Origin of the sequence: Bacillus sp. AFS073361 (genome assembly GCF_002567005.1) — a bacterium.
In the GTDB taxonomy this organism is placed as follows: Bacteria; Bacillota; Bacilli; order Bacillales; family Cytobacillaceae; genus Neobacillus.
The window spans coordinates 1-115,343 of the sequence record NZ_NUZU01000012.1 but is presented as its reverse complement, the minus strand read 5'-3'; the positions used below and the strand labels follow the sequence as shown (position 1 = coordinate 115,343).

116 protein-coding genes, 1 tRNA gene, 1 other RNA gene and 1 riboswitch are annotated in these 115,343 nt (G+C 41.1%); of the genes, 17 read left to right on the top strand and 101 right to left on the bottom strand.

All coding sequences use genetic code 11. The features are described 5' to 3' along the window. Positions 1 to 42 precede the first annotated feature (42 nt). The 10 genes from COJ96_RS07745 to COJ96_RS07700 form a co-directional block, all read right to left on the bottom strand. Positions 43 to 1,359 carry an O-acetylhomoserine aminocarboxypropyltransferase/cysteine synthase family protein gene (locus COJ96_RS07745; protein WP_098572372.1) on the bottom strand — a complete coding sequence of 439 codons (1,317 nt, stop codon included), beginning with the start codon at positions 1,357 to 1,359 and terminating at the stop codon, positions 43 to 45. A gap of 68 nt (positions 1,360 to 1,427) precedes the next feature. Next, a riboswitch (SAM riboswitch) is annotated at positions 1,428 to 1,539 on the bottom strand. Positions 1,540 to 1,621: 82 nt separating this feature from the next. Further along, complete coding sequence (locus COJ96_RS07740) at positions 1,622 to 1,981, bottom strand: hypothetical protein (RefSeq protein ID WP_098572371.1); 360 nt, start codon at positions 1,979 to 1,981, stop codon at positions 1,622 to 1,624. A gap of 215 nt (positions 1,982 to 2,196) precedes the next feature. Beyond that, on the bottom strand, positions 2,197 to 2,505 hold the full coding sequence (locus COJ96_RS07735) for a thioredoxin family protein (protein ID WP_098572370.1): 309 nt from the start codon (positions 2,503 to 2,505) through the stop codon (positions 2,197 to 2,199). A gap of 7 nt (positions 2,506 to 2,512) precedes the next feature. Continuing rightward, a complete protein-coding gene (locus COJ96_RS07730) occupies positions 2,513 to 2,869 on the bottom strand; it encodes a toprim domain-containing protein (RefSeq protein ID WP_026567857.1) in 357 nt (118 codons plus the stop codon). 142 nt (positions 2,870 to 3,011) lie between these two features. Beyond that, the gene (locus tag COJ96_RS07725; RefSeq protein WP_098572369.1) at positions 3,012 to 3,251 is read right to left on the bottom strand and encodes a YusG family protein; all 240 of its coding nucleotides are present in this window, start codon (positions 3,249 to 3,251) and stop codon (positions 3,012 to 3,014) included. Between the two features lie 107 nt (positions 3,252 to 3,358). Then, entirely contained in the window at positions 3,359 to 3,742 is a 384-nt protein-coding gene (gene gcvH / locus COJ96_RS07720) for a glycine cleavage system protein GcvH (protein WP_026567855.1), read from the bottom strand. Positions 3,743 to 3,818: 76 nt separating this feature from the next. Continuing rightward, complete coding sequence (locus COJ96_RS07715; protein ID WP_098572368.1) at positions 3,819 to 4,175, bottom strand: arsenate reductase family protein; 357 nt, start codon at positions 4,173 to 4,175, stop codon at positions 3,819 to 3,821. A 183-nt stretch (positions 4,176 to 4,358) separates the two neighbouring features. Beyond that, the gene (locus tag COJ96_RS07710) at positions 4,359 to 6,143 is read right to left on the bottom strand and encodes an acyl-CoA dehydrogenase family protein (protein ID WP_098572367.1); all 1,785 of its coding nucleotides are present in this window, start codon (positions 6,141 to 6,143) and stop codon (positions 4,359 to 4,361) included. 76 nt (positions 6,144 to 6,219) lie between these two features. Then, positions 6,220 to 7,395 carry an acetyl-CoA C-acetyltransferase gene (locus COJ96_RS07705; protein WP_098572366.1) on the bottom strand — a complete coding sequence of 392 codons (1,176 nt, stop codon included), beginning with the start codon at positions 7,393 to 7,395 and terminating at the stop codon, positions 6,220 to 6,222. Between the two features lie 110 nt (positions 7,396 to 7,505). After that, the gene (locus COJ96_RS07700) at positions 7,506 to 9,878 is read right to left on the bottom strand and encodes a 3-hydroxyacyl-CoA dehydrogenase/enoyl-CoA hydratase family protein (protein WP_373561671.1); all 2,373 of its coding nucleotides are present in this window, start codon (positions 9,876 to 9,878) and stop codon (positions 7,506 to 7,508) included. 219 nt (positions 9,879 to 10,097) lie between these two features. Between COJ96_RS07700 and COJ96_RS07695 the strand changes: the two genes are divergently transcribed. From COJ96_RS07695 to COJ96_RS07685, 3 genes are all read left to right on the top strand, one after another. Continuing rightward, positions 10,098 to 10,229, top strand: coding sequence for a YuzL family protein (locus tag COJ96_RS07695; RefSeq protein ID WP_098572409.1), 132 nt, complete (start codon positions 10,098 to 10,100; stop codon positions 10,227 to 10,229). 102 nt (positions 10,230 to 10,331) lie between these two features. Next, positions 10,332 to 10,625: a hypothetical protein gene (locus COJ96_RS07690; protein WP_026567850.1), complete on the top strand. Its 294-nt coding sequence runs from the start codon at positions 10,332 to 10,334 to the stop codon at positions 10,623 to 10,625. 71 nt (positions 10,626 to 10,696) lie between these two features. Then, entirely contained in the window at positions 10,697 to 11,032 is a 336-nt protein-coding gene (locus COJ96_RS07685; protein WP_098572364.1) for a spore coat protein, read from the top strand. Positions 11,033 to 11,077: 45 nt separating this feature from the next. On the opposite strand, the gene COJ96_RS07680 is transcribed toward COJ96_RS07685, so the two are convergent. From COJ96_RS07680 to COJ96_RS07660, 5 genes are read right to left on the bottom strand one after another with little or no spacing between them, the layout of a single operon-like run. After that, the gene (locus tag COJ96_RS07680) at positions 11,078 to 11,329 is read right to left on the bottom strand and encodes a YusU family protein (RefSeq protein WP_098572363.1); all 252 of its coding nucleotides are present in this window, start codon (positions 11,327 to 11,329) and stop codon (positions 11,078 to 11,080) included. Then, on the bottom strand, positions 11,289 to 12,068 hold the full coding sequence (locus COJ96_RS07675) for an IucA/IucC family C-terminal-domain containing protein (protein ID WP_098572362.1): 780 nt from the start codon (positions 12,066 to 12,068) through the stop codon (positions 11,289 to 11,291). Before COJ96_RS07675 ends, COJ96_RS07680 begins: the two co-directional genes overlap by 41 nt. Then, the gene (locus COJ96_RS07670) at positions 12,061 to 12,879 is read right to left on the bottom strand and encodes an ABC transporter ATP-binding protein (protein WP_098572361.1); all 819 of its coding nucleotides are present in this window, start codon (positions 12,877 to 12,879) and stop codon (positions 12,061 to 12,063) included. The genes COJ96_RS07675 and COJ96_RS07670 overlap by 8 nt, the downstream gene beginning before the upstream one ends. Before the next feature lie 16 nt (positions 12,880 to 12,895). Further along, positions 12,896 to 13,951 carry a FecCD family ABC transporter permease gene (locus tag COJ96_RS07665; protein ID WP_098572360.1) on the bottom strand — a complete coding sequence of 352 codons (1,056 nt, stop codon included), beginning with the start codon at positions 13,949 to 13,951 and terminating at the stop codon, positions 12,896 to 12,898. After that, positions 13,948 to 14,952, bottom strand: coding sequence for a FecCD family ABC transporter permease (locus COJ96_RS07660; protein ID WP_098572359.1), 1,005 nt, complete (start codon positions 14,950 to 14,952; stop codon positions 13,948 to 13,950). Before COJ96_RS07660 ends, COJ96_RS07665 begins: the two co-directional genes overlap by 4 nt. 236 nt (positions 14,953 to 15,188) lie before the next feature. Here COJ96_RS07660 and COJ96_RS07655 point away from each other — a divergent pair, with 236 nt between their 5' ends. Beyond that, entirely contained in the window at positions 15,189 to 16,169 is a 981-nt protein-coding gene (locus COJ96_RS07655) for an ABC transporter substrate-binding protein (RefSeq protein ID WP_098572358.1), read from the top strand. 480 nt (positions 16,170 to 16,649) lie between these two features. Here COJ96_RS07655 and COJ96_RS07645 read toward each other — a convergent pair whose 3' ends face one another. Both COJ96_RS07645 and COJ96_RS07640 read right to left on the bottom strand, forming a co-directional pair. Continuing rightward, a complete protein-coding gene (locus COJ96_RS07645; RefSeq protein ID WP_098572356.1) occupies positions 16,650 to 17,819 on the bottom strand; it encodes an FtsW/RodA/SpoVE family cell cycle protein in 1,170 nt (389 codons plus the stop codon). A gap of 105 nt (positions 17,820 to 17,924) precedes the next feature. Further along, positions 17,925 to 18,689: a DUF4931 domain-containing protein gene (locus tag COJ96_RS07640; protein ID WP_098572355.1), complete on the bottom strand. Its 765-nt coding sequence runs from the start codon at positions 18,687 to 18,689 to the stop codon at positions 17,925 to 17,927. 205 nt (positions 18,690 to 18,894) lie between these two features. Between COJ96_RS07640 and COJ96_RS07635 the strand changes: the two genes are divergently transcribed. Further along, positions 18,895 to 19,677, top strand: a complete 783-nt coding sequence (locus tag COJ96_RS07635; protein ID WP_098572354.1) for an undecaprenyl-diphosphate phosphatase — start codon at positions 18,895 to 18,897, stop codon at positions 19,675 to 19,677. 36 nt (positions 19,678 to 19,713) lie between these two features. Here the strand turns inward: COJ96_RS07635 and COJ96_RS07630 are convergent, their stop codons facing one another. The 3 genes from COJ96_RS07630 to COJ96_RS07620 form a co-directional block, all read right to left on the bottom strand. Beyond that, positions 19,714 to 20,376 (bottom strand): FMN-dependent NADH-azoreductase, encoded by a 663-nt coding sequence (locus tag COJ96_RS07630; RefSeq protein ID WP_098572353.1) that lies wholly within the window; start codon positions 20,374 to 20,376, stop codon positions 19,714 to 19,716. A gap of 188 nt (positions 20,377 to 20,564) precedes the next feature. Further along, positions 20,565 to 21,938, bottom strand: a complete 1,374-nt coding sequence (locus COJ96_RS07625; RefSeq protein WP_098572352.1) for a sensor histidine kinase — start codon at positions 21,936 to 21,938, stop codon at positions 20,565 to 20,567. Beyond that, complete coding sequence (locus COJ96_RS07620) at positions 21,916 to 22,644, bottom strand: response regulator transcription factor (protein WP_098572408.1); 729 nt, start codon at positions 22,642 to 22,644, stop codon at positions 21,916 to 21,918. Before COJ96_RS07620 ends, COJ96_RS07625 begins: the two co-directional genes overlap by 23 nt. Before the next feature lie 332 nt (positions 22,645 to 22,976). Between COJ96_RS07620 and COJ96_RS07615 the strand changes: the two genes are divergently transcribed. Further along, positions 22,977 to 24,338: a sensor histidine kinase gene (locus COJ96_RS07615; protein WP_098572351.1), complete on the top strand. Its 1,362-nt coding sequence runs from the start codon at positions 22,977 to 22,979 to the stop codon at positions 24,336 to 24,338. Positions 24,339 to 24,380: 42 nt separating this feature from the next. On the opposite strand, the gene COJ96_RS07610 is transcribed toward COJ96_RS07615, so the two are convergent. The 8 genes from COJ96_RS07610 to nadE all read right to left on the bottom strand — a co-directional run bounded on the left by COJ96_RS07610 (position 24,381) and on the right by nadE (position 34,309). Continuing rightward, positions 24,381 to 26,720 (bottom strand): immune inhibitor A domain-containing protein, encoded by a 2,340-nt coding sequence (locus COJ96_RS07610; protein ID WP_098572407.1) that lies wholly within the window; start codon positions 26,718 to 26,720, stop codon positions 24,381 to 24,383. A 419-nt stretch (positions 26,721 to 27,139) separates the two neighbouring features. Continuing rightward, positions 27,140 to 28,657: a flotillin lipid rafts scaffold protein FloT gene (locus COJ96_RS07605; RefSeq protein WP_026567831.1), complete on the bottom strand. Its 1,518-nt coding sequence runs from the start codon at positions 28,655 to 28,657 to the stop codon at positions 27,140 to 27,142. A 13-nt stretch (positions 28,658 to 28,670) separates the two neighbouring features. Further along, the gene (locus COJ96_RS07600; protein WP_098572350.1) at positions 28,671 to 29,213 is read right to left on the bottom strand and encodes an NfeD family protein; all 543 of its coding nucleotides are present in this window, start codon (positions 29,211 to 29,213) and stop codon (positions 28,671 to 28,673) included. Between the two features lie 244 nt (positions 29,214 to 29,457). Further along, positions 29,458 to 30,192, bottom strand: a complete 735-nt coding sequence (locus COJ96_RS07595) for an amino acid ABC transporter ATP-binding protein (protein ID WP_098572349.1) — start codon at positions 30,190 to 30,192, stop codon at positions 29,458 to 29,460. A gap of 15 nt (positions 30,193 to 30,207) precedes the next feature. Next, positions 30,208 to 30,906, bottom strand: coding sequence for an amino acid ABC transporter permease (locus COJ96_RS07590; RefSeq protein WP_098572348.1), 699 nt, complete (start codon positions 30,904 to 30,906; stop codon positions 30,208 to 30,210). After that, on the bottom strand, positions 30,893 to 31,723 hold the full coding sequence (locus COJ96_RS07585; protein ID WP_306460584.1) for an amino acid ABC transporter substrate-binding protein: 831 nt from the start codon (positions 31,721 to 31,723) through the stop codon (positions 30,893 to 30,895). Before COJ96_RS07585 ends, COJ96_RS07590 begins: the two co-directional genes overlap by 14 nt. A gap of 107 nt (positions 31,724 to 31,830) precedes the next feature. Further along, entirely contained in the window at positions 31,831 to 33,261 is a 1,431-nt protein-coding gene (locus COJ96_RS07580) for an amino acid permease (protein ID WP_098572347.1), read from the bottom strand. Between the two features lie 226 nt (positions 33,262 to 33,487). After that, positions 33,488 to 34,309 carry an ammonia-dependent NAD(+) synthetase gene (gene nadE, locus COJ96_RS07575; protein WP_098572346.1) on the bottom strand — a complete coding sequence of 274 codons (822 nt, stop codon included), beginning with the start codon at positions 34,307 to 34,309 and terminating at the stop codon, positions 33,488 to 33,490. A 124-nt stretch (positions 34,310 to 34,433) separates the two neighbouring features. Here nadE and COJ96_RS07570 point away from each other — a divergent pair, with 124 nt between their 5' ends. Continuing rightward, the gene (locus COJ96_RS07570; protein ID WP_098572345.1) at positions 34,434 to 34,946 is read left to right on the top strand and encodes an acyl-CoA thioesterase; all 513 of its coding nucleotides are present in this window, start codon (positions 34,434 to 34,436) and stop codon (positions 34,944 to 34,946) included. An 83-nt stretch (positions 34,947 to 35,029) separates the two neighbouring features. On the opposite strand, the gene COJ96_RS07565 is transcribed toward COJ96_RS07570, so the two are convergent. The 5 genes from COJ96_RS07565 to COJ96_RS07545 all read right to left on the bottom strand — a co-directional run bounded on the left by COJ96_RS07565 (position 35,030) and on the right by COJ96_RS07545 (position 39,868). Beyond that, complete coding sequence (locus COJ96_RS07565) at positions 35,030 to 36,025, bottom strand: DUF3231 family protein (protein ID WP_257148462.1); 996 nt, start codon at positions 36,023 to 36,025, stop codon at positions 35,030 to 35,032. Between the two features lie 116 nt (positions 36,026 to 36,141). Beyond that, a complete protein-coding gene (locus COJ96_RS07560; RefSeq protein ID WP_098572344.1) occupies positions 36,142 to 37,116 on the bottom strand; it encodes a cation diffusion facilitator family transporter in 975 nt (324 codons plus the stop codon). Between the two features lie 337 nt (positions 37,117 to 37,453). After that, positions 37,454 to 37,687 (bottom strand): group-specific protein, encoded by a 234-nt coding sequence (locus COJ96_RS07555; RefSeq protein WP_098572343.1) that lies wholly within the window; start codon positions 37,685 to 37,687, stop codon positions 37,454 to 37,456. Between the two features lie 64 nt (positions 37,688 to 37,751). Then, on the bottom strand, positions 37,752 to 38,756 hold the full coding sequence (locus COJ96_RS07550) for an AI-2E family transporter (RefSeq protein WP_098572342.1): 1,005 nt from the start codon (positions 38,754 to 38,756) through the stop codon (positions 37,752 to 37,754). Between the two features lie 95 nt (positions 38,757 to 38,851). Then, a complete protein-coding gene (locus tag COJ96_RS07545; RefSeq protein ID WP_098572341.1) occupies positions 38,852 to 39,868 on the bottom strand; it encodes a polysaccharide deacetylase family protein in 1,017 nt (338 codons plus the stop codon). A 246-nt stretch (positions 39,869 to 40,114) separates the two neighbouring features. Here COJ96_RS07545 and COJ96_RS07540 point away from each other — a divergent pair, with 246 nt between their 5' ends. Beyond that, complete coding sequence (locus COJ96_RS07540; RefSeq protein WP_026567818.1) at positions 40,115 to 40,582, top strand: hypothetical protein; 468 nt, start codon at positions 40,115 to 40,117, stop codon at positions 40,580 to 40,582. A gap of 43 nt (positions 40,583 to 40,625) precedes the next feature. Here COJ96_RS07540 and COJ96_RS07535 read toward each other — a convergent pair whose 3' ends face one another. The 3 genes from COJ96_RS07535 to COJ96_RS07525 all read right to left on the bottom strand — a co-directional run bounded on the left by COJ96_RS07535 (position 40,626) and on the right by COJ96_RS07525 (position 42,649). Further along, positions 40,626 to 41,006, bottom strand: a complete 381-nt coding sequence (locus COJ96_RS07535) for a 2Fe-2S iron-sulfur cluster-binding protein (RefSeq protein WP_257148461.1) — start codon at positions 41,004 to 41,006, stop codon at positions 40,626 to 40,628. Between the two features lie 4 nt (positions 41,007 to 41,010). Then, positions 41,011 to 41,859, bottom strand: a complete 849-nt coding sequence (locus COJ96_RS07530) for a family 1 encapsulin nanocompartment shell protein (RefSeq protein WP_098572340.1) — start codon at positions 41,857 to 41,859, stop codon at positions 41,011 to 41,013. A gap of 217 nt (positions 41,860 to 42,076) precedes the next feature. Next, complete coding sequence (locus COJ96_RS07525) at positions 42,077 to 42,649, bottom strand: IMEF encapsulin system ferritin-like cargo protein (RefSeq protein WP_098572339.1); 573 nt, start codon at positions 42,647 to 42,649, stop codon at positions 42,077 to 42,079. 197 nt (positions 42,650 to 42,846) lie between these two features. On the opposite strand from COJ96_RS07525, the gene COJ96_RS07520 reads away from it, so the two are divergent. Continuing rightward, positions 42,847 to 43,494, top strand: a complete 648-nt coding sequence (locus tag COJ96_RS07520; protein WP_098572404.1) for a spore coat protein — start codon at positions 42,847 to 42,849, stop codon at positions 43,492 to 43,494. 115 nt (positions 43,495 to 43,609) lie between these two features. On the opposite strand, the gene ssrA is transcribed toward COJ96_RS07520, so the two are convergent. From ssrA to COJ96_RS07495, 5 genes are all read right to left on the bottom strand, one after another. Beyond that, positions 43,610 to 43,968: a transfer-messenger RNA gene (ssrA, locus tag COJ96_RS07515) on the bottom strand. Between the two features lie 174 nt (positions 43,969 to 44,142). After that, positions 44,143 to 44,610, bottom strand: a complete 468-nt coding sequence (gene smpB / locus COJ96_RS07510; protein ID WP_026567812.1) for an SsrA-binding protein SmpB — start codon at positions 44,608 to 44,610, stop codon at positions 44,143 to 44,145. 90 nt (positions 44,611 to 44,700) lie between these two features. After that, a complete protein-coding gene (locus COJ96_RS07505) occupies positions 44,701 to 44,931 on the bottom strand; it encodes a hypothetical protein (RefSeq protein ID WP_098572338.1) in 231 nt (76 codons plus the stop codon). Between the two features lie 41 nt (positions 44,932 to 44,972). After that, positions 44,973 to 46,571, bottom strand: a complete 1,599-nt coding sequence (locus COJ96_RS07500; protein WP_098572337.1) for a spore germination protein — start codon at positions 46,569 to 46,571, stop codon at positions 44,973 to 44,975. Positions 46,572 to 46,629: 58 nt separating this feature from the next. After that, the gene (locus COJ96_RS07495; RefSeq protein ID WP_098572336.1) at positions 46,630 to 47,829 is read right to left on the bottom strand and encodes a Ger(x)C family spore germination protein; all 1,200 of its coding nucleotides are present in this window, start codon (positions 47,827 to 47,829) and stop codon (positions 46,630 to 46,632) included. A 182-nt stretch (positions 47,830 to 48,011) separates the two neighbouring features. Between COJ96_RS07495 and COJ96_RS07490 the strand changes: the two genes are divergently transcribed. Beyond that, entirely contained in the window at positions 48,012 to 49,130 is a 1,119-nt protein-coding gene (locus tag COJ96_RS07490; protein WP_098572335.1) for a GerAB/ArcD/ProY family transporter, read from the top strand. Between the two features lie 76 nt (positions 49,131 to 49,206). On the opposite strand, the gene rnr is transcribed toward COJ96_RS07490, so the two are convergent. The 12 genes from rnr to COJ96_RS07430 form a co-directional block, all read right to left on the bottom strand. Further along, positions 49,207 to 51,561, bottom strand: coding sequence for a ribonuclease R (gene rnr / locus COJ96_RS07485; protein WP_098572334.1), 2,355 nt, complete (start codon positions 51,559 to 51,561; stop codon positions 49,207 to 49,209). A gap of 26 nt (positions 51,562 to 51,587) precedes the next feature. Then, positions 51,588 to 52,334 carry an alpha/beta hydrolase gene (locus COJ96_RS07480; RefSeq protein ID WP_098572333.1) on the bottom strand — a complete coding sequence of 249 codons (747 nt, stop codon included), beginning with the start codon at positions 52,332 to 52,334 and terminating at the stop codon, positions 51,588 to 51,590. 150 nt (positions 52,335 to 52,484) lie between these two features. Continuing rightward, positions 52,485 to 52,718, bottom strand: a complete 234-nt coding sequence (secG, locus tag COJ96_RS07475) for a preprotein translocase subunit SecG (protein ID WP_098572332.1) — start codon at positions 52,716 to 52,718, stop codon at positions 52,485 to 52,487. A 150-nt stretch (positions 52,719 to 52,868) separates the two neighbouring features. After that, a complete protein-coding gene (gene eno / locus COJ96_RS07470) occupies positions 52,869 to 54,167 on the bottom strand; it encodes a phosphopyruvate hydratase (RefSeq protein WP_098572331.1) in 1,299 nt (432 codons plus the stop codon). 25 nt (positions 54,168 to 54,192) lie between these two features. After that, entirely contained in the window at positions 54,193 to 55,725 is a 1,533-nt protein-coding gene (gpmI, locus tag COJ96_RS07465) for a 2,3-bisphosphoglycerate-independent phosphoglycerate mutase (RefSeq protein WP_098572330.1), read from the bottom strand. Then, positions 55,718 to 56,479 carry a triose-phosphate isomerase gene (gene tpiA, locus COJ96_RS07460; protein ID WP_098572329.1) on the bottom strand — a complete coding sequence of 254 codons (762 nt, stop codon included), beginning with the start codon at positions 56,477 to 56,479 and terminating at the stop codon, positions 55,718 to 55,720. Before tpiA ends, gpmI begins: the two co-directional genes overlap by 8 nt. Positions 56,480 to 56,628: 149 nt before the next feature. Then, positions 56,629 to 57,813 carry a phosphoglycerate kinase gene (locus tag COJ96_RS07455; RefSeq protein ID WP_098572328.1) on the bottom strand — a complete coding sequence of 395 codons (1,185 nt, stop codon included), beginning with the start codon at positions 57,811 to 57,813 and terminating at the stop codon, positions 56,629 to 56,631. A 142-nt stretch (positions 57,814 to 57,955) separates the two neighbouring features. Then, positions 57,956 to 58,963: a type I glyceraldehyde-3-phosphate dehydrogenase gene (gene gap / locus COJ96_RS07450; protein WP_098572327.1), complete on the bottom strand. Its 1,008-nt coding sequence runs from the start codon at positions 58,961 to 58,963 to the stop codon at positions 57,956 to 57,958. Between the two features lie 51 nt (positions 58,964 to 59,014). Further along, entirely contained in the window at positions 59,015 to 60,037 is a 1,023-nt protein-coding gene (locus COJ96_RS07445) for a sugar-binding transcriptional regulator (RefSeq protein WP_098572326.1), read from the bottom strand. A gap of 128 nt (positions 60,038 to 60,165) precedes the next feature. Continuing rightward, positions 60,166 to 60,432 (bottom strand): glutaredoxin family protein, encoded by a 267-nt coding sequence (locus COJ96_RS07440; protein ID WP_373561668.1) that lies wholly within the window; start codon positions 60,430 to 60,432, stop codon positions 60,166 to 60,168. 11 nt (positions 60,433 to 60,443) lie between these two features. Then, the gene (rpoN, locus tag COJ96_RS07435; protein ID WP_098572324.1) at positions 60,444 to 61,766 is read right to left on the bottom strand and encodes an RNA polymerase factor sigma-54; all 1,323 of its coding nucleotides are present in this window, start codon (positions 61,764 to 61,766) and stop codon (positions 60,444 to 60,446) included. A 132-nt stretch (positions 61,767 to 61,898) separates the two neighbouring features. Then, a tRNA-Arg gene (locus tag COJ96_RS07430) sits at positions 61,899 to 61,970 on the bottom strand. Between the two features lie 204 nt (positions 61,971 to 62,174). Here COJ96_RS07430 and clpP point away from each other — a divergent pair. Continuing rightward, positions 62,175 to 62,783 carry an ATP-dependent Clp endopeptidase proteolytic subunit ClpP gene (clpP, locus tag COJ96_RS07425; RefSeq protein WP_098572323.1) on the top strand — a complete coding sequence of 203 codons (609 nt, stop codon included), beginning with the start codon at positions 62,175 to 62,177 and terminating at the stop codon, positions 62,781 to 62,783. Between the two features lie 95 nt (positions 62,784 to 62,878). On the opposite strand, the gene COJ96_RS07420 is transcribed toward clpP, so the two are convergent. From COJ96_RS07420 to COJ96_RS07285, 27 genes are all read right to left on the bottom strand, one after another. Beyond that, positions 62,879 to 63,136, bottom strand: coding sequence for an HPr family phosphocarrier protein (locus COJ96_RS07420; protein WP_026567793.1), 258 nt, complete (start codon positions 63,134 to 63,136; stop codon positions 62,879 to 62,881). 110 nt (positions 63,137 to 63,246) lie between these two features. After that, positions 63,247 to 64,197, bottom strand: a complete 951-nt coding sequence (whiA, locus tag COJ96_RS07415) for a DNA-binding protein WhiA (protein ID WP_098572322.1) — start codon at positions 64,195 to 64,197, stop codon at positions 63,247 to 63,249. 60 nt (positions 64,198 to 64,257) lie between these two features. Then, positions 64,258 to 65,241, bottom strand: a complete 984-nt coding sequence (locus COJ96_RS07410; protein ID WP_180230016.1) for a gluconeogenesis factor YvcK family protein — start codon at positions 65,239 to 65,241, stop codon at positions 64,258 to 64,260. Continuing rightward, complete coding sequence (gene rapZ, locus COJ96_RS07405) at positions 65,238 to 66,131, bottom strand: RNase adapter RapZ (protein WP_098572321.1); 894 nt, start codon at positions 66,129 to 66,131, stop codon at positions 65,238 to 65,240. The genes COJ96_RS07410 and rapZ overlap by 4 nt, the downstream gene beginning before the upstream one ends. Positions 66,132 to 66,150: 19 nt before the next feature. Beyond that, positions 66,151 to 66,609 carry an 8-oxo-dGTP diphosphatase gene (locus COJ96_RS07400; protein ID WP_026567789.1) on the bottom strand — a complete coding sequence of 153 codons (459 nt, stop codon included), beginning with the start codon at positions 66,607 to 66,609 and terminating at the stop codon, positions 66,151 to 66,153. 398 nt (positions 66,610 to 67,007) lie between these two features. Then, a complete protein-coding gene (gene trxB / locus COJ96_RS07395) occupies positions 67,008 to 67,958 on the bottom strand; it encodes a thioredoxin-disulfide reductase (protein WP_098572320.1) in 951 nt (316 codons plus the stop codon). 100 nt (positions 67,959 to 68,058) lie between these two features. After that, positions 68,059 to 69,552, bottom strand: a complete 1,494-nt coding sequence (locus COJ96_RS07390; protein ID WP_098572319.1) for a tetratricopeptide repeat protein — start codon at positions 69,550 to 69,552, stop codon at positions 68,059 to 68,061. Between the two features lie 97 nt (positions 69,553 to 69,649). Further along, positions 69,650 to 70,267 carry a bifunctional phosphoribosyl-AMP cyclohydrolase/phosphoribosyl-ATP diphosphatase HisIE gene (hisIE, locus tag COJ96_RS07385; RefSeq protein ID WP_098572318.1) on the bottom strand — a complete coding sequence of 206 codons (618 nt, stop codon included), beginning with the start codon at positions 70,265 to 70,267 and terminating at the stop codon, positions 69,650 to 69,652. Next, entirely contained in the window at positions 70,264 to 71,025 is a 762-nt protein-coding gene (hisF, locus tag COJ96_RS07380; RefSeq protein WP_098572317.1) for an imidazole glycerol phosphate synthase subunit HisF, read from the bottom strand. The genes hisIE and hisF overlap by 4 nt, the downstream gene beginning before the upstream one ends. Beyond that, positions 71,022 to 71,747: a 1-(5-phosphoribosyl)-5-[(5-phosphoribosylamino)methylideneamino]imidazole-4-carboxamide isomerase gene (gene hisA, locus COJ96_RS07375; RefSeq protein ID WP_098572316.1), complete on the bottom strand. Its 726-nt coding sequence runs from the start codon at positions 71,745 to 71,747 to the stop codon at positions 71,022 to 71,024. Before hisA ends, hisF begins: the two co-directional genes overlap by 4 nt. Continuing rightward, positions 71,744 to 72,370, bottom strand: coding sequence for an imidazole glycerol phosphate synthase subunit HisH (gene hisH, locus COJ96_RS07370; protein WP_098572315.1), 627 nt, complete (start codon positions 72,368 to 72,370; stop codon positions 71,744 to 71,746). The genes hisA and hisH overlap by 4 nt, the downstream gene beginning before the upstream one ends. A gap of 97 nt (positions 72,371 to 72,467) precedes the next feature. Then, on the bottom strand, positions 72,468 to 73,055 hold the full coding sequence (hisB, locus tag COJ96_RS07365) for an imidazoleglycerol-phosphate dehydratase HisB (RefSeq protein WP_098572314.1): 588 nt from the start codon (positions 73,053 to 73,055) through the stop codon (positions 72,468 to 72,470). Positions 73,056 to 73,093: 38 nt separating this feature from the next. Further along, entirely contained in the window at positions 73,094 to 74,374 is a 1,281-nt protein-coding gene (gene hisD, locus COJ96_RS07360) for a histidinol dehydrogenase (RefSeq protein ID WP_098572313.1), read from the bottom strand. A 1-nt stretch (position 74,375) separates the two neighbouring features. Then, positions 74,376 to 75,014, bottom strand: coding sequence for an ATP phosphoribosyltransferase (hisG, locus tag COJ96_RS07355; protein WP_098572312.1), 639 nt, complete (start codon positions 75,012 to 75,014; stop codon positions 74,376 to 74,378). Continuing rightward, the gene (locus COJ96_RS07350) at positions 75,007 to 76,179 is read right to left on the bottom strand and encodes an ATP phosphoribosyltransferase regulatory subunit (RefSeq protein WP_098572311.1); all 1,173 of its coding nucleotides are present in this window, start codon (positions 76,177 to 76,179) and stop codon (positions 75,007 to 75,009) included. The genes hisG and COJ96_RS07350 overlap by 8 nt, the downstream gene beginning before the upstream one ends. 334 nt (positions 76,180 to 76,513) lie before the next feature. Then, on the bottom strand, positions 76,514 to 77,047 hold the full coding sequence (locus tag COJ96_RS07340) for an acyltransferase (protein WP_098572309.1): 534 nt from the start codon (positions 77,045 to 77,047) through the stop codon (positions 76,514 to 76,516). Positions 77,048 to 77,052: 5 nt separating this feature from the next. Then, positions 77,053 to 77,697 (bottom strand): pyrophosphatase PpaX, encoded by a 645-nt coding sequence (gene ppaX, locus COJ96_RS07335; RefSeq protein WP_098572308.1) that lies wholly within the window; start codon positions 77,695 to 77,697, stop codon positions 77,053 to 77,055. 25 nt (positions 77,698 to 77,722) lie between these two features. Beyond that, positions 77,723 to 78,541: a prolipoprotein diacylglyceryl transferase gene (gene lgt / locus COJ96_RS07330; protein WP_098572307.1), complete on the bottom strand. Its 819-nt coding sequence runs from the start codon at positions 78,539 to 78,541 to the stop codon at positions 77,723 to 77,725. 20 nt (positions 78,542 to 78,561) lie between these two features. Then, on the bottom strand, positions 78,562 to 79,497 hold the full coding sequence (gene hprK / locus COJ96_RS07325; protein ID WP_098572306.1) for an HPr(Ser) kinase/phosphatase: 936 nt from the start codon (positions 79,495 to 79,497) through the stop codon (positions 78,562 to 78,564). Positions 79,498 to 79,676: 179 nt separating this feature from the next. Continuing rightward, positions 79,677 to 80,042 (bottom strand): phage holin family protein, encoded by a 366-nt coding sequence (locus COJ96_RS07320; protein WP_098572305.1) that lies wholly within the window; start codon positions 80,040 to 80,042, stop codon positions 79,677 to 79,679. A gap of 20 nt (positions 80,043 to 80,062) precedes the next feature. Beyond that, positions 80,063 to 81,169 carry a DUF4097 family beta strand repeat-containing protein gene (locus COJ96_RS07315; protein WP_098572304.1) on the bottom strand — a complete coding sequence of 369 codons (1,107 nt, stop codon included), beginning with the start codon at positions 81,167 to 81,169 and terminating at the stop codon, positions 80,063 to 80,065. Between the two features lie 343 nt (positions 81,170 to 81,512). Beyond that, positions 81,513 to 84,386 (bottom strand): excinuclease ABC subunit UvrA, encoded by a 2,874-nt coding sequence (gene uvrA, locus COJ96_RS07310; protein ID WP_098572303.1) that lies wholly within the window; start codon positions 84,384 to 84,386, stop codon positions 81,513 to 81,515. Positions 84,387 to 84,393: 7 nt separating this feature from the next. Beyond that, on the bottom strand, positions 84,394 to 86,373 hold the full coding sequence (uvrB, locus tag COJ96_RS07305; protein WP_098572302.1) for an excinuclease ABC subunit UvrB: 1,980 nt from the start codon (positions 86,371 to 86,373) through the stop codon (positions 84,394 to 84,396). A gap of 205 nt (positions 86,374 to 86,578) precedes the next feature. After that, the gene (locus COJ96_RS07300) at positions 86,579 to 86,818 is read right to left on the bottom strand and encodes a DUF2198 family protein (protein WP_098572301.1); all 240 of its coding nucleotides are present in this window, start codon (positions 86,816 to 86,818) and stop codon (positions 86,579 to 86,581) included. Positions 86,819 to 86,926: 108 nt separating this feature from the next. Then, entirely contained in the window at positions 86,927 to 88,378 is a 1,452-nt protein-coding gene (gene panF, locus COJ96_RS07295) for a sodium/pantothenate symporter (protein ID WP_098572300.1), read from the bottom strand. Then, positions 88,375 to 88,659 carry a YhdT family protein gene (locus COJ96_RS07290; protein WP_098572299.1) on the bottom strand — a complete coding sequence of 95 codons (285 nt, stop codon included), beginning with the start codon at positions 88,657 to 88,659 and terminating at the stop codon, positions 88,375 to 88,377. Before COJ96_RS07290 ends, panF begins: the two co-directional genes overlap by 4 nt. 156 nt (positions 88,660 to 88,815) lie before the next feature. Continuing rightward, positions 88,816 to 89,754 (bottom strand): cation diffusion facilitator family transporter, encoded by a 939-nt coding sequence (locus tag COJ96_RS07285; protein WP_098572298.1) that lies wholly within the window; start codon positions 89,752 to 89,754, stop codon positions 88,816 to 88,818. A gap of 385 nt (positions 89,755 to 90,139) precedes the next feature. Between COJ96_RS07285 and COJ96_RS07280 the strand changes: the two genes are divergently transcribed. The 3 genes from COJ96_RS07280 (at position 90,140) to COJ96_RS07270 (ending at position 92,401) form a co-directional block, all read left to right on the top strand. Further along, positions 90,140 to 90,916 (top strand): amino acid ABC transporter substrate-binding protein, encoded by a 777-nt coding sequence (locus tag COJ96_RS07280; protein WP_098572297.1) that lies wholly within the window; start codon positions 90,140 to 90,142, stop codon positions 90,914 to 90,916. Between the two features lie 63 nt (positions 90,917 to 90,979). After that, positions 90,980 to 91,639 (top strand): amino acid ABC transporter permease, encoded by a 660-nt coding sequence (locus COJ96_RS07275; protein WP_098572296.1) that lies wholly within the window; start codon positions 90,980 to 90,982, stop codon positions 91,637 to 91,639. Positions 91,640 to 91,654: 15 nt separating this feature from the next. After that, positions 91,655 to 92,401 carry an amino acid ABC transporter ATP-binding protein gene (locus COJ96_RS07270; RefSeq protein ID WP_098572295.1) on the top strand — a complete coding sequence of 249 codons (747 nt, stop codon included), beginning with the start codon at positions 91,655 to 91,657 and terminating at the stop codon, positions 92,399 to 92,401. A 42-nt stretch (positions 92,402 to 92,443) separates the two neighbouring features. Here the strand turns inward: COJ96_RS07270 and cydS are convergent, their stop codons facing one another. The 12 genes from cydS to COJ96_RS07220 form a co-directional block, all read right to left on the bottom strand. Next, entirely contained in the window at positions 92,444 to 92,545 is a 102-nt protein-coding gene (gene cydS / locus COJ96_RS29585; RefSeq protein WP_373561666.1) for a cytochrome bd oxidase small subunit CydS family protein, read from the bottom strand. A gap of 12 nt (positions 92,546 to 92,557) precedes the next feature. Continuing rightward, entirely contained in the window at positions 92,558 to 93,586 is a 1,029-nt protein-coding gene (locus COJ96_RS07265) for a cytochrome d ubiquinol oxidase subunit II (RefSeq protein WP_098572294.1), read from the bottom strand. Next, positions 93,586 to 94,929: a cytochrome ubiquinol oxidase subunit I gene (locus COJ96_RS07260; RefSeq protein ID WP_098572293.1), complete on the bottom strand. Its 1,344-nt coding sequence runs from the start codon at positions 94,927 to 94,929 to the stop codon at positions 93,586 to 93,588. Before COJ96_RS07260 ends, COJ96_RS07265 begins: the two co-directional genes overlap by 1 nt. A gap of 16 nt (positions 94,930 to 94,945) precedes the next feature. Next, on the bottom strand, positions 94,946 to 95,077 hold the full coding sequence (locus COJ96_RS29180; RefSeq protein WP_257148460.1) for a hypothetical protein: 132 nt from the start codon (positions 95,075 to 95,077) through the stop codon (positions 94,946 to 94,948). Positions 95,078 to 95,155: 78 nt separating this feature from the next. Next, positions 95,156 to 95,995: a cytochrome c oxidase assembly protein gene (locus COJ96_RS07255; protein WP_098572292.1), complete on the bottom strand. Its 840-nt coding sequence runs from the start codon at positions 95,993 to 95,995 to the stop codon at positions 95,156 to 95,158. 101 nt (positions 95,996 to 96,096) lie between these two features. Further along, a complete protein-coding gene (locus COJ96_RS07250; protein WP_257148459.1) occupies positions 96,097 to 96,699 on the bottom strand; it encodes an undecaprenyl-diphosphatase in 603 nt (200 codons plus the stop codon). 37 nt (positions 96,700 to 96,736) lie between these two features. Beyond that, positions 96,737 to 97,906 (bottom strand): MGDG synthase family glycosyltransferase, encoded by a 1,170-nt coding sequence (locus tag COJ96_RS07245; protein WP_098572291.1) that lies wholly within the window; start codon positions 97,904 to 97,906, stop codon positions 96,737 to 96,739. Between the two features lie 176 nt (positions 97,907 to 98,082). Further along, positions 98,083 to 98,700 carry a DedA family protein gene (locus COJ96_RS07240; RefSeq protein WP_098572290.1) on the bottom strand — a complete coding sequence of 206 codons (618 nt, stop codon included), beginning with the start codon at positions 98,698 to 98,700 and terminating at the stop codon, positions 98,083 to 98,085. A gap of 8 nt (positions 98,701 to 98,708) precedes the next feature. Further along, positions 98,709 to 99,413: a polysaccharide deacetylase family protein gene (locus COJ96_RS07235; RefSeq protein ID WP_257148458.1), complete on the bottom strand. Its 705-nt coding sequence runs from the start codon at positions 99,411 to 99,413 to the stop codon at positions 98,709 to 98,711. Beyond that, on the bottom strand, positions 99,410 to 100,795 hold the full coding sequence (locus COJ96_RS07230) for a sensor histidine kinase (protein ID WP_098572289.1): 1,386 nt from the start codon (positions 100,793 to 100,795) through the stop codon (positions 99,410 to 99,412). The genes COJ96_RS07235 and COJ96_RS07230 overlap by 4 nt, the downstream gene beginning before the upstream one ends. Positions 100,796 to 100,799: 4 nt before the next feature. Then, positions 100,800 to 101,498, bottom strand: coding sequence for a response regulator transcription factor (locus COJ96_RS07225; RefSeq protein WP_098572288.1), 699 nt, complete (start codon positions 101,496 to 101,498; stop codon positions 100,800 to 100,802). 239 nt (positions 101,499 to 101,737) lie between these two features. Beyond that, a complete protein-coding gene (locus COJ96_RS07220; RefSeq protein WP_098572287.1) occupies positions 101,738 to 102,328 on the bottom strand; it encodes a putative ABC transporter permease in 591 nt (196 codons plus the stop codon). A 273-nt stretch (positions 102,329 to 102,601) separates the two neighbouring features. Here COJ96_RS07220 and COJ96_RS07215 point away from each other — a divergent pair, with 273 nt between their 5' ends. The 3 genes from COJ96_RS07215 to COJ96_RS07205 all read left to right on the top strand — a co-directional run bounded on the left by COJ96_RS07215 (position 102,602) and on the right by COJ96_RS07205 (position 105,141). Then, entirely contained in the window at positions 102,602 to 103,222 is a 621-nt protein-coding gene (locus COJ96_RS07215) for a TetR/AcrR family transcriptional regulator (RefSeq protein ID WP_098572286.1), read from the top strand. 141 nt (positions 103,223 to 103,363) lie between these two features. Then, the gene (locus COJ96_RS07210; protein WP_098572285.1) at positions 103,364 to 104,089 is read left to right on the top strand and encodes an ABC transporter ATP-binding protein; all 726 of its coding nucleotides are present in this window, start codon (positions 103,364 to 103,366) and stop codon (positions 104,087 to 104,089) included. Then, positions 104,086 to 105,141 carry an ABC transporter permease gene (locus COJ96_RS07205; RefSeq protein WP_098572284.1) on the top strand — a complete coding sequence of 352 codons (1,056 nt, stop codon included), beginning with the start codon at positions 104,086 to 104,088 and terminating at the stop codon, positions 105,139 to 105,141. The genes COJ96_RS07210 and COJ96_RS07205 overlap by 4 nt, the downstream gene beginning before the upstream one ends. A 49-nt stretch (positions 105,142 to 105,190) precedes the next feature. On the opposite strand, the gene COJ96_RS07200 is transcribed toward COJ96_RS07205, so the two are convergent. The 9 genes from COJ96_RS07200 to prfB all read right to left on the bottom strand — a co-directional run bounded on the left by COJ96_RS07200 (position 105,191) and on the right by prfB (position 114,994). Then, the gene (locus tag COJ96_RS07200; protein ID WP_098572283.1) at positions 105,191 to 105,784 is read right to left on the bottom strand and encodes an NADPH-dependent FMN reductase; all 594 of its coding nucleotides are present in this window, start codon (positions 105,782 to 105,784) and stop codon (positions 105,191 to 105,193) included. Between the two features lie 293 nt (positions 105,785 to 106,077). After that, positions 106,078 to 107,268, bottom strand: a complete 1,191-nt coding sequence (locus COJ96_RS07195) for a PDZ domain-containing protein (protein ID WP_098572282.1) — start codon at positions 107,266 to 107,268, stop codon at positions 106,078 to 106,080. A 217-nt stretch (positions 107,269 to 107,485) separates the two neighbouring features. Beyond that, positions 107,486 to 108,943, bottom strand: coding sequence for a S41 family peptidase (locus COJ96_RS07190; RefSeq protein ID WP_098572281.1), 1,458 nt, complete (start codon positions 108,941 to 108,943; stop codon positions 107,486 to 107,488). Between the two features lie 155 nt (positions 108,944 to 109,098). Then, the gene (locus COJ96_RS07185; RefSeq protein ID WP_098572280.1) at positions 109,099 to 110,391 is read right to left on the bottom strand and encodes a murein hydrolase activator EnvC family protein; all 1,293 of its coding nucleotides are present in this window, start codon (positions 110,389 to 110,391) and stop codon (positions 109,099 to 109,101) included. Between the two features lie 167 nt (positions 110,392 to 110,558). Then, positions 110,559 to 111,452: a permease-like cell division protein FtsX gene (ftsX, locus tag COJ96_RS07180; protein ID WP_098572279.1), complete on the bottom strand. Its 894-nt coding sequence runs from the start codon at positions 111,450 to 111,452 to the stop codon at positions 110,559 to 110,561. Further along, positions 111,442 to 112,128, bottom strand: a complete 687-nt coding sequence (ftsE, locus tag COJ96_RS07175; RefSeq protein WP_098572278.1) for a cell division ATP-binding protein FtsE — start codon at positions 112,126 to 112,128, stop codon at positions 111,442 to 111,444. Before ftsE ends, ftsX begins: the two co-directional genes overlap by 11 nt. A gap of 253 nt (positions 112,129 to 112,381) precedes the next feature. After that, the gene (gene cccB, locus COJ96_RS07170; protein ID WP_218936502.1) at positions 112,382 to 112,726 is read right to left on the bottom strand and encodes a cytochrome c551; all 345 of its coding nucleotides are present in this window, start codon (positions 112,724 to 112,726) and stop codon (positions 112,382 to 112,384) included. Positions 112,727 to 112,777: 51 nt separating this feature from the next. Then, entirely contained in the window at positions 112,778 to 113,644 is an 867-nt protein-coding gene (locus COJ96_RS07165; RefSeq protein WP_098572276.1) for a YitT family protein, read from the bottom strand. Between the two features lie 248 nt (positions 113,645 to 113,892). After that, positions 113,893 to 114,994 (bottom strand): peptide chain release factor 2 gene (gene prfB, locus COJ96_RS07160; protein WP_098572275.1). Its coding sequence is split into 2 segments (ribosomal slippage): positions 113,893 to 114,921 and positions 114,923 to 114,994, totalling 1,101 coding nucleotides; the frame shifts between segments, so codons are not numbered across the junction. Positions 114,995 to 115,343: the final 349 nt, after the last annotated feature.

Here is a 115,343-nt window from a genome sequence, read left to right as displayed (position 1 = left end):
GGGGTGTCAATGAAAATAGTTTCTTATTCAAAAAAATAAGTTTTAGGCATTAACGTTTAATGAAGTTAAACCAGTTGCCGAAACAATAGCCGACTCTAGGTCTTCAATCAGATCTTCTACATTCTCGATCCCGATGGATAGGCGAATTAAATCCTCTGTTACACCTGCAGCGATCAGGCCTTGAGCATCTAATTGCTGGTGAGTGGTGCTGGCCGGATGAATAATTAAACTTTTTGCATCACCAACATTGGCCACATGTGCCCAAAGTGTGATGGAATCAATTAATTTAGCCCCTGCTTCTTTTCCGCCTTTAATTCCGAATACCACCATTGAACCGGCACCTTTTGGTAGATACTTTTTAGCTAGTTCATAATCAGGATGGGATGGATGACCAGGATAGGAAACCCATTCGACGGCAGGATGGTTGGTTAAGTAATCGACGACTTCTTTAGTATTCGCGACATGCTCCTTCATCCGGACATGCAGAGTTTCAAGTCCAAGGACAAACTGGAAGGAATTTTGCGGACTTAATGCCGGCCCTAGATCACGAAGCAATTGCACACGTGCTTTGATAATATAAGCCACCGCGCCTAAGGCTTCTGCATAAACCAAATCATGGTAGCTTGCGTCTGGTGTTGTAAAGCCTGGGAATCTTGGAGAATTCCAATCGAATTTACCGCCATCAACAATAATTCCGCCCGTTGTCGTTCCGTTCCCTAATAACCACTTAGTAGCGGAATGAATGACAATATCTGCTCCATGTTCAATTGGGCGGCAAAGGTATGGAGTGGCAAAAGTATTGTCAACGATTAGTGGTACACCTGCTTCATGGGCAATTTCTGCTACTTTTTCAATATCAAGGATGCGCAGGCTTGGATTACCAATTGTTTCCGCAAAGACTGCTTTTGTTTTGGCAGTGATCGCTTGGCGGAAGTTTTCTGGATTTTCTGGATCTACAAATTTCACGTTAATTCCATATTTCGGAAGGGTCACTGCAAATAAATTATAGGTGCCTCCATAGAGATTGGAAGCCGAAACAATTTCATCGCCAGCCTCAGCAATATTTAAAATGGCAAGAGTAATGGCGGCCATTCCGCTCGCCACTGCTAAGGCACCAACACCGCCTTCTAATAAAGCGACTCTTTCTTCAAATACAGTGGTCGTTGGGTTGTGTATTCGTGTGTATATGTATCCAGATTCTGCTAAGCTAAATAAGTTTGCAGCATGCTCAGTATTCTTAAATTGATATGCATTGTTTTGGTAAATCGGAACAGCGCGGGCCCCTGTTACCGGATCTGGAGTTAAGCCGCCATGGACGGTTAATGTTTCAAAACGATATTTCTTTTGATTTTCACTCATCTTGCTTCCTCCTTTTTTGATAACTCACCATACAAAAACCCCTGCTTCAGAGAAGAGGGGCTTCACACTTCTCATCTTCCAGAGCTGATTGCTCTGCTGGATTTAGCACCGTGTTATTATGTGTAGTAAACCGGTTGCTGGGCATCAAAGGGCCAATCCCTCCGCCGCTCTCGATAAGAATGTATTGATGAAATTGTAATAATTGGTTAAATATTCTAGTTATAATGTTATCTAAATTTTAATTCCGAGTCAATAGGTTTGATTAAAAATTTGTAATTTTCGCGATATGATCCTGCGTTTTTGTTAAATAGAAGATAGACTCTAGTAATAAGGTTGTGCGGATAGGAGCAGAAATACTTAATTGACCGTTTCTTTCAAGCGTCCGCAACCTTTCCTCCCCTGTAAGCAGCTGTCTCATCGCATGAAGATCCCCACGAATCTCAGGGATTGTTTGAGTCTCTTTGCTATCATGGAGGATGAAAATTTCCCTATCCTTCATGAAGATTTGATAGGTATTTTGTTCACAAATTAAATTCACTCTTGTATGGATATGCTCAAGTAACGGCAGTAAATGCCCTTGCTGCTTGATTGCTAATTGAAAGGTTTTCAATACCTCTATCATCTTCCATCACTCCGGTCTACGCTCTTATACTTACTATACAAGACATAGGCCAGAATTCCTCTTTAAATTGGTCGACAATTATCTACTTGGCAGGGCAGTGGTGAGAGAATTTCCTGAGAAATATGTCGGAAATCGGAATTTCCTTGGTTTTTCAACGAGGTTTGTCCGTAAGGTTGGGATTCATTAAAAAAACAGATGCACATGTGCATCTGCTCTTATAATATCTGCTGTTTTATTTTATCGAGTAAAAAAGGTACGGAGTGGAAGGCGTAGAGTGTTTCTTTTACTTCTCCAGCCTCGACCAATAACAAGCAAGGAACACTTTCAATTTCATATTCCCTAGCAAGGTCTGAATAGAAGTTTAGGTTCATTTTACCCATATCTACCTTTACTAGTTCCTCGATGACCTGGAGCATTTTTGAAGCTACCTGACAGGTCCCGCACATTGGTGTATAGAAATACACTAATCCAGTTGCCTTCCCTTCAATAAAGGAAGATAGTTCCATTCGATTCCATTCGTTCATTTATCGTTTAACCCATTTCTAAAAATTCAGTATGCACATCAATATTTGCACCTAATAGTACGGTGGCTAAGTGATGAACTGGTGCGGTCGCTACCTCACGATACATTCGGTCGATATATAAATGTTCGGCTTGGGGTAACTCGCGTTTTAATTGCTTGCGAAGTTTCTCACCGGAGAAGTCAGCATCGACAAGAATATAGACATCCTTATCTTCAAGGAAATCAATCAATTCATCTAATTTTGTAATACTGATGGTCCCATTTGTACAAATGATTTCAACTGGTTCCTTCACGATTTTTTTTACCTTATTTTTATCCGACTTTCCTTCGACAATAAGAACTTTGTCAACATACGAATCATTCATCATCCATCACCTGTATTAGAAGTTGTTTTATGTTAACATATTCTAAAATATTGATTACGTGTGCCTTCTTCTGACTATGTTAACCATATCATTATTGTCTTTTGAAAAAATAGGCTTGTGACTATAGACCCAAGTTACTCAGCTAGCACCAGCCGCCCTCATCACAATCAGTATACTTAGCATCCGACCCTTCAGTTGTCGTCAGGTGTTGATAAATCTTCTGCTGTTCCACTTCAAAATGATGCTCTAATTCCACCTGCATGTGATCTGTCAATTTCATTTTTCCAATTGGCGTATTATCAAGAAACAATTCCATTTCTCCATTTTTCATTTTGCCAATAACCCGATCGGTTACGTCTATCCTTTGCTGCTTTAATGCCACGCTCCCACCCTCTTCAATATATTTATTATAGATTTCCCAAAAATAGTAGAAGAAAAAGTGGGAATTTAAGAGAAAAAGCACCTTGACAAGGTGCCTTTCCCTATTTTTTAGTCTTCTTTGATCATTTCTTCATATTGTTCAGCAGTCATAAGCTTATCAAGTTCGCTGCTGTCAGATAGTTCAATCACAATCATCCATGCCTTTTCGTATGGTGATTCGTTAACAAATTCAGGGCTGTCGCTTAAATCTTCATTCACTTCCACGACTTTACCGCTGACAGGTGCATAAAGCTCAGATACAGTTTTTACAGACTCTACGCTACCAAATGGTTCGTCGGCAGTTACTTCATCGCCCACTTCTGGAAGCTCAACAAAAACGATATCTCCTAGTTCATGCTGTGCAAACGCAGTAATCCCGACACGAACTTTTTCTCCTTCAACCTTAACCCATTCATGTTCCTCTGAATAACGTAATTCTTTTGGTGTACTCATCGCTAAATCCCTCCATTGTTTTTTCTAAAAATCTATCATCGAAATAAATCGATTCCCATTGTGATGAAGAGCCGGCTTATCGCCACATTTTTTCAAACTCTTCTTCTTTAAAGCCTACGGTGACACGTTCGCCATCCGTTAAAATTGGGCGTTTGATTAACATGCCATCGGAAGCAAGTAATTCTAGCAGTTCTTCCTCTGTTGCAGACTTCATTTTATCCTTTATACCTAATTCACGGTATTTCATACCACTTGTATTAAAGAATTTCTTTAATTCCAGTCCGCTTTTTTGATAAAGATCCTGCAACACCTCACGACTTGGAGGATGTTCCACAATATGTACTTCTTCATAGGAAAGATGATGGGCATCCAGCCATTTCTTCGCGTTTCGACAGGTGCCGCATTTCGGATACCAATAAAAAGTCAGTGACATTCATTTCACCGCCCTTTCCCGTAAAAATCTTAACGTCACTTGAATATTATCATAACGTTTTTCAAAATCCTAATGCAAAAAATATGTACTAATTTAAAAAATTCGACTAATTTTTCAAAATTCCTTCCTATTCTACTATAAAAATTTAGGCTCCCTTTCTAATCGAAAGGGAGCCTATTTTCATTAAACGATATAGCGCTCGGCTTCAATGATAACATCGGCTGCTTCACGTTTTTTCGCTATCACATTAATCGGGGTATGACGCGTAAATTTACGAAGCGACGATAACATCATCCGTAGTGTATCACCTTGTTCAACAGCAACTAATGTTTCTTTTGCAATCGCTTCAAGTTGATTGAAAGCTTCTTGGCAATAGATTTGTGTATACAGAAGCTTTTGCTTGTTCTTCTCTAATCCAGTTTTTGCAATTGCCTTCTCAGTTCGCAATACAACAGATTCCATGGCATACACGTTAGAAATAAGGTCAGCGATATTGGCTAACACTTCTTGCTCTTTTTCAAGTGCTTTGCCAAATTTTTGGGCCGCTAAACCGGCTGCTAATAGAGCGATTTTCTTCGCATTTCTCACTAGATATTTTTCTTGTGCAAGCGGCTCGTCACCAGGCTCTTCTGGCATTAGCATCATTAATTCCTCTTGCAGAGCCATCGCTTTTTGGAATAATGGCAGCTCACCCTTAAAGGCTTTTTTCAATAAGGTGCCTGGCACCAGCAAGCGGTTAATTTCATTGGTGCCTTCAAAAATACGCTGGATCCGTGCGTCGCGATAGGCTCTTTCAATTGGATATTCCTGCATGAAGCCGTATCCACCATGTATTTGAACGCCTTCATCTGTTACATGGGCTAATACTTCACTGGCGAAGAATTTATTCAGTGAACATTCAATCGCATATTCGGCAATCGAATTCGCCACTAATTTAATGTCCTTTTCTTGCTCAGTTGTCAGCTTGCCTTGATTATCTTCATACAGGCCAATCGTACGATAAACAGAGCTTTCGGCCGCATAAATTTCAGAGGCTAGCGTACCGAACTTTTCTTTTGTTAAATTGAATTGGGAAATCGGTGTTTTGAATTGCTGACGGCCATTTGCATACTTAACGGTGAGTTCGAATGCTTTTTTAGAGCCGCCAACACTTCCGACCGCTAGCTTATATCGGCCAATATTTAGGATATTAAAAGCAATGACGTGACCTTTACCAATTTCACCTAATAAGTTTTCAACAGGAACAGGCACATCTTCTAAAATAAGTGTTCGAGTAGAAGAACTCTTGATCCCCATCTTTTTCTCTTCTGCCCCAGTAGAAACACCTGGGAGATCTCTATCAACGATAAAAGCAGTAAATTGCTCGCCATCGATTTTGGCATACACGACGAATACATCGGCAAAGCCAGCATTGGTAATCCATTGTTTTTCCCCGTTTAGGATATAATGTGTACCTGCAGCATTTAATTTCGCTGTTGTTCTGGCACCAAGGGCATCCGAACCTGAACCTGGTTCTGTTAGGGCATAAGCTGCAAGTTTTTCGCCTGATGCAAGTGCAGGTAAATATCTGCGTTTTTGGTCCTCGTTTCCGAATAACACGATTGGCAGCGAGCCAATTCCGACGTGTGCTCCGTGTGAAAGGGAGAATCCGCCGCCTCCAGCCATTTTCTCGGTCAAAAGAGAAGAGGTAATCTTATCTAAGGCTAATCCGTCATATTCCTCAGGTACATCTACCGCTAAAAGGCCCAATTCGCCTGCTTTTTTAAGGAGCTTTACCGTACGATCAAACTCATGATTTTCTAAATGTTCCAACTGCGGCACCACTTCTTTTTCCACAAAGTCTTCTGCCGTTTTCGCAATCATTAAATGTTCGTCGGTAAAGTCCTCTGGTGTAAAAAGTCGGTCATATGAAATATCCTCTATTAAAAAGCTACCGCCTTTAATGACTTTTTCTGTTTGGTTTGTCATTGTTTATTCCTCCTAAACTTTTATTAGAAAGGAGCTGCCTAGCAGACTCTTTCTAAGATTTATATGCTTGGGACAATTACAGTAATTCAAATACTCCAGCCGCACCCATTCCGCCGCCGATACACATTGTTACCACACCAAATTGTTTGTTGCGGCGTTTTAATTCGTGAATCAATGTGAGCGTTAATTTAGCACCTGTACATCCAAGTGGATGTCCTAAGGCAATCGCACCGCCATTGACGTTGACAATTTCTTCGTTCAGACTGAGTTCACGAATGACTTGCAGTGCTTGTGACGCAAACGCTTCGTTCAGTTCGAATAAATTAATATCCGATAATTCAAGACCAGCTAGTTTGACAGCCTTTGGAATCGCGACAACCGGCCCAACACCCATAATTTCAGGCGGAACACCGCCAACGGCAAACGATCGGAATTTCGCCAACGGCTTAAGGCCCAGTGATTCAGCCTTTTCCCGATCCATCACCATCAAAGCGGCCGCCCCGTCACTAGTTTGTGAGGCATTCCCGGCTGTTACGGTGCCTGACACCGAGAAGGCTGGGCGGAGTGTACCTAAAGTTTCTAGGTTCGTATCAGGACGAACACCTTCATCCATTGAAAATTGAATTGTTTTTTCAATGAGTTTGTTGTCTTTGCCCACGGTCCGGATTGTCGCGTCCACTGGAACGATTTCATCGACGAATTTTCCTTCAGCAATGGCCTTCGCGGCTTTTTGATGGCTTCTTACGGCAAAGGCGTCTTGATCCTCACGTGAAATGCCATATTTCATGGCTACTTGCTCGGCTGTATGACCCATGCCCATATAATATTGAGGAGCTGACTCAGCTAGTTTAATATTAGGACGGACAACATGACCCATCATCGGGATCATACTCATCGATTCCGCGCCGCCAGCGATCGCTGTATCAGTGTGGCCAAGCATGATTCCTTGGGCGGCATAAGCAATCGCCTGTAATCCTGAAGAACAGAATCGATTGACGGTGATGGCAGGTACAGTATAGGGAAGTCCAGCTAAAGCTCCGATATTCCGGGCCATATTGTTGCCTTGCTCTGCCTCAGGCATAGCACAGCCTATGATTAAATCATCAATATTTCCTTCATAATTTCCCGCACGCTTTAATGTTTCCTTTACCACTAATGCCCCTAAATCATCGGGGCGAACTTGGGCAAGCGACCCTTTCTTTGCTTTTCCGACCGGGGTCCTTGCTCCGGCAACGATTACCGCTTCTCTCATGTAAGTTCCCTCGCTTTCTTTCAAACTAGAAAATTAGTATCTTAGGGTCTGAACCCTTATTCAAAACTGGCTATAATAAAGCCTTTGGCAGAAGGGCCAGACCCTTTGTTTTAATTTCTTAAAGGTTTACCTTTCACAAGCATATGCTGCATCCGCTGCTGCGATTTTGGCTCCGCAATGAGGCTTAAGAACGCTTGCCGTTCGAGATCCAATAAATATTGCTCATCTACTTCTGTACCAAACGGCACCCTGCCGCCAGCAATTACATAGGCAATTTTCTTAGCAATTTTCAGATCATGCTCTGAAATATACCCAGATAGGCGCATTGCTTCAGCACCAAGTAACAAGGTCGCATAACCTGTTTCACCGACAACCGGAACTTTACGGCGAACTTTTGCTTTATAGCCTTTTTCGTGTAGGGCAAGGACTGCCTGCTTTGCATCATAGAGCAGATGGTCACTATTGAAACTGATTCCATCCGAATTACTTAAGAAATTATTTTCACGGGCTTCTTCCGCAGATGTAGAAACTTTTGCAGTGGCAATCGTTTCAAACACTTTATTGGCGATCGTTTGCAGGTCAAACGGAACCCCGTTTGGCAGGTTCTCTAAGTGCTTCATATATAGCTCTTTGTTTCCGCCGCCGCCTGGAAGTAAACCAACGCCCACTTCAACTAGACCCATATACGTTTCAGCTGAAGCTTGAATATGGGCTGCTGGCAAACAAACCTCTGCCCCGCCTCCGAGTGTCATACCAAATGGGGCTGCGACCACTGGCTTAGAACTGTACTTAACTTTCAGCAAGGCACTGTGGAGGTGACGGACAATCAGATCGAGTTCATAAATATTGTCATCCTGTACTTCCATGAGCATCATCGCCAAATTGGCACCCACACAGAAGTTCTTCCCTTGGTTCCCGATGACAAGACCCTTATAGTTCTTCTCCACTTCCTCGACGGCATAGTTAATCATTTGTACGATATCAAGACCAATCGCATTGTTAGGTGAATGGAACTCTAACAGCGCGACCCCATCACCGATATCAATCAAACTTGCTCCGCTATTCTTTTTAATGACCCCCTTTTGCTTCTTGATCTTCTCAAGATCAAGGGCCTTCGGGTTGAATTCCACTAATCGATATTGACCGTTATCATAGTAGAACTTTTCACCATTTTCTTCTAAATAGAAAGATGAATGTCCTTTTTCCAGCATTTCTGTGACCCATGCTGGGATTTCAATGCCGGCTTCCTTCATTTTCGCAACTGACTTTTCAACTCCGATTGCATCCCATGTTTCAAACGGGCCTGTTTCCCAGCCAAAGCCCCATTTCATCGCTCGGTCGATGGAAACAATATCATCAGCAATCTCGCCTAATAGCTGTGCGGAATATATAAGTGACTGTGCCAGCGTATTCCATAAGAATTGTCCGGCCTGGTCATTTGCGTATACAAGCGCTTTCATTTTATTGGCAGTGCCTTTTTCCTGCTTCGCCAATTCAACTGCAGGTGTGGACAGCTTTTTACGCGGTCCATATTCTAATGTATTTGGATCAAGCTCAAGTATTTCTTTGCCTTTTTTCAAAAAGAAGCCTTGACCTGATTTGCTGCCAAGCCAGCCTTTTTCCACCATCGCTTTCAAAAAGGCAGGGATTTCGAATACTTCCTTTTCTTTGCCTTCGACTTTTTCATAAACGTTATTAGCGACATGATAGAAAGTATCTAAGCCTACTACATCAAGTGTCCGGAAGGTAGCACTTTTTGCGCGGCCAATCAGTGGTCCGGTGATTGAATCGACTTCGCCGACACTAAGGCCCGCCTTCAACATTTCCTGAACAGTTACGAGAAGTCCGTAAGTTCCAATCCGGTTCGCAATAAAGTTTGGTGTATCCTTTGCAACCACCACACCTTTTCCTAAAACATCTTCACCAAAAGTTTTCATGAATGAAAGGACTTCTGGAGACGTATATTGAGTAGGAATCACTTCAAGCAATTTCAAATAGCGCGGCGGGTTAAAAAAGTGGGTACCAAGGAAATGCTTTTGGAAATCTTCGGAACGGCCCTCGACCATTGCTTCTACTGAAATTCCTGAGGTATTCGAGCTAATAATACTGCCTGGTTTCCGGTATTGATCAACTTTTTCAAATACCTGTTTCTTGACGTTAAGGTTTTCAACGACCACTTCAATGACCCAGTCAACGTCCTTCAGTTTAAATAGATCATCTTCAAGATTGCCCGCTTCAATTAAGGCTATATTCTTTTTCACTGCCAGTGGGGCAGGCTTTTGTTTCAATAATTTTTGGATGGAAGTTGCACTTATTCGATTACGCACTTGTTTATCTTTTAGTGTCAGTCCTTTTGCTTCTTCTGCTTTGGTAAGTTCACGTGGCACAATATCTAATAATAGTGTTGGGATGCCGATATTCGCGAGATGAGCAGCAATTCCCGACCCCATCACACCAGATCCTATGACAGCTGCTTTTTTCATTACATGGTTCAACATTGTCTCCCCCTTCAAATCTTGAATGAATACTCATTCATTTTTTAGTCAAAAAAAATTCACATTTGAATGAGTCTTGTTACTACTTACTATAGAATATTTCGAAAATTTGTGCAATCATTAAAAGCGGAAATTTGGATTTTTTTTGAAAAAAATTTTTTTAAATATTTTCAACTAAAAGGGCAACCTATTTCTGAGGTGATAACGATGGCAAAAATGAAAAAAGACCCTTCCAAAGCTGGAGTAAGTGCGGCAAGTGTGAAGGGCAATGGCGGGCCAGGCAATGAAGAGGCTCATCTTGATAAAAAAAACAGCCAGAATAATCAATATAAGCGCTAAGGAAAGCAGGCTGATTGTTTCAGCCTGTTTCTCTTTTTGCATAAATGTGTCCGTTTGAGAGACCATATAGGCGTAAAGATTATATGAATTAGGAGGGTTATTATGCAGCAACAAAATATGAATATGCCCAATATGAATATGCAAAATCAACAAGCAACCATGCAACAGCCTCCCGGAGTCGTGTCAACAAAGGATGCTCTTTATTTAACCGATATGATGTCTTGGAACTTATTATCCGCGAAGAAAGCTCACTTTTTTGCCGGTCAGTGTCAGGACCCTGAAATTAAAGCGGAAGCAGAAAAAGTAGCCCAAATGCACCAGCGCCACTATCAACAGATTCTAGGCCACTTAGGCCAGCATGCCAGCCAGCAGCAACCATTAAATAATATGCAATAAAGAAAAGCGGAAGCGACCGTTTAGCGGCGTATGGCCTGGAGCTAGACCATTTATAAGGAGGTAAGTTTATAATGAACCAACAACAGAAGATTCAAAACCCTGAAACTCAAGTACCAAAGACCCCGCAAATGAATGACCGTGATTTTATTAATGATTTACTTGCAACAGAAAAATATATGACTACTTCGTACAGCATGGCTCTGCATGAAGCAAGCCACGAAGGCTTGTATCAGGACATTATGAAAATTTTCTCTGAAACACAAAACTGTCAGCGTGAACTTTATAATCTCATGTTTAAAAAAGGCTGGTACGCGATCGAAGCAGCGGACCAGCAAAAACTTCAGCAATCCTATCAGCAATTTCAAGGATATACGAACCAGCTTCCAACTGGCGGTACCCTTCAATAACAGCAAAAACCGGAGGCATCAACGGCTTCCGGTTTTTGTATGTATTTATTTTTGAGAAGAGGAGCGATGCTGTTCATTCATGACTTTAATTTCATTGATGATCTGCTTCATTTCTTCTTTCGCATCCGGGTAAAGGCCATTCCAATGCTTAGCCAAAGCTGGCATCGACTTGGCGATATGGGTGTACAACGCCCACATCTTCACCTTCTCCTTTGTTTCCTCCGTGGATTCCCCCACCATTAGTTCACTATACTTTTCAAGCAAAGCTTCGAACTGCCTCACAAATGTTTTCTCCATCATGACACCTTCTGTCCTTAATCATTTGGGTACATGGGCAAGTTTTGCAGCGCTTACCTGCTGGCAGTTGGTAGGTTAAACAACATGTCTTTCTTACTCTTACCTCTGTATCCCATTCTTCCAAATACGTCTTTTCAGCAAAGTACTTTGGGAGTGGATTTAGGTTATATCTACCAAACAATTTCCCTTCCGCTTCAGAAATTAAGTAACGGAAATCCTCAGCAGCCTGATGATCATCTTTTAGCTCGGTTTCATAGAGCCAAAATAAGTAGACTGCAATATTTTCCCACAGGATTAACTTTGATATTCCGACGGTTTTTTCCAATTGAGAGATAAGTCGATAAATATTATTCGCAAACAAATCTCTCAAAACTCTTGAACGCCATTCCGTGCGGTTGTTTCCATCCCAGTCCTGTAGGTCCGCATCCTTTAATGAAATCCCCGGCAGCCAATCTTTCCCCTGTACAGCTGCTTCCATTTTTATATTATCCAACGATACATTGAGCTTTTTATTTAAAGCCGTCATTGAATATAAGGTCATCACGGCCAAAAAGGCATAGCGCTTGATAAAAATGGAAGCAGCTATTTTTTCAGAAGGGGCTCCAATCGTAACGGATAAATTTTTCAAAAAATCTTTGAGGTACGTTTCATCTAAGAGATCAGCCACATTGAAAGTGTCCTGTAAGTTTGGATTGAATCGGTATTTTTCCAATTGATTAACCGTGAGTAATTTATCCATTGACCGCTACCGCCTTATCGAGGATACATCTGCCCTTTCCATAAGGAATACAGAGCGGAGTCCCAAATAATGGATCCACCGTTACCTCACAGTCCATACCAAACACATTTTTAACAAGGCTGCGGTTGATAACGTATTCTGGTTTCCCTTGGTCATAAACCTTCTGATCTTTGATGGCAACCACGTTATGTGCATAACGGCAAGCTAGATTAAGATCATGAAGAACCATAACAACCGTCCGTTTTTTCGTTTCATTTAGTTCAAACAGCAAATCGAGGATTTCGATTTGGTGGGTCATATCCAGGTATGTTGTTGGTTCGTCAAGGAGGATAATATCCGTATCTTGAGCCAGCGTCATCGCAATCCAAGCACGCTGTCTTTGCCCGCCTGAAAGTGAATCAACGGTTCTTTCTTTTAAGTCCTCTAATCGTGTAGCCTTTAGCGCATCATGCACCTTTTTCTCATCTTCCTCGGACCATTGCTTTAACCAGGTTTGGTGTGGATAGCGCCCTTGTTTAACGAGTTGAAGGACTGTTAATCCTTCCGGGGCTGATGGCGACTGTGGGAGTATCGCCATTTTTTTAGCAATGTCCTTCGTAGACAATTTGGCAATCGCTTTTCCTTCAAGCAGAACCGCACCAGACTTTGGCTTTAAGAGACGAGCGATTGAACGAAGCAGGGTTGATTTTCCACAGCCATTACCGCCAATAAACACGGTAATTTCACCCTTAGGAATCTTCAAATCTAATTCATTAATAATGAGTGTATCCCCATAAGAAAGTGATAAATTCTTCGTTTCAATCGCATTCATCATCTGACAGCTCCTTTTATGAATTTCTAGTTTTAAATAGCAGGTAAATAAAGTATGGTGCACCGATCCCAGCAGTGAACACACCCGCTGGCACTTCTAATGGAGAAAATAGGGTTCTGCCAATTAAATCAGCGACCATGACCAGAATGCCGCCAATTAATGCACTCGCAGGAAGCAATGCTCCAAATGAGGAACCAACTAATCTTCTCGCCATATGCGGGGCCATTAAGCCGACAAAGCCAATCCCGCCGGCAAAGGCAACGGAACCACCAATTAAAGCGGTACTAATCATTAATAAGAGAAACCGATGTTTTTGCACCTTGCCGCCTAAACCAGTTGCCACTTCATCACCGAGTTCTTGGATATTAATGGTTCGGGCCAATGCCAAGGCAATAATCACAAAGATTACCGTCCATGGGACAAGAATCGTAACATTTTTCCAATTGGAGCCGTATACGGTTCCAGTAATCCAAATATTCGCTTGACTCGCTTGATAAATCGGGCCCATGACCATTGTTAAGGTGGTGATTGCCTGCGTTAAAGCGGAAATCCCAATCCCAATCAACACGAGCCTGATTGGTGACACCCCATTTTTCCAAGCAAGGAAATACACTAAAAAACCTACCACGGTTGCCCCGATAAAAGCAGCTAAGGGCAGCCAAGCAATACTGACGGTTAAGGAATGATTTTTATCACTAAACATTGCTAAAAAACTGACCACGGCGGCTGCTGCCCCACCGGTAATCCCTAATACATCTGGAGAAGCAAGTGGATTGCGAATCATCCCTTGTAAGATGCCGCCTGCAACCGCTAAAGAGATTCCAACCATTAAAGCAACAATAATTCTAGGGAGGCGAAAGGATGTAATAATGAGCTTTTCCATCTCAGGACCGCCGCCGAATAATACACTTACAACAGTAAGCGGGTTAATTCTCATTTCACCGCTTCCCGTGCTTACCGCAAAAACAAGGAAAGTAATGATGAGAAGAATGCTGAACGTTACGGTTGCTTTTTGATCCATTAAAAAGGACAATTTTCCATTTAGGATGCGAAAATTTTTATATTTACTCATCGTCCATTGAACCCCCTTCTTGCGATGTAAATAAAAAATGGAGTTCCGATGATAGCTGTCATAACACCAACAGGCACCTCAGACGGCATGAACATGTATCTGGCGGCAATATCAGCAGCGATTAAGAGGATCGCCCCTAACACACCTGAAAATGGGATGACCCAACGATGATCGATTCCTACAATCGATCGGGTAATGTGGGGAACCACAATTCCAACAAAACCAATTGGACCAGCGACAGCGACAGATCCGCCTGCTAATAAAATCACAATCACGCCAATCGCGATTTTGAGAAGTCCGGTGTTTAAACCAAGCCCCTTGGCCACATCTTCCCCCATGGACAAGATATTCATTTTTCCAGCAATTAACACGGCACCCATCCAGCCTATTCCAATATAAGGTAAAACAGAAACAAGTGTCTCTAATTTTCTCCCCTGGACAGAGCCAGCCAGCCAAAATAATACCTGATCAAGCATGACTTCATCTAACACTAGTAATCCTTGTGTAAATGAGGCAAACATCGCTGACATCGCAGCCCCTGCTAATGTAAGTTTCATTGGTGTTAGACCTTCACGGCCAGCTGAACCAATGGTATAAACACATATGGCTGCAAAGGCAGCTCCGATAAAAGCAAGAACACTAAAAGCTTGTAAACTATTGACGGAAAACACTGTCATCGCAACGACAACCGCAAACCCTCCGCCTGCATTGATCCCAAATATTCCAGGGGATGCCAGTGGATTCTTGGTTAAAGTTTGCATCAGGACACCGGCAATGGCCAAGCTAGCCCCGACCGCGGAAGCGATTAACGCTCTCGGCAGCCTTACGGTTTGAATAATGATATGTTCATTGGATCCGTTATTATTGGTAAAAGCATCAACTGCTGTTTGCCAACTGGTATCGGTGTACCCAAAAACGATACTGGCACACATGACTGCCACCAACACGACGACGGCAATCAGCAATCCAATCCATTTTAATGCAGTACTTTTTAAGAGCATCTCTGGTAACCTTTCTACCTTATTATTTATTTTAAGTCTATCTCCAATTGATAATGATTGTCAATGACTTTGAAAATCATTTTCATTTAAAAAATCCATGTGTTCACAAAAAAAGTTAGTGATTTTGAAAATCATTTTCAATTAAAACGTTGACATAATGGTACTTCTCATTTTATGATTAAGTTGTCATTGAAAATGATTATCATTAACAATTAGCTAAGGGGGATACATAAACAATGAAGGCAATCAAGACCATACTTACTCTTTTCTCTGTCATGACCCTACTCTTATTAGCGGCATGCGGCAGCAATGAGGAAAAAACGAGTGACGAAACGAAAACTACTGCAGAAAAATCATATACAGTAGAGCATGCAATGGGATCGACTACCATAAAAGGTACTCCGAAAAAAGTCGTTATTCTTACCAATGAAGGAACAGAAGCGCTGCTTGCTTTAGGTGTAAAGCCTGTTGGTGCTGTTCAGTCTTGGCTTGGAGATCCATGGTACGATCATATTAAAAACGAAATGGACGGCGTTGAGGTTGTTGGGGTTGAAAGTGAAGTGAACGTAGAGAAGGTTGCTTCATTGAAACCTGATTTAATTATCGGTAACAAGCTGCGTCATGAAAAGATCTATGACCAGTTGAGCGCTATTGCACCGACAGTTTTTTCCGAAACACTTAGAGGTGATTGGCAAGATAACTTTAAATTATACGCAAAAGCTTTGAACCTTGAAGAAAAGGGTAACCAAGTTTTAAGTGATTTTGATAAACACATTGCGGATTTAAAAGGTAAGCTCGGTGATCAAGTGAATCAACAAGTTTCAGTTGTGCGCTTTATGGCTGGAAAATCCCGAATTTACTACACAGATTCTTTTTCAGGTGTGATTTTTGATAAATTAGGCTTTAAACGTGCTGCCCAGCAGGAAGCACTATTTACTCCAGATAATAAGCTAGGTTTACTGGCTGTAGAGGTTGGCAAAGAAGTTATTCCTAAAATGGATGGAGACCTTCTCTTCTACTTCACTTATGCGCCACAAGGAGACCAAGCAGCTTTAGATACGGCGAAAGAATGGACAAATGATCCACTATGGAAAAATTTAAATGCAGTGAAGAGCGGTCATGTGTATGAAGTTAGCGACGCAACCTGGAACACTGCCGGCGGCGTTCTAGCAGCCAATATTATGCTCGATGACCTTGAGAAAATCTTAGTTAAGTAATTTTTATAAAAAACCTCCCTGTTTTTTATAGTAGAAAAGAGCGCGGCTTGCCATGGCCCCGCTCTTTTTGTTTTGTTTTTTTGATTTGGGTTGCTGGGGGGGATTTCGCCGAATTTATTGGTTATTTCGCCGAACTGGGTGGGGATTTCGCCGATGTTCTGGTTTATTTCGCCGAACTGGACTGGAATCTCGCCAACTCACCAATTTATTTCGCCAAACCTGATTTGGAACCATTCAAATTCTGTTCAAGATCACTATACTAGGTGGGATTTCGCTGACTTTCTGTTTTTTTACACTGAACTGGGTTGGGATTTCGCCGATGTTCTGATTTATTTCGCCAAACTGGACTGGAATCTCGCCAACTCTCTGACTTATTTCGCCAAACGAAACCACAATTTCGCCGAAACCCCGATTTATTCCGCCAACCACCATTTCAAGCACAAAAAAAGAGCAGCAATACGCCGCTCTTTTCCCAAACTTCTATGCAGATGTTGAAAACATGTATTTTTTATAATGATAACGAATCGAAAAGATTAAGCCGAGCCCTAACATGTTCCCCATCAACGCACTACCACCGTAGCTGATAAACGGTAACGGGATACCTGTAATCGGCAGCACGCCAATCGTCATCCCGATATTCTGGAAGACGTGGAAGGTAATCATGCTTATGACCCCGACACAAATATACGTATAAAAATTATTCTTTGTTTCCATTCCGACCTTGGTTATATGATAAACCAATAAGAAGAACAAACTGATCAAAACACTTGCGCCAATAAACCCATATTCCTCGCCGACGACACTGAAAATAAAGTCGGTTTGGCTTTCTGGTAAATAGACTTCGCGGTTTCCAAAGCCTTTACCACCCGTCTGCCCTGAGCCAATTGCTAGCAGGGATTTGGTCAATTGATAGGCGTCCGATCCTTGGTAGCTATAGGGATCAAGCCAGGAGTAAATCCTTCGAAGTTGGTATTCGCCTACCCCAAGGTATTTTTCAAGTAAATCCGGTTTCCATAGAACAAAATAAAAAATCGTCCCGATAAGTGCAATCCCGGCTGAAAATAGTGGAGCAAGCAGCTTCCACGAAATCCCTGAAATAAAGATCATTCCGAGCATGATTGCTAGAAACACAAGCGCTGTCCCTAAGTCCTGCTTGATAATAAGTCCTAATGGGACCATGGTGACAATCCCTATCTTCACTAACAGCCAGAAATCAGTTTGCATCGTTTTTATCTGGTTCTTTTGGTGATGATCCTCAATTACGCGTGCAAGACCCAGAATAATAAAGATTTTTACAAACTCGGATGGCTGGATAGTTCCCACTCCAGGTATTTTAAACCAGTTTTTCGCCCCATTTATGACAGGGGCAATACTCTCCGGCGCTACAATTAAAAATCCAAGCATCAGAAGTCCAAACCCATATGCATACCAGGTCAGCTTTCGTAATTGGTCCGAATCAAGGGTCATCACACCGGTGATAATCCCACTGCCCACCGCATACCAAAAGATTTGCTTGATTAAGAAATTCTCCTTGTACTGCCCGCTCGCCTGGGCACTATAAATCGCTAAACAGCTTGCAAGAAAAAGTAATATTAAGATAAAAACAAGATTATAATCCAGTTTTGAAGTTTTATTCGTGTTTGAAGTCATATAGGTTCCACCTTACTAAGAAATACTACATTCCTTCATTATATTTTTAATAACACCAAATCACAACTTCTAAACTATGAATGGATTAAATTACATAAGAAAGTCCTATTCTTTAAAATAAATCCGCTGCAGCTCCCTTGCCATCCATTCAAGATTACTTGGCACCTGAGGAATTCCATAGCCAATATAAAGCGGGGTGGTCACAAAGCGAGATACCACCTTGGCATAGATTTTATTTTCGATATGATGAAAAAACAGATTATAGCTCGTGGCTTTAAATGGAAAGTTGTTCAGGATATAATGAACCGCCGTTTGCAGGTAATCAGAAAACCTCTCCTGGTAGCCGGAATCATCCATTTCAATATTAAATTCGTAAAAGCCCACGCGCGGTTTAGTTGACAAGGTAAAACGGACCCCTTCCTCCTCGGCGATGACAATTCCTTCAAACATGTCATGGGTTACCTTTTCTTTATAATCAATCTCATCGAGTCCGATAATTTGCATATGAGGATGGGAGAGCGTTCCTCCTGACAATGGTCCATGATTTTTGAAAAAAATCACCGATTGATAGCGGCCAGTTGCCTCCATTTCTAACCAATGTTTGATTCCAAACCTCATCAATTTATGTAAATGCTCTTTTGAGTAGGTGGATAATTCACCATGACAATCATCTGTTTCAATTAATACCGTTTGAAAGGTATGTTCTAATACGGGATATTTATTTTTCAAAAGAATAATCGGTTCGTCTACAGCGATGAAGTTGGTCAGTTGATCTCTTTCGCAAAATGGACAGGCCTGGTCTTTGTTTCGAATATTCTCAGGTTTTTGAACACCAATCGACGTATTAAAATGTAGATGCGAATTTTCCAAATGCGTTTCTCCTCTCGAACGAGTATACTTCTATTTTATGGGAGAACGCCTTCTAATTGCACTTATTTTGATTAATCTACCAATATTTTCATTGACCTAATTGGTAATTAAATCCTAAAATAGAGGAGAATTTCATGAAATAGGTAATGTTAGCATATCTATAAACGGTACAGGCTTATCATTTCTTTAGATTGTGAGGGTATTTATGTTAACAAAATTAGAAGCATTCATTCTTGGAATCATTCAAGGGTTAACAGAATTCTTACCGATTAGCAGTACTGGACATCTTTATTTAGGAAGAAATTTATTCGGACTTCAGGAAGCTGGGCTCATGCTTGATACCATGCTTCATGTCGGAACATTGCTTGCTGTATTTGTTTTTTATAAGGCGGAATTTATTAAAATCATTAAAAATCCGTTTAGCAAGTTAACCTTTTTATTGATCGTTGGGACAATCCCAGCGGTAATCTTTGGACTTGCGTTTAAAGATTACATCGACGAAATTTCGAAAACCGGGGTGACGATTGGCTGGGAGTTTTTAATTACAGGTATTTTCTTGTGGCTGGCTGATTCCGTGAAAAATGGATATAAAAAAATGGATGATATTAGTTATAAGGATGCCCTTATCATCGGTACTTTTCAGGCCGTCGCAATTATGCCAGCGATCTCTCGCTCAGGGATGACAATCGTTGCGGCACTTTGGCGAAAATTAGATCGTGAAACGGCTGCGTATTTTTCCTTCTTATTATCCACTCCTGCGATTGTAGGTGCGATTGTCTTGCAAACGAAGGATTTACTTGAGGGTCAAGGGGAAGAAATATCCCTATCGGCATTGCTCGTTGGGATTGCCGCCTCTGCCGTGTTTGGATATGTTGCGGTTAAGTGGATGATTGGCTATTTGAAGAATCACTCATTAAAACCATTTGCCATTTATGTTTGGGCATTAGGGGTACTTGTACTATTTTTCCAATTTACAGGTAAATTTTAAAAAAAAGCGGCTCGATCCACTCGAGTCGCTCTATTTTTACAATGAAACAGGCAATTTCGCCATTTCTCTGGCGGCAACTGCTGCTTGTTCTTTTGCTTTTGCCATAATTTCAGGAATTTGTTTTGGAAAATGATCCATTCCTTCTGCAAATATGGTTTCCATTAAATCGAAACCTAGGAATTCAAGGGCTTTGCTCAAATACCGATCGCCCATTTCAAAATCGGCCATTTTTCCTATCGAATAAATTCCTCCACGCGTTTGAATGTGAATCGCCTTTCTTCCAGTAAGGAGACCTTCCGCCCCATGTTCCGAGTAAGTAAAAGTTTTCCCGGCAATAAATAAACAATCCATGAAGGATTTCAAAATGGCTGGTGCTCCAAGGTTCCAGATTGGGGTGACGAACACATAGTAATCTGCATCGATAAACCGGTCAGCAAGGGTATGCATTTTTTCAAGTTTGGTCCGCTCCTCCTCGGAAAGCTGCTCTTTTGTATAGCCCATAAAGGATAATTTGGCACGTGCGTATAATAAATCCATGTCAATCTCAGGGATATCCATGCTATATAAGTGCATAGGTTCAATGTCTACATCTGGCTGTTCCTTTTTAAATTCCTCTAAAAAGACTTCCCCAATTTGCATCCCTTTTGAAAGTTTTATATCATTCTTTGGATTTGCGGTAATATATAGAAGCTTTGACATATAGATCCCCTTTCCTTACCTCACAATATTTTCTTCTGTTTCTATAGTACAATAAACTTCTTTGCTCACGAATGAACAATCCGTGAAAATTATGAACTTAATGTGAAAACTTCATTCTTAGGTGTTTCTACAAAAATTGAGAATCCACAAAAATGCCCCTGCACACGGCGGCGCCTAATAATTTTGAGCTAATCTTCCTGTGGAAACCACAAAGTAATGCTCGTTCCTTTATTCAGCCTGCTTTTTACCTTAATGACTCCTTTATGCGCATCCATTAAAGCTTTGACGATTGAGAGCCCGATTCCTACTCCCCCGGTTTTCCGATCACGCGATTTATCCCCGCGATAGAAACGTTCGAAGATATGCGGAATATCATCCTCTGCCATTCCTGAGCCTTCATCCTGGATGTTGAATCCGACGAAGCCATCCATTTCCGTTTTTACTGAAAGGGTGACATTTTTTCCTGCCGGTGTATACTTTAGGGCATTATTTAGGATGTTAGATAAGATTTGCATTAAGCGATCTTTGTCTGCTTCAAATAATTCATCCTCGGCAGGTTCGATAATCTGAAGATGAACGTCCTTTTCTTTAAACAAGGGCAAGAACATCTCATATAAAGCGGCCAGTACACTGCCTGCATCTAGTTGAATTTTCTCCAGTCTCATCTGCGGATTTTCGGCTGCAAGCAGTTTTTCTAATTCATTCACCAGCCTAACTAAGCGCATCAACTCTTCATGTGTGGTCTGCAACCGCTGCGGTGTCGGCTCCCAAATCCCATCCTGAAAGGCCTCGATTTGACTTCTCAAGGTCGCAAGAGGTGTCCGGAGTTCATGAGCCAAATCACCGGTAAAATGCTTTCTTAGGTTTTCTTCCTTTGCTAATGACACCGCCAGATTATTAAAGGAGATCGCAATATCCTTTACCTCGGTTGGCAATCCCGATAATGGAATCCGAATCTCAAGATTATGATTCTGCAGTTCATTTGCCGCAAACGATAGCTTTTGTAACCCTGAGGTGAGCTTTTTTGAAAACAGCATACTAAAAATAATCGCTAGTACAATCGTCAAACAAACGGCTGCATAAATGTATAATTGAATCGTTTGGATAAACGTATTTTCATCATCAATTAAACCCTTCGGATAGATGGCGACAAGTTTTCCAATGACCTGATTATCTACCCTCAGTGTATAGGTCTTGGAATGCCACTCTTCTCCATTTGGAGCAGGTTCGGTTAACCCGAAGCTGTTAAGCATGCCTCGGATGTTGGAAGAATCCATTTGTAATTGACCTAACCGGTCATAAAGTTGGAAATACAGCTGCTCAGTCATAGCATGCTCGTGCAAGAGGCCAAATACCGGATCACTTGTAAAGTGGCCATTTTTTTTATAATCCTTTTCAACTTCCGTAATAATTCGATCAATCTTTTTTTCCCGATTTCGATCCAAGTAGTTGTTAAAACTCTCTTCAAATCCATATTGGATAAAAAAACTCACAATGATGATCGCAATCATCGAGATGAGCAGTAGATAAAAAAGTATCTTAGACCGGAGCGTTTGCAGCATCTAATACCCCTCCAAATTTATAGCCCATACCGAAAACCGTTACGATAAAATCTGGCTGTCGTGAATCCCGTTCGATTTTCTTCCGGAGGTTTTTGATATGGGTATCGACACTGCGTTCATAGCCTTCATAATACATGCCTTCATCCTGTATTTTTTCAAGCAAATCCATCCGGCTGTACACCCGGCCTGGATTTACCGCCATATTGGTTAATAGCTTGTATTCAATTGGTGTTAAAGTAATCAAGTCTCCGTTTGCGGACACTTCTTTTTTCATTAAGTCGATGACCAGCCTTTTGCGATTGAATTCAAGTCGTTCCACTTTCTCTGTCTTTTTTACACGTCTTAAAATCGCTTGCACGCGGACGACGACTTCGCGCGGGCTAAACGGTTTGGTTAAATAATCATCTGCCCCCATCACAATTCCGTTTATCCGGTCATCTTCAGCTGACTTGGCCGTCAACATGAGAATAGGTACATCCGATTCTTTTCGCACGAGACGGCAGACTTCTTCACCAGAAATGTCTGGAAGCATTAAATCTAGTATAATTAAGTCGGGGGTTACTGTTTTTACTTTTTTCAACGCATCTATTCCATTATCGGCGCTATGAATTTCATAGCCTTCTCTTACTAAATAGGCTTCAAGAACTTCTATGATTCTACGTTCATCGTCTACTAATAATATTTTCACTTCTATCACTCCCCACATATTAAATATATCATTTAGCGTCTGTGATGTTTGTAACTTCACAAATTCACCACAAGTTCTTCATAACATCTTCAATTTTTCCGGGTAAGATGGGGGTGTAATTAGGAAGAGGCGATCACTAGAAGGACTCCCAAGTTTGTAGTGATTGCCTCTTTGATGAAGTACATGGTTTTAAGCCATCTTACTCATCCCAAATTTAACCTCTCTTTTTCATATATTTCGGGCGTCCCAACAGTGGGACGCCCCCATTTTTATTTTAAAAATTTGCTACAATATGAAGCTCTTCTAATGCGGTCGTTATAGTATGCTAGGAGTGTGAGGTGTTCGAATTTATGAATAAAATATCAATCAAGATTGGCGTTCTTTTTTTTCTAGCGATTTTTATATTAGAAGGCATTTCAATGGTTCTTTTGCATAATAATATCATTCATTCCCGGGTGCATGAGGCATTAACTTCACTCCAGACACGCGGAAATAATCACCGTGAAATCCTTGAGGCCTCTTTTCATGATGAAACGATTCGGCACATTGCCATGATGGAGGCGCGCACGGATACACAGGTGATTTTAACCAAACCGGATGGATCCATTTATATGTCTTCCAATCGAGTGACAGATGCTATGAAAAAGATTATGAGTACTAAGCAAAAACTAGTTCCGCACGCGGGCTTAATTTTAGAAGATGATTGGAAACATGCGGCCTATATCGCCTCAGTTAGTCCTGTAATGGTTGACAATACAATTACCGGATATGTCTATATGTTTCAAAATACCCAAAAAATTAAAGAGTTGATTTCCGGATTAAACCAACATTTCCTGATTGCTGGTCTGCTTTCCCTAATGTTCATGATTATTATCATTTTCACTTTAACAAGGTATGTCACCCACCCGCTGATTCAAATGAGTGAAGCTACCAAACGAATCAGCAAGGGTGATTTTTCCGTGTCTCTACCGAAGAGTGGAAAGGACGAAATCGGTGAACTTGGGGAATCGATTAAGGTGTTAGCAAGCGATTTAGAAATTCTAAAAAATGATCGAAATGAATTTCTCGCCAGCATCTCGCACGAACTCCGCACACCGCTGACCTATATTAAGGGATATGCAGACATTGCCCGCCGGCCAGAAACCATTCATGAGGACAGAGAGAAATATTTAAGCATTATTGTGGAGGAAACTGGCAAGCTATCGAAATTAGTGAAGGAATTATTCCATCTCGCAAAAATGGATGAAAATTCTTTTTCGATAAAAAAAGAAAAAGTTCATTTACTGCCTTATTTTCAAACGATTATCGAAAAAGTTACCCCTGCACTCAAAGAAAATCATATGGACCTTGTTTTAGAATGCTCTGAAGAACTTTATCTGTTCCTTGACCCCATTCGATTTGAGCAAGTCATTTTCAATCTGGTAGATAATGCCCGAAAATATTCTGAACCGAATACCACTATTCGGGTTGAAGTTAGCAACATAAGCGGAAAAGTTTATATTAAGATTCAAGATGAAGGAAGGGGAATCCCTGAAGAGGATTTACCGAGAATTTTTGATCGCTTCTATCGCGTAGATAAATCTAGGACACGTGCTCTTGGCGGAACAGGACTGGGACTGGCGATTGTTAAACAACTAGTTGAGGCACATGGAGGCACGATAAAGGTAATGAGTAAACCGAATATCGGGACTGCTTTTGAGATTAGTTTATAATAGACTAAAGACACCAGGCATGCCCGGTGTCTTTCGTATTGTTTATTTATGGATCCAAACCGCACCAGCAGAGTTGTCTTTTGCCTCACCGATGACTTGGAACTTAATCGGGTACTGAGCTGGAACTTTAACACCAGCATCAGGAATTTCTGCGTTGATATAAGTCTTTGTTGAATCAAATGTCGTTACGCCTGGAAGACCTTTGTAATCATAGATTCCGCGAGTTGGTGAATCAGCATACCATGCAGGTGACTTGTCTAATGAGAACGCTGCATCTGCAACTTGGTAGCGCGTCGTTTGAACGATAGAGTCAATACCATTTAGTTTAAACACAAGCGCTTCAGGATGAGAGTCCACTACACTTAGGAATCCTTCACCAGGGTGAACACCGCCCCAGTTATCTGTAAATGTATCGTCACCATACCAAACTACTAAACCAGTATTATATTTTGAACCGCGCGAGAATTGTAGAGCAATATCAGATCCCGCATAGTTTCTCCACTCTAGGTAGTAATAGTGTGGTTTGTTAATCCAGCCGTCAGAAACTTCGAAACCGTTTAATGCTACTTTTGCTTCCCCTTCTGCATCATCAGAGAATGCCACATTTCCATCCACTGTTAATTGAAGATCATCAAGTGCGAAACCGTCTGGTGCAAGACCGCCGTCGGTTACATAATTAAATACTAGTTTTACTTTCTGGCCAGCAAATTGGCTTAAGTCTAGGGATTTATCTTCCCACTCGCCTTGAGAAGTTTCAAAACCTCCTGCTGTATTTTGATCACCAATAGTATCAAGTGTTACACTCTGACCATCCTCAGTAACAGCCTTTACATATAGATAATCATAGTCAGTTTCAACTTTATAAAATTGTTTGTAATCAAATTTAGCAGAAGTAGCAGCTGTTAAATCAAATACTGGAGTTTCTAGCACAGTATTTAAGTCATCACCTTTTGTACTATAATAGTATTTTGCCCCAAATGCAGGTGCAATACCAGGAACCTTTTTCTTAGGTAAGTTTACCTTAACGATTCCAGGGTTCTTAGATTTTGTAACACTCTGATCGATTACAGCTGCTAAACCATTTTTATCGATATCTTCATAGTTTACTTCAGTAATATTAGCCCAGTTGCCGCCAATGGTTTTTTGATAGAATTCTTTGACTTGTGGAGAGAAACTTGGCGGCTGTGTCCCAGCAATATTACCGCTCCAGCTTCCGCCGCTCATGATTGACCATTGAGCAACCGTATCTCCATTGCCGGTGTATTGTGTGTCATATTCATCAGGAGCACCCAAGTCATGTCCATATTCGTGAGCGAAAACGCCGACTGCGCCGTCTTCGGGCTCAACCGTATAGTCATAGGCTGCCATTTGGCCTCCCCAGTAATCTACTGAAGCTGTAGTGTTAGCTACTGGATACACACCATTTAAAGTCCAACGATGTGACCAGATCGCATCATCTCCAACCACACCGCCGCCAGCTTCCTGGCCAACACCAGCATGAATGACCATCAAGTGATCAACTAAGCCATCCGGCTCGTTTTGATTACCATCACCATCTAAATCATATAAATCAAATTTATCATAGTCTGCTAAGTTAATGCCGGATGCGACAGCTGCATTAAGTGAATCCTTGATAAAACCACGTGCACCTTTTGTTCCAGGAGCATTATCATGGCCACTTTCACTATCGCCGCCATACTCGGCAGCTTTTCCTGGTACTGTTAACCAATCTGATACCGTACCATCAACCGTGTAACTGCCGCCAGATTGCTCTTCATAATATTGTTTAAATGTTTTAATCTTCTCACCGTTGAAGAGAGTGAAATCCTTATCGCCAAATAGCATTTTTTCATAGTGCTGTTTATTGAAGTCATCTGCAAACATATAGCCAGCTTCTTGTTCTACATTATTGTGTTTTAAATCCGCATATTCGACAAGAAGAACGAGTACTTTGTCTTCACGGACATCGCCGTTATAACCAGCCTGTTTAGCAGAATTTACTTTTACAGCCCCTGTTGGCTTGCCTTTTTTGAAATTTTCATGACCTTTATCAAGCTGCTTCGTAAGCTTGTCCTTTTGCTTTTTGACAAAGTCCTTTGCTTTTTTGTCAAACTCTTGCTGCTCTTTAGTTTGAGTCTTATTTGTTTTGCCAGGCTTTTCACCCTGCTTTTTCTTTATGTAGGCTTTTGCAGCTTTTGTAATTTCTTCTTTAGATGCGTTCTTCGCAACTAGTCCTCTCTTTTGCAATGCTGCACCTAGTCGATCAATATCAACTACATTCAAATCGATTGGAGCTGATGCAACTGTTGTTGCTGCCGATACCGTTTTTGGTGCGACAGTGCTTCCAGCGAATGCGCCTGCGAACATGGTAGTAGCTACCATTGTACTAGCTGCGAGGCTGGATAAGACCTTTAAAGTGGTTTTCTTCTTCAAATCTTAAACCCCCTATTTTATATAGATATAATTACATCGTTCTCTTGAAGAGTGATGCTTTGCCAGTTTATCAAATTTACTCGAAAATTGTAAATAGTCTAAATTTAATGAAAAATTCATATATTAAGCACTATATTGTACCTAATAATTGTAAAAAGAGAATTTTTCATACGAACTTAAACCCAGTAAAAGAGTTATTAAACATGCCTTTTATCCTTATTTTTCATGATGATTAAAAGTTTCCAAAGAAAGCGAAAGTTTCGGCAACCGAAATTTAAGCAGATAGACCTATATTCAACTCAGCTAAAAAATGAAAAACTTATCATAAAAACCTTATCATCAGTTGATAAGGTTTTTTGGGTGTAAAATTATTCAGCTTTTTTCTTAAATTCATCAGTTAATTCTTCAATGCTCTTCCTAACATTTCCTTTTCCAGAATAGTTTTCAATCAATTCCTTCACGTCGATTCCGCTCGAGGCTTTAAGTGATTCTTGCAGACTCGCCATTAGATTCGTTGCATAGCCGGTAATTTTATTGGCCCCGCCATTTTCTCCCGATCCGCCCGTATCGACGACTGTAATTTTATCAATATTGGACAGCGGGCTTGCCACTTGCTTGGCATATTCTGGCAGCATTTTGATGATCATGTCTAGAATTGCCGCTTGACCGAATTGTTCGAAAGCCTCGGCGATTTTTTCTTTCGCCTCTGCTTCAGCTAAACCTTTGAGACGAATAATTTCTGCTTCGGTTGCCCCTTGTGCTTTTTCCGCTTCCGCTTTGGCTAAACCATCCAAACGAATCCGCTCGGCTTCTGCTTTTGCCATTGCTTCGATCCGATACTTATTGGCCTCAGCCGCGGCTATTTCCTTGGCCTTATTTGCAGCGGCCGATTGTTCGACGGAGTATCGGTCAGCGTCTGCCTTTTTCTTCACTTCCGAATCATATTGCCGTTCGCGGCGTTGAATTTCTTTTTCCTCTAATTCAATTTGTTTTTGTCTTTCAATAATTTTAATTTGCATTTCTTGTTCCATTACATCTTGTTTGGACCTGGCTGTTTCCAGGTCGTATGCTTGGTCAGCACGTGCTCTGGCAATATCTTGTTCACGTCTAAACTCTGCCACTTTTAACTGATTGACTTTTTCCGCCTCAGCAATTTCTGTGGCTCGCTCTAATTCATTTCGTTTGGCTTCTTTGGCTGCCTCCGCTTTTTTAATACGGGTTTCTTTTTCTGCTTCGGCTGTAGCAATATCTGCATCTCTTTTGACTTGGGCAATCCGGGGTTTACCTAGTGAATCCAGGTACCCATTTTTATCACGGACGTCTTTAATCGTAAATGATACAATGACCAAGCCCATTTTAGCGAGATCCTGTGAGGCAACCCTTTGGACCTCTTGGGAGAATTTATCACGGTTTTTATAGATTTCTTCTACAGTCATCGAGCCAAGAATTGACCGCAGATGTCCTTCAAGAACTTCCCTTGCTTCATTCTCACGGTCTTCCTTTGGTTTTCCGAGGAACTGTTCCGCGGCTGTCGCAATTTCACTTATCGATCCACCGATTTTAATAATCGCAACCCCATCAGCCATAACCGGTACACCTTGCTCGGTATACACCTCTGGTGTCGTTACTTCTAGTTTACTAGATAGTAAGCTAAGCGGCTTTGCCTGTTGGAAAACTGGCAAAATAAACGTACCGCCGCCGCGGATGATTTTGACTTTATTCCCAGACTCGTCAACATGGACATTTCCATTGCCAAGGAAGCTTCCTGTCACGATCAAGGCCTCATCCGGTCCTGCCGTTCTGTATTTTGTGATGAAAACGCCGATTAAGGCTAAAATAATAACCACAACAATTCCAATGATGATCCAAATAAAATTAAATTCCATCTCTTAACCCCCCCTATAAAAAGCTTTCTAGTTGATGATGAACCGTCACCTGCAGGACACCCTTTTCTACCTGCACAATCAGCACTTTTGTCCCACTCTTGATGAGGTCACCATCAAAACTCGCTGCTGGCTTAGCAATTCTGCCGCTTGTACTGTCAATCATCACTTCCCCAAAACCATCAACAGGAATGGTCGTGATCACCGTCCCCACTCGGCCCCGCAAGTCTGATTCTTTATAGACAAGTGATTCCTCAGCAGACGAGAGAGGAATGAGCACAAAGACATTTAATAACGTCACAACAATGAACGCAATCACGGCAGAAATGCCTAAAATAAGTAAATAGTGAATAGATGAGAGCCTTTCAAACAGATAACCGCTTGCTGACAGAATAGTCACGAAAGCAAAGACTAAGACAGGATTTAGAAAATTGAATCCATCGCCAGCCCCATGAAAATGAAAAACATCGGCAAACAAAACATATAAAACTGTGACTATTCCCGAGATTATTAATCCATATAAATAAATCGTTTCTAAAGGAATGCTGAATGGTTCCATGCGCATCCATCCTTCTTATTTATTTATCATTCTAATTATACGAAACACCACCCTCATCCATATGCATCCATCCCTTCCTATGTATCTACCTTTTATACGGTTGAATAATGAAAAAGTTTCATCTTTTTCTATAATTTACCTATTTTATTAAATATTTCGATAGCTCTAGTTGAAAATCCTGCCAAGCTGATAGTATCATTGTCTTACAAAATAAAAAAGTGCCATAGCATTTAGCTACAACACCTTATTGAATCATATTCAAGAACTTCTTCGTTCGTTCTTCTTTTGGATTGGTGAAGATTTCTTCTGGCTTGTTCCTCTCGACAATCACACCTTGATCCATGAAAATAACCTCATCTGCCGCTTCACGGGCAAAGCGCATTTCATGGGTGACCACAATCATTGTCATGCCTTCCCTAGCCAGGTCCTTCATAACTTTTAACACCTCACCGACAAGTTCGGGGTCAAGTGCAGAAGTAGGCTCATCAAAGAGCATCACTTCCGGTTCCATGGCAAGTGCCCGGGCAATACCCACACGTTGCTGCTGACCGCCGGAAAGCTGAGCGGGAAAATAATCCTGCTTATCACCTAGTCCAACTTTTTCAAGGAGTGCCTGGGCTTTTTTCCGTGCCTCCTCTTTTCTCTCCCCTTTGACAATAATCGGCCCTTCCATAACATTTTGAAGTGCAGTCTTGTGCGGGAACAGATTATAGCTTTGAAAAACCATTCCGGTTAAGCGACGGAACGAGGAGATTTGTTTTTTCGGGACATTTTTCGAAAAGTCCAAGCTCTGTCCCTCAATGGAAATGACTCCTTGATTCGGAGTTTCGAGTACATTTAAACAGCGGAGCATCGTGGTTTTACCTGAACCGGATGGACCGATGACAACAACCACTTTTCCCTTTTCAACGAGAAGGTCGATACCTTTTAAGACCTCTAATTGACCAAATTGCTTATATAATCCTTTAATTGAAATCATCGTATAACTCCCTCATTAAGACGTATACCGGTCCATTCTCTTTTCCAAGGATCCTTGCAAGATCGAAAGGAAAAAGCAAATAACCCAATAAATTAGCGCTGCTTCTACATATACCAATAAAAATTCATAGGTAGTTGAAGCAATTTCTTGAGCCCGGCGAAACATCTCTGTTACAAGGACAACTGATGCAAGTGAAGTGTCTTTTACAAGACTAATAAAAGAATTCGATAATGGCGGTATAGATACTCTTGTTGCCTGCGGCAGGATGATTCTTTTCAATGCCTGGTTGTAGGTCATTCCAATTGAATAAGCTGCTTCCCATTGTCCCTTAGGAATGGAGATAATTGCAGCCCGAATAACTTCTGAAGCATAGGCCCCAACACTTAGGGAAAAACCAATGACTGCGGATATAAATGGATCCAAGGTAACTCCTATATTAGGAAGTCCATAGAAAATTATGAATAACTGAACAAGTAATGGTGTTCCGCGAATGGCTGAAACATATACCCTGGCAATTCCTTGAAATAGTTTTCCGTGAGAAATTCGGGCAAGCGCGGTGAGCACAGCCAAAATAATCCCAATTATAAATGAAATGATGGTTAATGGAATGGTATTCATAACAGCACCCTCCAGCAGCGGCTGGAGGGAAGTCTTTGCAATCTCAATTAACCTGTCCATTCTTTCTGGGTCAGCAAAAATACTATTTAAGTACATCTTCACCAAACCATTTCTCAGAGATTTTTTTGTAGGTGCCATCGTCAATTATTTCTTTTAGCGCCTTGTTTACTTCATCTACGAGTGTGTCGCTATTCTTTCTAAACATGAACCCACTGGAAGAAGCATCATCAGCTGTTGCCACAACCTTAATTGGCGCATCAGGCTTCTGTTTTTTGTAATCTAAAAATGAAAGCTTATCATTAATCGTCACATCGACACGTTTTTGGGCAAGAAGTTCAACTGCTTGTTGGAAACCATCCACTCCAACTATTTTCGCTCCATATTTCTTTGCCATATCTGCGTAATTACTTGTCAATGATTGAGCTGCATTTAGACCTTTAATATCTTCAAAGGCTTTGACTTTATCGTTATCTTTATGGACAATCAGGACACCTGCGGATGTAATATATGGATTAGAGAAATCATACTTCTCTTGACGGTCTGGGCGAATCCCAACTTCGTTAGCAATCATATCAAAACGCTTGGCATCTAATCCTGCAAACATCGCATCCCACTGTGTTTCTTTAAATTCAGGTTTTACCCCAATACGTTTAGCTACCTCTTTCGCAAGGTCCACGTCAAATCCAGTTAGATTGCCGCTAGTGTCATGGAAAGTGAATGGTGGATACGTACCTTCTGTACCTATTAATAATTTTCCCTCATCTTTTACCTTTTTCAATAAATCTTTATCTGCCTTTTCAGCAGTCTTGTTGTCAGCTTTGTTTTTATCTTTATCGGCATTATCCTTGCCGCAAGCTGACAGGACAAACATAAAACTTAATAATAGTGCAAAGATGATGGTAAGTTTTTTCACTGATGTAACCCCCTAATTTTGATTGTTCTTATCGAAATTATCATTATTTTACCCCTAATTTACAAAATAAAACCTATCAGAGGCGTTCTGATAGGTTAAATAAAATATTATGCTGATAAAGCTTTTTTGCGTTCGACCATTACTTCCTTTTTTCTTCTCAACAGTGGACCATAAAAGAGGATACCGCTCGCAAGTAAAATCATTCCGTAAGTGAAGGTTTTAAAATCTGCCGTTCCAGCGATAATCACCCATACAGAATAAATAGTGGAAAGCAGGGCAATCAGACCGTCTGTAATTCTCGAACGATCGCCATTATAGGTCTCCCCGGTTACAACTAATTTCAATTGATAGACGGAGGAGATAAAGTAAGGTACCAAGTATGCTAACGTTGCAATAACAATGACAAATCCAAAGGCGTCAGAAATGGAACTTGAAACCGTTGAAAAGATAAACAGTTGACCTAAACCATTTGAGACAATCATAGAAAATAATGGAAGACCTTTTTTGTTCTCTTTTTTAAATGCAGGAATGAATAATCCCTGCTTTGCCGCTTGAAAAGGGACTTCCGCACTTAGCATTAACCAGCCAATCGTTGAACCAAACAAGCTAATTAACCCAATCCCGGCTAAAACTTTCCCGGCAATTGGTCCTAAAACTGATGAAATGGCATCAATGAGCGGCTTATCTGAATGGATAAGCGTGTTTTGATCTAACATTCCCATCACTAAAGTGCTGATACCGATGTAAATTCCAAGAGCGATAAATAAGCCCAGGATTGTCGCACGTTTCACATCCATTTGTTTTTTCGCACGAGATGCAAACACAACGGCAGATTCCACACCAATAAATGCCCACAAGGTATTAACAGCAGCATTCTTTATTTGGCTCATCATGCCAATCGTATGGCCGGCCTCATCCATTCTAACGGCCATAAATGGAAGGATATTGCTTTTTTGAAAGGCAAATAAGCCGACAAGAATGATAATAAAGAATCCGGCAACCTTCGCTGCAGTTGCTATAAAATTCAACTTTCCCGCACTTTCCATTCCTCGCAGGATGATGAAGTGAGTTCCCCATAGCAGCAGGGAACAGACAAGAAAAGTTAATCCATTACCGACCTTAAGTGTAAATCCGCCAATCGTAAACCAGTCTGCTTGGCTTGTTAAAATAGGGAAAAAGGTTGATAAATAACCCGCAAAGGTGGTAATCATTGCAACATTCCCAGCTAGATTACCTATCCAGTATCCCCAAGATGACATAAAACCTGATAAAGTGGAAGCATGTGATCCTGCTTTAAATAGTTCCTTCGCATAAATTTGTGGACCGCCAGTTATATTTGGTTTTCTGTTCGCAAGGTTACCAAATACAAGAGCGGTCATTAATACACCAAGTCCTGTTACAAGCCATGCTGAGATGACACCAGCAGGACTAGCTGCTTCAGAAAGCGAGCTTGGCAGCATAAATATCCCTGACCCGACCATGTTTCCGACAACAAGAGCGGTTAATACCCAAAATCCTAATTTATTAGCGTTCCCCATGGTGTAATCCCTCTCTTTAATTCGTGTGATTTATTTTAAAATAATGATCTTTTAGTGTTTTGTTGAATAAATATTAATTTGCTTTATAAATATAGAACCCGGACAGGATTGTGTCAATGGAAATTTTATTCTAATAAAGTATTAGAGTGGTGAATTAGTCAGACATCTAATCAATTTTTCGAAATATAAAAAGAGACTGCTCATGTAGCAGTCTCCTGTCTGTAGATTATTTCCACCACTCATCGAACATCGTTGTTGGCAGTTGGCGTTTATGTTCTGTCATTAGGTAGCGTTTTTCTATTTTATCAGCAACCTCTTTTGAAACAGACTTCCCTTCCAAATAGTCATCAAGTTCATCGTAGGTAATCCCTAATTCTGTTTCGTCGGCCTGACCAGGCTTTTGATCCAGAAGGTCCGCCGTAGGTGTTTTTAAATATAAGCGTTCGTCCGCACCTAGTTCTTTTAATAGGACTTTCCCCTGCCGCTTTGATAATCCGCTCAGCGGAAGAATATCTGCCCCGCCATCACCGTACTTCGTATAGAAACCTGTTACTGCTTCCGCTGCATGGTCTGTGCCAATCACAAGCAGACCTTCCATGCCGCCGACTGCATATTGAGCAATCATCCTCATCCTTGCCTTGACATTTCCCTTTTGATAATCACTTAACGGTGCCCCTTGATAGCTGGCATCATATTCTTTTTGGACTTCATCTACTGCTGATTTAATGTTAAAAACTGTCTCCCGATCGGCGCGAATAAAAGCTAACGACCGTTTAGCGTCTTCCTCATCATGCTGGATGCCATATGGCAGACGGACAGCGATAAACAAAGCTTCTGTCCCTTCATTCCGAAGCTCCTCCACCGCTAGTTGGGCGAGTCGCCCAGCCAGAGATGAATCCTGCCCCCCGCTTATTCCCAGTACATAGCCCTTGGCCTTCGTCTTTAACAGGTATTTTTTTAAAAAATCGATCCGTTTTCTAATTTCCTCTTGCGGTTGAATCGTCGGACTCACATTTAGATCCTTCATAATCTGTGCTTGTAAACTCATTTCTGTACCTCCTGACAAACAATCTATATATTAACTAATGTACCACAAATGTTTAGATTTCACTAAAACGGTGAGAAAATAGTAAAATGGGTAAATTAACAAAGACATTTCAGGAGGGATTAGGATGGAAGCAAAAACATGTAATGAGACTCGGGTGGTAAGAACGAGCAGGATTTTTCCTAATGATGTAAATAACCATAATACTTTGTTTGGCGGGAAGTTAATCAGCGATATCGATATGATCGCCTCCATTTCTGCGGTCAGACATTCAAGAGCGGAGTGTGTCACGGCTTCAATTGATTCGGTCGACTTTCTTAGTCCGATTACACCAAAGGATTCTGTATGCATTGAAACGTATGTTTCTTCGACAGGAACCTCCTCGATGGAGATTTTCGTTAAAGTAATCGCGGAGAATCTCATGTCAGGGGAGAGAAAAATTGCAGCCACCGCTTTTTTAACCTTTGTCGCATTAGATGACAACGGCAAGCCAACAAAGGTGCCAGGTATCATCCCCGAAACGGAAGAAGAAAAAAAGCTGTTTGAAACAGGAAAAGAAAGAGCAGCCAAGCGGAAAGAACACAGAACAAGCAGCAAAGACCTCGCAAGCGTACTAACAGTACATAAACCATGGGAATAAGAAAAGCGCAAGCGTCTTGATCAGGGGATAGACAATAAGAAAAGCGCAAGCGCAGAAAAGGTTCGCGAAATTCGCGAACCTTCTTATAATTTCTGGAGATCCCTTCGACTTGGCGCATGCGGCGGCAGTTGGGCCCAACCTCGATCAACCATAAGATCAAAACCTTTAGCCGAATAAACCATAATTTCCAGAATGTACTTTTGATAATAGGAAGCCAAATCTGATCTCATTGACAATGACAATGCATGCCCAATAAGGGTAATGTCTATAGCGTTCAATGAATGGAAAAGTGTGACCACAAGTTTATCTGAAAAAGGAGAAACTGTAGAATCCGTCACTTCCATACTTGTTGACACATTCCCAAGCAGCTCCTCTTTCAAAAGGATATCGTTGAAGGTTTTGATTTGCTTTTCAGATATTTTCTTACCTTCCTCAATATAATGATGGATTTCCTTGTCTGAAACCACCTGAAGTAATCCCGTACATAGGAGGATTGAAAAATAATTCCGTTCGGTATTAAAATGAATTTCTGTAATTTCAGCCACGTTTAACGGTCTTTTTTTCCCGAATCCACTTAAATAAGACAGTTTTTCAATGTATTTCACATCTTTCGGATAGGGAATCATCGGCGGACGGTCATAGGTTCCTTTCGAAAGCATAAGATTTGTGGATTCCTGGTATAACAAAGAATTTTGCTGAACCATCGTAACAAAGAAATCCATCACATCTTTTCTAGCTACATTTGCCGTGATAAAACCGGTGTTAATCATACTCATGCGGCTCATCATATAAATAAAACTGAGGCCAAACATATCATAAAATAATGGCGGGGCAGATAAATTAAGATCCTTTTCAGAAAATCCATCAGGAATTGGAATGCCTTCCTTATTTAAAATGGTCGTGATCTTTTGAATATGGCCCTCAGATATTTCATATGCCTGTTGGAGAATTTTTTTAATCTCTTCATCTTGATTGTGATGAAGAAAATAGATAATCAAACAAACTGACATATTCTCCTGAATATACGTAGCCCATAATCCCCCGATTTCCGCACTAGTTAAGCGTATATTGTGTTCCACCCTTAGTTCCCCCCTAAATATCCTTACAGAATAGAATTCCACTTAAAAACGGCTTTATTCGTTCTGTTAAGACCGAAGAAAGTCCAATTGTGTTTTATCTACGGTGGGGGCATTCTCTAATTGGCGGTTGATCCACTTCGTTCCTTCCAAGTCATCACTTCATCTTCCTCGTCAATCTCAATCGTCACATCAACGACGCCTTTTTCTGCCATGATTTTTTCTTCTAATCGATCTTTGATATCATCTGCTGCAGCCACTGTTAATTTTGGATCGACTTCGATTTCTAATTCAACATGCAGATCCTCACCCTCTTTAATGACGGTGATTCCTTGAATATCCTTAACATCAGGATCCTCCATCACAAGTGTGCCAATTTTGTTTTCCATTTCTTCATCTGCTTGACCAAGGACCCCTGCCGCATTATCCAAAAAGACCCTGCCAACCACAAAGAACATCATTGCGCCTATCAGCATAGAGGCAAGCCCTTCAATTTGGTGGAATGGCGAATAATGAGAAATGACGACCGCTATAATCGCTAATAAACCACCCATGGTTGCAACTAGATCTTCCATAAAAACCAGTTTTGTTGCAGGTTTAGCTTTTCCTAAATTGGCAAAGCTTTTTGTAAACACTTGAAGTCCAGTTGCCTCAACCTCAATATCATGTAAAATCTCTTTCATTGCTTTAAATAAAACAAAGGTCTCTAGAAGGGTTGCAACAGCTAACACGACCAGGTTAATGGCAAAACCGCTGGACACTGTCGGATGGACCACATGGTGGTACCCTTCTTTAATGGTTTCAAATGCCATAATTCCGACGATTAATACGGCACCCAAAAGAACAAGGTTGACTAAACGGCCAAAGCCATTGGGATATTTTTCGGTCGGTGCCTTTTTACTTAAGGCTGAGCCGACAAACACGAAAAACTGGTTTGCAGCATCACCAAGGCTGTGCATCGTTTCTGCAAACATAGCCACATTGCCTGTAAACATAAAGGCGATCCCTTTAATAATGGAAATAATCGTATTAATGATAGCTGCCAATAAGGCGGATTTATTGCCTCGCTTTAATAACTGTAGAAGTTCGCTCATTATATCCTCTTTTCCTAAATAAAGTTTGATTTTCTTAATATTTTCAAAAATAACCTATTTCATTATAACTAACTTTTTACAACAAGGAAGGGAAATTGTTCCAAACTGATGATAAAATAAGATCAACAACCCATTGGAGGATGAGAAATGACCTTAGATGAAATCATGTGGAAACTTGCTGAACTGGGGACAGAACAAACCAAAAAACCCCTTGTAAAGTCCCTGTTGCCACTGACTATATAAAAAAAATCGTAGGCCGTAATAAAATTGGTATCAAAAGAAAAACATGTATTTGTTAAATCATAAGGGCCCTATTATTCTATAGGGCCCTCAATTATTACAGATTCTTCAACACCAAAAATAAGCGGTTGTTTCTGGTTTCTTGTTCTTCTTTGGTAGCTAAATCGTACTTTTTAAGCAAATGAAATACCTCATTTAAGAGGTCCTGTGTATGTTCTTTTTCAAAGAATTGATTAAATAATGGCTTCATCTCTTCCGGAAGAAAGGACGCTTGTGATTCATACTTACTTTTTACTTCTTCCTGGCTATGGTTAAGTTTACATTCGCTCATGTGATTTCCCCCTTATCCTTCATACCTCTAGTATAGACAAAAAAAGCCCATACCATGGGCTTTTTTATTTAACCTTCTTACTCTCAGTTACTTCTAACACATCCAATAGGAAAACAAAGACGGGAATCCCAACGATCAAGCCCCACACACCAAAAAAGTGCTCGGAGAAAATCAATACAAGGAATGTATAGAAAACCGGTAGATTTGTTTTTGAACTCATTAAATTTGGATTTAAAATATAGGCTTCGATGCCATGAATAATCATTATCGCAATGCCCACGTAAAGAACAGTGGCCATACCGCCGATGCTATAGGCAATGATTGTAAGTGGAATCAATGAAATAATGACACCTGCAACTGGGATCAGACCCAAAACAAAAATCATGATGGATAGTCCGCCAAGCTGTGGGAAATCCAATATCCATAAGGAGATGGTGGTTAAAATACAATTCACAACAGCTATGATTAGTTGGGCTTCAATTACTTTACCAAATGTACCCACAAACTTTCGAGCAAAAAATTCCACTTCAGTGTAAATAGATGCAACTTTACTAGTTCTAAATTTCTTCGTAAATTCAATCAAACGCGGTTTTTCTAATAAGAAGAACAAACTCATTAACAGAGCTAATAAAATTTGTAAACCAATTTTACTAATATCCGTAAAGTACTTAAATACAAAGGTAACTCCTTGCTCTAAGTAACTTGAGATTTTAATTTCTTCCATTCGACTGACAATATAATTCAGGACCAAGTTATCGTGCTTTGCTGTATAAAAAGCAGTCAACTGCTTGATTAATGCAGTGATTTCACCTGCAATCATTGGCAGGTACATGACCAAACCATAAGAAAGCAAACCAACAATACTTGCATACGAAATAACAACAATCAACTTTCGGTTAATCGGTATTTTTCCTTCTATGAAATACACTAACCGATCCATCAAAAAGGTAAAAATGAACGTAAGCAAGATTAAGTTGATCATTGACTTCATGGCATAAATTAAGATGGCAATTAAGACAAAAATAGATATTCTCTTGAACCCTGTACTCTGAAGTAATTTATTGATCATAGGCTATTATCGATCCCCATTATATTCGCTATATTTACATAAGAATTTTATTACAATAAATTGATTATACCAAATCTACAGATATATTGTCTGTTTTAAAATTGGACTGGCTCAGTTGATTTTTCAATGGGTTTTCCCTCATACCCATGTTCCTTTAAATAGGCTAGAAGCTTTGGCAAATGGGCTAGTGTTTCCTTTCGCTCATGTAAAAGGATGACAAGCGGTCCATTATGATGTTTCATCTGTTCAATTTGATCAATAACACTATTTACATAGCGTTTATCCTTATAATACCAATCCTTACTATCAATATTCCAATCCCACATTATATACCCCTTTTCCTTCACAGCCTGTTTATACTCGTCTGTCATCTTTGGGGCACTGCCATAAGGAGTTCTCATGATATAAGAATTGACACCTGATACCTTCTTTAAGGTGTGACGGTTTTGGTTTAGTTCACTCAGCACGGTTTCTTTAGATTTATAAAATTCCTTTTGACTGTGTGAGACACTATGTAGTCCAATCGTTTCGCCTGATTCAACCATTAATTTGACTGATTCAGGATATCTCTTAATATTCCCATCAATCATAAAGAATGTAGCTTTAAATTGATACTTCTCGAGTTGTTTGATGATTTGTCCGGAAAAGGGTGCAGGACCATCATCAAAGGTTAAATAAACTATTTTCTTTCCACTGTTTCTTAGTTGTGTAATGTTTGCTTTATCTGGAGCTGCATTAGATTTCTTTGACGGTGGTTGAGAAGAAGTTTTATCTTTTGTGGTGGGTTGTGCCTCCGTATCAGGAGTACGATTATTGGGCACCTTACTAATCTCACGTTCTTGCTCGTTTCTCTTATGTAATGCTTCCTCTTGTTGTTTTTGCATTCGCTCTTTTTCTGACTTTAAGTCCTTCGTATTTCGTACAATTGTTTCTGGGCTTACACTTTTTTTCACAGGCAGATTAGTATCCTTATTTTTTTGAAGATTATTAGATTCTTTGCTTGCTGCTTTTGCTTGAAAATAATTACTAACGAAGATCCCCGCAAATAAAAAAGTAACAACAACGACGGCAATTATCGTTCCCTTCGACCAATTGCTTCTCAGATTCCCCATTGATCAATCCCTCTTCGATGTTTTTTATTTACTACCTCCATTATAGACGATGTTTTGACCAAAGTGTTACCAAACTATGAAAATATTACAATTTCATTTACAAGATAATATTCTTATATTTGTAAACTAGAGTTCAGTTGTTTTGTTTCAAACTGCTTCCACATTTTGGTGCCTGACACCCATTGACAATGATTCTCATTATCTTTAATATAAAGGTACAGAGATTAAATTGGAGGGGGATTCAACATGTTTAACATGCTATATGGGTTAAAGGATATTCACACGGTTATTTCTAATCAACGGAAAATCGGCGGTGCGGCTGAAGCTGATTCGATTCGGTTATCATCGGGTGAAACCTATCTAAACCCCGTGTTTACGAATGTTGATCTCTCAAAAGGTCATTATGTATCTGTTGGTTTTATTGACCAAGATGGTGCGAATGTGATTACACATGTTGATCAGATTGCTGTGATCAAAGGCTTGCAGCACAAATTAATTTGCCAGCTGAATAATACTTATATTAAACAGTATTTACTGCATGATACATTGAAGTATTTACAGAAGCTATGTGAAGTGAATAACGGTTTTGTCACTACGTCTTTCAAAAAAGAAGCGTTGAAACTTGTGCGAGATATTAGTGTGAAAGAATTAAAAAACCACAATATCTCGCTTCCATTCCCAGTTGAAGATAAGTTAGTGCAATTATATGCTTAATAAAAACGAGGTCCCACTTCAACAGTGGACCTCGTTTTTTTGTCTATAGGATGACCGCTTGGCAGGCTAATCGATAGCCGTTGTTTACTTCAGGGCCAAGTTTTTTATGCTCTTGTTCATTCGGTTTGGATAGCTTTAAACCTTGAAGGACTTGTACCGTACATTGACCACAGGTCCCTTTTTGGCATTTATAGTTGATGTCTTTGCCTTGGTTTAGAGCGGCATCAAGTAATTTCCCCTTTTCCGGAACGATTTCAAATTTATTCGACCCTTGAACCACGATTATTTTTTCTAGATTCGTTTTGCTTTCACCGGATTGTCTCGTAGTTTCTCCTTTTTCAACATGAGTCCGAGTAGGTGGGTTCATAACAGGCACAATTTTTCCAGGAATGAGCGAGCCTACTGTAAAAACTCGATGATTCACTTGATTAATCCTCTATTGCTTCTAGTGTGCAAATAGCCCCAGGCCGCTTAATTCTTAATACCGCAGTTTCATATACACGAAACGGGTGATTCATCCCTTCCACACCCAAGTAGGCTGTATCAAAATCCTCGGAAACGGCAAGGTCTAAGTTGTTTCGTCCAGTGTTAAGGATGACACCTGTTCTCCCTTTTAAAACGGGCGATTGGAACACACCATCAGTCACTAGCTCTCGGATATGTTCAATTTCTAACACATTGGTGTCTTTATGGACTCGATGGATTAGGGAGTAGAGTTCCGGTGATAGAACAAGGGCAAACGGACCATGATGATTCATTTCGAGCAATTTATTTCTAGCATCGACTATATCATGAAAAGCTGCTCCGGATTCATACCATTCCCCAATTAAGTGCGTCAGCCTGCCTTGGACATTCATTAATCCCGGGATATCAAACTCTCTTGCCCCATGAAAAATCATCTGATCCTCCAGATTAGCTACATCTCGGGCAGCGTTGGCAGCTGATGAAAAATCAATCGGAATATCGAGTGTCTTCGTCTGTTCGATATCACGCCAATAGAGGACGAAATCCTTATAAAGTAAAGGAATCGTGTGATTTACTCGTTTGCTGGATTCGACAATCGTCTCAAAGGAGCCTTGAAAATCCATTTTTGCTTCCATATTTTCAAAAAAGATATCATTTGGGATACTCTGTATGCCTCGTCCAAGCGGACCATATAGTTCAATAAAGCGCCGGCCGACTAACTGTCTCCGTGCTGACTCAATGACCGTTTGATCTAATTGGCTGAATTCTACTTCATTTAACGGTGAATCTGGATATAAGTGCAATTTGCTCATTTGTTTTTCCTCTCTTGTTCAAGTGGTTATATTTTCGAATAGGGTTTGGTAAGTGGAGTCTGATGATTTCGCCAAGTTGGATTGTTATATCGCCGATTTCAGCTTGGATTTCGCGAAGTCTGGAAATGATTTCGCCAAACCTAAAAGGGATTTCGCCAAATTCACCATTTATTTCGCCAATCACCAATATTCGTATAAATTCTTATGTAAAAAATACCTAAATTAAGCTCCCCACCGTAAACCCCTTTTTATATTTAGCTGGAGACACAACTGGGGCTGCTGTATGTGTGTTACCTGACCGGTCTAAGTGATCATGGTCGTGATCATGATGGGCATGCGGGTCGACGTAGTCATTATCAAACCTTTTATTGATGTCGATCAACATCGCTTTGACTTGCTGATAATCCTGATAGGATACCTCCCGTAATTGGTTCAGCATGGTGCTTCGTTCTTCGTCAGTAAAGCGAAATAGCGCTAAATCCAGGTGCTCCACAAAATTATGTAATCCGAATTTTTCAAGATTTAGCTCTTGAAGAAGCCGATTAAACTCATTATTGGTCGGCGCAAAATCCTTCTCATCTTTTTCATTTTCAAACTTACTAATAAGTGGAATGAGCTCAACTAAACGAGAAAGCCTCTGCTCCTCTTCTTCAAAAATATGATGATAATAAAGCCGTTCGTGGTCATCGGTGGCATTTTGAATAACCGGGTCGAGCATATTCATAAATTTTTCAATCGCATCTTTGGTAGTTGTAAAAATATGATAAAAAATCTTTAATTCCTCTTTCATCGTAAGCACCCCTAGTTCGTTAACTACTGTCATTATTGACGCGAACAAGAGCTTTTAATACCTAATTATTCGGTATTAATTTATGAATTGTAACAATTCACTCACCGTTTATTGACAGTATTTACGAGCATAACTCATCTTTCTTGAAACATAATAAATATGGTTATGCCACTACCTTTAGGAGGGGATTCAAAATGATGCAAAATCAACAGGGGATTATGCACCAAAATATGCATACAGGAAATGTTCCTCAACAATTAAATCACGGCGGTCATGAAGTGTTTGATGTCCATGAAGTGTTATCAGGAGCAATTGGGGCATTGGATCAATACATGTTATTACGTCCACATGTAAAAGACCCAGAATTACTCGATATTCTCGATCGCCAATATCAATTTATGCAGGATGAATATAACATTACGGTCGAATGTTTCAAATCTGGACAGAATCCTTCTAAACCAACACAGAGCTATAAAATGAATCAAGGAAATGATTTTGTTTATGGGTTAAAACCATCCCAGCCGAAAAAGCCTGCGCAATCCGTTTCAGAGCTTACGGATGCATGCGTTTCCAGCATGATGCTTGGCTGTGTAAAATCAGGTGCATCGATAAAGACAATGGCTGCCTTAGAAGTGACCAACCCGGTTGTTCGTCGGGTGCTAGCAGACTCGGTTCCGAATTGCATTGAAATGGCCTATGAAATCTCGATTTATCAAAATAAACATCACTATTATCAGGTTCCACAGTTGGCCCAACAGGATATGAATCAACTGCTTAATGCCTTCGCCCCTGCGCAGGGAATGCCGCAGATGAACAATATGAATATGAATAACATGAATCATTAGAATAAAGACCGATTAAGACAAAAAGCTATCCTTCCCTGTAAATAGAGGGAGGATAGCTTTTTGTCCAAATATAAGAAAAGACCAGCATCTCTGCTGATCTTTTCTTTCCACTATGTAGTGGAGACGGTGGGAATCGAACCCACGTCCAAAGATATCGCCACTTAAGCTTCTACGAGTGTAGTCGATATATTGGTGTTTCGCTGAGGCCATATGCCTATCGACCGGCGTCCGGTCAGCTAGCCTGGTTGTTCTCTTCCTTCATCCTCAGGCGGTGGAATCCGGCGTAGCCCACTTAGAGTGAGTCCCTTACCCTACCACATGGGCAATGGAGGGAGGAACCGCTATGCAGTATTAAGCTGCGAAAGCGAGGTTGTTGTTAGTTTTGCCAGTTATGGCTTTGACGTTTTAACGAGGCCGATCCCCTCGACTCGCGACCTAAGCTCAAACTACCCCTGTCGAATCCGTAGCGTCCCCATAATAAAAGGAGCTGCAATCTAATCAAAGATTAAAGCTGTAGACGTTAGGATGCTCAGACAATTGTCCTTGAGCAAAGTATCTCATCGCTAACTTAGCGACAAACTTATTATAACATACTGTCCGCATTTTTCAATTGTAAGTAACTGTAAAATAATTTCCAGTTCACTCCGATTACATCTTCTGACGATCGCGGAAAGCTCGTTCAATTTCACGCTTGGCCTCTTTTTGCTTCAAGGATTCACGCTTATCGTAATTCTTCTTCCCTTTCGCAAGCCCAATTAACACTTTGCAAAAACCATTTTTCAAGTAAAGCTTTAATGGAACAAGCGCATAACCTGCTTCTTTTGTTTCACCGATTAGTTTATTAATTTCACGCTTATGGAGTAATAGCTTTCGGGTTCGTAATGGGTCATGATTGAAAATGTTCCCTTGTTCATACGGACTGACATGCATCCCGAAAAGTATGGCTTCCCCATTTTGAATCCGTGCATAGGCATCCTTAAGATTCACTTTTCCCCCACGAATTGACTTAATCTCGGTCCCCTGCAGTACAATTCCCGCTTCATAGGTTTCTTCAATAAAATAATCATGATAAGCCTTTTTGTTTTGCGCAACGACTTTTCCTTCACCTTTTGGCATATGATTCACCTCTACTTATGGCATTAATTGTAGCAGAAATCAAATTCCATAACAATTAAACTATACCTAAAAAAGGCATGCGCCAAACGGTCACTTTAATAAATTCTCTATCATGCTGGCAAATGGTTTAAAAAGGACTGTTAACCAATCTAGTGGATTAGGCAACCTCATACCCAGAGCTTGTGCAATACTTAGCATGGTTCCAAATAGCAGGAGAATAGAAAAAATCCATAGCTCTTTTTTTAATTTTTTTCTCAACAAATGAGGTACATCAAACGCAATAATTACAGCGGAAATGACTAAGATACCTGCAACAGCCACTAGTCGTCAACTCCTTATTCCATTATAGTTAATTAAAGGCGCTAGATTTTATCTTGAGGGGGTTTTGGTGCCGAATTATGTTCTCGGCTTATGTTTTTTTGACTGATAAGACGCGGGCGTGAAAACATCCCCCACCAAGGTACTCGGATAATCGTATCCTTTAAGTCTTGAGGGATTAATGGACCCAGAGGACTCATATATGGAATCCCAAAAGAACGCAGGCTGCACATATGAAGGATAAGTGATATTAATCCGACAAGTATACCTACTAAACCGAATGAAGCAGCAAGCCCCATCATGGGGAACCGAAGGACTCGCAGTGACATGGACATGGCCACAGAAGGAAGTATAAAGCTGGAAATCGCGGTGATTGCCACAACAATGACCATGGCAGCCGAAACGATTCCAGCCTCAACTGCTGCAGTACCAATGACTAATGTGCCTACTATAGAAATTGCTGAGCCTATAGCCCTTGGCATTCGTAAACCAGCTTCCCGTAAAATTTCAAATGCTACCTCCATCATTAGAGCCTCAATAAATGCTGGGAAGGGTACACCCTCGCGTTGGGCAGCAAGATTAATCAACAGTTCGGTGGGTATCATTTCCTGATGATATGTAGTAATAGCTATATATAAAGATGGTGCCAAAAGTGCAATCATGATACTAAAAAAGCGAAGCATTCGAATGAGAGTACTTATATCGGCACGCTGATAATAGTCTTCTGCCACTTGTAAAAAAGAAACGAACAGTGCTGGAACAATCAACACATTCGGTGACCCATCCACTATTATGGCGACTTTTCCTTCTAGGAGGTCAGCAGAAATCACATCAGGCCGTTCTGAATAATAGATAGTTGGAAACGGACTGTAGGTTTTATCTTGAATTAATTCCTCAATATAACCACTTTCCAATATGCCATCAATGTCAATCCGGTCTAGACGCTCGTGAACTTCCTGGACCACCTTTTCATTTGCAATTCCATTGATATACATAATTGCGACATCTGTTTTGGTCATTTCCCCAATGTTCTTTGTAGCCATCCATAGATTCGGTGATTTTATCTTTCGGCGAATTAATGCCGTATTCGTTCGGATGCACTCCGTGAAGCCTTCCTTTGGCCCCCGAACGACCGTTTCAGAGGTGGCTTCAGTTACACTTCGTTCTTTCCAGCCACGCACACTGATGATGAATCCTTGAGAGTGTCCGTCTAATAAGAGAATAAGATCCCCTGATAATAATGAATTGAAAAGAGAGCTGTACTCCGTAACATCCTTTATTGAACCAACTGTAAGAATTTGTTCCTTTAATACTTTTAATAAATTCATTGTTGGAGAAGGGGATAAATCAGTTTCGAAATCGATTTCTAACATTATCGGTTCTAGAACAAAATGTTGAATGGCATCCGTATCTGCTAATCCATCCGTATAGAAAATGCCTGCTTTAACAGATTCCTCTTTCCCAATCTGTATTTCCCTAAACACGATGTCGTTGCTATTTCCGAGTATTTTTTGTACATAGTTTTTGTTTTCTTCAAGACTATGTTTTAAATAGTTATTTTCTTTCTTTGTACCTTGATCATCTTTCTCTAACTTGAATAGGTCCAAGCTGTTTTTAATTTTCGGTTTCTTAAATAAACTCATCAACTGCCCCCCTCTCAGTACCGCAAGAATTCGGATATTGCTGTATGATCAAACAAAATTACTTTATGTCTTTGACAAATGAATTTCCACTTGTTCCGATGCCACGGATTTTTCCATCTATTTTAATATTTACCTTCAAGTCCTCGAATTTTTTATCCCAATCTATTTTTAGTTTTTCCCATGCATTGGGATCCGCCCTATGAATCGCTTCTCCAAATCCAAAAATGTCAACTTTATTTTTTTCTTGAACTTGTTTTATGGCCGTTTGAATCATTTTTTTCGTTCCAGTTTCGTAGATTTTCTCTAACTGACGAATCGATTTTGATTTTTTCAAGTCAATGCCGCATTGTACTTCAGCTACTTTGCCATCCACACGCACATTTACATCAATTTCAGGTTTTCCATTTCGTATTTTCCCCTTCACTTTCGATTCTGAATCCGTTATTTGAAAAACGAATTTCCCGCCATTCGGACATGGAACAGCCCCAACAGAACCTTGTTCAAGATTGGTAACAATCGTATACGTTTTACTTTGAACTTCATTTAACCAACCTATTAATTTATCCCCATCAAAAACCGCTAATTCTTGAAAAAACAACCTAGCAGGCGGATTGATTGTTTCTACATTTTGGTTGCTGGCGGAAGTTCCATTTTCGCCTTCTAACTTTATATGGATACCAGTTAACACCGCCTGTTTCCCTTCACTTACCATATTTGCAATTAATTCATCTAACGTCACATATCTAGTTGCGGACCATGCTTTTGCTGAGACTTCAAGAGTATTAAACATTTTATTGGCCGGTATTCTGACTAAAGATGTTTGCACCTTTAGTACATCTTCTGCCATCCGTCCCTTAGCTACAGCAATGTAAAAATCTGATCGCATTTCCCAATCTCTTGAAAGGAGATCTAATGGTTTTCCGATCCCTTCTTTTGCTAATTCCTCTCCAATCACCAGGATTCGGAGATGTGAAGGATAAATTCTCCTTGGAGCTTCTTTGGTCATTTTTCGAAATGCCTCTAGTAGGGTTTTTCCCTTAGCTTGAAAGATGATTACCGGTGCATTTCCTCTTGCTTTATCAGTAATTTCCCCTGGATTCACTACTTGGGCAGTTACAAGATATTGTCCATCTGTACTGCGATCGATTCCCATAGCCAGAGTTATAGCAAGTTCATTTAATTCTCGTCGATTCCAACAGCCTGTAGTGAGTAATAAAATTGCAATCAATAAAAAAAAAATTTTTATTCTCTGTGTCATGGATTACGACCCTCTCCATTTATTTAAACATTCTATAATGGAAAACGTTTATTGGATAATTCCCCAATATCATTATCTACGATTTCTATCAGAGAATAATATTTCCATTTTTTGAAGAAAATATAAACTGACAATTATCTATTTTTTTAACTAGATTAAATAAATGAAAAGGATAAAAAACAATGCAGAAGGACGGTAAAATATCGGTTGCTCAATTTACAATATTAGTCATACTAGTAACAATCGGAAGTACGATCTTAAATGCACCGGAAAGATTAATTTCTTATGCAAGACAAGATGCGTGGATTTCCGTTATTCTTGGCATCATAATTGGATTATTGATTATGTGGTTGTATCACACCCTTGGAGTTCGTTTTCCCAATATGACGCTAGTCGAAATGAATGAAAGACTGTTAGGAAAATGGTTAGGCAAAATCGTTTCTCTCTTTATCAGTTGCAGCTTGTTCCTTTCTGCAGCTACACTGCTATTTTTTTTAGGAGAGTTTCTGACCGCACAATTTATACCGGAGACCCCTATTGAGGTGATTCATATTCTCTTCATATTAATTGTCATTCAAGGGGTACGTCTGGGCATAGAAACAATAGCACGTGCTGGAGAAATAATATTTCCGTGGTTCATAATGATTTTTACTATTTTTTTCCTTTTTCTTTCACCGAAAGTTGAAGTTCAGAATATTCAGCCTGTACTAGAGACTGGGATAAAACCCATCCTATCAGCTACTTTAACGTATTTAGAATTTTCCTCCCTATCGCTAATCTGTCTGCTAATGGTTTTTCCTGCTTTTATTAATCAACCTAAACGGTCCTTTAAGGCTTTTTTTCTCGGGAATTTAATTGGAGGGATTTTTCTATTATTCATTACTCTTTTTAGTATTTTAGTTCTTGGGGTGGACAATTCTGTAAGGCTTTTGTATCCAAGTTATGCACTAGCTAGGAAAATAAATGTAGGGGGATTTGTTCAACGATTAGAAGCAATGCTTGCCGTACTATGGTTCGTTTCACTTTATTTCAAAATGACTATTTATTTTTTTGGGTCTGTCGTTGGATTTGCCCAAATTTTAAATTTAAAAGATTACAGACCGCTGACATTACCTTTAGGCATGATTTTAGTTGTCCTTTCTTTGATCATATTCCCAAATGTCACCTACTCTGAGTCAGATACAGGTATGCATGTTTGGATTCCACTTATGCTGACAATCGGCCTTTTTTTACCATTATCCTTATTATGTGTGGATTTCATTCGAAAAAGAATCGGCAGGAAAATAACAGTAAAAAATTAGGACACAGATAAAAGAAAAACACACGAGAAACGTGTGTTTTTTCTTGGAATATAAACAAAAAGTTAAAACGTAATACTTATTTGTTTTTCCGCTTATTACTTTTATTTTTTGGCACATTATCATAAAATTTACGTTTTTTCTTTGCTTTATTGCCTTGGCCGTTGCCGCCTTCAGACTTAGCGCTGCCGCCTTGACCACGTCCGCCGCTCTGCTGTTTATTTCTCCGTGGTTTTTTGGATTCGCTGCCCGTACTGAAAACCCTTGGCGTGTCAACACGTTCCCGGCGTGTTCCTTTCATGCCGACAATTTCAAAGTCGATGGAGCGTTCATCTTTATTTACCTTAACAACCCGGACGGTAATCTCGTCACCAATTCGGAAGACGTTTCCTGTCCGCTCGCCAATCATCGCAAAATGACGCTCGTCAAAACGATAATAATCATCGGTCATATAGCTGACATGAACGAGACCTTCAATCGTATTTGGCAGCTCCACAAACATTCCGAAATTCGTTACAGAGCTAATAATCCCATCATATTCAACGCCAATTTTGTCCTCCATATACTCCGCTTTCTTCAATTCATCGGTTTCCCGCTCAGCATCAACTGCGCGGCGCTCCATTTTTGAAGAATGATCAGCGATCTCTGGTAAGCGTGCATTCCATTTCTCCTGTGTGGTTGAATCCAGCTTTCCTTCAATTAAATAGGTACGAATTAAGCGATGAACGATTGTATCCGGATAGCGGCGGATCGGTGAAGTGAAATGAGTATAGAACTCGGTCGATAATCCGAAATGACCAAGGCTCTCCGGATCGTATTTTGCTTGTTGCATTGACCGCAGCATGACAGTTGAAATTACCATTTCCTCCGGTTTTCCTTGAACTTCTTCAATAATTTCTTGAAGGGCTCTTGGGTGCACATCATTGGCAGTACCTTTTACAATATAGCCGAAGTTCGTGATGAACTCAAAAAATCTCCGCAGCTTATCTTCTTTTGGATCTTCGTGAATACGGTAGATAAAGGGAACTTCCATCCAGTGAAAGTGCTCAGCCACCGTTTCGTTCGCTGCAAGCATAAACTCTTCGATTAATCTTTCGGCTACAGACCGTTCGCGAAGAACGACATCGATTGGCTTGCTTTCCTCATCCACAAGTACCTTTGATTCTTTAAAATCAAAGTCGATCGCGCCACGCTTCATCCGCTTGTTTCGTAGGATGGCAGCCAACTCTTCCATCATTTCAAACATAGGCACGAGTGGTTCATACCTGGCACGGGTTTCTTCATCATTTTCAGCCAAAATGAGATTCACATCATGATAGGTCATCCGCTCGGTTGTTTTAATCACAGATTGGAAAATTTCATGAGAAACAACGGCGCCCTCTGAGGTAATCTCCATTTCACAGGATAGAACGAGCCGGTCCACTTTTGGATTTAACGAGCAGATTCCATTTGATAAACGATGCGGTATCATCGGGATTACGCGGTCCACTAAGTACACACTAGTTGCCCGTTCTTCCGCTTCTAGATCGATCGGAGTGCCTTCTTTTACATAATAGCTGACGTCCGCAATATGAACACCGAGCTTATAATTGCCGTTTTCAAGCTTAGTAACAGTTACCGCATCATCAAGGTCCTTAGCGTCCGCCCCGTCAATCGTCACAATTGTTTCGTTCCTTAGGTCGCGGCGATTGGCCAATTCACTTTCATCGATGGTGTCAGGCACCTCGTTTGCTTGTCTTAACACTTCATCCGGAAAGGACATTGGTAACCCGTGCTTATGTATCACTGAAAGAATGTCCACGCCCGGATCGTTTTTGTGGCCGAGAACGGTAATCACTTCGCCCTCAGCACTCTTCCGTCCTTCTGGATAGGTGATTAGCTTAACAACCACTTTATGCCCTTCGACTGCACCTTTGGAGGCTGCCTTTGGGATAAAGATATCACTAGCAAACTTCTTATCATCTGGAATGACAAAGCCAAAGCTTTTGCTTTCCACATAGGTTCCGACAATTTGCTGTACGCCGCGTTCAATGATCCGGATAATACTTCCTTCCCGGCGCTGCCCCGTGCTCTCAGAGGAGACACGTGCTAAGACTATATCCCCGTGCATCGCGGTGTTTGTTTCATTTGGCGGAATGAAAATATCATCCATTCCCGGTTCATCTGGCGCAACAAAGGCAAACCCCTTTGCATGACCGATCAGCTTGCCGCGAATTAAGTTCATTTTCTCCGGAAGTCCATAGCGGTTACTGCGCGTTCTCACCACTAGGCCCTTTTCTTCCATTTGAACCAATGCTTTTACAAATTCCTTAAAATCACTGGAGTCTTGGATACCAAAGGCAGTTTCCAGCTCTTGAACGGTTAATGGCTTGTACGCTTCATCCTTCATGTATTGTAATACCTTGTCTATATGCTTTTGTATATTATCTTCCAAACTAATCCTCCTTTGTAGTTTCCGAGTTAATCGTGCCAGTCTAACTTTTCTAAAAAGCTATACACATCCTCATGTAATTGCTCACGCTCTTTGTCGAGTGTGATGACATGACCGGATTCTTCATACCATTTTAATTCCTTTACGACTGATTCGATTTCGTTGTAAATAATGTTCGCACTTTCCGTGTTAATCATCTTGTCATGACGTGCCTGCACAACAAATGTGGGTGCATATATCATATCCACATTTTCACGCACATCTGCGATCAATGCCTGTAAGGCCTTTAATGTTTTCATTGGTGTTTTCTTAAACTCGTTCATTTCCATTTCGATTTGCTCGTTTGATTTTCCTTCACGATTTTTAAATTCACGAGCATATTCAAGAATTCCCTCGTACATGACCTCTTCGCTTTTTATATGCATCGGTGCACACATTGGTATAATTGCTTTTATAGGTACAGTGTATCCCAATTTCAACGAAAATACGCCACCTAGTGATAATCCTGCCACAGCAATTTCGGAGTGACCTTTATTTTTCAAAAATTCATAGCCATTGATAACATCTTGCCACCAATCTTCAGGACCCGTATGAACAAGCTCTTCGGGCGGTACCCCGTGGCCTTTGTAGTGCGGGGCATGACAAGTATACCCCTTTTTTTCTAAAAAACGGCCCAGCATCCGGACATCCGCTGAGTTTCCGGTAAAGCCATGTAAAAGAAGAACAGCCCTTTTTCCTCCTTCAAATGTAAATGGCTTCGGTATAGTTACTTTCATGATATAAAAACTCCCTTAATTTCATTTCACTTTAGTTTAGTTTTAACAAAGCAATGGTGAACATTCCAGAAATATGGCTCACGCTTCTGATAATAATTTTTTCAACAAACAAAAAACCTGACCACTCGGACCAGGTTTGTGTGTGAATGATTAAATTTTAAAGTAAGTCACTGCCATAGCAAGCAAGATAAACAAGATTGCTAAGACAACCGTAATACGATGGAGAATCAAATCAAGTCCGCGTGCTTTCTGCTTACCAAATAAAGATTCTGCACCACCAGAAATGGCACCAGACAATCCAGCACTTTTACCAGATTGAAGTAAAACAACACCAATAAGTCCAATACTTACGATCACTAATAAGATTACTAAAAATGTATGCATAAAGGCCACCTCCTGTTAGTCGCACAATTCACAGTATATTAAATTTATCATATTTTGTCGCTTTAGACAATAGTCCTTGTTGTGACATTCACGCCCTCATAAAATAAAAAAGAGCACATCCAAAAATGTGCTCCTTCTTATATCATCAAATTATTTGCTTAAGTTGTAGAATGTTTTCTTGCCAAGGTATTGAGCTGTTTCACCTAATTGATCTTCAATGCGAAGCAATTGGTTGTATTTTGCAACGCGGTCGGTACGAGATGGTGCACCAGTTTTGATTTGACCAGCGTTAGTTGCAACAGCGATATCAGCAATCGTGTTGTCTTCTGTTTCACCTGACCGGTGAGAGATAACCGCTGTGTAACCAGCGCGTTTTGCCATTTCAATCGCATCAAATGTTTCAGTAAGTGTACCAATTTGGTTCACTTTGATAAGGATGGAGTTACCAATTCCTTTTTCAATACCTTCAGCAAGTTTGCGAGTATTCGTAACGAATAAATCATCACCAACTAATTGAACTTTTTTGCCAAGGCGTTCTGTTAAAAGTTTGTGGCCTTCCCAGTCATTTTCATCTAAACCGTCTTCGATTGACACGATTGGGTATTTAGAAGAAAGTTCTTCGTACCAGTCAACCATTTCTGCAGATGTCTTCACAACACCTTCGCCAGCAAGATGGTATTTACCGTCTTCTTTGTTGTAGAACTCAGAAGATGCAGCATCCATCGCAAGCATTACTTCTTCACCTGGCTTGTAACCAGCTTTTTCGATTGCTTCAACAATGGTTTGAAGAGCTTCTTCGTTTGATCCTAAGTTAGGAGCAAAACCGCCTTCGTCCCCAACTGCAGTGTTAAGGCCTTTGCCTTTAAGAACAGATTTTAATGTATGGAAAATTTCTGCGCCCATACGAAGTGCTTCTTTGAAGTTTGGAGCGCCAACAGGCATAATCATGAATTCTTGAATATCCACGTTGTTATCCGCATGCTCTCCGCCATTCACGATGTTCATCATTGGAACTGGAAGTTGCTTAGAGTTGAATCCGCCAAGGTATTGGTATAAAGGAATATCTAAGTAATTTGCTGCTGCATGAGCAACCGCCATAGATACACCTAGAATTGCGTTTGCACCTAATTTACCTTTGTTATCTGTTCCATCAAGCTCGATTAATGCTTGGTCAATAGATACTTGATCTAAAACGCTGAATTCTTCGCCAACAAGATGTGGAGCGATAATTTCGTTTACGTTGTCTACAGCTTTAATAACACCTTTTCCAAGGTAACGTTCTTTGTCTCCATCACGTAGTTCCACTGCTTCATATTCACCAGTAGAAGCACCACTTGGAACCATAGCGCGGCCAAAGGCACCTGATTCTGTAAATACTTCAACTTCAACAGTAGGGTTACCGCGGGAATCTAATACTTCGCGAGCGTATACGTCTGCAATAAATGGCATGTAAAATCTCTCCTTAATAATTAGGTTATTTTAATAATGATGTACCAGTCATTTCAGCTGGCTTTTCAACACCCAATAAGTCTAACATAGTTGGCGCTAAATCCCCAAGAATTCCTCCTTCACGGAGTTGAATTCCTTGTTTTGTCACAATTACCGGCACTGGGTTCGTTGTATGTGCTGTCATTGGTTCGCCTTCTAGTGTAATTACTTCATCGGCATTTCCATGGTCAGCGGTAATAATAGCAGAACCGCCTTTTTCTAGAATTAAATCAACGATTTTTCCTAAGCATTCATCGACTGTCTCAATCGCTTTAATGGTAGGCTCAAGCATACCTGAATGGCCGACCATGTCAGGGTTCGCGAAATTTAGTAAAATCGCATCAAATTTATCTGCTTGAATTTCTTTTAAAAGTGCATCCGTTACTTCGTACGCACTCATTTCTGGCTGAAGATCGTAGGTTGCCACTTTCGGCGAATTGATTAAAATCCGCTCTTCGCCTGGGAACTTTTCTTCACGGCCGCCGCTCATAAAGAAGGTAACATGTGGATATTTTTCTGTTTCAGCAATTCTTAATTGCTTCAAGTTGTTTTGCGCTAATACTTCACCAATGGTGTTATCTAAATTGGTTGGTTTGAAAGCAACATATCCATCGACCGATTCACTGAAGTGAGTTAAACACACGAAGAACAAATCCTTCGGATGCTTTGGCCCACGGTCAAAGGAACGGAAATCATCATTCGTAAATGTATTGGAAATCTGAATGGCACGGTCAGGACGGAAGTTGTAGAAAATAACCGCATCATTGTCCTGAATTGTGGCAACAGGCTGCCCATCTTCTTTTGTAATCACAGATGGAATCACGAATTCGTCAAAGATTCCATGAGAATAAGAATCTTCCACAACATCTAAAGGATTTGTGTAGGTTGGGCCTTCGCCATAGACCATCGAACGGTACGATTTTTCGACACGCTCCCAACGCTTATCGCGGTCCATAGAGTAGTATCTCCCTGAAATCGTTGCGAATTCACCCACACCGTATTCTTTCATTTTGTCCAATGTCTCTTGGATGTATTTCGTCGCTGTTTTCGGACCAACATCACGCCCGTCAAGGAAAGCATGCACATACACCTTTTCCACGCCTTCTTCTTTTGCCAGCTTTAGTAAGGCAAACATATGCTGAATATGGCTGTGGACACCGCCGTCTGACAATAATCCGAATAAATGAAGGGCTGTGCCATTTTTCTTGACATGCTCCATCGCGCCTGTAAAGGTTTCATTTTTTTCAAATTCACCTTCACGAATCGCAATGTTTACACGAGTTAAACTTTGGTACACAATACGTCCGGCACCAATGTTTAAGTGTCCAACCTCAGAGTTACCCATTTGTCCTTCAGGAAGACCCACAGCCTCCCCAGACGCTGTTAAATGAGAATGTGGATACTCGCTCCAAAAACGGTCAAAATTAGGTTTTTTTGACTGGGCAACCGCATTCCCTTTTGTTTCGCCCCTGCATCCAAAACCATCAAGGATGATCAGAGCAACGGGAGATTTACTCATAGCTGCCTGCCTCCAATAGTTGTAAGAAGGATTGTGCTTCAAGGCTTGCTCCGCCTACTAATGCACCATCGATATCTGGTTGTGCCATGTATTCTTTAATATTCTCTGGTTTTACACTGCCGCCATACTGAATTCTTACCGCATCAGCGACGTCTTGTGAGAATTGCCCGGCAACCACCTGACGGATATGGGCACATACTTCGTTCGCATCGGCTGAAGTAGAAGATTTACCTGTTCCAATCGCCCAAATTGGTTCATAGGCGATGACGGTTTGTTTGACTTGCTCAGCTGATAGGCCTTGAAGGGCTTTTGCTACTTGATCGCCAACTAATTGATTGGTTTCACCATTTTCACGCTGCTCTAATGTTTCACCACAGCATACGATTGGAGTTAAGTTGTATTTAAAGGCAGCAAGTGCTTTCTTGTTTACTGTTTCATCTGTTTCATTGAACATTTCACGGCGTTCTGAGTGTCCGATGATTACATATTGAACGGCAAGGTCAGCAAGTGCTTTCGGGCTGATTTCGCCTGTGAATGCTCCGCTTTCTTCAAAGTGCATGTTTTGAGCACCAATTTTAACATTGGTTCCTTCGGTTACTTCTACTAGACTTTGTAAAAATAATGCTGGTGCACAGATTACAGAGTCCATTTTTTCTGGGGCAGGTACTAGTCCTTTTACTTCTTCTGCAAAGCTTTTTGCTTCCGAAAGTGTTTTGTTCATTTTCCAGTTTCCTGCAATAATTGGTTTACGCATACTGGCACATCCTTCCATAGTTTAGGTTATTAAACTTGGCTGTTGATTTGCGCTCCAAGCACGTGCGGTTCGCGGGCGTGCCGGGGAGCCTCCTCNNTCCGCTCCAATCAACAGAGTAGCAAAATCATGTTTAACACACTCTAAAAAAATTATTTATCGTTTAATGCGACTACACCTGGGAGTGCTTTGCCTTCCATGAATTCAAGGGAAGCTCCGCCTCCTGTGGAGATGTGACTCATTTTATCGGCTAAATTGAATTTTTCAACGGCTGCTGCAGAGTCTCCGCCGCCAATGACTGAATATGTACCTTGTGCTTCAGCAAGTGCTTCTGCTACTGCCTTTGTTCCGCCGGCAAATTTATCAATTTCAAATACACCCATTGGTCCATTCCAAATCACTAGTTTTGATTTTTGAATAACGTCACGGTATATTTCAGCTGTTTTTGGTCCAATATCAAGTGCTTCCCAATCGGACGGAATTTCCTCAATAGATACTACTTTGGAATTAGCGTCTGCTGAGAAATCATCAGCCACGATAACATCAACAGGCATGTAGAAATTAACACCTTTTGCTTTTGCTTTTTCAATGAATGAATTGGCAAGATCAATCTTATCTGCTTCTAGTAATGATTTTCCAACTTCATGGCCTTGTGCTTTCACGAAAGTATAAGCAAGTCCGCCGCCAATAATTAAGTTGTCGACTAATTCTAACAGATTTTCAATAACACCAATCTTGTCCTTTACTTTTGCGCCACCGATAATTGCTGTAAATGGGCGTTCTGGATTAGAAAGTGCTTTACCAAGTACATCTAATTCTTTTTCCATTAAAAGTCCGGAAACCGCTGGTAAAATATGTGCAATCCCTTCGGTTGATGCATGGGCACGGTGCGCTGCACCAAAGGCATCATTTACATAAACATCTGCTAATTCAGCAAAAGATTTGGCCAACTCTGGATCGTTCTTTTCTTCGCCTGGATAGAAACGAACATTTTCAAGAAGCAAAACATCGCCTTCAGTCATCGTTTCAATCAATGCTTTCACAGAATCACCATACGCTTCATCAGCCTTCTTCACGTCTTTACCAAGCAGTTCAGAAAGTCGGACACCGACTGGAGTCAAGCGCATTTCTTCTACTACTTTCCCTTTTGGACGGCCGAAGTGGCTCGCTAGAATAACCTTAGCGCCTTGATCTACTAAGTATTGAATCGTTGGAAGGGCTGCACGAATCCGCGTTTCATCAGTGATTTTCCCATCCTGCATTGGAACATTAAAATCAACTCGGCAAAATACACGTTTCCCTTTTACATCAACATCTTTGAGCGTTTTCTTATTCATAAAGGACCTCCTAAAATATTGAAAATTCAGCATAAAATCAGTAAAAAGGGGAGGGGGGCATATACTCCCCGCTCCCCTTTGGAAAACCTTTGTATGATTAACTTCTTATGATTGAAAAATCAATCATCGTCCGTCCGATATATTAAAGTCCTTTTTGTGCAAGGTAATCACAAAGGTCAACAACGCGGTTAGAGTAACCAACTTCGTTATCGTACCAAGATAATACCTTAACCATGTTGCCTTCAAGAATCATTGTTGATAATGCATCGATTGTTGAAGATACAGGAGCTCCGTTGTAGTCAGTAGAAACTAATGGAAGATCGCTGTATGCTAGAATTCCTTTTAATGGACCTTCAGCTGCTGCTTTTAATGCAGAGTTCACTTCATCAGCAGTTACATCTCTTTCTAATTCTGCAACTAGGTCAACTACAGATACGTTCGGAGTTGGAACGCGGATAGCCATACCGTTTAATTTACCTTTAAGTTCAGGTAAAACAAGGGAAACAGCTTTTGCTGCACCAGTTGAAGTAGGAATCATGTTCTCAGCTGCTGCACGAGCACGACGGTAGTCCTTGTGTGGCAAGTCAAGGATTTGTTGGTCATTTGTGTAAGAGTGAATAGTTGTCATCATACCGCGTTTGATTCCAAAAGTATCATTTAATACTTTTGCAAACGGAGCAAGACAGTTTGTAGTACAAGAAGCATTAGAAATAACATGGTGGTTATTAGCATCATATTGATCTTCGTTAACACCCATTACGATTGTGATATCTTCGTTTGATGCTGGTGCAGAGATGATTACTTTTTTCGCACCTGCTTCAAGATGTTTCGCAGCATCTTCACGCTTTGTGAAACGGCCTGTTGATTCAACTACTACGTCAACACCTAGACCGCCCCAGCCTAATTGTGCAGGATCGCGTTCTGCAAGAACTTTCACTTTGTGACCGCCAACTACTAAGTATTCACCATCAACTGTTACGTCTTCTGCAAGAGTTCCGTGAACAGTGTCATATTTTAAAAGGTGTGCAAGCATGTTTGCATCAGTTAAATCATTAATCGCAACGATCTCAACATTGCTATTGTTTAATGCCGCACGAAATACGTTACGACCGATACGTCCAAATCCGTTAATACCAACTTTTACTGACATAATAAATTTCCTCCTTTAATTGGGTAAGGATGTTTTTATTTTAAAAAGGATTTACCCTTTTAATAACTTTCTTGCTGCACCCTCATCTGTGATTAAGATGGTTGATTCCGGTGCTTGTTTTAAGTAAGCTTTAATGGCTTTTGCCTTCGAGCCCCCGCCGGCAACAGCGATGACATTTGGAATGTGAACTAAATCTTCTAACTGCAGTCCAATCGTTGACACCTTTTGAACGATTTCGCCTTGTTCGTTAAAATAATAGCCGAATGCTTCACCCACAGCTTGTTGATTTTCCAGCTTATGCAAAACTTCTGGATTCGTTTTGCGCCGCTCAGCCATTGTGATAGCATCCCCAATCCCATGAAGAACCATGCTTGCTGATTTAATTAGTTTTAATACCTCATGAATGTCAGGTTCTTTGATGAGTGATTCATAAATTTCAGTACTAACCTGGTCAGGTACATATAGCACTCGATGTTTCGCATGGGTGTTTTTCGACATGATCGAGCAAATCGTATTTGCTTGATTGTGAACATCCTCGCCTACTCCGCCTCTTGCTGGGACAAATAGTAGTTCTTTCTGGGGATACTCGGGTGAAAGTCTTTCTGCGACAGCAGCCATCGTTGAACCGCCAGTTACAGCAATGATATTTTTTCCGCCGAGTAACTTTTTCATGCACACCGCACATGCCTTGCCAAGTTCACCTTTTACCATCGGCGATTCATCACTATCGCCTGGCACAATGATGACTTTTTTAATACCGAGTCGGTGTTTTAATTCCAACTCCATCACATCAATACCTTTTAATTCACGCATAAAGCCTTCTAAGTCTTCGAGCAAATTTTTTCCTTCAGGTGTTAAACTCATTCCCACATTATTTGTGTAAATTAAATTTTGCTCCCTTAGGAATTCTACTTCGCCTCGAAGGACTCTTTCCGTATATCCCAAGCTAACCGCTAAACTCCTTCTTCCTACCGGTTGCATAAAACCAATATATCTTAGGATAGAATATCTCTTCTGAAGGACCTGAAGGAGATCGGGTAATAGTCTTTTCTGGATATCGATTAATGACTGCATGAAGCTCATGCTCCTTTATTATATGTAGTTGGTCTAAAAATGTCCACCATAGACATATTATGTCCCGCTACATCCAAAAAAAATAACCCCTGCTACGTTTTTTATTGTAACAGGAGTGAAAACCTATTTCAACTGTTTAGATTGGCTTTTTTTTCATGCAAACGGTTACTTATGTCAAATTTGTTAATGACACCAAAACCTACTTCCACTCCATCAATTTGAACGACAGGAATCATTAAACCGTATTGTTCGGTTAATTCATCACTGGATTCAATATCAATTTCTTCTAAAGTGAAATCCCAATCTTTGCTAAGTTCTTGCAGTGTGGACTTTGCTTTCTCACAAAGCGGACAGCTTTTCCTTGTGTAAAACGTGATTATCGTTTGTTCCATCATTTCGTTTCCTTTCAGTCAAACCTTTTCCTTTTTGATGAGGACGGAATTCCCAACTGATCTCGATATTTAGCAATGGTTCTTCTTGAAACGACCATGCCTTCCTCGATTTTTAATTGTTCCACAATATCTTGATCCGAAAGAGGTTTCTGTTTATTCTCATTTTCTATTAATGTTGAGATTTTCTTCTTTACTTGTGTGGATGAGGTATTTTCATCCTCCGAAACGGTTTGTATTGTACTTGTAAAAAATGATTTTAGCGGGAAGGTCCCGTATGGTGTTTGCACATATTTTTCTCGAACCGCTCGACTAACGGTTGATTCATGGATATTCAGTTCTCCGGCAATTTCCTTCATCGTCATCGGTACTAAATTATTGGAACCTTTTTGAAAAAATGCTTCCTGCTTTTCAATAATTTTGGCAATGACCTTAGTTAGTGTCTCTTTTCGCTGCTCTATACTTTTTTGAATCCAATTGTAATCCTGTAGTTTATCCTGCAGGAAACGGCTTACCTGTTGGTCCTGATTTTTGAATTTATGATAATACTGCTCATTTAGGCTAATCCTTGGCAGTGATTCATCAGACATCCTTACTGTAAGTCCGTCGCTTGAGTGCTCGATGATTGCATCCGGGATAATGTATGTGGTTGCTTCCTTACCTAGAATAGTTCCCGGCTTTGGGTTCAAGGATTGAATTTGGTCAAAAATATCCTGGATCTCTTTAAGAGTTACTTTTAGTTCCTTTGCAATTGGCTTCCACTTTTTTTCAGCGAACGGTAAGAAATATTCAGAGATAATTTTTTGAGCCAGTTCATTATTTGGATTCTGATAATAGATCTGCATCTGCAGGCACTCTTGCAGGTTTCTTGCACCAATCCCCGCTGGCTCCAATGTTTGGATAATAGCCAAGCATTCTTCCACGACATCTTCCTTTACTCTTAGCTTTTGGGAGATTTCATGAAGGTCGCCTGTAAAGTAACCGTTTTCATCAAGGTTCTGAATCAGACGGCGAATAACAGTTAATTGTTCCGCTGATAAATTCGTTATTTTTAATTGTGATAGTAGATACTCTTCAAGTGAAAAGGGTTTATCGGCAATTTGCTCAATCCAGTCCTTTTCCACTTTTTGGTTCTTCCGGCGATTTCGGTCAATGAGTGGATTCATCGGCTTAATATTGCTATGTTCAACCTGCAATAGGGGATTTTCAAGTGCCTTATCGTCTAAAAAAGCAGTTAACTCTTGGGCAGAGTACTGCAACAATGCAATGGCCTGAGATAACTCCTGTGTCATTGCTAATTTTAATGTTTGCTGCTGCCATAAACCAGCCTTTAAGTTCATTTCATATCCCCCCTGCATTCTATTTTACACGATGGACGGAAATTCGGGAATGGAAAATGATAAACTAGGAGATTAGGATGATTTTTTCCAATAAAAAAACCTCCCATTCAATAAAACAGGAGGCTTTAGTGATGCGCTCGGCAGGAATCGAACCTGCATTTCAAGCTTCGGAGGCTTGCGTGCTATCCGTTGCACCACGAGCGCTAAATTCTAACGACTTACATATTATATGCCAGTTTCCCACACTTTGCAAGTAAAGATTTAGTTTAAAATTCTTAAAAATGGTTATGATAGATTAGGGAAAGTTGTCGAACAATTTTATAGTCAAATTGTTTGACCTTTATTGACCATCAGTGTATGATAACAATACATATTACTATTACCTTTACAATCAAAGGAGGAAGAAAAATGAATTTGATCCCTACAGTAATTGAACAAACAAACCGGGGCGAGCGAGCTTATGACATTTACTCCCGTCTGTTAAAAGACCGGATTATTATGCTGGGAAGCGCCATCGACGACCATGTTGCTAACAGCATTGTAGCACAATTATTATTCCTTGAAGCGGATAATCCTGAAAAAGATATTTCTTTATATATCAACAGCCCAGGCGGCAGCATCACAGCTGGTATGGCGATTTATGATACTATGCAATTCATCAAGCCAAAAGTTCAAACGATTTGTATTGGTATGGCTGCATCTATGGGTGCATTCTTACTTGCAGCTGGTGAACCAGGCAAGCGTTATGCCCTTCCAAATGCGGAAGTTATGATTCACCAACCACTAGGCGGTGCACAAGGACAAGCAACTGAAATCGAAATTGCTGCAAAGCGTATCCTCTTCCTTCGTGAAAAATTAAATGGTATTTTATCAGAACGGACAGGCCAGCCTCTTGAAGTAATTGCCAAAGATACAGACCGCGACAACTTCATGACTGCCGAACGTGCAAAAGAATATGGTTTAATCGACCACATCATCACACGTAATCTAATTGATGATGAGAAGAAAAATAAATAAGTAACAAAGAAGCAATCGGCATCGACCGGTTGCTTTTTTTATTCTTCTAAAAATAATAAAACAGCCGGTCCCATATGGAACCGGCCGCAAATATATTACTGTTCTTTTTGAATAAAATCAGCCAATGCTTCAATCGCGGATGCTTCATCGTCACCATCTGCCACGATATCAATCATGACACCAGAGCCAACCGCAAGACTCATTAAGCCCATAATGCTCTTCGCATTAACTTTCTTTCCATCCTTCTCCAGGAAAATATCCGCAGAGAACCGATTGGCTTCTTGGACAAAAAGGGCTGCTGGACGTGCTTGAAGACCAGTTTTCAATTTCACTTCTACTTGTTTCACTAACATTATACAATTCCTCCTCATGTTTTTTTCATCTATATATCTTGGAGCTTATTCAAAAAATTTGCTACCAGCTCATGTTATGGCTTTCACAAGATTACTTATGAAAGAATTTTCTATTCTGAGATCATCATATCCCCTATACGAAGCCTTTCCGCGATAGCATCAATTTTTCTCAAACGATGATTAATCCCAGACTTACTGATCGCACCGCCAGAAACCATTTCCCCCAATTCCTTAAGGGTTACATCGGTATAATTTAAGCGGAGTTCTGCAATTTCTCTTAACTTCTCAGGTAAAATTTGCAGACCGACTGTCTGGTCGATATAGCGTATATTCTCGACCTGCCGAATCGAAGCACCAATTGTTTTATTAAGATTGGCGGTTTCGCAATTTACAAGCCGATTGACTGAATTGCGCATATCACGAACAATTCGAACATCCTCGAAGCGCAGGAGTGCGTTATGAGCACCAACAATATTTAAAAACTCGGTTATTTTCTCTGCTTCTTTTAAGTAGGTAATATAACCTTTCTTGCGTTCAAGTGTTTTGCTATTAAGCCCAAATGTATTCATCAGTTCGCATAAAGAATCATTGTGTTCTTTATAGAGCGAAGCAATCTCCAAATGATAGGAGGATGTCTCTGGATTATTGACAGATCCGCCTGCTAGAAATGCACCGCGGAGATAAGAACGCTTACAACATTTCTTCTTTACAAGTTCTGGTGAAATATCGTGAATAATCGTAAAACCTTCACCGATGATTTTGGTATCCTCGAGAATTTCCTTTGCTTGCTGGGATAAACGGACAATATAGACATTGTTTTTTTTCAAACGCATCTTCTTCCGAACAAGCAGCTCGACTTGGACATCATAACTCTTTTTTATTAATGTATAAATTCTTCTGGCAATCGCAGCATTTTCGGTTTGAATATCAACTACTAACTTTCGATTTGAGAATGAAAGGGAACCATTCATCCGAATGAGAGCTGATAACTCTGCTTGAATACAGCACGTTTTCACTTCTAAGTTAGTTAATTCTTTTTTCGTTTCCGAAGCGAAAGACATCCCTTTCCCCTCCATACTAAAAACACACTAGATTTATGCGTTTTTTAATAGTTACTATAATTACGTTTCATAACGCTTTTTGGTTTCAACTAAAAGCAAATTATATAATATTTTTGCCACTTTTTTCGGGTCATGACGTAATGCGCCATTTTCTTGGTAAGCAATATCCGCATGAACCACTTCGAGCCCTAATTCAAACAGTTGCGGCAAATCGTAGACAACAGGATCGGCCAACTCTTCATTATAACGGAGCTGGATGTCCTGTGGAATTTCTTCATTGTTCACAAGGATGGTATTAATAAATGCACAGCTCATATGATCATATAAGGCTTTTACATGATCACTCGCTGAAAAACCATGTGTTTCCCCGGCCTGGGTCATTAAATTACAGATATAGACCTTTTTGGCATGGGAGCGGCACAGCTCATCTCCGATTTTGGGAACGAGTAGATTTGGCAGAATACTTGTATATAAACTTCCTGGTCCAATTATGATTAAATCGGCTTGACGAATCGCTTGAATAGTCTCTGGTAAAGGTCGAATATTCTCCGGCGTCATAAATACTTTCTTAATTCTTTTCCCAGAGTAGGGAATTTTCGATTCCCCTGAGACAATTGTCCCGTCTTCCATTTCTGCATGAAGAACAACACTTTGATTGGCTGCAGGCAAAACTTTGCCGTGAACATTTAAAATCTTGCTCATTTCCTGAATGGCGTGAACAAAATTACCTGTAATCGAGGTCATCGCCGCTAGGATTAAATTGCCAAGCGAATGTCCGGAAAGCTCATTCGATGTTTTAAATCGATGCTGAAACATTTCCTCAACGAGCGGTTCCACATCCGATAATGACGCTAACACATTGCGGATGTCACCAGGAGGAGGAATATGCAAGTCCTCACGCAAACGTCCTGAACTGCCGCCGTCATCCGCGACTGTCACTATGGCGGTAATATCGACTGGATACTGTTTTAATCCACGCAATAAAACTGGTAATCCGGTTCCCCCGCCAATGACGACAATTCGAGGCTGTCCGTAAATGCTCATGTAGTTTTTTCCTTTCTCCTCTCAATGTCACGATGAGAAATACATGTCTTGTAGTCCTTTTCGAAAAATTTACCTAGATACTCAGCCAGCGTTACGGAACGATGCTGTCCACCTGTACAGCCAATTGCAATGACTAGCTGGGCTTTCCCCTCTCGCTTATAATGTGGAAGCATGAAGGAAAGCAGGTCGGTTACTTTTTCTAAGAACTTATGCGTTTCATTCCATTTTAATACATAGCCGGAGACATCTTCATCTAATCCTGTTTTAGGTCTCATATGCTCAATATAATGAGGGTTTGGCAAGAAGCGCACATCAAACACTAGATCCGCATCAATGGGAATTCCATACTTAAAGCCGAATGACATGACATTGACTGTAAAGATTGATTGTTTATTCGCGGTAAATTCAGTTAATATTTTCTCACGAAGTTCCCTAGGTTTCATCAGGGAAGTATTGTAAATCACTTGAGCCCTGCCTTTCAGTTCTTCAAGAAGCTCGCGCTCAAGCGTTATACCTTCTAACGGCAGACCTGTCTGTGCGAGTGGATGTGACCGCCTTGTTTCCTTATATCTGCGCACTAATGTGGAATCATCTGCATCTAAAAATAAGATCCTTGGGGCTACCCAGGAGGTTTCTGCCAATTCATCTAATGCTTTAAAGAGATGGTCAAAGAATTCTCTGCCCCGCAGGTCCATCACGAGAGCAACTTTATTCATCTTATTCCCGGATTCCTTCATAAGTTCAAGGAATTTTGGAAGCAGGGTTGGAGGCAGATTATCGACACAGAAGAACCCTAAATCTTCAAAACTTTGAATGGCAACAGTTTTTCCTGCACCAGACATTCCTGTAATAATGACCATTTGTATGTCATTTACCGCACCGGTACTCATGATTTATTCCCCCTATAAATTAGCTTGGATCTAATCGGTAACTGATTAGTTGAAAGTCTTTTGTATAAGTAAAAGTACCGTAAATAATTCCTTTTCCATGAATCATGTAATCAAGAATATGATAATCGCCAGCAGCCATTGGCAAATTCTTCAATTGGTCAATCATTTGCCACTCCAACTTGCCTTCCTCGGATTCGTCTAGATCGACTCCATCTGAATCAGTGGCCACAAATGTAAACATCATCCATTCTGAAAGCAATTGGTCATTTTCTTTCATAATCATTGTAAAAATCCCTTTTAATTGTGGATTTTTTAGATAGATTCCTGTTTCCTCACGATATTCCCTGATGCAGGAATCCCGGACAGATTCGCCTGGCTCCATTTTCCCGCCAGGAGCCACCCACCAGCCGCGGCGTGGCTTTTGCAGAAGCAATATTTTTCCGTCTCTAATCAATACACAATTGGTGACTCTTTGCACAGCATTCACCCTCTTTTACACAGCATCTGCATTTTAACAGCTCTCATTAGAGGCTTGGTCTTTTTCTATACAAACCCTCTCTGAGGCATGGCAATATTTCCTACTATAACTTTGAATTCATTCTTATTATTATACTATTTTTAGGATACAGTCACAATGAATACAAATTTGATATTTATGTTAAATTTAACAGTGGTTAGTATGTTCTTGTAAAACCTGGGGATATGAGCAGAAACCCCCAAAAAAAATAGCACAGGCTACGGGCCTGTGCATAAAAGAAATATATTTTTAAAGGGGGTCAATTACTGTTTCTATCATACCGTAACTATATTGCACAATTGTTACAGAAGAATTAAAACAGTTTTACGTTTTTACAAATCCCACCACAATATTTCTTTTTAACTTTTTTGTTTCATTCCCTCTTTAAGTTCTTCAATATAATGCTGGGCGCTTTGGGCTGCGATACTGCCATCACCTGTCGCTGTTACAATCTGGCGCAGTGTTTTTTCACGAATATCTCCTGCAGCATAAATTCCCGGTACCCTTGTTTCCATCCGGTCATTCGTTTCAATATATCCATTATCATTGGTAATTCCAAGGCTCGCAAATGGTTTCGATAACGGAACCATACCGATGTAAATGAAGACACCGTCAGCCGGTAATACTTGCTCTTCGCCATTTTCGGTGGAAACGAGTGTGACACTGCCTACTTTGCCATCCTTGTCATTAATAGCCTTGATCGTGTGATTCCAAATAAAATCCACTTTCTCATTAGCAAAAGCACGGTCTTGTAGAATTTTTTGTGCACGCAATTCATTACGGCGATGAACGATGGTTACCTTGGAAGCAAAGCGGGTTAAGTACACACCTTCTTCAACAGCTGAGTCCCCTCCGCCAATGACGAATAATTCTTTTCCTTTAAAGAAAGCTCCATCACAAACCGCACAATAGGATACACCGCGGCCGCCAAGCTCTTTTTCCCCTGGAACGCCAATTTTCTTATATTCTGCACCCGTTGTAATGATGACCGCGTAGGCTTTGTATTGCTTGGAGCCTGCGACTACGAGTTTATAATCGCCATGGTCTTGGATTTCTTTGATATCACCATACGCGTATTCAGCACCAAATTTTTTCGCATGCTCGAACATTTTCGTTGATAAATCCGGACCTAAAATACTTTCAAAACCTGGATAGTTTTCCACGTCCTCTGTATTGGCCATTTGTCCGCCCGGCATTCCGCGCTCAATCATTAATGTGGATAGGTTTGCTCGTGATGTATAAACAGCCGCTGTCATCCCCGCAGGGCCAGCACCGGCAATAATAACGTCATAAATTTTTTCATCTGACATGGTTTAAACACTCCCTATATAAAAAAAATACGATTAAGTAAGAATTATTGTTCCCTTACTTAATCGTATATAACAAATGTTTTATCGTCCACCAATTTGCTTAGTTCAAATATTTATTCACTATTTTCACATATTTACCAATGGTTGCGGATGAAATTCCATAACGATCGGCTACCTCTTGCTGTGAAACCTTTTCACTACGCAGTTTATGCCAAACATACTCGACGGCGCCCGCCCAGGCACGTTTATTTTTCAATGGGAGGCTGTCTTTGGAAACCTCGACAAATACAGAAAACCACATCAAGTATAAACCGGACTCAATGGTGCCAATCGGTTGAAAGGTCTCATAAAAGAGTTCGGCCACTTCCTGTGCCTCGGCCGTCATCGAAGGTTTTCCCGAACGAATCAATGAGATATATTCCTTTTCCAAGGACGTAAATTTCTGATTTTGAAACAGTCGCTTGGAGGTGATGATTTCTTCCTTTTTACTCGATACAGTCGTGAGGAAAAGGGCAAATAAGCGTTCCTCCACATAGTCGCTGTCCAGTTTTTGAAAAATTGAACCGGAAAGGTCTTCAAAACCATTGGTTGGTGCATTTTCTTTATTCCATGGTTCAGAGCCTTCTTTATCAGGATTAAGTTCCAGCACTTTTTTCCAGATATTTTTTGCGAACGTTTCATTGCCTGTGAAATAGGCAGAATGGGAAAGCCAGTAGTAAAACGGACTATCACCATCAAAGCCTTGCTTATATAATTTTTTCAACCATACATAGGCTAGGTCATATTCACCTACTAAAGCAAATGATGCCCCCAGTTTGAATTGCTGTTCACTTAAAAGTGGTTGAATTTTCTTTAACATGTCAATCATACCGGCAACATCTTGTTCCTGCCCTTGATAATAGGCAAATACAAGCTGGTTACATAGGGCATGTAGATTACCTGGATTACGCTCTAATACATCATCTAAAATGGATTCCGCCTTTTTTGTCTTCCCTAAATAAAAATAGGCGAGCGCCAAGTTGTTGTACGCTGACCAGTACTCTGGATAATCCTTGACGACATCTTTTAACAGTTCAATCGCTTTTGGAAAGTATCCTGACTCAAGCAGGTCACGAGCTTGTTCTTGTTTAACGATAAGGTCATCCTGCTGATACAGATCATCCTCAAGATCTTCTGATTCCAATGTAAGTACATCTAGTAAATCCTCAGTATCCTCGCTAAAGTCACCATCTGGATCTAGCTGTAAATACAGTTTGGCGTGGTGATACGCATCTTTAAAAAATCCCATATGGGCATAATTATTGGCCAAAAAGTAATGGCATTCCACCATTTCTTGATCTAGTTCTTCAAGGATGAGGTGCAAGAGCCGGTTGGAATGTTCAAACTCGCCAAGTTCTGTTGACACGATCGCCAACTGGCATATAATCATCGGTTCACCCGGCTCAAGCTGCATCGCTCGCCCAAGATATTTTTTTGCTTTTATAAAATCACGTCGATGGTATGCCTTTAAACCCTTCGTGAAATAATATTCCCCCGTAGGAACAAATGTAAGTAATTTTCCCATATGCTTTCTTGCTTTCGCGTCTTTACCCATGAAGTCCTCCACATTTTTAACATAACTAAGGTAGTATACCACACTAGGGAGATGTTCGAGAAGATACCAGAAAAAAAGCATAAAAAAACCAGTCGATTTACGACCGGTCCTTGTGTCTCTCTTCTAAAGTTCTCAAAACTTCCTTGAATGGAAGGCCTTGTTCAACGAGTAATACCTGCAAGTGATAAAGGAGATCCGCTGCTTCCCAACGCAGTTCCTCTGCGTCGCGGTTTTTCGCTGCAATAATTACTTCGGCCGCTTCTTCGCCAACTTTTTTCAAAATCTTATCGACGCCTTTTTCAAACAAATAGGTGGTGTAAGCCCCTTCTGGACGCTCACGTTCACGGTCAACGATGACTTTTTCAAGCGATTGTAAGATCTCATAGTCTGCCAGACTTGATGTCCCCGTATAGCCTCTTTCTGTAAAACAGCTAACCGCACCAGTATGGCATGCCGGACCCTTTGGATATACAAGGACTAATATTGCATCTTGGTCACAGTCATAGTTCATGCTGACTACGGTCTGTGTATTTCCGCTTGTTGCACCTTTATGCCATAATTCCTTGCGAGAACGGCTATAGAACCATGTTTCGCCCGTTTCAATTGTTTTGGCGAGCGACTCCTCGTTCATATAAGCGAGCGTTAATACTTCTTTTGTTCCAGCATCTTGAATAATCGCAGGCACTAACCCTTTTTCATCAAATCGTACATTCATCGAACCGTCACTCCTTTTTCCCGTAAATAGCTTTTTACTTCATGAACAGATGTCTCTTTATAGTGAAAAATGGACGCAGCGAGAGCCGCATCTGCTTTTCCGGCTAAGAACGCTTCCTCGAAGTGTTCCGAATTCCCTGCCCCCCCTGAAGCAATGACAGGAATGGTTACTGCTTCGCTTACTGCTTTTGTGAGCTCCAGGTCGAATCCATTCTTCTCACCATCACTATCCATGCTCGTTAGCAAAATTTCACCCGCACCTAAACTGGCAGCTTCGCTAGCCCACTCAACCACTAATTTGTCTGTCGGTGTTCTGCCACCGTGGGTGAATACCCGCCATGTTCCCACTTCTTCATCATATTTCGCATCGATTGCGACAACAATGCATTGCGAGCCAAAGTAGCTGGCACCTTCCTTAATCAGTTCCGGGTTAAGGACCGCCGCCGTGTTCAGCGATACTTTATCCGCGCCGGCACGCAGGATTCTTTTCATATCCTCTAAGGCATTAATGCCACCGCCTACCGTAAACGGAATGGCCAACTCAGAGGCGACGGCCTTTACGACTTCAACCATTGTTTTTCGGCCTTCAACAGAGGCAGAGATATCGAGAAAAACAAGTTCATCCGCCCCCTGCTCATCGTAAAAGCGTGCTAGTTCAACAGGATCACCGGCATCGCGCAGTTGCACAAATTGGATCCCTTTGACCACTCGACCATCTTTTACATCCAGGCATGGGATGATTCTTTTTGTAAGAGTCATCGGGAGCCACCCACTTTCAGAGCCTCTTTTAAAGTGAAGCGGTTTTCATAAAGGGCTTTGCCGACGATTGCTCCTTGTATCCCTTGGGAAGCAATGGCTTGTAAGTCTGCTAGACTGCTCACCCCGCCGGAGGCAATCACATTTTTCCCCGTCACTTCAGCCATTTCACATACAGCGGCAATATTCGGACCGGCTAGTGTTCCATCCGTAGCGATATCCGTAAAAATAAACGTCTCCGCCCCGGCATCTGCAAAGCGCTTGCCGAGATCGACGGCCTTTAGTTCTGAAGTATCCAGCCAACCGTGTGTCGCGACATAGCCATTTTTAGCATCAATGCCGACAGCAATTTTCGCACCGTATTTTTTGATCATATCGATGGCAAATTCGGGGTTAGAAACTGCAATACTGCCAATGATGACACGGTTCACACCATTCTCAAGATAGTGAAGGATATCCTCCTCCGAGCGAATACCGCCGCCAATCTGAATATTTACATTTAATTTTTGCGCGGCTTCAATCACAAACCGGTCATTGACCCGCTTGCCATCTTTTGCCCCGTCAAGGTCCACCATGTGAATCCACTCGGAGCCGTCAGCTGCAAAACTTTTGGCCATATCAAATGGCGAGTCACCATAAATGGTTTCTTGGTCGTAGTCCCCTTGGAGAAGTCGGACGCACTTGCCGCCGCGCATATCAATTGCTGGATATATCGTTAAACTCATCGGACTGCCTTCCTTTCCTCCACCATTTGTAGAAAATTAGCGAGCAGGGCCATGCCCAGCTTGCTGCTTTTTTCAGGATGAAATTGCATCCCAAATATATTATCTTTACCCACAACCGCAGATACTTGTTCGTGATAATTGGCCTTTGCCAGTAACACATCGGAGTTTTCCGCATCCACATAATAGGAATGGACGAAATAGACGTAATCCTCTTCTAAGTTTTTTAATAGCGGGGATTCTTGGACAAATTCAAGTCGATTCCAGCCCATATGCGGAACTTTGTAGGTCTGCCCTGCCGGTGTTTTCCCTGGAAAACGGCGAACACGGCCCGGTAACAATCCTAAACCTTCTGTCGGTCCATTTTCCTCACTTCGTTCAAACAGCAATTGCATCCCGAGGCAAATCCCAAGGAGCGGTTTACCTGATGCCGCAAATTCCTTAATCGTCTCTACTGGCAAACGCTCCATCGCATCCCGAAAGGAGCCCACACCTGGAAGAAGTAAAGCATCTGCCGCCAGCAGCTCACCCTTATCAGCCGAAATAAAATACTCAGCACCGAGCCGTTCCAATGCCTTGCTAACACTAAACAGATTTCCCATTCCATAGTCAACAATGCCAATCATCTATAACATCCTTTCACGGTGCCTTTCATTGGTGCCTGACACCTTAGTTATGTTTTTCACATGGTGCCTGACACCATTACACTTACACTACTTTTTTCTAGAGCATTCCTTTGGTCGATGGAACGCCTTTGATGCGCGGGTCGATGGTTGTTGCTTCGTCAAGGGCACGGCCGAGCGCTTTAAAGACGGCTTCGATCATATGGTGGGTATTTTTTCCGTAATGGACGATGACATGGAGATTCATCCGGGCCTCAAGTGCAAGCTTCCATAAAAATTCATGAACCAGCTCAGTGTCAAAGGTGCCCACTTTTTGTCCTGGGAACTCGGCACGCATTTCTAAATGCGGACGATTACTGAGGTCAACGACAACCTGTGCCAACGCTTCATCCATTGGTACAAAGGCATTCCCGTAACGCTTAATCCCGCGTTTGTCACCTAAGGCTTCACGTAAGGCCTGTCCAAGACAAATACCAATATCTTCTGTTGTATGGTGGTCATCAACTTCTGTATCCCCATTGGCATTCACTGTTAGGTTGAATTGTCCATGTTTTGTGAATAAATCAAGCATATGGGTCATGAACGGTACGCCCGTTTCTAAAGTAGACTGACCTTCCCCATCCACATCTAATGTTAATTGAATTTGTGTTTCATTCGTGTTTCGTTCAATACCTGCGATTCTTTCCATGAAATGGGACCCCCTATTTATTGTGCAGTACGATTATTTTATAATTTTCCGTCGTTTTTCAATCGGAATTCAACTGCCCGTGCATGGGCTTCAAGCCCTTCCTTCCGGGCAAACTCAGCAATTTTAGCCCCATTCTCAACCATCGCCTTTTGGCTGTAGATAATCACGCTTGATTTCTTCTGGAAATCATCCACATTCAACGGACTAGAAAAGCGGGCTGTTCCGTTGGTTGGAAGAACATGATTAGGACCAGCAAAGTAGTCACCAACCGGCTCTGAACTATAGCGGCCGATAAAAATGGCTCCAGCATGTCGGATCTTCCCAAGCAGTTCGATCGCATTTTCTGTGATAATTTCTAAATGTTCAGGCGCTAATTGATTGATGGTTTCGATCGCTTCTTCAATTGTATCCGTTATGTAAATAGCACCATAATCGGCAATTGAACGGGAGGCAATGTCCTTTCGTGGCAGCAGCTCGAGCTGCTTCTCCACTTCCATGCTCACTGCTTCGGCCAGAATACTCGAAGGGGTGACCAATACACTGCAGGCCCGCGGGTCATGTTCTGCCTGTGACAGAAGGTCTGCCGCTACCTCGTCTGCTCTTGCTGTTTCATCTGCCAAAATGGCAATTTCACTTGGACCTGCAATCATGTCAATATCAACATCCCCGAAAACCTCACGTTTAGCTAACGCCACGTAGATATTTCCGGGACCGGTAATTTTATCAACAGAGTTAATTGATTCGGTTCCATAGGCAAGTGCCGCAATTGCTTGGGCCCCGCCCACTTTATATATTTCCTCAACGCCCGCTTCCTTGGCTGCAACCAATACAGCTGCAGGTAATTGGCCTTGGTCGTCTGGCGGCGACACCATTACGATCCGCTTTACACCAGCGACTTTCGCTGGAAGGACGTTCATAAGGACAGAGGAAGGATACGCTGCTGTACCGCCTGGCACATATACCCCGACCGAATCGAGCGGTGTGATTTTTTGTCCTAGAACGGTTCCATTTTCCTCCGTGGTCATCCATGATGGCCGCAGCTGCTTTTCATGAAACGAACGAATATTTTCCGCCGCTTCTCGGACAATCGAGAGAAAACGCTCATCTACCTGTGTGTAGGCAGCCTCTATTTCTTTTTCGGTGACAGAAAAAGAAGATAAGCGCACACGATCGAATTTCTCAGTATATTCCCTTAATGCTTCATCGCCGCGCGTGCGAATCGCTGAAATAATTTCTTTGACTACGTTTACTTGCTCGGAGGTACCTGACTCGATTGATCGCTTTAACGAAACAAGGTCATTTACTTTTACTATTTTCATGTTAATTTTCCTCCAAAGAGACAACTTTACTAAGCCTTGTTACTAGTTCGTCAATCTTTGTATCCTTGATGCGGTAGCTGACGGGATTAACGATCAGTCGGGATGTGACTTCCACAATCCTCTCATACTCAACAAGACCATTTTCCCTCATCGTTCGGCCGGTGGAAACAATATCCACAATCCTATCTGATAAACCAATGATCGGAGCAAGTTCAATTGAACCGTTTAATTTGATGATTTCCACCTGTTCTCCCTGTTCACGGAAATAGGCTTCAGCCACATTCGGGTATTTCGTGGCTACCCTAGGCGCCACATCATTCATTTTTGTGTTTGGCAAGCCGGCAACCGCTAAATAGCAGGCACTAATCCGTAAGTCGAGGAGTTCATAAACATCACGCTCTTCCTCCAGCATGACATCCTTGCCGGCGATACCGATATCGGCGACCCCATGCTCCACATAGGTAGGAACATCGGTTGGTTTCGCCAAAATAAATCGCAGCCCCTCATTTTCAACCTCGATGATTAATTTCCGCGAATCATCAAATTCAGGTGGAAGCTGATACCCAGCTTTCCGAAGCAGTTCAACCGCTTCTTCAAAAATACGCCCTTTCGGCATTGCAATCGTTAGTATATTATTCATCGGCACGCCCTCCGAGTAAGTAGGTAGTATCCGCAAATTTCTTTGTAAAGGCATCAAGGTTTTTCACGCCATTAATATCTTGGAGCACGGTCCGTTTTCCTTCGTTATGCATCTGTTCCGCTAATTGAAAAGCTTCCTTTCGGCGCTCCTGACTGAAAAAGATGCAGGTTACTGTATTTTCGAAGTCGATATTGCCCAGGGCCTCTAGCAGTCGGTCAAGATGCACCGCGAACCCAGTGGCACTTGCATTTTTCCCAAACTTCTCGATTAAGCTGTAGCGGCCGCCATTACCGATAGGAAAGCCAACATTCCCCGCGTAAACTTCAAATAATATTCCAGAATAATAGCTCATATGGCTGACGATCGTAAAATCAAATTTCACTTGATCCTCGACACCGTAGTCGTTCAGACAATCCCATAGTTCTTTTAACTGCAGAAGTGCAAGCTTGCCTTGTTCATTTTCAATTAAATCGAAGGCCTTGCCGATCACTTCGATTCCTCCCCTTAAGTCGAGGAATTGAAGAAGTCTTTGTTTATCAATTGATGATAGGGATAACGAGTTTACATGCTCGCGGTAACCGACATAATTTTTTTCATATAAAAATCTTCGTAACGAATTAGCCCGCTCATCCGTCCCGAGGATTTGTAAAAATAATTCCTGGGCAAAACCAATATGACCAATTGATACTTGGAACTGTGATAACCCTGCTTTTTTTAATGAAGAAATAAGTAAGGCAATCACTTCGCCATCGCACGAAACGGTTTCGTCATTTAGGAATTCCACGCCGATTTGTTCAAATTCAGCGGGGCGTCCGCCTTCACGCTGCTGAGCGCGGAACACGTTCGCGGAGTAGGCTAATCGAAGCGGCATATCGTCCTGCAATAGTTTTGATGCGGCTACGCGGGCGATAGGAGCTGTCATATCAGGTCGTAAAACCAGTGTATGCCCTTGTTTGTCGAGCAATCGGAACAACTGGGCATCTTGAATGGCCGATGCCGATCCAACTGTTTCATAGTATTCCAGTGTAGGTGTTTCAATAAATTGGCAGCCCCAAAGTTTGATGGTGTCTTCCATTAAAGTTCGAACACGGTGTTTTTTTTCATACAACTCTGGCAGCGTATCTCTCATGCCCAGGGGCTTTTCAAACATAAACAAGCGACTCATCCTGCTCATCCTTTATTTTAGATTACGTTATTTTAAAATTTTCTAAATGCTTTAGTCTGCTAATGTGATAATGAATTAAAGTAGTTTTAGTTTACCCTTTGAAAAACTATTCGTCAATGAAAAAATCTGAAACTTTTGGGGAGGGATTCCGCAGAACTAGGATGGAATTCCGCCAATCTGTGGTAGGATTCCGCCGAACCTCGGCATATATCCGCCAACCAAGAAAGGAATTCCGCCAAGTTTCTGAATTTTTCCGCGAAATAACATTTTAATTGTTAGTTTACTACAAAAAAAGCCTGGTTGCGAAAACCAGACTTTAAAAAATTTCACTATATTATTTTCTCCGTCCATAAATCGAATCCTCGGCCCAGCGCTCGGCCAACTCTTCCTTTGTATAAATGACCCGCATTGGATTGCCGCCAACAAACGCCCCTGGAGGAACATCTTTATGGACAAGGGTCCCAGCTGAGACAATGGCCCCATCTCCAATCGTAATCCCTGGAAGGATCGTGGAGTTCGCACCAATCATCACTTCACTGCCAATCACCACAGGACCAAGCCGGTATTCTTTAATTAAATATTCATGAGCTAGGATGGTCGTGTTGTATCCAATCACCGTATTTCGGCCGACACTGATTTTTTCTGGAAACATTACATCAAGCATAACCATTAATGCGAAGGATGTTTGTTCGCCCACCTTAAGCCCAAGGAAGACCCGATACAGCCAATTTTTCATCCCTAAGAATGGCGTGTAGCGGGCTAATTGAATCACAATAAAATTCTTAACAACTTTCCAAAAAGGCACGGTCTTATAGACGTGCCATAAAGAGTTCGCTCCTTCAACCGGATAGCGGGTCGTATTCCTCATCTTTCTCACTCTCCGAGGATAGGTAATAGGTCAGCCATGTTCTCTAGAATATAATCGGGTTCATATTTGGCAATATACTCTCTGCCTTTAATCGACCAGGCACAGCCAGCGGTTGCGGTACCTGCATTTTTTCCTGCTAAAATATCATGGTAATTATCTCCAACCATCATTGTCTCTTCCGGGGTAGAATCCAGTTGTTCCAATGCCTTAAAAATAGGCTCAGGATCTGGTTTTGTCTTGCTGACATGATCGTAGGCAACAATCACTTCGAAATAGGATTCTAGGTTCATAAGATGAAGTCCCTTCATCGTCACATCATGGCGTTTAGTCGTGACGATCCCCAGCTTGTAGCCCTTTTCTTTTAAGGTTCGCACCGTTTCCAAGACCCCAGCAAATTCCCGCACCAAGTTATCATGGTTGCTTATGTTAAAGGCCCGATATTCTAAAATCATCTCTTCCACGCGATCTGGATCGATGGTGCCAAACGCTTCGTGCAGTGTCGGTCCCATAAACGGCAATACATCCTCACGCTTGTACTTGTTTGGATAATATTTTTCCAATGTATGCAGGTAGGATGTAATAATTAATTCATTCGTATCAATTAAAGTCCCATCTAAATCAAAAAGAACGGTCGTAATTTTATTCGTCATTGGTTGCTTCCTTTCTCTCACACGGTTAACTATTTTCTTGATCTAAATATCGCTTATCGGTCAATTGTTTCGTGCGGCGATACATAAGAATGGCCAGCGCTCCCACCACTAATGCAATCGAAATTGTTTGTGCCATCCGGAGGCTGCCAAGCATTAAGCTATCAGTTCGTAAGCCCTCGATGAAAAAACGGCCAACTGAATACCAAATCACATATGTAAGGAATAATTCTCCGCGGCGGAAGTTCACTCGGCGCAGGAATAATAATAGGAAAAAGCCAGCAAAGTCCCAGAGTGATTCATACAAGAATGTTGGGTGATAATACGTTCCATTAATATACATTTGATTAATAATAAATTCCGGTAAATGCAAGTTTTCAAGGAATGCTCTAGTTACTTCCCCGCCATGCGCCTCCTGGTTCATGAAATTTCCCCAACGGCCAATCGCTTGTCCAAGAATAATACTCGGTGCGGCAATGTCGGCAATTTTCCAAAAGGAAATCCCGCGTTTTTTGGCAAACACATATGTGGTCAGTACGGAACCAATCAAGGCACCATGGATAGCAATCCCGCCATTCCAAATTTGCGGGATATCCGCCGGATGGTTGACATAATACTTCCATTCAAAAATCACATAATAGATACGTGCAGATATGATGGCAATGGGGATAGCCCATAGCATTAAGTCAGCAAACGTGTCTTTCTCTAACCCTCTGCGATTACCCTCCCTGATGGCAAGGTACAAAGCAAGGGCCAAACCTGAGCCAATAATAATCCCATACCAATGCACTGAAATCGGTCCAAGTGAAAAGGCAATTGGATTTAGCGGTTGAATAGATTCGTTCATCTCTCTATCTCCTCTTCCCCTTAAATCTCGTCGTGATCGCCGTCTTCAATCACATCAGACAGACGCTCAGTAAATTGCTGCGCAGCATTCACACCCATTCTTTTTAGACGGAAATTCATCGCAGCCACTTCGATAATAACAGCAAGGTTTCGCCCTGGACGAACAGGGATTGTCAACTTTGGTATATCCGTGTCAATGATTCTCATTTTCTCTTCATCTAAACCAAGGCGGTCATATTGCTTTTTTGAATCCCAAATTTCTAGATTCATAACGAGGGTAATCCGTTTATTACTGCGAACGGCACCAGCTCCGAATAGAGTCATCACATTGATGATCCCTAAACCGCGGATTTCTAGTAAATGCTCGATTAAATCGGGAGAAGATCCCACTAATGTATCCTGGTCTTCCTGGCGAATTTCGACGCAATCATCCGCGACCAGCCTGTGGCCGCGCTTAACCAATTCTAAGGCCGTTTCACTTTTACCGACACCGCTTTTTCCGGTAATTAATACCCCGATTCCGTAAACATCAACCAATACGCCATGGACAGCAGTAGTTGGTGCCAGCTTACTTTCCAGGTAATTTGTCAGGCGGCTGGAAAAACGGGTGGTCTTCATGCCCACACGTAAAACTGGAACAGATTCACGTTCGGACGCTTCAATCAGCTCTTTTGGTACCTCGATATCTCGGGTGACAATAATCGCTGGAGTGATATCGGTGCATAAACGTTCCATTCTTGAAGCACGTTCAGCGTCAGACAGCATTCCAAAAAAGGAAAGCTCGGTTTTACCTAAGAGCTGAATTCGTTCAGCTGGATAAAATTCAAAATATCCGGCTATTTCAATTCCTGGACGTGAGATATCACTCATAGTGATGGGACGGTTAATTCCCTCTTCGCCGCTAACTAATTCAAGTTTAAACTTCTCGACTATATCTTTGGTACGTACTTTTGGCAACGAAACATCCTCCTCAAACGGATTAAGTTTATTCTAAAAATTCCATTTCCACTTATTTTAGCATTTTTTATTAAATTACCATACTTTCATGTCTAAAAAATTAGCATACTGCTGCTTGGGTATTTCTACCATATTAATAGGGTGCCCACTTTTTAAAGCGGGCACCCTGGAATTAACTATTAATCCTTGGATTTCCTTGCTGGCTGGAGAAGTGTTTTTTGAATGATCAAGTTTACAAGTGACATCAGGATAGCAAAGAAGAAGGCTATCCCAAAACTGGAAATCTCAAAGGCTTCGCCCATCAAATAATCTGTCAGCTCCAGCGTAATCGCATTGATCACAAATAGAAACAGCCCCAATGTTACGACTGTCACTGGCAGGGTGAGCAGAATCAGGATCGGTCGTACCAAAACATTTAAGATGGATAATAAAATGCTTGCCTGAAGTGCGGCCATAAATCCTGTTAATTGAAAGCTTTCGTGAAAATAACCTGCTAGTGCCATAAACAACACCGCATTAATCAAACACCCAATCAGCCATCTCATTTTTCGGCATCTCCTAGTAATTATTCTTGTGATTTGTGAATGGTGATGGAACCCGTTTTTGTGTCTGCATAGATTTTCATCATTTTATCAGGATGATTAATGGATTTAAAGCGAAGCGACTTTTGAATCATTTCACTCTTCTCTTCCAGTACTTGAACACCAACGAGCTCTACATTAAATCCGCCAATATTCGTCTTCAATTCCCCATTTACCGGAAGATTATCTGGGATGTAAAGGTCGATTCCACCCGTTGTCGCTTTTACTTGAATCAACTCGGTGCGGCTTCCGCTGATATTGCAGCTGATATTCCCGTGAAAGGACTGCGTTCCCACCCTTTTAAAGTCACCATCGAGTTTGATTGCCCCGTTAATGGTCTCCGCTTCGAGGTCATCGAACAAACTGCCGATAATTTTAATTTTTCCGTTTGCCGTTTCCACCTCTGCTTTATTACCATGAACTCGGCCGAGGTTTATTTTTCCATTAGCGGTTTTGACCCTTAGGTCAGCAACATTGATATCTTCTCCGTTGACTGCTCCATTAAAAATTCTGATGCGCATACGGTCATACTGAGCTTTTGGTACAAAAATGGTTGAGTCTGCCTTCATCCATTTTTGCTGGGTCATAAAACTTAATTTTTGATTTTCCACTGAAAAAATCGTGTCTCTTAAAAAGTTCTGCCTTGCTTGGTCTGAGTTTTCAACCCGAAATACCTTCGCTTGACATTCAATCCTTACATCCGGTTGGTCCCAAGCCGCTAGTTTAACGGAGCCATTCGCCACGTCAATATCGACCTCTTTCAGATCAGCATCACCGTGGTGAAAAATATGGGAGATCTCTACTGATTGACCAAAGTTTAAATCAAAATCAAAATCTTTGATTTTTTTTAAGGCAGAATCGACAAAATCAAAAATCTTTACCTTGGTCGATTGGAATTTCGCCTGAAAAGGATCTTCCTTCTTGGCTTCCTCGAAATTTACAACGGTGGAAAGCTCATTCACGATGTCCTCCTGCTTCTGCTCCATCGTTTTTTGTGCTTTTTCTAATTCATCCAGCAAGGTGACAGCTTCTTCGACGGTCAATTTTCCTTCTTCAACCATTTTTAATATCCTCACTTTTTCCTCTTTCATGATTCCCCACCTCAGCATCAAAAAATTTGTGTCACTTTATGCTTATTCAGTAATGATTATTATTATCCTTTATCAATTATTTACGAAAAGGGAAGCAGATTAGTTTCGTAATTTTTTAATTAAGAACAAGCAGGATTTTTTTGATCCAGAGTGCCGAGGGGGGGATTTCGCCGATTGGAGCTGGAATTTCGCCAACTTGAAGCGGTATTTCGCCGAACTTTCAATTTATTTCGCCGAACCCGGAACAGTTTTCGCCGATTGGCACCATAATATCGCCAATGACAAATTTACAGACTTCCTTAACCGAAAAATGACATAAAAAAAAAAGAGCCTAAGGCTCTTTTTATGCTTTTATAGCACTCTTATCTTCTATTTGCTGTTTCATCCGAAGGCGGTCCCGCTCAAGAATCGGCTTTAAGTATTTTCCCGTGTACGATTCCGGAACTTCCGCCACTTTTTCAGGTGTTCCCGTGGCGACGATTGTTCCGCCTTTATCTCCGCCTTCTGGTCCTAGATCGACAAGGTAATCGGCTGCCTTAATAACATCGAGATTATGCTCAATCACTAGGACCGTGTCGCCATTTTCAACTAAGCGCTGCAGCACAACGAGCAAACGAGAAATATCATCGACATGAAGACCCGTTGTCGGTTCATCCAGAATATAGAAGGATTTGCCTGACGACCGGCGGTGCAGTTCTGATGCTAATTTGACACGCTGGGCTTCCCCACCGGATAGAGTTGTTGCCGGCTGACCTAGTTTAACGTAGCCAAGGCCGACATCCAAGATGGTTTGCAGTTTACGGCTGATTTTCGGAATGTTCTCGAAAAATTCGACTGCCGCTTCCACGGTCATATCGAGAATGTCCGAAACATTCTTCCCTTTGTACTTTACTTCTAACGTTTCACGGTTATAACGTTTGCCATGGCAAATTTCGCAAGGTACATACACATCTGGCAAGAAGTGCATTTCAATTTTAATGATTCCATCGCCGCGGCAGGCCTCACAGCGGCCGCCCTTCACATTAAAACTGAAGCGTCCCTTTTTATAACCGCGGACCTTCGCCTCGTTTGTGTTCGCAAACACATCACGAACATCATCAAAAACACCCGTATATGTTGCTGGGTTCGAACGCGGTGTTCGGCCAATTGGCGATTGATCGATGTCAATGACTTTCTCTAAATAATCGATGCCTTTAATACTCTTATGTTCACCAGGCTTTGTTTTTGCATGATGAAGCTTTTGGGCCAATGATTTATGTAAGATCTCGTTAATAAGGGTACTCTTCCCAGAACCAGACACGCCTGTAATTGCAATAAACATCCCAAGTGGCAGCTTCACATTGACATTTTTTAAATTGTTTTCCGATGCACCCTTGATTTCAATAAATCGGCCATCCGGCTTGCGTCGTTCTAAGGGAAGCGGGATAAACTTCTTCCCGGATAAGTATTGACCTGTTAATGAATGGGGGTCTGCCATGACTTCGGCTGGTGTTCCAGCAGAAACGATTTCCCCGCCATGAACCCCGGCACCCGGACCGATATCAATCAGGTAATCGGCCGCAATCATCGTGTCCTCATCATGCTCAACCACAATCAAAGTGTTGCCGATATCGCGCATATTTTGCAGCGTTCCTATTAAGCGGTCATTATCCCGCTGATGTAATCCAATCGACGGTTCATCCAAAATATAGAGAACACCAGTTAAACGCGAACCGATTTGTGTGGCTAAGCGAATCCGCTGGGCCTCCCCGCCTGACAGCGTACCAGCTGTCCTGCTCAATGTTAAATAATCGAGACCGACATTAATTAAGAAGCCAAGCCGCTCACTGATTTCATTGAAGATCAGTTTGGCAATTTGCATTTCTTTATCGGAAAGCGTTAATTCTGCAAAAAATTGATTGGCCTCTTCAATGGAAAGGTCGGTTATTTGGGCAATATGGCGGCCATTAATAAGGACGGCCAAGGTTTCTTTTTTCAATCGATAGCCCTTACAGGTTGGACATGGTTTTTGACCCATATATTTTTCCATTTGCTCCCGGATATAATCGGAGCTAGTTTCTTTATAACGACGCTCCACATTGCGGATAACGCCCTCAAATTCAATATTCCCCTCGCGGACTTGACCAAAATCATTTTCATAGCGGAAATAGATTTTTTCACGGCCGCCTCCATAGAGAACTTTTTCCAAAAGGTGCTCCGGGATATCCTTGACAGGAATATTCATATCTACACCGAAGTGATCACATACTGCCTCAAGCAGCTGCGGGTAGTACTGTGAGCTGGTCGGTTCCCACGGCGCAATCGCATGCTCCTTCAGTGTCAAGTCGCGGTTGGGGATGACAAGTTCCACATCGACTTCGAGCTTAGAACCGAGTCCGTCACATTCAGGGCAGGCACCAAACGGACTATTGAACGAAAACATCCGCGGCTCTAGTTCTCCAATCGAAAAACCACAATGCGGACAGGCATGATTTTCACTGAACAACAGTTCTTCTTGCCCAATCACATCGACGATGACCTTTCCTTCGCCTAGTTTTAGTGCCGTTTCGAGAGAATCAGCAATCCGTGCTGAGACCCCTTCCTTGACGACAATCCGGTCAATAATAACTTCAATCGAATGCTTTTTATTTTTCTCTAACTCAATCTCATCGCCAAGGTCGAGCATTTCCCCGTCGACTCGGACGCGGACAAAGCCCTGTTTTTTAATGTCTTCGAGCACCTTCACATGCGTTCCCTTTCGGCCAGACACCACCGGGGCTAGGATTTGCATTTTGGTCCGCTCGGGGTATTCTAAAATCCGGTCAACCATCTGCTCAATCGTCTGTGAGGAGATTTCAATGCCATGGATTGGACACGTTGGATGCCCGACCCTTGCAAATAATAACCGCAAATAATCATAGATTTCTGTCACCGTACCGACCGTCGAACGGGGGTTACGGCTTGTTGTTTTTTGATCGATGGAGATTGCCGGGGAGAGACCCTCAATCGCATCCACATCCGGTTTATCCATCTGGCCCAGAAATTGCCGTGCATAGGCAGAAAGGGATTCGACGTAGCGTCTTTGCCCCTCGGCATAAATCGTATCAAAGGCGAGCGAGGACTTCCCAGACCCGGAAAGTCCTGTTAAGACAACAAGCTTATCTCTCGGAATGGTGACATCAATATTTTTCAAATTGTGGGCTCTAGCGCCTTTCACAATCAGTTTTTCCATTGCCATTTATACGTCATCCTTCCGCTTTCAATTCCAAAATTAAATCACGAAGCTCAGCCGCCCGTTCGAAATTAAGCGCTTTGGCTTCGACCTTCATTTCTTTTTCCATGGTGGCAATTAATTTTTCTCTTTCTTTCTTGTTCATCTTACTAAATGATGCCGCTGGTTTGTAATCTTCCTGCTCCTCAGCAGCATGTGTAGCACGGATGACGTCACGGATATCTTTTTGAATCGTCATTGGGACAATTCCATGCTTTTGGTTGTACTCTTCTTGGATGGCACGGCGGCGCCTTGTTTCTGTGATCGCTAATTCCATGGAATTCGTGATCTTATCAGCGTACATGATGACATGTCCCTGGGCATTCCGAGCGGCACGGCCAATCGTTTGGATTAACGAACGTTCCGAACGAAGGAAGCCTTCTTTGTCGGCATCAAGGATGGCTATCAGTGATACCTCTGGGATGTCCAACCCTTCCCTCAGTAAGTTTATCCCGATGAGAACATCGTATTTTCCAAGACGCAGCTCCCGAATAATTTCAATCCGCTCGAGCGTCTTTACCTCCGAATGCAGATATTGTACTTTAATTCCGATTTCCTTCAAGTAATCTGTTAGATCTTCGGACATTTTTTTCGTCAAGGTGGTCACAAGGACACGTTCATTTCTCCGTATCCGTTCGTGAATTTCGCCAATCAAGTCATCAATTTGCCCTTCAATTGGACGAACCTCAATCGTAGGGTCTAATAGTCCTGTCGGGCGGATAATTTGTGAAACCATTTCCGGTGTATGTTCCAACTCGTACGGCCCAGGTGTCGCCGAAACATAGATGATATTGTGAATATGCTTTTCAAACTCATCAAACATTAACGGCCGGTTATCAAGGGCCGATGGCAGACGAAAGCCGTGATCCACAAGGACCTGTTTCCGCGCTTTATCTCCATTAAACATACCTCTCACTTGCGGCAAAGTAACATGCGACTCGTCAATCACCATCAAAAAGTCCTTTGGAAAATAGTCAAGCAAGGTATATGGAGTGGATCCTGCTTCTCTTAACGTTAAATGGCGTGAATAATTCTCAATCCCTGAGCAAAAGCCCATTTCCCGCATCATTTCCAGGTCATAGCGTGTCCTTTGTTCAAGACGCTGGGCTTCGAGCAATTTATTGTCCTCGCGCAGTTCTTCGAGACGTACTTCTAGTTCTTTTTCAATATTTTCAATCGCAATTCTCAGCTTTTCTTCCCTTGTAACGAAGTGGGAGGCAGGGAAAATCGCGACATGTTCCCGTTCACCCATAATCTCGCCTGTGAGCGCATCGACTTCTCGAATTCGATCGATTTCATCACCAAAAAACTCGACACGAAGGCAATGCTCGTCACGAGAAGCAGGGAAAATCTCGACCACATCGCCACGGACACGGAAGGTTCCCCGCTTGAAGTCAATATCATTTCGGTCATATTGGATATCGACTAAACGACGTAACAGCTGATTGCGCTCTATTTCCATTCCTGTTCGAAGCGATAGCACCATTTCTCGATATTCTTCCGGAGAACCCAAACCATAAATACAAGAAACCGAGGCAATTACGATCACATCTTTCCGTTCGAAGAGGGAAGATGTCGCTGAGTGGCGCAATTTATCAATTTCATCATTGATACTGGCATCTTTTTCAATGAATGTATCCGTCTGTGGAACGTAAGCTTCTGGCTGAAAGTAGTCATAGTAACTGACAAAATATTCAACCGCATTGTTTGGAAAAAATTCTTTGAACTCACTGTAGAGCTGTCCAGCGAGGGTCTTGTTATGAGCGATAATAAGCGTTGGTTTATTTACCTCTTTAATCACATTTGAAATTGTAAATGTTTTTCCCGTACCTGTCGCACCAAGCAATGTCTGTTCTTTTTTATTATTCTTGAGCCCGTCAACTAATTGTCTGATCGCCTCCGGCTGATCCCCTTGCGGCGAGTATTTTGATACTAATTCAAATTGATCTTTCACAAATCTTCCCTCCCGTAAAATCAATCACTTTTCAGCATATGTACCTTGTTATGGACCGGGATGGATGCTTTCAAGTGTATCCTCTCAAATTCATATCTACATTTTACCACATTCCCCTAAAAACAAACCAATAATATGCGAACGAATATTCGATTTCATTAAAAAAGCCTGTCATTTTACTGACAGACTTGGTTTGTTTCAATGCTTATGTCTTCTTCAATGCCCTTTGCCTCATTTTATCAGCCAGCCAAAAACCGGCAGTTAACGAAAAAGCATCCACCACGATAATCATAAACGTGTTGGTATAACCTTTATATACTGAAGTGGCAATGAGAGCCACAGTCAAGATGAGCCCAATCACTCGATTGTAAGTGACACGTGTAAAAAGCAAGACGAGCAGCCCTGGAAGAATAAGCGCTGAGAAAATTCGAATAACGGTTTCCAATGAGTACACCTCATTCAATTCATACTATTCATTTATTCTAAAAATTAATTTACAAAATTGCAACATATAAGATAGTTAGTTGGAACGGCCATACCAAAGATCCTTTGCTTATTTTTCCATACTCACATGCATTTCCCCTTCTTTGGGCTGAGTAAACAGGCTAGTGACTACAAAGCCAAATAGTGAAAGGAGAATCGGGAAGACCACTGTGTGAAACCCGAATGGATTCGGATAAAATTGATCTAATAAAATATAGGACCCCATCCCTAAAATCATTGAAGTGATAGCCCCATGTTTATTGCCCTTACTCCAATATAGTCCTAAAACCACTGGCCAAATAAAGACCGACTCAAGCCCTCCAAAAGAAAATAGATTCAGCCAAACAATCAAATCTGGCGGACTTAAGGAGAACAATATGACAATAATTCCAATAATCGCAGTTACGCTAAAACTAACCTTTTTCACAAGATCATTCCCTGCGTCCGGCTTGATGTAATTTAAATAGACATCTTTCACTAAAGCAGAGCTAACCAAAATCAATAAGGCGTCCACAGTCGACATAATCGCAGCCATTGGCGCAGCAAGAACAATGCCTGCCGCATATGGCGGCAGTACTTTCATCGATAACATGGGCATAACCGTATCCCCAATTTTCACACCTGGGAGAACGGGTCTGGCGAACACGCCAATGAGATGCATACCAAGCATGATAAACCCGACCACAATGGTTCCAATAATAATCGCACTGTGCATCGCCTTTGAATTTTTATAGGACATCGCTCGGACGGCAATTTGCGGCAAGCCGACGACACCAATCCCTACTAAAATCCAAAAGGAAGAAACGAAGGTTGGTGTCAAACTCCGCTCAGCCCCAAAGGGACTGATTAAATTAGGATTTTCTGCTGCTAAGTCTGAGATAATCTTTGGGATTCCTCCACCAGCCTTAATCGTTGCGATTAAAAGGATTAATGTTCCTCCAAACATAACCACGCCTTGGATGGTATCTGTAATGGCAACCGCTCGAAAGCCGCCGACAATCACAAAGACGAGAACCGAAAAGGCAAAGATTAATAGAGCGGTCGTGTAGGGTAATCCTGTTAAACTTTCTACCAAACGTGCTCCGCCAATCCATTGCGCGGTCATCGATGAAAATAGAAAAATAATGATACTCGCTGCTGACATTAATACCACTGCTTTACTTTTGTACCTCTCTTTTAAAAAGTCAATCAGGGTGATGGCTTTGTATTGACGAGAAATAATGGCAAACTTCTTACCTAGGACCATTAATGTAAAATATCCAGTGGCTAATTGGGCCATGGCTAGGAGAACCCAGCCTAATCCTTGCGTATAAGCTACACCTGGACCACCGATGAAACTGCTGGCACTGCCATATGTCGCCACCATCGTCATTGCCAATATGAAACCGCCCATTTGACGTTCCCCTAGAAAGTATTCCTCTAAGAATGAATGAGATTTAATGACAAATTTATTTGACCACATGCCAACAGCAAAGATAATGAATAAGAAAATTAAAAGCGGCGTAATGACGGCCCAATTCATTTGATTTCCCCCTCTTCCTCGTCAAAGGGAACATCCTTGAATAATACCTTTACCGTAAAAATAACGAGAATAACCATCAAAACAAAACCTTCGATACAACTATAAAAAAACCAAGCCGGCAACCCCCATATGTATGTGTAATTTTCTACTTTGGTTGAACCGAGGCCATAGGCAAAGCCGTACCACCAAAGAAAATTAATTAAAACAAGGATTATTCCAATCACAGCTTCCCTGTGAGCAATTTTGAAACGCTTGTCTTGTGGATAACCACTTTTCTCCATTGTCTTCCTCCTAGCTGAAAACTCATCTGTCATATTCATGTTATTTTTAACTAATAAAGAAAAAATAACCAATCTAATCCTAAATGAAAATGAACAAACACGCAAAGAAAAAAACCTATCTGGTTTGCGGATAGGTTTTTGGGAAGGATGTATTATTTAATTACATGTCCCATGCGGGCTAGGGCAGCCGTTTGCTTCTTTTTCTACTTGGATGGTGCTGTGTTCGATGTGAAATTGATCGTGAAGAATCTTTTGGGATTGGGAGAGGATGTCATCATGAACACCGTTATCTAGTATGGAAATATGGCAGCTCAAGACGGGATACCCAGAGGTAATTGTCCAAATGTGCAAATCATGGACTTCCTTTACGAATGGGATCTTTTTAAGTTCCTCTTTCACATGACTAATATCAATCTGTGATGGCGCCCCCTCCATTAAGATATGAAACGAGTCCTTCATCACCCTGTACCCACTGAGGAGAATCAAGACAGCAACAATGACACTCGCGATTGGGTCGGCAATCCCCCAGCCGAAAAACATAATCAATAATGCAGCAACAATGGCGCCCACCGATCCCAGCATATCTCCTAGGACATGCAAGAAAGCACTTCTGACATTCAGGTTTTCGTCCTTGTCACCCTTCATTAATATCCAAGCAGCGATAATATTTACAATCAGCCCCGTCACAGATATCATCAGCATTCCAGTACTTTGCACCTGTGGAGGATCGAAGAAGCGTTGGAACGCCTCAAAAAAGATATAGATGGAAATAACCATAAGTGTTAAGCCGTTCAGGGCTGCAGCAATAATTTCAAAGCGTTTATAGCCATACGTCTTTTCCTGCGATACCTGTTTCTCACCGAGCTTAATGGCAAAAAAGCTTAACCCCAGTGCGGCCGCGTCACTCAGCATATGCCCTGCATCTGACAAGAGCGCCAAACTGTTTGTTAACAGTCCTCCAATTACTTCCACGATCATAAAGGCTGCAATTAATAGGAAGGAACTCAACAATGCATGTTTATTACTCGTATGTGAATGACCATGTGAATGTCCGTGCGAATGGCCATGTGAATGACCATGATGATGATGACCCATGTTAATCCCCCCCGAGCTCTCTGATTAGAGTGGCTCATTTATTTATCTTTTTCTAAATCGAAAATATTACGATTAACGCTAGTGTTTTCTATTCTTAATATTTTGATGTATGCCTCTAAAACGGCCGGTATAACCGCCCGAAGAGACCGTCATCATTCAAACCACCATTTGATTATATGATATTCAAATGGTGGTTTGATTGTCAATCATTTTCCACATTATTCATTTAAAAAGAAAGCGTTCGTTTCCTTGATTAAAATTTTTAATTTTCCCACTATTAACAGAGCTATTGTATTCAATAATGTTATAGCGTTATAATATGTTAGTGTAATAATACGGTAACGTGCTAAAGTAAATTATTAATAGATAAGGTGGTAGTATGAATATGAAACGTATATCAACGATTGTTTTAGTCATAGCAGCATTATTCTCCATCCTTACGGGTTGTTCCTCGAAAACGACTGAAGTAAAGGACAACACGTTGGTCATTGGGATCGATGATAAATTTGCTCCAATGGGGTTCCGGGATAAAGATAACAAGATTGTTGGTTTTGACATTGATTATGCCAGTGCAGCAGCCAAAAAAATGGGGAAAAAGGTAAAGTTCCAACCGATTGATTGGAGTACAAAAGAAGCTGAACTTAGCAGTGGAAGAATTGACCTCATTTGGAACGGATACACTATTACAGATGAACGTAAAAAGAAAGTTCTTTTCACAAAGCCATACTTAAAAAATGCCCAAGTGGTTGTGACCATGGCTGATTCAAAGCTAACTAAATTAAACGATTTAGCAGGTAAAGTAGTCGGCCTGCAAACACTATCTTCCGCATCGGATGCTTTAGATGCTTCACCAATCAAAGCAAAGATAAAGACTGTAACCGAGTTTTCAGATAATGTCCAAGCTTTAACTGATTTAAAGAGCGGCCGGTTGGATGCAGTCGTAATTGATGAAGTTGTCATTGATTATTATATGTCAAAAGAAAACGAAGCCTTCAAGATTCTTAATGAATCATTAGCTCCTGAAGAATACGGAATTGGCGTTAAAAAAGGGAATGAAGACTTACTGAAAGACCTGCAAAAAGCACTCGACGAGATGAATGAGGATGGCACAGCTGCCCAAATTTCGGAAAAGTGGTTTGGCGAAAATAAAGTATTAAACTAATAACGAATATAGAGCGAACAGGATTTCCATAGGGAACCCTGTTTTGCTTTTGGAGGAAATCAAATGTCTATTGATTATCTAATTTCCATACTAAAACCGATGCTCGAAGGGGCACAGATGACCATCCTCTTGTTTTTGATTGCCATTGTCGTGTCCATTCCGCTCGGGTTTGTTTTAACGCTAGCTGTCGGCAGCCGTTTTAAACCACTCTCCTTGCTTGCAGAAGGCTATATTTATGTGATGCGTGGAACACCGCTGCTACTTCAATTGTTATTTATCTGTTTTGGGCTGCCGATGATTCCAGTGGTTGGTGAATATTTAGTATTGGATCGCTTTGTTGCTGCCTGTATCGGTTTCATCTTGAACTATGCCGCTTATTTTGCTGAAATCTTCCGCGGTGGGCTGCTTGCGATTGATAAAGGCCAATATGAGGCATCACAAGTCCTTGGCTTAAATAAATGGCAGACCTTAACGAGGGTCATCCTGCCGCAAATGTTCCGGATTGCCCTTCCATCCGTTGCGAACGAATCGGTGACGTTAGTGAAAGATACCGCCCTCCTCTATGCGGTTGCCGTTCCTGAATTGCTGCATTTTGCGCAAACAGCAGTCAATCGTGACTTTACCATTGTTCCATTCTTCGTCGCTGGAATTATTTATTTGATCATGACGCTTCTGTTAACCATGGTCTTTAAAGGGCTCGAAAAACGGTTCAAATTTGAATAAGAAGGAGCGGTGAAGATGCCTGTTATTGAAATATCTAACCTAAAAAAATCATATGGAAACCTAGATGTTTTAAAAAATATTACATTTGATGTTCATAAAAATGATGTTGTTGCGGTAATCGGTCCATCTGGTTCAGGAAAAAGTACGATGCTCCGCAGTTTGGCCCATCTGGAAAAAATAGATGCTGGAAGCATTGTTGTTTCTGGAAAGCATTTAGTGAAAGATGGCATTTACGCAAATCCGCAAGAATTAAAAGAAATTAATGCAAGAATGGGGATGGTTTTTCAGCATTTCAACCTCTTTCCACACCTTACCGTGAAAGAGAATTTGGAACTTGCCCCTAAAATGCTGAAGAAAGAATCGGCTGCTGCTATTCAAAAAAGAAGCAGTGAACTCCTTGATAAAATTGGTCTTGCTGACCGGGCCAATGCCTATCCGGCAAAACTATCAGGCGGACAGAAACAACGTGTAGCCATCGCCCGGGCACTCATGTTAAATCCAGAAATTCTGCTCTTCGATGAGCCGACTTCTGCCTTAGACCCTGAATTGACGGGTGAGGTGTTGAAAGTCATGAAGGATTTGGCGGAAGAACACATGACGATGATTGTCGTCACTCACGAGATGGGCTTTGCCCAGGAAGTTGCAAATAGAGTTATCTTTATGGATAACGGGGAGATTGTTGAATCAGGTTCGCCTGCAGAGCTGTTTACGAACCCGAAGAATGAACGGACAAAGGCCTTTTTACAACGTAGTCTGAAATAATCCTTTACTTACCAAAAAACGGCTGATCGCTCAGCCGTTTTTTTATTTTTCTACCAAACCATCCTTTAGTGCCACCCAAAACGCCACGCCAATCGATGCAAACATGACCAGAAACGGGGCATAAAATATCAAAAAATCATCCATCACATTCCCCCCTTACGCATGTTCATCATTCCGATTTCCTTGGACATATTCTTTGTTAAACAAAAACAATTTTAACAACAGGTACAAAGACGGGAGGAGTAATCCCAGCCCTGCAATAAAGGCCACAATCAAGGCAATTGCCATTGATTGATTGGTAAAGCTGTCGTACAGGGTGATATACGGATATAGTAAATATGGGTAATGGGATGCACCGTAGGCAAGGAAGGCAAGGGCAAATTGCCCCACCAATAGCCAGAATGCCAGCCCATAGGATCGCCGCTTCCAAATTAAATAAACCGTTCCCGCAAAGAAAACAACCGACAACCCGAACAGCCACCAGAGGTCAAGTAAACGCTGATAATGTTCAGGATTATGGGTCTTCATTTCAAAAATAATCCCGGCAGCCGTAATAATAGCTGGTCCGGCCCAGCTAAGTGCATATTTCCGCAACAGATTCGTTGCTGCCTCGTCCTTTGCATGATGGGCATACCAAGTCAAAAATACAGCGGATATATATAACACTGCCGTTAGACTTAGTACGACAATACTCCATGATAATGGGCTCGTAAACAATGCCCAATTATCGAGGACCGGTGCCGAATTTTCAATTTTCACAAAGCCGCCTTCCGAAATGGACAAGACACTCGACAACGACGCAGGAATGAATAATCCCGTTAGCCCATATAAAATAGTGTACCGCTTATGTCTGAGCCCTCCGTAGGTCGTAAACGCATAATACGCCCCTCGAATCGCCAGTAGAATAATTGCGATACTTGCCGGTACGAGCAGGGTGGTCCCAAAGTAATAGGCTGTTTTTGGAAAAAAACCAACCATCCCGACGAAGAAAAACACTAAAAACACATTCGTGACTTCCCAGACAGGCGATAAATAGCGTTGAATGATCTTCGTTAAAATATGTTGTTTTCTAGTTAATGTACTGAATGCGTTAAAAAATCCTGCCCCAAAGTCAATCGATGCAATGATAATATATCCGAACAAAAACAGACCCAGTGCGGAAATACCGATGATTTCGAGTGTCATTACACATCACCTGCTTTCTCGGCGGCTCTGTCGGCCAATTCCTGTTCCACTGTATTCTTCCGGAACATCCGCCACAGGACAACTACACTGCCCACACCAAGGACAAGATAAAGGCCAGCAAATAACACCAGCATAAGATCGACTTGATTACTTGTTGTTGCGGCATGTTCTGTCCGTAATATTCCCCGTAAAATCCATGGCTGGCGGCCGACCTCATCGAGCCACCATCCAGCTTCAATTGCTAGAATAGAAAGAGGACCACCAAGCACAATCAGCCAGCGAAACCACCGGGATAAAACAAATCGCCATTGACGCCATCTACCTATGACATACAAGAATGAGAGCAGGGTCATCCACATACCGATGGTTACCATTGTATCAAATAAATAATGAATATAGAGCGGCGGCACTTCATCCTTCGGAAAATGATCAAGCCCGACTACTTCTGCATTTGGGACTTCATGGGCCAAGATGCTGAGTGCAAAAGGAATTTTCAGTGCATATTTCACTTCCCCATCATCAAGCACACCATAAAGAACGAGCGGCACACCTTTTCCCGTTTCAAAATGCCACTCAGCCGCAGCTAGTTTTTCCGGCTGGTATTCAGCTAAATACTTCCCGGAGAAATCTCCTAAAAGAGCGGTGGCTACTGAAAAGACGAATCCAAGTTTCATGGTTAGAAACAAGGCTTTTTTATGGTACGTAGAATTGGAACCTCTCAGTAACCGGAAGGCACCAATCGCAGCGAGGACAAAGGCGGCAGTCATATACGCGGTGACAACAACATGGGCAACTTTTGTTGGCATGGCCGGGTTAAACATTGCCAAAATGGGACTCACATCCACGAGCTGACCATTCACTACATCGAAGCCCCGCGGCGCATTCATGAATGCATTCACAATCGTAATAAAGACAGCTGAAAATGAGGCCCCTAATGCCACGGGAATGAGCAGGAGCAAATGTTTTTTCTGGTTTTCGAAACGATCCCATGTGTATATGTATATACCTAAAAAAATGGCTTCAAAAAAGAAAGCAAAGGTCTCCAAAAATAACGGCAACGCGATGACATTTCCAGCTAACTGCATAAAGTTGGGCCATAGGAGTGAAAGCTGCAACCCGATTGCAGTCCCGGTTACAACACCAACAGCTACGGTAATCACATATCCCCTTGTCCATCTTCGTGCTAATAAAATATAGTGTTCGTCCTGTTTCTTGATCCCAACCCATTGAGCAATCATAATCATCATCGGAATGCCGACGCCGATGGTTGCGTAGATAATGTGAAAGGACAAGGTTAACTCTGTCAGTACACGGCTAAAAAATACGGCCTCTTCATTTCCCATTCACTTACCACCTCTCTTATCCTGAAAACAGCCGTCCAATAATCGATAGTCCCATAATAGAGGCCACAATAAAGGCCAGCCAAATGAGATTCCGTTCATGTTTTTTATAAATAACAATCCCCCCTGCCGTCCTGTAAATTCTCCCCATACATACCATTCCCAAAATTATCGCAGAATATATTGAACAACTTTGGAAAGTATCCTCAATAAATAGAGGCTATGGAGTTCAGTCCACAACCCCCGCTACAGCCCCGCTTTTCGTTTTTCTGCCAAGACGAACGGTCAGGACTACTCCAAATTTATGCATTCCTAACATCAGGATTCCCGCAAACATTTGATCAAGTCTTGTGTTAAATGTTGATGGTAGAATATCAAGGGAGCTTAATTGGCTTAGTTGGGAAGGTGAGATACAGAGATTTGCGGTGAGTTCAGATAGAAGAGGATTATTCATTCCACCTATGAAAGCAGTGATAATAAATAGCAAACAGGCAGGCATAATGACTAGACCGCTAAGAAAAAGATAACGTTTATTCTGTTCATGTGAATGCTCCTTCTTCGGGTCAGGGACGGTGATTGGCTGCCACATCCGAAAAGATAGGAGCAGCAGTACAAATAAATATCCATTATGAACAATGGAGGTTTGGGCTAGAGATGTTAATACGATTGGGAAATGGTACATTAGGAACATCGCCCCAAACGCATACAAGGCGGCTTTTGAAGGCAATACGTACTTGCTGACTCGTTTTGTTAGGGAATGTTCTCGAAGGGACTGGATTAAAGCATCCGGGATCCCTAATACAAATAAAGGGGAGATAATAAAATATAAAATACTCATTTGAAGCATATGCAAGCTAAACGACAGATGACTAATTGTTTCAAATGGACTGCCAAAGGTTAAGTACATGATGCCTAAACTGAGGAAATATAGCAGGGGCTGCTTTTGATAAAATTTGATATTTGTATAAGATGCTGTTACATATACATAAATGGCGGCTAGGCAAATGAGGCAGGCTAATAATGGCATATTCCACAACAATTGACCTTCCAGCCACATCGCATAGAACATGAAATCCCCTCCCTACACTATTTAAAGCGAACAGATAACTTTAGATTTTATGATTTTTTTACTGTTATATGACAAAAAGAAGAACCATGTGGCTCTTCCTTCTAACGTTTTCTTGCAAGGGGTGTCTTTTTAAAAAAATTACTTTCCATTTTCTCATAGAACTCAATTAACCAAAGGATAACCTTGTTTAATTCCTTGAATCGAATTAGTAAGAAATGGACGGCAAATGCCACTCCTGCCCCGATCAACATTCCTGCTGCCACATCTAGTGGATAATGTACTCCTGTCCAAACACGGGACAAAGCAATTCCTGCAGCTAAAACTAACCACATCCAGCCGTCCCGTTTTTTCCAAATCCAAATGGCTGTTGCAATTACGAATGCTGCTGTCGCGTGGTCACTTGGAAACGAGGCGTTTTTCGCATGAGGAATCAGCCAGTTTACATGATGGGCGACAAAAGGACGACTCCGGTAAAAGAAGTGGCCGATTTCTCCATTTATACTTAATGCAACACAAGCAGCCAAAATGGCTTCAACGACCATTTTCCGATTATGTGATTTACGATAAAACCAATAAAAAATAATTCCTGCGAAAAATAAATACTCTGCTTTTTCTGCTAAAAAAATCATCAATGGATTTAAAAATCGCTCACTGATGGCTAGGTGATTGATGATTTGAAAAATACTATAGTCTAAATTAGACAACTTAACTTAACCTCCTCATTCATGTTTTCCCGCTATCTTAAATTCGTAACGGTGATGAATAATTAACGAATCCCAAGTGCCTGACACTCTTTTTTTGGTCTAGGATGTTTGCGAATAACTCCACGATTTTTTCTGGCTTGTCCAGCTTTATTCCCTGCTGGTAAGAATCGACCGCATGCTCCCAGTGATTCATTCTATTCTGATCCTTTAATACACTTAGAAATTGCTTTTCCAATGAAGATTGATGGTCAAGCTCAAATACGAGCTTCTTACGTTTTAAATATTGAAGATTTATTTCCTCTTGCCCAGGAAGTGCGGAATGAACAAAGATCGGCAGTCTTTTTCGGATTGCTTCACTTATGGTGACTCCTCCTGGTTTTGAGACAATCGCATCAACTTCTTCATAAAGTAAATTCATTTCTGAGCGGGAAGAAAGATAGGTTAGTGGTTTAATATGATCTAAATCCCACGAAAGGATTTCATCATAAAGCTTCTTGTTTTTCCCACACAGAACCAAGAACTCTAAGTTTGAGGAGCTTTTTAATTCCTCAGCTAACTTTAAAAGCCCGCCTAACCCGCTATTCCCGCCAGATAATAAGATTTTGGGCCGACCATCCTTGGGTTGTTTTCGCTTAACGGTTTTCGAAATTTCTTCATGGACAGGAATCCCCGTAACAATCATCTGTTGATCTGGAATTTGATATCTTGTGCTGAGTCTTTCTTTGACCTCTTGACTAGGGAGGAAATGGAGGTCGATTCCCTCTTTTCCCCAAACACTATTAATAAAGAAATCGGTATAGACATTAATAATCGGTATGTCGCATTTCCCCTTCATTTTTAACTTACTTAGAAGATAGGAAGGGAACCCATGCGTACAAACAAGTAAATCTGGTTTTTCCTCTGCTATTAATTGCTCCATTTTCTTCAGAAAGAGCGGTTGATACCATTTAAAGGCCTGTTTTTTTGTTGGCGGTACGTAAAAAAAGCTCTTGTAGGCGATATTATAGGTGTCCGGTGCGTATCGAATCCAATTTAAATAGCCCTTTGTGATCACTTTTTCTAACGATTTATTTGTATAACTCAATAAGTCAATTTTTTTCAAACTAATGTCATCTGTATGATGTTTAAAAAGGTCCATTAATGCCTCAGCGACTTGATGATGGCCCGACTGCATTTGTAAGAGTGGTAAAAACAAAATCTTCTTCACTTATTCCATCTCCTGTTCTACTAGAAATCATCCTTAAAAAATAATAATTTCTAAATGACCCTTCCACTGTATCACTCATTTCTAGAAAAACTGGCTTTTTAATGGATTTTTAATCTTCCCTTCAGCTTTTTTTTAGTTTGGTTGAAAAAAGGCAAAAAGCCCGAAAAGATGTCTTTTCAGGTTTTATTTGTGTGTCTATTTAGGTAATTCCTTCTTTTCCCCTTTATATACTTAAAGATCATATATAACGAAAAAAGAAAGAAAAATGCAATTCCTACATATGGAACATAGTCTGGATTTATATGAAATACTTTCCCCGCAAAATAACCCCCAACAATAAAAGGAATGGTCCAGAGGAAAGTGCCTATCATGGAAAAAACCAAAAACCTCCGAAATGGAATGTTGTTGATCCCAGCAAAATATGGGCTTATTTGCCGGATACCTGGCAGATAAAAACCGATCAGGATGGTTTTACGAACATTTGTCGTGTATTTACCAGTTACCTTTTCCCAACGGTCATTAGTAATCCCTGCATACTTTCCGTACTTTTTAATAAACGGGAACCCTACAAATTTTCCGACTGAATAAGCGGCCAGCATTCCAGTAAATGCCCCAAGAATGGAACACAGCATGGCCAGCCCCAATGAGAGCTGATGATGAAAACTCAGCACACCGATTAAAAAGAGCAGCGATTCTTCCGGAGCAGGAATACCGATAATCCCAAACAATAAAAAAAGAAAAATGACAAAGTAACCATATATATTAATATAATTTATTATTGTCTCTACATTCATAGCAGCCTCTAAAAGGTAACTTCTTCTAATGCAATAAATTTTGTTCCCTTTTTAACATTTTCCTGTAAATAAATTTCTAAACACTTTAGCATATAATAGGGCGCTAGCTTATCTGCCCCCCATGTTTCCCCACAATCATGAAGCAGCAACACGGAACCTGCTTCCGTCGCTTGGAGCAGTTGATTAAGCAGACCGTATTTGCCTTTCGCTGCCTTCCAATCACCAAAGATATGCGACCACATAATCACTTTAAATCTCTTACTCAAAAATAAGCTAAAAAGATTAAAGCTTCCCCACGGTGGTCGATAGAAGATTACTTTTTTATTGGTGATTTGATGGATGGCCTGTTCTGTCATTTGTAATTGCCTCTTGAAATGAAAGGGCGTGAGAATCCAGCTAGAAATATGGTTATAATGATGAATGCCAATCGTATGCCCCTCCTGACACATTCGCTTGATTATGTCAGGGTAGGCTTTCACTTTGCTGCCCACCACAAAAAAGGAGGCCTTTACCCCATACTTTTTCAATAAATCAAGCAATTGTGGTGTATATTCAGGATTGGGACCATCATCAAACGTAATGGCGATTGCCGGAGCATGTATCCTTTTAACGATTCTCCGTCCGCTCATTCGAATGAAGATGGTTGGTACTATTGCATAGATAAGGAACAAAATGAATAAAAGCATAAAACTCACAATCAATATTTTAATCACTCAAAAACATTTCCTTTCCATCTTTCCTTAGGCAGGAACAACTCCACTTCTGTCCCCACTCCCTCAGTACTTTTTACGATAATTTCACCTTGGTGCTGCTTCATGATATTTTTTGCAATCGACAACCCTAGACCTGTCCCGCCTGTCTCCCGGCTTCGGGCTTTGTCCACCCGGTAAAAACGTTCAAAGACATTTTCTATTTCACACTCAGGGATGCCAATTCCGTAATCTTTAACCGTAATGATTGTCCATTGTTCCTTTTCCTTTAAATACACATCGATTCTATCTTTACTGTATTTGATAGCATTATCGATTAAGATAATAATTGCTTGTTTTAATTTGACTTCATCGGCTACAACTGAGATGTCAGGTTCTTGATGATGGAGGATGATTTCTCTTTTATAGGCGCTTTTAAGCTGCTTAAAAATAAGCTCACACAAGGCTACTACGTTAATTGATTTTGCTTCTAAATGATTTCCTGATTCTGTATCAGCTAAATCCAAAAACCGCTCGGTCATCTTTTGAATTCTTGTAGCTTCCAAATGAATCGATTCAATCGCATCATGGGCAACCTCTTCATTTTGTAATCCACGTCTAAGAAGGAGGTCAGCATAGCTTTTGATTACCGTGAGCGGGGTTTTTAATTCATGGGAGGCGTCAGAGATAAATTGCCTCTGTTTTTCGAGATTCGCCTCTAATCGGCCAATCATCCGATTAAACGTTACCGCCAATTTTTGCAATTCATCCTTTGTCTCATGTTGGATGATGATTTTCTTCGGAATCCCACTTTTTTCAATATCCTCCATGGTGTTAATCATATTAGAAATCGGCCTCATAATTAGATTCGACAGCCATCTGCCCCCGAGCAGTGATAATACCGCTCCTAAAATCGTACAAAACGCAAGAATGGAAAGTAATAAATCTTTTCCCGTTTCTAATCCGGCTAGTTTCTCTCCAAACTCCAGTGTTCCTACAACTTGTCCATGTGATTGAATCGGCACCCTGACAATCGCAAATTGTTCTTCTTGATGATTAAGTCGAATGGTCCGCCTTTGAGTACCCTTTTCGCTAGTGAATTTCGGTTTTATTATCGCAGCCAATTGCGGATCGTTTGTTACTTGATTCATTATTTTCGCATCCGGCTGAACAATCCTTATAAACGATTGATTCGTTAGATAAGGGGTTAATTTTTCCTTAATAACAGACTGGGAATCTTCCTTGTTTATTTCATTTATCAAGTAATCAGCCTTTTGAAACAGTTCACCATCTTCCATATTGACAGTAATCTTCATAAATGAAAAAAAGACCACCGCATTCACAGCAAGTAACACACAGATAATCCAAGCTGTGGTAATTAGATTAATTTTTGTGGTAATCTTCATTTCTTTAATTCTCCCTTACGGTATAACCGATTCCCCTTACCGTTTGAATAATCGTCGGGTCTGAAAAACCCTCTTCAATCTTCTTGCGTAAATGTCTGATAAATACATCAATAACATTTGTTTCCCCTTCATATTCATATCCCCAAACATCAAGAAGGATGCTTTCCCGTGTGACAATTTTATTTTTATTGGATAGTAAATACACGAGTAGATCGAATTCCTTGGGAGTTAACGTGATCGAAGTCTCCCCTCTTATCACCTCTCGTGTATCAAGATTAACGGTTAAATCTCCTACCGCTAATAAGGAGTCATCCGCTTGTGCGGCCTTGACCGCAATGGAATTTTGACGAAGACATGAGCGAATTCTTGCTAATAATTCCTCAATTTCAAATGGCTTTGTAATATAATCGTTGGCTCCTTGATCGAGTCCGGTAACTTTATCCATTGTCGTATTACGTGCTGTTAATAAAATTACTGGGATTAGGTTATTCTCTTTTCTTAGTTTTCTTAACAGCTCAATGCCATTCATCTCAGGCAACATAACATCTAATAAAATTAAATCAAATTTTTCGTTCAAGGCTGCCTGCAAACCTGATTTCCCGTCATACGCCACCATTACTTCATATCCCTCATAGTCGAGTTCAATCCTTAATATCTTGGCGATCTGTTTTTCATCCTCTACAATTAAAATCCGCTGTTTCATTGTCATCCCTCCTTTTTCATTCATTAGCCTTGGCCGAAAATTTACATATTTGTATAACGAACTATCTCTCTCTAAGATCCAACTCATTCAATTTAGCACTTTTTTTGCTTAGTTTTCTTTTTTTCATTGAATTTTAATCTTTCGTCGATCTCTAGGTTCATGAAAGATTCCTAGTTAACGTCAAAAACTCCTTCATTTTGATGGAAGGAGTTTTATAAGATTTTGGTGTCAGGCACCTATTAAATTTGATTATTTGCTTTTTCTGTCAATAGTTCTTGCAGCGAATGTTTGCGAATCGCTAAGACTAGATCGGCTAGGAAATACAATCCTATCGCTGACCAGACCCATGCCCAATATGGTTCCACATTCCCGTATGTTGAGACAATTACCGGATGGATCCATTTAATACATAGCAGCGACAGCACCATCCAGGCTATTGAAAAGGGGACGCAAATATGACCATGAAGCTGCAGGGGGGTGTCGCTGTAATCCCACCATTTCCGGTTAAAAAGCTTTTGCAGAAGCGCTCCTGTTAAATATTCCACCAAAGTTGGGATGAAGAAACAAATAAATAGGACTACTCCCCCACTTGTTTCTGGTGAAATTAAATAGACCAAGAGCACAGGGGTAATGCCGTACATCGGTTTAAATGGTCCAAAGAGAAAATTCGGCTTAAAAAATTCCCGTTTCGTTATAAAATTATAGCTGTTTTCAAGGAGCCAGCCTAAAAACGAATAAACGGTGAAATAAAAAATAAGCGCGGCTGCTCCATCTAGATTAAAAAGAGTAGGATTTTGAAACTCAATTCCATTCAGCAAGTTAATAATCATGGCTGAACCACCTTTCATGGATAAGAATTTCCCACTTTAGGTTTAACAGCCATGCTTCCAAATATACTAAAAAATCCCTATTTTGTGCTTTTCAAACTTGGGAAAATACGCATTACATAAAATTAAACACAATGTTGATTAATGTTCATTGTGTATATTATAATTCGTTTATTAAGAAAGGCAATCAACAATAAAAAGCTATCTGTCTATTACTTAACACAAACGAATAAAACGTTTATTTTTTCTAAAAAAAATTTTTGGGGAGGAATAGGAATGTTGGAAAAACCAACGGATAAGCGAATTGTACGGACAAAGCGATTGATTCGTGATGCTCTTACAGAGTTAATGGAGGAAAAAGGATTTGAAGGGATTACCGTCCGAGATTTAACACAAAAAGCAGAGATTAATCGTGGAACATTTTATCTACATTACCATGATAAATATGATTTATTGGAGCAAAGCGAAGCAGAGATCTTAACCGATATTCAAAAAATCGCGCAAGAAATAAATCCCCTCGATTTCATGAATTTTAATCGGGCAGATGAACCTTTTCCATTCATTATTACCCTTTTTGAACTTTTCCAAGAGAATTCGAGCTTCATGAAAGTAATACTAGGCCCTAATGGAGATGCATCATTTCAAGGAAAATTAAAAGATTTCATTAAACAAACCTTTTATCAAAATATCATGTCAAAAATAAATACCGATCATTTGCTTGTCCCGGTGGATTATCTTTTCGCTTATGTCAGTTCCGCCCACCTCGGTGTGATTCAGCATTGGTTAGAAAGCGGGATGGAAAAATCTCCACGAGAAATAGCGATGATCCTTTCGCGTATCACATTTTTAGGACCGAGAAACGCTCTTGGTCTTAAACCAAATTTGACTGATGATTAACGTGCAATCTTTTTTCGAAAATAAATATACACTTTGTTGCCCTGTGACTGATAATCAACACATTGTTGTTTTTTGTTTATTGCTTATATCCACATGCGTTGTAAAATGAAATCATAATAGCCATCCTAGGAGGCATGATTGATGAATTCAACCATTAATGTAGAAAGCGTCAGTAAAAGTTTTGGAAAAAAGACTGTCTTAAATGAGGTCAACTTAACGATCGAAAAAGGGCAGTTATTCGGTTTGATTGGACCTTCTGGCGCCGGAAAGACCACCCTTGTCAAAATGATTGTTGGCATGGAAAAGGCGGATAAAGGTTCCATTCACGTGTTAAATAAAAAAATGCCGAACCTTTCCTTACTTCAAGACATTGGCTATATGGCCCAAGCAGATGCCTTGTATGGTGAATTAACAGGAGAGGAGAATCTAAAGTTTTTCGCTTCCCTATTTGGGTTGAATAAAGAAGCGCAGAAAAAACGGCTACAGTATGTCGCCAATTTAGTTAACCTCACCAATGACTTAAACAAAAGGGTAGCAGCTTATTCTGGAGGGATGAAACGTCGTTTATCTTTGGCAATCGCACTAATTCAAGACCCAAAAATCTTAATCCTAGATGAGCCAACAGTCGGAATTGATCCCGAATTGAAATTGTCGATTTGGAAAGAATTCCTCCGCTTGAAAAATGATGAGCAAAAAACAATCATCGTCACTACCCATGTTATGGATGAAGCAGTGAAATGCGATTATGTCGCCATGGTTCGCGATGGACGGATTTTAACAAGCGGTACACCTAATGAATTAAAAGCGTTATACGATACCGATGATTTCGATGAGGTATTCCTGAAGGCTGGGGTGAAACAATCATGAGAGTGTTCGCGTTAGTTAAACGAATCTTCCGGCAGATGTTTCGGGATAAACGCACCTTAGCATTGTTGTTTGTGGCACCACTGCTCATTCTGACCTTGATGTACTTTTTATTTAACGGCAACACCGTCGATCCTAAATTAGGGGTCTCGGGTGTGGATGGTAATCTTGTCAGCGTATTGAAAAAGGCAGACATTCAAGTGAAACAGTATGAAAAAGTCAATTTTCAAACGGTGGTAAATGACGACCTTGATGGATTATTAGAACAAGAGAATGGACGTTTGAAATTAACCTTGCAAAATAACGACCCGTCAAAAGCGAAAGGCTTGCAGATGAAAGTCAGCCAAGCGGTCGCGGCCCAAAGTCAAGCTAAGTTAATTCAGCAAAATCCGGCTGCGGCGGTTTTGGTGCAGCCAAGCGTCGATATTGATTATGTATATGGAGATGCTGACACCGTCTTTTTTGATGTATTAAGCCCGATATTAGTTGGCTTCTTTGTTTTCTTTTTTGTCTTTATTATTTCTGGTATTGGTTTATTGCGTGAGCGGACAACGGGGACCTTGGAAAGATTGATGGCCACGCCGATACGGAGATGGGAAATCGTTACCGCGTACTTGGTAGGCTATGGTATTTTTGCAGTCATCCAAACCATGATTGTGGTATTCTATTCTATTAATGTATTAGATATCGTTCTGGTCGGGTCGATTGGGAATGTGCTTCTCATCAATTTAATTCTCGCATTGGTTGCTCTCTCCCTTGGAATCCTTTTATCAACCTTTGCTGCTTCTGAGTTTCAGATGATTCAATTTATCCCAATCGCCGTGATTCCACAAATATTTTTCGCAGGAATCTTTCCGCTGGAAGGGATGGCCGATTGGTTACAGGCAGTTGCAAAGGTTATGCCGATGTACTATGCAGGGGACGCCCTAAAAGGTGTGATGTATAAAGGGCTAAGTTTTAGTGAGATAAGCGGTGACCTCTTGGCGTTACTCATCTTCGCAGCGATTTTCATTGTGTTGAATATTTTCTCTTTGAAAAAATACCGAAAACTATAACAAAAATAAGGGGAGAGATGATCAGTAATCATCTCTCCCCTGTTCATTTTTAGCGGATTGTTTTTAATGCGCCGCTCCATTGGTTAACTTCATCAAGCATAGCATTTACATTTGTAAGGTGTAATTCAGCTGGTTTGAAAACACTGCCGTTTTCAAAGTCTGTGAATAATGACAAGGTTGGATGTGTACGAACATCCGCTACTTTTTGTTCTGCAAGAATGCCGCGTAAATGTTCAGCAGCACGTGCTCCACCGGTTGAACCATAGCTAACAATACCTGCTGCCTTGTTATACCAAGCCTCACGTGCAAAGTCGATGGCGTTCTTTAATGCACCTGTAATACTGTGATTGTATTCTTGAACAATGAATACGAAGCCATCTAATTCCGCAAGTTTTGTATTCCATTGTGCGATTCCTGGTTCTGAACCGTCTGTTGTACCTAAGAATGGTAAATTAAAGTCTGCGATATCCACGATTTCATAGTTTGCATCGCCGCGTTTGTCAGCAATTCCTTTCACCCATTCCCCAACTTGCGGGCTAACCCGTCCTTGACGTGTGCTGCCTAAAATAATCCCAATGTTTAATTTTGTCATTGTTTTTTCCTCCTTTGTTGAATCACCAAATAGTCTACCTAAAAAACCCATCTTCAACACCACCTATAAAAAATTATTTATATGAAAAATACGTAGTGTTCTGGAATAAACAAAACGCTTGTTTATAGGATTTTTTCCTACAAACATCCTTACCAAGATATTATTAATTAAAGTATTAGTAAATAAAGTATTATTAATTAATATATCTTTAATTCAAAGTAATAATATAATATTTATGGTTTCTTGTCAATCGAATTAACTTTAGATTTTACAAAGATATTATTAATTATTTCTAAAAACCATAAAAAAACCACTTAGCACAGATGGCTAAGTGGTTTTTGGTGTCAGGCACCAACATCATATTTACGATCGTCCTGTACAAAGAGGATGCCTAGTTCGTGGTGGTCGCCTTCGTATAGGGCGCGTTGGACGAAACGGATTTCTCCGTTTGTGTCGAGGACCTCTAGTTTACAATGGGCTCGGTTTTTTTGCAGTGCTTCGTAAAACACCTTTTCATCACGTACCAAGACGCCATTGGCTTTCGTAACCACTTCACCCACCTGTAAATCCATTTTACTTGCGGGTGACTCGGGAATAACCCCGATAATCATCAGGCCCTGATTCTTTTTGGAGAAATAAAACGGGAGATTATCATCCTTCATGCCAGCGAGTAAAATAATAAACTCACGGCCGAGAACAGCCAGAGCAGCGGTTACAATCGAACTGAGCGGGAACCAATAGCCTAGAACAGAAAGAATTGTCACAAACACTCCAAGGAGAATTACCCGGCGGCCATGAAGCTCAATCGCAATCTTAGGAAGCATTCCTTTGACCTGTTGATGAAACCCAATCGCAAATGGAACAAAAATCAGCGAGTACTCTTTGGCACCCAAATGGAAAACGGGCCACCAGTCAAAGGGAAGCTGCAGCGCATTACCTGGAATAAGTAAGAAGATTGGCAGCATCCAGAGACGCTTACCTTCATGTAAACCTACATTTTGACCGCGTTTGCTTTTAGCAAGTTTAGGGGATGTCCCAAAACTTCCATTTTTAAGGATGAGCATCCCTTCTGCGATTAGCATCAACCCAAGCAAAACAACAATAGAAGGATAGATCTTGTCACTTAATGCCGCAAACGACTTCGAGAAAAGCGGGATCGACCAATGATTTTCCGCGATCAATATGATGGAGAAAAAGGCTGCCCCCATCGTGTAGGCAGGCGAAACCCAGCGGACATTTGTTGTGAGTGACCACAAAAATGTAAATCCAGCAATTAGCAGAATCGTTGCGAATGGAACCGTGATTCCTGCCGCAATAACAATTACTGAAATCACAAGACCTATTAAAATGCCTGGCGGAAATAACTGTCGAAGTTCGAAATAGGCATCATGTGCCCGAATATGGAAATTTTTCCGCTCACGTTTCACCCTCCTTACGCCTAAAATCGCTGCAAGGAAAACGAGATAGTATAAAACAGGATGAAGAAATAACTTGCCTGTCCCTTTCAGAAGTTCTACAAGCCATATTTGCACCAATTCCTGTCACCTGCCTCTATTAAAAATTTCTAGTAATCTATTATGGAAAAGTCTCCTAAAGTGTATTTTACCAAATTAACACCATAAAACATATTGCTAGTTTTTAGAAAATGGTAATAATATTGTATCAAGAAAAAAGCGCTGAAGCTGGATTCAGAGAATCACAATTAATTATATAATTTGATATAAAAGAAAAACAGAGGCCTTAGCCCCTGCTTTACTCTTTCGTTATTAATCGCAATGCGGTTTGTAACTGCAGATCGTTTTTCTCTTTTTTCATTTCCGCAATGGCTGCTTCTTCAAGTTTGGATGCGGTCTCTGGACCAATTTTTCCAGTTGGGTCCAGGTTTGCTTGGAGCTGGAATCCTTTAACGGCCATCGTCGTTTCTTTACTAAAATAACCATCCGTCCGGCCTGGGGCGAATCCTAAGCCTGCTAACACTTCTTGGGCATTCTTCACTTGCTCATTGTTCATATCCTCTTCCAATGTCTCTTCCACTTGAATCGGATGGGTGGAGAAAATCGCAGGTTGTTTAATAGCTACATCCGGTTCGATCCCTTTCTTATGAATCCAGTTTCCATCTGGAGTCAGCCATTTAAATAACGTCAGCTTGATGTTACTTCCATCCCCCATCGGCACAGCCTGCTGAACGGTGCCTTTTCCGAAGGTAGTTTCTCCAACAAGTTGGTAACCAACCGCTTCTTGTAGGGAACCGGCAAGAATTTCGGATGCGGAGGCACTGCCTTTGTTAACAAGGACAACCACGGGATACTTCTTCTTCTCCGTAAGATTGGAGAAGTATCGTTTTTTATCGCCATTTCGCTGCTCAATTTGGACATATGGCTTATTCTCCGGGACAAATTCCTTTAATATCTCGCCAACACTATCAAGGAGGCCGCCGGGGTTTCCTCGTACATCAATAACCAATCCTTTAATATGATCGTTTTCTAAGGCGGTTAATTCCTTTTCAAAATCAGCAGCTGTATCCTCTGAAAAAGAAGTTAGTTCGATATAGCCAATTTTTTGGCCATCATGTTCCTTAATAGATGCATGGACCGTTTCAAGAGGAATTTCATCACGTGTGACATCAATGGACAATGGATCTTTCAACCCTTTTCTCGCAATTAATAATTGAACCTTCGTCCCTTTTTTCCCGCGAATCTTGAGGGTTGCCTTATTCAAGTCCAGCCCTTCCACACTTTTTCCATCGACCTTTAAAATTTGATCATTTGGCTTAATGCCTGCTTTTTCAGCAGGAGAACCTTTGAACGGAGAGACGATCACAATTTTCCCATCGACCATGCCGACTTCAGCCCCGATTCCTTCGAATGAGGATTCCAACGTTTGAGTGAATTGTTGGGCAGTCTCCTTGTCCATATAGACAGAGTACGGATCTTTAAGGACAGATAACATCCCTTGAATCGCACCTTCTACCAACTTTTCCTGATCTACTTTTTCAACATACCTGCTTGAAATAAGATCATAGGCATTCTCCACTTTTTCTAGGTCTCCAACCTTTTCCGCCGAACTAACCCCATTATCATTCGGGGTTTTCACTAGGTCGAGTTGATTACTGCCATCTTTATGATTTAATAACTGCATGCCTGCGTATGTGCCCCCCGCCCCTGTCAGGAGCGAACCCGTCATCAATAAGGCAATCCATCTACGATTCATTTCAGGTCCTCCTCAAGTTAAAAATGCCTGTCCTATCTATTTTTCTAAAAAGGCACCAAATTCCTGCCCGATTATTTACATATATGTAAAGAGTGGACGAGATATGATGATTGAAAGGTATAAAAAAAAGAAGAAGCCCGAGGCTTCTCCAATTATTATGGTAATGGAACAATGCCGACAGGATTGATGGCATAACGTTTATCCTGTGTCCATGGTCCTTTATGAAGTTCAAAATGCAAATGCTGCCCTCTTGAGGCACCCGTATTCCCCATCAGACCAATCTTTTGGCCCTTTTTCACACTTGCCCCGCTGCCAACATAACGCTGGGTCATATGAGCATAAACAGTTGTATACACTTGTCCATTAATCGAGTGTGAAACAAAAATACAATTTCCATACGTGCTAGAATAATAGGATCTAATCACCACGCCATTGGCCGCCGCAACGATTGGTACCTTCGTCCCATTGGCAATATCGACACCATAGTGATTCCCATCCCCACGGCCGCCAAAACCAGAACTACGATATCCAGAAGCCGGCTGGGTCCAAACTCCGCTCGTAACATTAGGTGTGCTGTCAGATTTAGGACCACTATCATTTCCACTGTTTGAGTTTGTCGTTCTGCTTCTTTTCGCTTCTGCTTTTGCTTCTGCTGCGGCTCTAGCTTGAGCTGCTTTTTCCATTTGAATGGCCTTTTGAATCGCGGCCTCTTGAGCAGCAAGAAGTTGCTCCTCTTCTTTCAATTCCATCATGCCTTCATGGACTTCTTCTTCCTGGTCTTTAAGGCTTGCTAACATTTTATCTTTTTCTTTCTTTTGTACATTTAATTGCTGATTCATAGTTTTTAATTCTGCTAACATCTGCTCGAGACTAGCTAGATCTTTTTCTACTTTCGCCTGTTTCTGTGCGAGTTCCTGTTTATCGGCCTCATGCCGCTTAATAATTTCTTGGTCAGCCTGCACGATCGTGGCAACTGCATTGGCCCTGTCAATGAAATCGCTAAAGCTGGTGGATCCCATTAACACATCTAAATAATTGACCATCCCGCCATTTTCCTGATAACTGCGGGCCCTGTCCTTCAAAAGGACATTTCGCTTATTAATTCGCTCTTTAATCACCTTTGTTTCCGCTTGAAGTTTCGAAACCTCCGCTTTTGTATCTGTTATCTTTTTGGATTTATCGGCGATTTTTGTGGTTGTATCTTCAATCGCAAAGTCAAGGCGTTTCATTTCACTCTTTACGTCCGCCTGCTGACCTTTTAAGGTGTTGATCTTATCATTCGCTTGATTGATACCTGATTGTATATTAGAACGTTTCTCGTGTATTTTATTTTGTTCACCTTTTAGACTAGAGATTGATGCAGCTTCTGTTTTAACAGAAACTCCGCCAAATATTGTTCCTAGTCCGACCGCTAGTGCAGCGGTGATGGTGATTACTGATTTTTTCATTTCCGATTTCTCCTCCTACCTCTCTATGTACAGGTAAATTCATGTTTACCTGATTATGACGAATGCTGCTGCACGGCACATTTTGAAGGACTCATGCGTCTATCCTAGTTATAGGTCGGATAACATTAAATTAGGAAGGATACGGGTACCATCCTTCCTGAACTGGATTATACTTTTAAGAATTTTCGAACAGACATTAAACTTCCCCAAATTCCTATCAGAGCACCCATAAGAATAAGAATGCCGGAAACTTGATACATGAACGGATCAAATGGAAGTACTTTAATGAAAGTTCCTTCAAGCCGCGGACCAATATAATCATAAGCACGGTAGTAGGCAATGGAAATTAGGATAATTGGTAAAATTGATCCGATTACACCCAGCCATAGTCCTTCTAAGAAGAACGGCCAACGGATGAACGTATTTGTTGCACCTACTAACCTCATAATCTTAATTTCTCTACGTCTTGCAATAATTGTAATTTTGATTGTATTCGAGATTAAGAAAATAGCCGTGAAGAATAAGCCGATAATTAATACAATTCCGACGTTGCGGCTTGCTTTAATAAACTTGAATAATTTCTCCACCTTGCCCTGACCATATTTGACTTTGGCAACATAAGTAGAGTTTTGGATTTGTTTTGCTACTTGCATCGTATCTGTCGGTTTTTTCGTCTTTACAATATAGACATCGTTTAAAGGATTATCCTGTTCAAAAAGTTTAAAGGACTTTCCTTCCTCCCCAAGACTATTTACTAAATTGTCTAGTTCCTGCTGTTTCGAGGAGAAGGTGACACTTTTTACTTCAGGTATACTTTCAATCTCAGTTTTAAGTTTTTGCTGATCTTGAGCGTTTGCAGCGACATCAATATGAACGCGAATTGACACGTCATCTTCTATCGTTTCTGCTACTCTATTAAGATTCATCATAATAACGAAAAAGACACCAACTAAAATCAGGGTAACAGTAACAGCACTTACCGATGCAAAAGTCATCCAGCCATTTCTGCTGATATTCTTTAAGCTATCTCGTGAGTGACGGCCAATGGTTCTAATTTTCATAACCGTATTCACCTCTTTCATCATCACGCACGATTTTACCGCCTTCAATGGCAATTACTCGTTGCTGTAATGTATTAACAATCTCTCGGTTATGGGTTGCCATAACGATCGTCGTTCCTCTTGAATTAATCTCTTCAAATATTTTCATAATTTCCCATGATGTTTCAGGGTCAAGGTTTCCAGTAGGCTCATCCGCAATCACGACTTTCGGGGAATTGACAATCGAACGAGCTATCGAAACACGCTGCTGTTCTCCGCCTGAAAGCTCGGATGGCAGCATTTTTATTTTATGCTTTAAGTTAACAAGATCAAGAACTTCCATCACTCGTTTTTTGATCACTTTCGGCTGGGCTTCGATTACCTCTAAGGCAAAGGCAACATTTTCATAAACAGTTAATCTCGGAAGCAGCTTAAAATCCTGAAAAACAACGCCAAGATTCCGTCTGAAAATCGGGACCTTTTTCATTTTTAATTTGGCCAAGTTCACACCATTCATAGTGATGGTCCCAGAAGTCGGAACTTCCTCACGATACATCATTTTAATAAATGTCGATTTTCCGGCACCACTTGGTCCAACAACATAGACAAATTCGCCCTGGTTGATCCGGACGTCTATCCCATTAATGGCCGAAACTCCATTTGGGTACTTTTTATAAACATCTTGTAGTTCTATCATTTTTTATCACCTTTATTTAAAGACATTTCGAATTTTATTCGACAATAATCTTTTTTATTTGCAAAATGGACTCGGATAACAAAAAAATATGTGCATAATTTCGCATATTTCTATTATAACATCATAAATTGTTAAAAAAAGCGGTAAAAATATTACAGTTTCTTTTCAAAGAATTACAAAACCCGACAAATTTCTCATTTAGGGTAAAATAAAAACGTCCTGTTTTTTCAAAACAGAACGCTTCCCGAGTCTATTATTTTTTCGCTGCAAGCCATTCAGCAACTTTGTTAGCATCATCGCCAGTTATTACTTTTGCAGGCATTTGCCCTTTACCATTTTTAATAATATTCAATATTTCGTCCTTAGAATACTTTGAGCCAACCTTGGTAAGATTTGGTCCCATACCACCTGTTAGATCGCCGCCATGACAGCTGGAGCATTTCTGATCAAAAATCTTCGCTGCTTCATCACTGCTTGCTGTTTCCGTTCCAGTGTCTTTATCTGTGTCTTTACTTGTGTCTTTATCTCCGCCTCCACAGGCAGCCAGCCCCATTACTAATGCAGTTCCCATCAAAAATGTAAGCAATTTCTTTTTCACGTTGTTACCCCCTTCAGAAAATATTACCATCATTGCCCTATTATACCAATCCTATGGCCGTTTGAAACCCTCACCAAGCACTTCAGCAGCATCCATAACAACGACAAATGCAGATGGATCAAGTGCTCTGACCAATTGTTTCAATTTTGTGAACTCTGATTGATCAACCACGCACATTAGAACTGGTCGTTCATGGTCAGTAAAACCACCATATGCTGATAGTTTTGTCACACCACGGTCAATTTTATTCAAGATTCCCTCACGAACTTCTTCTTGTTTACCCGTAATAATCATTGTCATTTTTGATCGGCCGAAACCGACCTGAATTAGATCGATGGTTTTGCTTGTTACATAAAGAGCAATCAATGCATACAATCCTTTTTCAATATCAAATACAATCGCAGCAGCAAGCACAATTAAACCATCGATTATGACGACGCATCGTCCTAGAGAAAAACCTGTATATTTATGAATAATTTGCGCTGCCAGGTCCGTTCCGCCTGTCGATGCTCTTCCTCTAAAAACAATGCCCAGTCCAAGTCCGACACCAATTCCCCCAAACAAAGCCCCAAGGAGGGCATCATTTGTCCAAGGATCTAAATTCCTTGTAAAAAAAACGACTAATGGTAAAAAAATCGTTCCCGCTAGGGTTTTCACACCAAACTGCTTTCCCAATAAAACTACACCAGCTATAAATAAGGGGATATTAAAAGCCCACTGAACATAGGCCGGTTCCCACCCGAGCACTGCTTTTAGAATCGTACTAATACCGCTTACTCCACCTGAGGCTACTTGGTTGGGAAGTAAGAAAACATTAAAGGTTAATGCAATGATTGCCGCACCAATTAATACAAATAGATAATCGATAGCTATTCTCGTTTTAGGATAGGTAAGTGTTAAATTGCTTAAGATATTCATAAAGCTATTCTCCTCAAAATTTATATACTTTCTATATAACCGAAAGTGAGTATAGCATGGGTAAATATTGGTGTAAATGGCAGTAAGTTGACGTGGTAAAGGATTAAATTTTCCTCTTAGCATTTGCCAGTTAAGTGGTTTTTATTAGGTCTTAGAGAGGTTAGTGATGATATCATAGAGAAGGCAAATGATTTCAATAAAATAAGCCTCTGCCGAATTAGTCGGCAAAGGCTATAAATATGTCCAATTTATGAAATTCTTGATCTGAGATACGCATTAATAAACTGGTCCAAATCCCCGTCCATAACTGCCTGAACGTTCCCGCTTTCTGTGCTGGTTCTGTGATCTTTCACCATCGAATATGGATGGAAAACGTAAGAACGAATTTGACTTCCCCAGCCGATTTCTTTTTGTTCGCCTCGTATTTCCAAAAGCTCTTGCTCTTGTTTCTCAATTTCCAATTGATACAGCTTGGCTTTTAGCATTTTTAGGGCTGCCTCGCGGTTTTTAATTTGTGAACGTTCCGCTTGACATGTAACCACCACACCTGTTGGCAAGTGGGTAATCCGGATGGCCGAATCGGTCGTGTTAATATGCTGTCCGCCCGCACCTGTCGCCCGATAGGTATCGATTTTTAAATCTTCTGTCCGGACTTCAATTTGAATGTCATCATTGAGTTCAGGCATGACTTCACAGGAAACGAAAGACGTATGACGACGGCCTGAGGAATCGAATGGAGAAATCCTTACCAGACGGTGGACCCCTTTTTCCGCTTTTAAATAGCCGTACGCATTATGCCCCTTAATCGCAAGCGTTACACTCTTAATCCCCGCTTCATCTCCGGGCAAGTAATCAAGGGTCTCCACCTTAAAGCCCTTTTTCTCCGCCCAGCGAGTATACATCCGCAGCAGCATCGAGCCCCAGTCCTGTGATTCCGTACCGCCCGCACCCGGGTGAAGTTCCAGTATGGCATTATTCTTGTCATACTCCTCACTAAGAAGAAGCTGTAGTTCAAATTGACTCAAACGCGCTGTTAGCTGCCCGAGTTCCTCTTCCAACTCTCCACGCAATTCTTCATCATTTTCTTCTTTGACAAGTTCATAGGTCAATTCCAAATTTTCAAAGCTGCTATTTAGATCATAAAATTCATTGACCTGATCCTTTAATCCATTTGCCTCACTAATGACGGTTTGTGCAGCCTGCTGATCGTTCCAAAAATCAGGTTGAAGCATCTCATCATCTAATTCAGCAATTCTTGCTTCTTTATTCTCAAGGTCAAAGAGACCCCCTAAAGTCCGCTAATTTCTTAGCTGATTTTTCAAGTTCATTACGAATTTCTGCTAATTCCATTGTCTTCACCTCTATAAAAATTACCTATATCGCATTTTATTCCGAAATCAATGTTCAGTTCCTTAACTATTATAGCGTGATATGCGACTAAATTTCAAAGTTTGGTCGTTAAAAAGTTTATGCCTTTGAAGATTGTTGGGTTGTCATAATGTTGAAAAAACAAAAGTAAAAAACGAGCGGAGTGTCCGCTCGTCTCAGACTGTCGACAAATCCGAAGGATTTCGGGTTTTAAATCGACAGTCTTTTTTGTTTGCTACATTAAACTAGTCTGTTGATTTCCGTTCCAGGCGGCTTCGCTTTCCGCGGGCGGTTTCGGGGGGCCTCCTCGACGCCTTCAGCGTCTGCGGGG

Excerpts from the sequence above, each read along its gene's own strand:
- rapZ (WP_098572321.1), bottom strand. The coding sequence starts at position 66,131 with ATGAGTACCGGTGCGGTAAATGACATACAAATGGTCATTATTACAGGA.
- COJ96_RS07605 (WP_026567831.1), bottom strand. The coding sequence starts at position 28,657 with ATGGAATTTAATTTTATTTGGATCATCATTGGAATTGTTGTGGTTATT.
- COJ96_RS07440 (WP_373561668.1), bottom strand. The coding sequence starts at position 60,432 with ATGATGGAACAAACGATAATCACGTTTTACACAAGGAAAAGCTGTCCG.
- COJ96_RS07710 (WP_098572367.1), bottom strand. The coding sequence starts at position 6,143 with ATGACAAACCAAACAGAAAAAGTCATTAAAGGCGGTAGCTTTTTAATA.
- COJ96_RS07185 (WP_098572280.1), bottom strand. The coding sequence starts at position 110,391 with ATGAAAAAATCAGTAATCACCATCACCGCTGCACTAGCGGTCGGACTA.
- COJ96_RS07670 (WP_098572361.1), bottom strand. The coding sequence starts at position 12,879 with ATGAATGCGATTGAAACGAAGAATTTATCACTTTCTTATGGGGATACA.
- cydS (WP_373561666.1), bottom strand. The coding sequence starts at position 92,545 with ATGGATGATTTTTTGATATTTTATGCCCCGTTTCTGGTCATGTTTGCA.
- ftsE (WP_098572278.1), bottom strand. The coding sequence starts at position 112,128 with ATGATAGAACTACAAGATGTTTATAAAAAGTACCCAAATGGAGTTTCG.
- COJ96_RS07530 (WP_098572340.1), bottom strand. The coding sequence starts at position 41,859 with ATGAGCAAATTGCACTTATATCCAGATTCACCGTTAAATGAAGTAGAA.
- COJ96_RS07210 (WP_098572285.1), top strand. The coding sequence starts at position 103,364 with ATGAATTCAACCATTAATGTAGAAAGCGTCAGTAAAAGTTTTGGAAAA.
- COJ96_RS07315 (WP_098572304.1), bottom strand. The coding sequence starts at position 81,169 with ATGAAAGAGGAAAAAGTGAGGATATTAAAAATGGTTGAAGAAGGAAAA.
- COJ96_RS07690 (WP_026567850.1), top strand. The coding sequence starts at position 10,332 with ATGCAGCAACAAAATATGAATATGCCCAATATGAATATGCAAAATCAA.
- COJ96_RS07660 (WP_098572359.1), bottom strand. The coding sequence starts at position 14,952 with ATGCTCTTAAAAAGTACTGCATTAAAATGGATTGGATTGCTGATTGCC.
- COJ96_RS07255 (WP_098572292.1), bottom strand. The coding sequence starts at position 95,995 with ATGTTCTATGCGATGTGGCTGGAAGGTCAATTGTTGTGGAATATGCCA.
- panF (WP_098572300.1), bottom strand. The coding sequence starts at position 88,378 with ATGAATTGGGCCGTCATTACGCCGCTTTTAATTTTCTTATTCATTATC.
- COJ96_RS07215 (WP_098572286.1), top strand. The coding sequence starts at position 102,602 with ATGTTGGAAAAACCAACGGATAAGCGAATTGTACGGACAAAGCGATTG.
- COJ96_RS07240 (WP_098572290.1), bottom strand. The coding sequence starts at position 98,700 with ATGAATGTAGAGACAATAATAAATTATATTAATATATATGGTTACTTT.
- nadE (WP_098572346.1), bottom strand. The coding sequence starts at position 34,309 with ATGAGTTTACAAGCACAGATTATGAAGGATCTAAATGTGAGTCCGACG.
- COJ96_RS07665 (WP_098572360.1), bottom strand. The coding sequence starts at position 13,951 with ATGAGTAAATATAAAAATTTTCGCATCCTAAATGGAAAATTGTCCTTT.
- secG (WP_098572332.1), bottom strand. The coding sequence starts at position 52,718 with ATGCATACATTTTTAGTAATCTTATTAGTGATCGTAAGTATTGGACTT.
- COJ96_RS07275 (WP_098572296.1), top strand. The coding sequence starts at position 90,980 with ATGTCTATTGATTATCTAATTTCCATACTAAAACCGATGCTCGAAGGG.
- COJ96_RS07280 (WP_098572297.1), top strand. The coding sequence starts at position 90,140 with ATGAAACGTATATCAACGATTGTTTTAGTCATAGCAGCATTATTCTCC.
- gcvH (WP_026567855.1), bottom strand. The coding sequence starts at position 3,742 with ATGAGTACACCAAAAGAATTACGTTATTCAGAGGAACATGAATGGGTT.
- COJ96_RS07220 (WP_098572287.1), bottom strand. The coding sequence starts at position 102,328 with ATGATTATTAACTTGCTGAATGGAATTGAGTTTCAAAATCCTACTCTT.
- COJ96_RS07695 (WP_098572409.1), top strand. The coding sequence starts at position 10,098 with ATGGCAAAAATGAAAAAAGACCCTTCCAAAGCTGGAGTAAGTGCGGCA.
- ppaX (WP_098572308.1), bottom strand. The coding sequence starts at position 77,697 with ATGACGAATAAAATTACGACCGTTCTTTTTGATTTAGATGGGACTTTA.
- COJ96_RS07685 (WP_098572364.1), top strand. The coding sequence starts at position 10,697 with ATGAACCAACAACAGAAGATTCAAAACCCTGAAACTCAAGTACCAAAG.
- COJ96_RS07205 (WP_098572284.1), top strand. The coding sequence starts at position 104,086 with ATGAGAGTGTTCGCGTTAGTTAAACGAATCTTCCGGCAGATGTTTCGG.
- COJ96_RS07420 (WP_026567793.1), bottom strand. The coding sequence starts at position 63,136 with ATGTTAGTGAAACAAGTAGAAGTGAAATTGAAAACTGGTCTTCAAGCA.
- COJ96_RS07265 (WP_098572294.1), bottom strand. The coding sequence starts at position 93,586 with ATGACACTCGAAATCATCGGTATTTCCGCACTGGGTCTGTTTTTGTTC.
- COJ96_RS07490 (WP_098572335.1), top strand. The coding sequence starts at position 48,012 with ATGCAGAAGGACGGTAAAATATCGGTTGCTCAATTTACAATATTAGTC.
- trxB (WP_098572320.1), bottom strand. The coding sequence starts at position 67,958 with ATGTCAGATGAAAAAATTTATGACGTTATTATTGCCGGTGCTGGCCCT.
- COJ96_RS07700 (WP_373561671.1), bottom strand. The coding sequence starts at position 9,878 with ATGAAAAAAGCAGCTGTCATAGGATCTGGTGTGATGGGGTCGGGAATT.
- COJ96_RS07745 (WP_098572372.1), bottom strand. The coding sequence starts at position 1,359 with ATGAGTGAAAATCAAAAGAAATATCGTTTTGAAACATTAACCGTCCAT.
- COJ96_RS07595 (WP_098572349.1), bottom strand. The coding sequence starts at position 30,192 with ATGATTTCAATTAAAGGATTATATAAGCAATTTGGTCAATTAGAGGTC.
- COJ96_RS07230 (WP_098572289.1), bottom strand. The coding sequence starts at position 100,795 with ATGAAGATTACCACAAAAATTAATCTAATTACCACAGCTTGGATTATC.
- COJ96_RS07455 (WP_098572328.1), bottom strand. The coding sequence starts at position 57,813 with ATGAATAAGAAAACGCTCAAAGATGTTGATGTAAAAGGGAAACGTGTA.
- gpmI (WP_098572330.1), bottom strand. The coding sequence starts at position 55,725 with ATGAGTAAATCTCCCGTTGCTCTGATCATCCTTGATGGTTTTGGATGC.
- hisH (WP_098572315.1), bottom strand. The coding sequence starts at position 72,370 with ATGATTGGCATTGTTGACTATGGAATGGGAAATCTGTTTAGTGTTAGC.
- COJ96_RS07655 (WP_098572358.1), top strand. The coding sequence starts at position 15,189 with ATGAAGGCAATCAAGACCATACTTACTCTTTTCTCTGTCATGACCCTA.
- COJ96_RS07620 (WP_098572408.1), bottom strand. The coding sequence starts at position 22,644 with ATGTGGGGAGTGATAGAAGTGAAAATATTATTAGTAGACGATGAACGT.
- hisIE (WP_098572318.1), bottom strand. The coding sequence starts at position 70,267 with ATGAATGTACGATTTGATGAAAAAGGGTTAGTGCCTGCGATTATTCAA.
- COJ96_RS07290 (WP_098572299.1), bottom strand. The coding sequence starts at position 88,659 with ATGGAGAAAAGTGGTTATCCACAAGACAAGCGTTTCAAAATTGCTCAC.
- lgt (WP_098572307.1), bottom strand. The coding sequence starts at position 78,541 with ATGAACGAATCTATTCAACCGCTAAATCCAATTGCCTTTTCACTTGGA.
- COJ96_RS07675 (WP_098572362.1), bottom strand. The coding sequence starts at position 12,068 with ATGGATAAATTACTCACGGTTAATCAATTGGAAAAATACCGATTCAAT.
- whiA (WP_098572322.1), bottom strand. The coding sequence starts at position 64,197 with ATGTCTTTCGCTTCGGAAACGAAAAAAGAATTAACTAACTTAGAAGTG.
- hisF (WP_098572317.1), bottom strand. The coding sequence starts at position 71,025 with ATGACTCTTACAAAAAGAATCATCCCATGCCTGGATGTAAAAGATGGT.
- uvrA (WP_098572303.1), bottom strand. The coding sequence starts at position 84,386 with ATGGCAATGGAAAAACTGATTGTGAAAGGCGCTAGAGCCCACAATTTG.
- COJ96_RS07350 (WP_098572311.1), bottom strand. The coding sequence starts at position 76,179 with ATGAGTCGCTTGTTTATGTTTGAAAAGCCCCTGGGCATGAGAGATACG.
- hisA (WP_098572316.1), bottom strand. The coding sequence starts at position 71,747 with ATGAGTTTAACGATATATCCAGCAATTGATATGCGCGGCGGCAAGTGC.
- COJ96_RS07705 (WP_098572366.1), bottom strand. The coding sequence starts at position 7,395 with ATGAGAGAAGCGGTAATCGTTGCCGGAGCAAGGACCCCGGTCGGAAAA.
- eno (WP_098572331.1), bottom strand. The coding sequence starts at position 54,167 with ATGCCATTTATTGCAGACGTATACGCTCGCGAAGTATTAGATTCCCGC.
- COJ96_RS07495 (WP_098572336.1), bottom strand. The coding sequence starts at position 47,829 with ATGACACAGAGAATAAAAATTTTTTTTTTATTGATTGCAATTTTATTA.
- COJ96_RS29180 (WP_257148460.1), bottom strand. The coding sequence starts at position 95,077 with ATGGGGAGAATTTACAGGACGGCAGGGGGGATTGTTATTTATAAAAAA.
- hisB (WP_098572314.1), bottom strand. The coding sequence starts at position 73,055 with ATGGAAAGAATCGCAGGTATTGAACGAAACACGAATGAAACACAAATT.
- COJ96_RS07555 (WP_098572343.1), bottom strand. The coding sequence starts at position 37,687 with ATGAGCGAATGTAAACTTAACCATAGCCAGGAAGAAGTAAAAAGTAAG.
- COJ96_RS07680 (WP_098572363.1), bottom strand. The coding sequence starts at position 11,329 with ATGGAGAAAACATTTGTGAGGCAGTTCGAAGCTTTGCTTGAAAAGTAT.
- clpP (WP_098572323.1), top strand. The coding sequence starts at position 62,175 with ATGAATTTGATCCCTACAGTAATTGAACAAACAAACCGGGGCGAGCGA.
- COJ96_RS07735 (WP_098572370.1), bottom strand. The coding sequence starts at position 2,505 with ATGAACGAATGGAATCGAATGGAACTATCTTCCTTTATTGAAGGGAAG.
- COJ96_RS07600 (WP_098572350.1), bottom strand. The coding sequence starts at position 29,213 with ATGGAACCATTCAGCATTCCTTTAGAAACGATTTATTTATATGGATTA.
- COJ96_RS07320 (WP_098572305.1), bottom strand. The coding sequence starts at position 80,042 with ATGAGATGGCTGATTGGGTGTTTGATTAATGCGGTGTTGTTTATGGCA.
- smpB (WP_026567812.1), bottom strand. The coding sequence starts at position 44,610 with ATGCCAAAAGGTGAAGGAAAAGTCGTTGCGCAAAACAAAAAGGCTTAT.
- COJ96_RS07715 (WP_098572368.1), bottom strand. The coding sequence starts at position 4,175 with ATGTCACTGACTTTTTATTGGTATCCGAAATGCGGCACCTGTCGAAAC.
- COJ96_RS07730 (WP_026567857.1), bottom strand. The coding sequence starts at position 2,869 with ATGAATGATTCGTATGTTGACAAAGTTCTTATTGTCGAAGGAAAGTCG.
- COJ96_RS07580 (WP_098572347.1), bottom strand. The coding sequence starts at position 33,261 with ATGGGGAACGCTAATAAATTAGGATTTTGGGTATTAACCGCTCTTGTT.
- COJ96_RS07285 (WP_098572298.1), bottom strand. The coding sequence starts at position 89,754 with ATGGGTCATCATCATCATGGTCATTCACATGGCCATTCGCACGGACAT.
- COJ96_RS07340 (WP_098572309.1), bottom strand. The coding sequence starts at position 77,047 with ATGAGGAATACGACCCGCTATCCGGTTGAAGGAGCGAACTCTTTATGG.
- COJ96_RS07165 (WP_098572276.1), bottom strand. The coding sequence starts at position 113,644 with ATGAATATCTTAAGCAATTTAACACTTACCTATCCTAAAACGAGAATA.
- COJ96_RS07740 (WP_098572371.1), bottom strand. The coding sequence starts at position 1,981 with ATGATAGAGGTATTGAAAACCTTTCAATTAGCAATCAAGCAGCAAGGG.
- COJ96_RS07480 (WP_098572333.1), bottom strand. The coding sequence starts at position 52,334 with ATGAAAGTAACTATACCGAAGCCATTTACATTTGAAGGAGGAAAAAGG.
- COJ96_RS07225 (WP_098572288.1), bottom strand. The coding sequence starts at position 101,498 with ATGAAACAGCGGATTTTAATTGTAGAGGATGAAAAACAGATCGCCAAG.
- tpiA (WP_098572329.1), bottom strand. The coding sequence starts at position 56,479 with ATGCGTAAACCAATTATTGCAGGAAACTGGAAAATGAACAAAACACTT.
- COJ96_RS07570 (WP_098572345.1), top strand. The coding sequence starts at position 34,434 with ATGGAAGCAAAAACATGTAATGAGACTCGGGTGGTAAGAACGAGCAGG.
- COJ96_RS07635 (WP_098572354.1), top strand. The coding sequence starts at position 18,895 with ATGTTAACAAAATTAGAAGCATTCATTCTTGGAATCATTCAAGGGTTA.
- COJ96_RS07500 (WP_098572337.1), bottom strand. The coding sequence starts at position 46,571 with ATGAGTTTATTTAAGAAACCGAAAATTAAAAACAGCTTGGACCTATTC.
- ftsX (WP_098572279.1), bottom strand. The coding sequence starts at position 111,452 with ATGAAAATTAGAACCATTGGCCGTCACTCACGAGATAGCTTAAAGAAT.
- hisD (WP_098572313.1), bottom strand. The coding sequence starts at position 74,374 with ATGAAAATAGTAAAAGTAAATGACCTTGTTTCGTTAAAGCGATCAATC.
- COJ96_RS07410 (WP_180230016.1), bottom strand. The coding sequence starts at position 65,241 with ATGAGCATTTACGGACAGCCTCGAATTGTCGTCATTGGCGGGGGAACC.
- COJ96_RS07560 (WP_098572344.1), bottom strand. The coding sequence starts at position 37,116 with ATGAGCGAACTTCTACAGTTATTAAAGCGAGGCAATAAATCCGCCTTA.
- COJ96_RS07625 (WP_098572352.1), bottom strand. The coding sequence starts at position 21,938 with ATGCTGCAAACGCTCCGGTCTAAGATACTTTTTTATCTACTGCTCATC.
- COJ96_RS07615 (WP_098572351.1), top strand. The coding sequence starts at position 22,977 with ATGAATAAAATATCAATCAAGATTGGCGTTCTTTTTTTTCTAGCGATT.
- COJ96_RS07545 (WP_098572341.1), bottom strand. The coding sequence starts at position 39,868 with ATGGGGAATCTGAGAAGCAATTGGTCGAAGGGAACGATAATTGCCGTC.
- COJ96_RS07520 (WP_098572404.1), top strand. The coding sequence starts at position 42,847 with ATGCAAAATCAACAGGGGATTATGCACCAAAATATGCATACAGGAAAT.
- rpoN (WP_098572324.1), bottom strand. The coding sequence starts at position 61,766 with ATGAACTTAAAGGCTGGTTTATGGCAGCAGCAAACATTAAAATTAGCA.
- COJ96_RS07445 (WP_098572326.1), bottom strand. The coding sequence starts at position 60,037 with ATGCAGTCATTAATCGATATCCAGAAAAGACTATTACCCGATCTCCTT.
- COJ96_RS07200 (WP_098572283.1), bottom strand. The coding sequence starts at position 105,784 with ATGGGTTTTTTAGGTAGACTATTTGGTGATTCAACAAAGGAGGAAAAA.
- COJ96_RS07270 (WP_098572295.1), top strand. The coding sequence starts at position 91,655 with ATGCCTGTTATTGAAATATCTAACCTAAAAAAATCATATGGAAACCTA.
- COJ96_RS07630 (WP_098572353.1), bottom strand. The coding sequence starts at position 20,376 with ATGTCAAAGCTTCTATATATTACCGCAAATCCAAAGAATGATATAAAA.
- COJ96_RS07550 (WP_098572342.1), bottom strand. The coding sequence starts at position 38,756 with ATGATCAATAAATTACTTCAGAGTACAGGGTTCAAGAGAATATCTATT.
- COJ96_RS07190 (WP_098572281.1), bottom strand. The coding sequence starts at position 108,943 with ATGAATCGTAGATGGATTGCCTTATTGATGACGGGTTCGCTCCTGACA.
- COJ96_RS07590 (WP_098572348.1), bottom strand. The coding sequence starts at position 30,906 with ATGTACTTAAATAGTATTTTTGCTGACCCAGAAAGAATGGACAGGTTA.
- COJ96_RS07610 (WP_098572407.1), bottom strand. The coding sequence starts at position 26,720 with ATGGTAGCTACTACCATGTTCGCAGGCGCATTCGCTGGAAGCACTGTC.
- hisG (WP_098572312.1), bottom strand. The coding sequence starts at position 75,014 with ATGAATAATATACTAACGATTGCAATGCCGAAAGGGCGTATTTTTGAA.
- COJ96_RS07390 (WP_098572319.1), bottom strand. The coding sequence starts at position 69,552 with ATGGGTAAAGACGCGAAAGCAAGAAAGCATATGGGAAAATTACTTACA.
- gap (WP_098572327.1), bottom strand. The coding sequence starts at position 58,963 with ATGTCAGTAAAAGTTGGTATTAACGGATTTGGACGTATCGGTCGTAAC.
- COJ96_RS07540 (WP_026567818.1), top strand. The coding sequence starts at position 40,115 with ATGTTTAACATGCTATATGGGTTAAAGGATATTCACACGGTTATTTCT.
- COJ96_RS07260 (WP_098572293.1), bottom strand. The coding sequence starts at position 94,929 with ATGGGAAATGAAGAGGCCGTATTTTTTAGCCGTGTACTGACAGAGTTA.
- COJ96_RS07525 (WP_098572339.1), bottom strand. The coding sequence starts at position 42,649 with ATGAAAGAGGAATTAAAGATTTTTTATCATATTTTTACAACTACCAAA.
- COJ96_RS07645 (WP_098572356.1), bottom strand. The coding sequence starts at position 17,819 with ATGACTTCAAACACGAATAAAACTTCAAAACTGGATTATAATCTTGTT.